The organism is Cellulophaga baltica 18 (assembly GCF_000468615.2).
In the GTDB taxonomy this organism is placed as follows: domain Bacteria; phylum Bacteroidota; class Bacteroidia; order Flavobacteriales; family Flavobacteriaceae; genus Cellulophaga; species Cellulophaga baltica.
In genome coordinates this window covers 807,400-922,742 of sequence record NZ_CP009976.1, presented here as the reverse complement: position 1 = coordinate 922,742, position 115,343 = coordinate 807,400, and the positions used below count along the sequence as shown (strand labels likewise).

Below are 115,343 nucleotides of genomic sequence, written 5' to 3'. Positions count from 1 at the left end.
TAATCCGTCCTGAAGCAACAGGATATGGTACGGTGTACTTTGCACAAAGTATGTTGCAAACGCAAGGAAAAGATTTCGCAGGTAAGAATGTGGTAATTTCAGGTTCTGGTAATGTTGCGCAATATGCTGCAGAAAAAGCATTGCAATTAGGGGCTAAAATATTAACCCTTTCAGATTCTCAAGGATATATCCATGATAAAGATGGTATAGATACAGAGAAGTTGGAATTTGTAATGGATCTTAAGAACAACCAAAGAGGTCGTATTTCTGCATATGCGGATAAATATGCTTCGGCAACTTTTCATGCAGGAAAAACACCATGGGAAGTTAGTTGTGATATTGCATTGCCATGTGCTACTCAAAATGAATTGAGTGGTGACGATGCAAAAATATTAATTAAAAATGGATGTATTTGTGTGGCGGAAGGTGCAAACATGCCTTCTACTCCAGAAGCGATACATGAGTTTCATGAGGCTAAAATATTATTCGCTCCAGGAAAAGCGTCTAATGCAGGTGGGGTAGCAACTTCAGGATTAGAAATGTCTCAAAATTCATTACGTATCAGTTGGACAAGAGAAGAGGTTGATGGTCGTTTAAAGGATATTATGAGTGATATTCATGATTCTTGTATTGAATACGGGAAAGATGAGAATGGGTATTGCAACTATGTAAAAGGAGCAAACATTGCTGGTTTCGTTAAAGTTGCCGATGCCATGCTAGCACAAGGAGTTATTTAAGATTAAGACCTTAATATATGTAAAATGCGAAGTTTCTGTGAGGAAGCTTCGCATTTTTTATGTCATTTTTTGATTGCTTTTAGCTTAGAAATCTAACCAAGCAAAACCCTATCTTTGCACTACTTTAAAAAGCAAGATGCAAGTCACCACCAAAGCCATAGTATTATCCGCTTTAAAATATGGAGATACCAGTTTGATTGTAAAGATTTATACAGCATCAGACGGGTTAAAATCATACTTGCTCAAAGGAATGTTGGCTTCTAAAAAAGGAAAGCTAAAAACCGCATACTTTCAGCCATTAATGCAATTAGAACTGGTGGCCTATCATAAAAATAAAGGAACATTAGAAACGGTTAGAGAGGCAAAACCTAGCTACCATTACCAAAGTTTACATACCAACATTACTAAAAATGCGTTAACTTTTTTTCTAGCAGAAATGCTGGGTAATAGTATTCAAGAAGAAGAAGATAATGATAACTTATTTGAATTTTTAGAAGCATCTTTGCAATGGTTAGACAGTCATGATGAAATTTCAAATTTTCATCTTTATTTTTTAATGGTATTAACCAAGTACTTTGGTTTTTATCCAGATATATCAGAAAGCAAAGCACCTTATTTTGATTTGCAAGAAGGGGCTTTTTCCTATTCACTATCGCTAAACCCAATAGTGCTAGGGGAGAATTTATATTATTTCAAACAGTTTTTGGGCATAAATTTTGATGCAATTAGCGCAATAAAGATGAGTAAACGGCAGCGTCAAGAACTCTTAAAATCAATAATTCTTTATTATGAATTACATTTGCACGGATTTAGAAAACCTAAGTCACTTGCTATTTTAAATGAAGTTTTTAGTTAGAATGTATAAAAGTTTTGCAATACTATTATTCTTTTTTTCTGCATCTATAACTGGACAAGAGATTACTATTTTAGATATAGAGTCTAAAGAGCCTATTGTAAATGTAGCTGTTTATAATACCGATAAATCAAAGACCAGCATTACAGATTTTGATGGAAAATGTGATTTGAGTCTCTTTGATCAAAATGAACGCATCTTTTTTAAGCATCTAGGCTATGATATTTTTAAATCAACAAAAGCAGTAGTGCTAAAAAAAGAGAATATCTTATACCTTTTTCCAAAAGCTCAGGAGCTCAATGAAGTAGTCATGTCTATTTCTAAATGGGAACAACAAAAGAAAGACATTCCTCAGAAAATAGTATCTATTGATGCAAAATCTATCGCTTTTTCTGCGCCACAAACTTCGGCAGATTTACTTCAAAATAGTGGTAAGGTGTTTGTTCAAAAAAGTCAGTTAGGTGGTGGGAGTCCTATGATTAGGGGTTTTTCAACTAACAGGTTGTTGCTTTCAGTAGATGGTGTGCGTATGAATAACGCCATATTTAGAGGTGGTAATATTCAAAATGTAATTTCTATAGATCCGTTTACAGTGAAAAATACGGAAATTATATTTGGTCCTGGATCTGTGATATATGGTAGTGATGCTATTGGCGGGGTCATGAATTTTTTGACTAAAAAAGTGCAATTCTCTACTACAGGTGAGACTCTTTTTAATGGAGTAGCAAACTATAGGTATGCTACTGCAAATACAGAAAATACAGCTCACGTAGATTTTAGCATTGGTAAAAAGCAATGGGCTTTCTTGACGAGTGTATCTTATAATGATTTTGGCGATTTAAAAATGGGCAAGCATGGTGAGGATTCCTATTTGAGAGAAAACTATGTGCAAACTAATAATGGTGAAGATGTTTTAGTGGCCAATACGGATAATAGATTACAGGTGCCAACAGGCTATAATCAAATTAATCTACTTCAAAAAATAGCATTCAAACCCAATACAAATTGGGATATTAATTGGAGCAATTACTATTCAGAAACTTCAGATTATTCTAGGTATGATCGTTTAATTAGACCCAATAGCGCTGGAGATGGCTTACGTTCTGCGGAATGGTATTACGGGCCTCAAAAATGGTTGATGAGTAACTTGCAGTTCAATAAAAATGGAAAAGGAAAGTTTTATGATGGCTTAAAAATTACTACCGCCTACCAGCATTTTGAAGAAAGCAGGCATGACCGAGGTTTTCAAGATGCTATTTTGTATAGTACAGAAGAGAAGTTAGATGCCTTATCTACAAATATAGATTTTGAAAATAAACGAATTGGAGATTTGCGCTTATATTACGGTGGGGAATATATTTTTAATAAAGTGCATTCTACCGGGAGTCAGTTAGATAGTAATACAGAAGAAACTGCCGCTACAGCAAGTAGGTATCCAGATGGGGCTACATGGCAAACGTTAGCGGGGTATATAAATACAGAATATAAGGCGAAGCCTAATTTTTCTTTGTTGTCAGGAATTAGATATAGTCATGTTTGGGTAGCGGCAGAATTTGACGATACGTATTATAGTTTTCCTTTTGATAATGCAGATTTAAGTACCGGAGCACTTACCGGTAGTTTAGGAATGAGCTGGTTTCCAAAAGCAGATTTACAAATTACGGCAAATGCATCTACAGGTTTTAGAGCGCCGAATATTGATGACGTGGGTAAAATTTTTGATTCTGAACCAGGTTCTGTTGTAGTTCCCAATCCAGATTTAGAGCCAGAGTACGCTTATAATATGGAGCTAGGAATTCAGAAAAATATTAAAGACAAAGTGATGTTGAAAGGGGCTACTTTTTATACATATATGGTGGATGCTTTGGTACGCAGGGATTTTGAATTTAACGGAATGTCTGAAATTGAATATAATGGCGAGCTAAGCAATGTGCAGGCCATACAGAATGCAGCTAAGGCTTACGTATATGGCTTTGAATTTGGTGTAGATGTGACCTTTTCAGAACGGATGTCATTAATTTCTAACCTTACTATTACCAAAGGAATAGAGGAAGAAGATGATGGGACGGATTCTCCAGGAAGGCATGTGGCGCCTACCTTTGGTGATATTCATTACATCTGGAAAAATCAGAAATTTAAAACCGATGTATTCTTGAGTTTCAATGGGGAAGTTGCTTTTGATGATCTTGCTGTTTCTGAGCAGAGTAAGGCATATATTTATGCCGAAGATGTAAATGGCAACCCATATGCGCCCTCTTGGTATACTTTAAATATTAGGTCTCAGTATGCCATTTCCAATGCGATAAAAACCACTGTTAATTTGGAGAATATTACAAATCAAAGGTATCGCAGTTATTCTTCTGGGATTGTAGCTCCTGGAATAAATCTTGTTTTAGCGGTAGCATATACTTTTTAAACATAAAAAATCCCTAACAAAATGTTGTTAGGGATTTTCTCAAGTATTGTAATATGTGCTTATTGCTTAATTTTAGCAGCAGCTTCTTCTGCACTTGTCTTAACTTCAGTACCTGCAGCTTTTGCACCGTCAACCGCTTTAGTCCCTAGCTCTTTGGCACCATCTACAGTTTTAGTTCCTAACTCTTTAGCATCGTCTACTGCTTTTGTTCCAGCGTCTTTCATTTTAGTAGCAGCGTCTTCACCTAATTCTTTAGTGCCTTCAATAGCATTGTTTCCAGCTTCTTTCATGTCTGTACCTATTTCTTCAGCTTTGTTTGCTGCATCTTCACCCATATCTTTTAGGTCTTCACCAGCCTCGTTCATAGCATCGCCAGTAGCTTCTGTCGCTTCCGCTGCTTTGTCTGCAGCATCTCTACAAGAAACAAAACTAGTACTTAATGCAAGCATCATTACGGCACTTAAAATAACTTTTTTCATGTTTTTAATTTTTGTATTTATAATAGTTAATGACTTGCAAGTTAACCATAATAATTGAGCTTTGGTTTTTGCTGCGGGTTACCAAAATGTTGTCTTTTAAATTATTCGTGCATATCATTTTAAAGGAACACCTATTTATTCAATCTAAATTTATAATTTTGCAGGCTTAAAATGTAGTACCAGAAGTAGTTATTATGAAGTTTGCGGAATACAAAGGATTAGATTTACCAGTAGTTGCAGAAGAGATTTTAAAATACTGGAAAGAGAACGATATTTTTGAAAAAAGTATTGCTACTCGTGAGGGAAAAGAAAGCTATGTGTTTTTTGAAGGGCCACCTTCTGCAAACGGTATGCCTGGTATTCACCATGTAATGGCGAGAACTATAAAAGATATTTTTCCGCGTTACAAAACAATGAAAGGATTTCAAGTAAAGCGTAAAGCTGGTTGGGATACTCATGGATTACCAATAGAACTTGGTGTAGAAAAAGAATTAGGAATTACCAAAGAAGATATTGGTACTAAAATATCTGTAGAAGAATACAATGCTGCTTGTAAAAAAGCGGTAATGCGTTATACAGATGTTTGGAATAAAATGACCGAACAGGTTGGGTATTGGGTAGATATGGAAGACCCATACATTACCTACAAGCCAAAATACATGGAAACGGTATGGTGGTTGTTAAAAGAAATTTATAATAAAAACCTTATTTATAAGGGATATACTATTCAGCCGTATTCTCCAAAGGCAGGAACAGGTTTAAGTTCTCATGAATTAAACCAACCAGGAACTTATCAAGATGTAACAGATACTACGGTTACGGCCCAGTTTAAAGCGGTAAGGGAGACGTTGCCTTCATTTTTTGATGACATAAAAGGCGATATTCACTTTATTGCTTGGACAACCACTCCGTGGACTTTACCGTCGAACACGGCATTAACGGTAGGGCCTAAGATAGATTATGTCGTAGTTAAAACCTTTAATCAATATACGTTTGATCCTATAACGGTTGTTTTAGCAAAGCCTTTGGTCGGGAAGCAATTCGCAGGAAAATTTAAAGCTGTAGCAACAGAAGAAGAATTAGCAAGCTATAAAGAAGGAGATAAAAAAATACCTTATCTAGTTTTAGATAATATTATTGGTAAAGATCTAGTAGGGGTAAAATATGAGCAACTTATAGATTATGTGTTGCCATATCAGAATGCAGAAAATGCATTTAGAATTATTGCAGGAGATTTTGTAACTACAGAAGATGGTACAGGTATAGTACATACCGCACCTACTTTTGGAGCAGATGATGCTATGGTGGCAAAACAAGCAGTACCAGAAATTCCTCCAATGTTAGTCTTGGATGAAAATAATAATCCAGTTCCTTTAGTAGATTTACAAGGTAAATTTAGACCAGAATTAAAAGAATTTGGTGGCAAATATGTGAAGAATGAATATTACGATGATGGCGAGGCGCCAGAGCGTTCTATTGATGTGGAGCTTGCTATTAAATTAAAAGAGGAGAATAAGGCATTTAAAGTAGAAAAGTATGTGCACAGTTACCCTAACTGCTGGCGTACGGATAAACCTATTTTATATTACCCGTTAGACTCATGGTTTATTAAGGTTACAGATGTTAAAGATAAAATGTTTGAGCTTAATCAAACAATAAACTGGAAGCCCAAAGCTACAGGAGAAGGTAGGTTTGGTAACTGGTTGGCAAATGCAAACGATTGGAACTTATCACGTTCTCGTTATTGGGGAATTCCTTTACCTATCTGGAGAACAGAAGACGGCAAAGAAGAAATAATGATTGGTTCTGTTGCGGAACTGAAAGGAGAAATGCAAAAAGCATTAGCAGCAGGAGTTCTTGAGAAAGATATTTTTGAAGATTTTGAAGTCGGGAACATGACCGATGAAAACTATGATAAAATAGATTTACATAAAAATATAGTGGATCAAATTACCTTAGTTTCAGCATCCGGAAAACCAATGAAGCGCGAAAGTGATTTAATTGATGTTTGGTTTGATTCTGGTTCTATGCCGTATGCTCAATGGCATTATCCATTTGAAAATAAGGATTTGATTGATGATAATAAAACTTTTCCTGCAGATTTTATAGCAGAAGGTGTTGATCAAACGCGTGGATGGTTTTATACTTTACATGCTATTGCTACAATGGTGTTTGACTCTGTAGCATACAAGAATGTGGTCTCTAATGGTTTGGTGTTAGATAAAGAAGGTAAAAAGATGTCAAAGCGTTTAGGAAACGCGGCAGATCCTTTTGAAACTATGAATGAGCATGGTGCTGATGCTACGCGTTGGTACATGATATCAAATGCGAACCCGTGGGATAATTTAAAGTTTGATTTAGAAGGTATTGCTGAGGTAAAGCGCAAATTCTTTGGAACCCTTTATAATACCTATTCGTTTTTTGCTTTATATACAAATATTGATAATTTTCAATATAAGGAAGAAGATATTCCCTTGAAGGAAAGACCAGAAATAGATCAATGGGTATTGTCTGAGTTACATACATTGATTAAAACGGTAGATGAAGCGTATGCAGATTATGAGCCAACACGTGCCACACGTGCCATCTCAGAATATGTGCAAGAGAATTTAAGTAACTGGTACGTGCGTTTATGTAGAAGACGTTTTTGGAAGGGCGATTATCAAAAAGATAAGATTTCTGCTTACCAAACACTTTATACTTGTTTAATAACGGTTGCTAAATTATCTGCTCCTGTTTCTCCATTTTTTATGGACAGGCTTTACAAGGATTTAACGAATACAACACATACAGAAAATTTTGAAAGTGTACATTTGGCCGATTTCCCAGTTTATGATAAAAACATTGTAAACAAAGAGTTAGAGAGCAAAATGGCAAAAGCGCAAACCATATCATCGTTAGTACTTTCTATTCGTCAGAAAGAGAAGATAAAAGTACGCCAGCCATTACAAAAAATTATGATTCCTGTTTTAGATGAAAAGCAGAAGAATGAGATTTTGGCGGTATCTGACTTAATTAAGTCGGAAGTGAATGTGAAAGAAATTGAGCTCTTAGATGATGCTTCTGGAATATTAGTGAAGCAAATAAAGCCAAATTTTAAAGTTTTAGGACCAAAATTTGGTAAAGATATGAAGCTGGTTGCCAGTGAAGTAGCTAAATTTTCTCAGGAAGATATCCAAAAAATTGAGCAACAGGGCGAAATTTCAATTGAAATTAACAATAAAAGTAGTATTTTACAGCTGCAAGACGTTGAGATTTCTTCTCAGGATATTGAGGGTTGGCTAGTGGCAACTTCAGGACCATTAACAGTTGCATTAGATGTGACTATTAATGAGGAATTAAGAAAAGAAGGAATTGCAAGAGAGCTGGTTAATAGAATCCAGAATTTGAGAAAAGACTCTGGTTTTGAAGTAACAGATAGAATTAATATTAAAATTTTAAAAAATAGTTTGGTTGAAGATGCTGTAGCTAGTAATCTTGATTATATAAAAACAGAGACCTTAACTGCTGAGCTAAATTTTGAAGAAGAATTAGAAAATGGTACGGAAATTGCCTTTGATGAGGTGAACACCAAATTGTTTATCCAAAAACACTAAAAACTATGGTTGAAGATTTAAAAGTTAGATACTCTGATAAAGACTTAGCAGAATTTAAAGAGCTTATTACAGACAAAATTGAAAAAGCTAAAAGTCATTTAGAACTTTTAAAAAGCTCTTATATGAATGATGGAAATAATGGTACAGATGATACCTCACCAACATTTAAAGCTTTTGAAGAGGGTTCTGCTACGATGAGTAAAGAGGCAAATACGCAGTTGGCTATTCGTCAAGAGAAATTTATTCGTGATTTGAAAAATGCGGTACTGCGTATTGAGAACAAAACATACGGAATCTGTAGAGTGACTGGAAAATTGATTAATAAAGAGCGCTTAAAATTAGTTCCGCATGCTACTTTAAGTATCGAGGCTAAGAATATGCAGTAATTTTTCTTCAATAAAAATTTAAATCCCGTGTTTGATGTCGCTTGTTAAGTGCATTGGTACGGGTTTTTTTATGCAAGCCAAAATTATAAAATGAAAGTACTTTGCTTTATTTTTTTAGTTGTATCAATGCAATTTGGGCAGGCTCAGAAGGTAGTTGAGAAAACAATTTTTGATACAGTAGACACTGCAATTGAAATAGATGCGAGCAATTGTTATGCAGTTTTCGTAACAACTTCAAAAAGTAATAAGGTAATAGTAGCGGCTAAAATGGCCGGAGAATATAGCGATAATCTTAGTTTGAATATTCATGAAGAAGGGAGCACCTTATTGATTGATACTGGCTTTAATTTAAATTTTGAAGCTCCAAACGATAAGTTAAGTGCGCATAAGGTGGTGTCTATTTCATTGCATGTTAGTGTGCCAGAACATTTAAGAGTAAGAATTTTTGGAACTTATAGCAATATAGACGTTTCTGGTTTTTATAGAAACTTAGACGTCTCATTAAATGATGGAAACTGTACCCTCAGAAACACAGGCGTAGACACTAACGTACAAACACAAAGTGGAACAATTACCGTAGTTGCTGATTCTGGAACAATAACAGCCAAGACTAAATATGGGCGGTTGTCTTCTGAAGAAATAAAGAGCGGAAGTGATGTTTATAATCTTAAATCAGTTACCGGAAATATACATCTTAAGAAACTCAATTAATATAACTATTTTTGCACCACGTTTATAAAATAAGCATGAGTTTAAAAAAATCAATTCTACTAGTTTTAATAATTCTAGTTATAGATCAGATAAGTAAAATATACGTAAAAACACATTTCACCTATAATGAAACCTTGGAGGTTTTTAGTTGGTTTAAATTTGTGTTTATTGAAAACTCAGGTGCCGCGTGGGGTACTAAGCTAAGTGACTTTTTACCTATATCTGAAGAAACAGGGAAATTAATCTTAACTGTTTTTAGACTATTTGCCGTAGTTGGTATTGGTTATTGGTTGTATGATACAGTAAGAAAAAAATTATCCAATACGTTGGCAATTGCTGTTTCCTTGATATTTGCGGGAGCTTTGGGGAATATTATAGATTCTGTTTTTTACGGAATGATATTTTCTGAAAGCCTTTATGGGGGCGAATTGGCTACTGCCTTTTCAGGTGAACCTTATGGGAGTATTTTTCATGGTAAAGTGGTAGATATGCTTCATTTTCCATTTATAGAGAATGCGGTGTGGCCAGAATGGGTTCCTTACTTTGGTGGTAATACATTTAGTTTCTTTGAGCCGGTATTTAATATTGCAGATATGGCAATTAGTACAGGGGTGGGAATCTTACTTGTGTTCAATAAAAAAGCATTTGCTAAAACAGAGGAAGAAGAAAACATTGAAGCGACAGAACCACAAGAAGGAACTGTTTAAAATGTATACGTCTTGTTTGGTGTAACGCAATAATCTAGCTTAATGTCGGTAGCTAAGATGTCTGTGATTGTATCTGCAGCTTCAAAGAATGAAAGTCCCACTTTAAGGCAGTTCTCATTACAATCAGCTAAGAATTTATCATAATATCCTTTTCCATAACCCACTCTGTTTCCAAGCGCATCAAATGCTAATAAAGGAATGAAAACCACATCTATACTTTTTGCTGGTATTTCTATGCCATCTACAGGTTCAGGAACGTTCCATTTATTTTTTTTGATCAGTGTATTGTCTGTCAAAAGATAATGTTGCAACGTATGGCTATCTAGCATTTTTGATAAAATTACATTTTTATCTTTGCCTTGTAAAATGGATAAAATGAAGCTAGTGTCTATTTCCTTTTTTTCAGAGATAGATAAGTATAGGTGGTAATTATTTTTATTCCAGATGGGAAGTTGAAGTAGGTTGTTGGCTATAGAAATGCTTGAATCTATAAGTTCATCGGGAGAAAGTTTCTCGCGTCTTGAGGTGTACGTTAATCTAAGACCTTTTTTTATCATATAAAATCTTGGTTATAACGTAATAATTGATACTAAATTGTAATGTCTATTCTTTAGCAGAAACTGCAACGTAAATTTTAAAGAAAAGCATTAAAATCAAATATGTTCCTAAGGTTATGATGTAATTTTCCATAGCAGTATTAATTTTCTATAATCTAAATGTAAATAAAAAAACAATATAACTCTGCGAACTGCATTCAAAAATCGTTGAAATGCACTGTTTTAATAAAAAATTATGATTTTGTAGGAATTGTAGGAAGAATTACTTTTCTAAAAATAGCATTTAAAATAGTGATATTCAAATTTTTAAGAGAACTTTAAGGGGGGGTCGATGTGAAATCAAAAATTAAGGATAGGGCTATATTAGTTTACAATTTCTTAAACAGAATTATTTGATTATAAATTATAGCAATTAGTACCTTTTTTACCAACGGTTACAATCATTAGAATTTGAAGTTAAAACGACCTAAAAATTATAGCTTTTGCTAAAAACAGAGTAATTTAACGGTCTTTATCGTAGATTAAATATTTAGATTAATTTAATGCAAGAACCATCTCTAGAATTACAGCTAAGTACACTGCCTAATAATCCAGGAGTCTATCAGTTTTATGATGCTGAAGATAAAATTTTGTATGTAGGTAAGGCTAAGAATCTAAAGAAAAGGGTAAGCTCTTATTTTACTAAAAACCATGAGATTGGTAAAACGCGTGTATTAGTAAAGAAAATACGGAGTATAAAACATATCGTTGTTCCAACAGAGTCTGATGCACTTCTTTTAGAGAATAATTTAATAAAGAAATACCAGCCTAGGTATAATGTTCTTTTAAAGGACGATAAATCTTATCCTTGGATTTGTATTAAGAACGAGCGTTTTCCAAGAATTTTTCCTACCAGAAGGCATATAAAAGACGGGTCTGAATATTTTGGACCATATACGAGTATGAAAACGGTAAAAACCTTGCTTGATTTAATTAAGAGTGTATATCCGTTGCGTACCTGTAATTATGATTTGTCAAAAGAAAAAATAGAGTCTGGTAAATATAAAGTATGTCTTGAGTATCACCTTAAAAACTGCAAGGGCCCTTGTGAAGATTATCAAGATGTAGAAGAGTATCACAGGCAGATAGAAGAAATTCGTGAAATACTAAAAGGTAATTTTAAATCCTCGCTTCAGCATTTTAAAAATCAAATGAAAATTTTTGCTCAAGAAATGCGCTTTGAGGAGGCGCAAGATATCAAGGAAAAAGTGGCAGTGCTAGAGAATTATCAAGTGAAAACTACTATTGTAAATCCTAAAATTAACAATGTAGATGTTTTTTCTATCATATCAGATGAAGCTTTTGCATACGTGAATTATTTGCAACTTTCGCATGGCTCCATTATACGTTCACATACCTTAGAGATTAAAAAGAAGTTAGATGAGTCTGACGCAGAGCTTTTGGCTTTGGCTATTGTAGAAATTCGTCAAAGATTTAAATCCTTGACAAGAGAAATATATGTACCGTTCTCTGTAGAGGTAGAGCAGGATGTTAAGATTACAATTCCTAAGTTAGGCGATAAAAAAAGAATTTTAGAATTATCAGAGCGGAATGCTAAACTTCAACGACAAGAGCGTTTCAATCAAATAAAAATCATGGATCCAGATCGCCATACCAATAGGTTAATGGCGCAGATGAAGAAAGATTTAAGATTGTCTGAAGAACCAAGGCATATAGAATGTTTTGATAACTCTAACATTCAAGGAACCAGTCCTGTTGCTGCTTGTGTGGTGTTTAAGAATGGAAAGCCATCTAAGAAAGAGTATCGCCATTATAATATTAAAACTGTGGATGGTCCAGATGATTTTGCTTCGATGGAAGAAGTGGTTTTTAGGCGGTACAAAAGACTTTTAGAAGAAGAAGAGCCGCTACCTCAGTTAATAGTTATTGATGGCGGTAAAGGGCAATTGTCATCGGCATTAAAAAGTCTAGATATATTAGGTTTGCGAGGTAAGATTGCCATTGTCGGAATTGCGAAGCGTTTAGAGGAAATTTATTTCCCAGGAGATTCAATTCCCTTATATTTAGATAAGAAGTCCGAAAGCCTTAAGGTAATTCAGTTTCTTAGAAATGAAGCACACCGTTTTGGAATTACATTCCATCGAAATAAAAGAAGTGCCGGAGCAATTTCATCAGAGTTAGAAGCTATTGAAGGTATAGGTGGTAAAACAATTGAAGAGCTGCTGAAAAAATTTAAATCGGTAAAAAGGGTTAAGGAAGCTTCATTAGAACAGTTGGCTGAAACAGTTGGGATGGCTAGAGCAAAAAAAATATACGAGAGTTTTCATTAATTTGAAAAGCAACACTATGAATAGATTTTTATTTTTATCGGCTTTTCTGTTTTCCATTTTGGCAGTTGTGGCACAGAACAACACTAAAAAGGAAGATGTTAAAGTAGGACTAGTCCTTAGTGGTGGCGGTGCAAAGGGATTTGCGCATATTGGGGCGTTAAAAGTCATAGAAGAGGCCGGAGTAGAGATAGATTATATTGGAGGCACAAGTATGGGGGCTATTGTAGGTGCGCTTTATGCTTCCGGCTATTCGGCAAATGAATTAGATTCTATTTTTAGAAATACAGATTTTACTAAATTAATACAGGATAACCTGCCACGAAGCTCAAAAACCTTTTATGAGAAAGATGATTCTGAGCGCTATGCGTTAACCTTGCCGTTTAATCACTTTAAAATATCTTTCCCCTCTGCAATTTCTAGTGGTCAAAGTATTTATAATGAATTGGTAAGGTTGCTGTATCACGTAAATAATGTAGATGACTTTAGTAAATTACCCATTCCGTTTTTCTGCATTGCAACCGATGTGGAAACGGGGAATGAAATAATTTTAGATAAAGGATATCTTCCGGAAACCATTATGGCGAGCGGAACCTTTCCGTCTCTTTTTGAACCTACTGAAATTGATGGAAGGGTACTAATTGATGGTGGTGTTGTTAATAATTATCCGGTAGATGGGGTGCTTAAAATGGGTGCCGATGTAATTATCGGTGTAGACGTACAACACGGATTGTCTAGTAGAGAAAATTTAGGATCAGCAACAGAAGTGTTACTGCAAATAAACAACTACAGAACTGTAAAAGACATGGTGGAAAAGGTTAAGAAAACAGATATCTATATAAAGCCCAACATAGAGAAATATTCGGTCATAGATTTTGCTTTCTTATCTGAAATTGTAAATAGTGGAGAACTTGCTGCAAGAGAAAATTATATAGCTTTAAAAGAATTGGCAAGCAAACAGAATAGAAAAAGAGTTAAGAGGGTTCCTGTAGTTTGTAAAGATACTTTGCAGTTAAATAACCTTATAATCAATGGGAGCGATAACTACTCTAGAGGATTTGTAAAGGGTAAATTAAGGTTTCCATTAGATAACCATGTAGCTTTTGAAAAATTACAACAAGGAATAGGAAACTTATCAGCAACGGGCAACTTTAAAACGATCCGGTATCGGTTGAAGCCCGATGATAAGAAAACCGATTTAGTATTAGATTTACGCGAGAGTAAAACCAAGACCTTCATAAAAATAGGGGTGCATTATGATGATTTGTTGAATAGTGCCGCCATTTTAAATCTGACCAAAAAAAATATTTTGTTTGATGATGATGTGGTTTCGTTTGATTTTATTTTAGGGGATAATGTAAGGTATAATTTAGAATACTATATAGATAAAGGGTCTTATTGGAGTTTTGGTATAAATTCTAGATTCGTGGGGTTTGGGCAAAATATAGACTACCAAAATTTTGAATCTAATTTTGATGTTCCGGCAGATCCCAACATTAAAAATATCAATATGGATGTGTCAGATATTACCAACCAAGCTTACTTGCAGACGGTGGTTAAAGAAGAGTTCGCATTTACATTGGGCGTAGAGCATAAATTTTTAAAGTATAGTACAGAAACCATTGGGGAGTTATCAGATGATGAAAATGCTGTGGTAGACGATAGGTTTTATTTTGAAAAAAGTAATTTTTTCAGTGCCTATGGTAAGTTAACCTTAGATACATATGATAGTAAGTACTTTCCGAGTAAAGGATTATATTTTGATGGCGATTTCCATTTCTATTTAGGGTCATCAGATTTCACTAATAATTTCAGAGAGTTTTCTATAGCGCAATCTAAAATGGGTGTTGCTTTTCCTATTTTTAAAAACCTATCTCTGAACATTGAAACAGAGGGCGGTTTTAAATTAGGAACATCTGCTGTTACCTCTTTTGATTTTGTTTTGGGTGGTTTTGGAGCGGCTAGAATAAATAATTTTATTCCTTTTTATGGTTATGATTTTCTAAGCTTACCTGGAAATAGTTTTGTAAAAGGAATGATGAGATTAGATTATGAATTTGCGCCAAAAAATCATTTGCTCTTTGCGGCAAATTATGCCAATGTAGATGATGATCTTTTTAGAACAGGAGAATGGTTTAAGGAGCCAGCATTTTCAGGTTATGGAGTAGGTTATGGTTGGGAGTCATTTGTTGGTCCTGTGCAGGTGAATTATTCTTGGTCCCCAGAAAAATCTCAGTCCAATTTATTTTTCAGTGTAGGGTATTGGTTTTAAAATGGGGGTAAATGGTTTGTTATTAATTTACTACAAAAGTTAGCCTTAAATTACGATATTTGTAAAATGCTACAATACAGAGTTGATATTACGGCGCATCTTCGAGCCATGTGGTAAAGCCATTTTTAATTCTTTCTTATTAGAAAGATAAAATTGTGTACACATACTTTTTATAAATCATTTTAAGATAAATATCATGGCAGCAGAAATAAAAAACCTAAAAGATTTAAAGAATACGGAATACTCGTTAAAAAAACTATTTAAAGAAGCAGAAGATTTTCTTCCGCTACTAGGTACAGATTACGTGGAGCTTTATGTAGGGAATGCAAAGCAATCTGCGCATTACTATAAGACAGCCTTTGGGTTTCAGTCAGAAGCATATGCGGGTTTAGAGACCGGAGTTAAAGATCGTGTTTCCTATGTGTTAAGGCAAGATAAGATCCGCTTGGTTTTAACAACCCCATTGGAAAAAGACGGTGAAATTAATAGGCATATAAATGAGCATGGTGATGGCGTTAAAATCGTTGCGCTATGGGTTGAAGATGCCACTAAGGCATTTGAAGAAACTACCAAGCGTGGGGCAAAACCTTATCTAGAGCCAACAAGAGAGGAAGATGAAAACGGACATGTGGTAAGATCGGGAGTGTATACCTACGGAGAGACCGTTCATATATTTGTAGAGCGTAAGAATTACACGGGGCTTTTCTTGCCAGGATTTAGAAAATGGGAATCTCATTACAATCCAGCACCAACAGGAATCAAATTTATTGATCATATTGTAGGTAACGTAGGTTGGAATGAAATGAACACGTGGTGTAAATTTTATGGTGAAGTAATGGGCTTTGCTCAGATTATTTCATTTGCAGATGATGATATTGCTACGGAGTATACGGCGCTTATGAGTAAGGTAATGAGCAATGGCAATGGTCGTGTGAAGTTCCCAATAAACGAGCCTGCGAAAGGGAAAAAGAAATCGCAAATAGAAGAATATTTAGATTTTAATAACGGACCAGGAGTTCAGCATATGGCTCTGGCTACAGATGATATTGTAGCCACAGTATCGGCAATGAGAGATCGTGGAGTGGAGTTTTTATATGTTCCTGACGAGTATTATGATGATTTGTTAGAGCGTGTAGGAGATATTGATGAAGATGTAGAAGTGCTCAAAGAACATGGCATTCTAATAGATAGAGATGAGGAAGGATACCTGTTACAATTGTTTACAAAAACTATTGTAGATAGACCTACCTTATTTTTTGAAATTATTCAACGAAAAGGTGCGCAATCTTTTGGAGTAGGAAATTTTAAAGCGCTTTTTGAGGCGATAGAAAGAGAGCAAGAAGCTAGAGGAACGCTCTAATTTTGATCGATTTTCTTAATGAATTATTAATTTTTATCAGACTTCTATAAATTACTGTTAAGACTATAGTTAAAGTCCGTTAAAACTAATTTTAGAATAAAAGGTTTGTTTTAACTTTGTCATCAAATAAGGGGTGGTTCCCTTATTGACTTTAAGTATTGGTTTTTCATAATTTAAAGTTTGGTTGGTTATTTAGGGAAAGCCCAGTGGAAACACTGGGCTTTTTTTATTCTTTTTTTTCAATTACAATAGTTTGGAATAAATTTTGTTTATCTAAGTGTAAAGTTAATCCTGTGGAATTTGTTTTTTACTATTTTTACAGTGTTTGCTATAAATTAACCTCTTATCGCAATTATATTCTTTAAGGCAATAGATAAAGTATGAAAAAAATTTTATTACTCATATTCGTTATAGCAATTAGTGCTGTTCATGCGCAGGAGAAAAGCGAACCCTTCAAGTCTGGAGAATGGCTAAAGTTTCGTATTCATTATGGTATTTTTAATGCGAGTAGTGCCACACTTCATCTTACAAATGATTATGTAAACGGGAAAAGCGTTTACAAGGTTCGTGGAGAAGGTAAAACAACCGGAGCAGCGAGAGTTTTTTATAAAGTAGATGATGTTTATGAAAGTTACTTTGATAAAGAAGATGGTAGGCCTTATAAATTTGTTCGTAAAATAGATGAAGGTGGGTATACTAAAGATATTGAAATCAATTTTGATTACAATAAGAAAAAAGCTGAGCTAAACGATAAGAAGAACGAAAAAAAAGAAAACTTTACGATAACAAATAAGGTTCAGGATTTAATTTCAGCTTTTTATTATATCAGAAAAAATTACGACTTCAATGACCTTACGGAAGGTGAGTTTATTAAACTTGATATGTTATATGATGATGATGGAGTATATCAGTTTAAATTAAAATATGTGGGTATAGATACCTTAAAAACAAAATACGGAAAAGTAGCTTGTTTAAAGTTTAGACCTTATGTGCAATCTGGTCGTGTTTTTAAAGAAGAAGAGAGTTTGTCTTTATGGGTTTCCAATGATGATAATAAAATTCCAATTCGGATCAAAGCAGATATTGCTGTTGGTTCTATCAAGGCAGATTTAGACGGGTATAATGGTTTAAATAACCAGTTTAAAATAATAATGGATTAAATTTTCTGGGCTATTTTGTTAAATAAAGTAGTATTAGGCTAGCGGAATAAAACTTGACTTCAATAAAGAATTCTATTTTAATTCTTTATTCTATTTTTGTCAAAACATTGTTTTTTCAAAGTATTCAGTTAATCTAAATTTATTCCCATTGAAAAGTAAAGAAGATATCGATCTGCAAATTTCGAAGCTTGAAGAAAAGTATAAGAATTCTGGTCAAGATTTAAGTTCCTATTTAGATGGTCTTCTTTATCAGCGCTACTTAACTTATTGGGATTATATTCATTTAGATACGCTTCTAAGTCTTCAAATACCAAGAACGCACTTTCCTGATGAAGAAATTTTCATCATGTATCATCAAATTACAGAATTGTATTTTAAGCTTATACTTCATGAGCAAAAACAATTAGTGGATGATAAAACACAAGAAGTAGATTTTTTTATTGAAAAAGCAAATAGAATAAATAGTTACTATAGGGTGCTTATTTCGTCCTTCAGTATTATGATAAATGGAATGGAGCGAGAGCAATTTCTGCAATATAGAATGGCTTTATTACCAGCAAGTGGTTTTCAATCTGCACAATACAGGATGATTGAAATTTATGCTACTTCTATGGAGAATTTGGTGCATCATACAGAGAGAGCTAATTTCTCTTCAGTAAATGAAATAGAAGAACTTTACGAACATATTTATTGGAAAAAAGGAGCTACGGATAAAGCTACTGGTGAAAAAACCTTAACCTTGAAGCAATTTGAATATAGGTACACGCCTAGATTAATTCGTATTGCTAATCAAGTAAAAGATAGTAGTATTTATGCTAAGTACCTTCAGCTCCCGGAAAAAGATAAACAGAATGAATCTTTGATAAAGGCGTTGAAAGAACTAGATATAAATGCTAATGTTAATTGGCCATTAATGCATATGGGTTCTGCATACCGTTACCTTGCTAAGGATAAAAAACCAATTGATGCTACGGGAGGAACAAATTGGAAAGAGTATTTGCCTCCAAGTTTCCAGAAAGTTGTGTTTTTTCCGGAGTTATATTCTAAAGATGAGTTAAATGATTGGGGAAAACAATGGGTAGACCATATCTTTAACCCTGAAAAAAGCACACATTGAGAATGCAGAAGATTTGTTTGATTATATTGGCTTGCCTTTTTTTGAGCTCATGCGGGGATGAAAAAAAAGAAAAAGATTCAGTAGAGAAAGTAGAAGTAATAGAAAAGCCTATTGTTGAGGCTTACGGTTTTAATTTAGAAGATTTTGTTGTTTTAAAAGATACGGTCCGTAATGGAGATAGTTTTGGTGACCTTATGATTAAAAACAAGGTAGACTATCAGAAAATATTTAAAATATCTACGGAATTCAAAGACACTTTTGATGTGCGTAAAATTAAAATTGGAAAGCCATATGCAATTTTAAAATCTAAGGATACCTCAGAAATAGCTCAATATTTTATTTATGAAGATGACCGAATTAACTATACGGTGGTTGATTTAAGAGATTCTGTTATTGCTTACCATGGTAAGAAGAATGTAAAATATGTAGAAAGGGTAGCATCTGGTGTTATTAATTCTAATTTGTCTACCGCTATAAACGAACAAGGCATCGATTATATGGTTACAAATAATTTATCTGAAATATATGCTTGGTCTATTGATTTTTTCAGACTGCAAAAAGGAGATAAATTTAAAGTGCTGTATAAGGAGAAATATATTAATGATAGCATTTATGCTGGAGCAGAGCCTATAGAAGCTGCTTTTTTTGAGCACAATGGGGAGTCTTTTTATGCATTTTCGTATGAAACAGATTCTGTGAATAACATATCAGAATATTATAATGAACAGGCTAAAAATTTACGAAGAGCTTTTTTAAAAGCACCAGTGGAGTTTAGTAGGATTTCTTCTCGCTATAATTTAAATAGAAGAATAGCCTACTATGGTTATAAAGTTAGGCCACACAAAGGTACGGATTATGCTGCTCCAATTGGGACGCCTATTCTAGCTACGGCCAACGGTACAGTTATAGAGTCAACGAGAAGAGGTGGTAATGGTAAGTATGTTAAAATAGAACACAATAGCACCTATAGCACCCAATACCTGCACATGAAAAATCAAAATGTTAAGAAAGGTCAATATGTCAAACAAGGAGATGTAATTGGTTGGATTGGGATGACAGGTAATACCGGAGGACCTCATGTATGCTATCGTTTTTGGAAAAATGGAAAACAAGTTGATCCGTTAAGAGAAAAATTACCAGTAGCAGAGCCAATTGTTGATTCATTAAGAGGACGGTATTTAGAATTTATAAGTCCAATTAAGGCAAAATTGGATAGCGTACCTTATATAGAAGTAAAAATACAAGAAGAAGTAAAAGAAGATCAACCGTTAACACTTAAATAAAAATGGCACTACAAAATATAAACCCAACAAGTACAGAAGCATGGAAACAATTAACAGCTCATTTCAATGCTAATAAGAATCAAGAGATAAAAGAATATTTTAAATCAGATGCAACCCGTGCTGATAAGTTTACTATTGAGTGGAATGATTTTTTAGTTGATTTTTCAAAAAATAGACTTTCTAAAGAAACTTTAGATCTACTTCTTAATTTAGCGGAAGAGTTGAAATTAAAAGATGCTATAGGTAAATATTTTGAAGGTGATATTATAAATGAGACAGAAGGTAGAGCGGTGCTTCACACGGCTTTAAGAGCTAAGAAAACAGATTCAGTTCTTGTTGATGGAGAAAATGTGGTGCCAGAGGTTTATGAGGTAAAAGCAAAAATAAAGGCATTTACGGCGTCGATTATATCAGGAGATAAAAAAGGATTTACCGGTAAGAAGTTTACAGACGTTGTTAATATAGGTATTGGTGGTTCAGATTTAGGACCTGCAATGGTTGTAGAGGCATTGAAATTTTATGGCAACCATTTAAAAATGCATTTCGTAAGCAATGTAGATGGTGATCATGTGTATGAAACGTTGCGTCATTTAGATCCTGAAACTACGTTGTTTGTGGTGGTTTCAAAAACTTTTACAACACAAGAAACATTAAGTAATGCAACGACCATTAAAAAGTGGTTTTTAAAGCATGCAACACAAGCTGATGTTGCGAAACATTTTGCTGCGGTTTCTACTAATACGGAGAAGATTTCAGAATTTGGAATAGCTTCTGAAAATGTATTCCCAATGTGGGACTGGGTTGGTGGTCGTTTTTCATTGTGGAGCGCGGTAGGGTTATCAATTGCCTTGGCGGTAGGTTTTGAGAATTTCGATGCTTTATTGGAAGGCGCTAATGAGATGGATGATCATTTTAAAGAAGAAGACTTTGATCAAAACATTCCAGTGATATTAGCATTAATAAGTGTTTGGTATAATAACTTTTATGGTGCTGAAACGGAAGCTATCATTCCTTACACGCAATACCTAAGTCGCTTTTCTGCATATCTACAACAAGGAATAATGGAGAGTAATGGTAAAAGTGTAGACAGAGCAGGGAATCCTGTAACCTATCAGACGGGTACAATTATTTGGGGAGAACCAGGTACAAATTCTCAGCATGCATTCTTTCAATTAATACACCAGGGGACAAAAGTAATCCCGACAGATTTTATTGGATATAGAAATTCACTTCACGGTGATACGGATCATCATAATAAGCTAATGGCCAACTTTTTTGCGCAAACAGAAGCTTTGATGAATGGTAAGGGAGCTACTGAGGTAAAGAAAGAGTTGGTAGAAAAAGGAATGGATGAAAAATCACTAGAGAAATTACTCCCTTTCAAAGTTTTTCAAGGTAATAATCCAACTAATACGCTGTTGATAGATAAACTAACTCCTAAGAGTCTTGGAGCATTAATTGCAATGTACGAGCATAAAATATTCGTTCAAGGTGTTATTTGGAACATATTTAGTTATGATCAATGGGGTGTAGAACTTGGAAAACAATTAGCAACCACAATTCTTAAGGATATTGAGAATTCCGAAATTACTAATCATGATTCCTCAACATTAAATCTTTTGCAGAATTTTAAGAAATAATTAGACTTTTTCTCTTTTTCTTAATAAAAGTTGATAAGTTCTTGTTTTACAGGTGTTAGACACGTGTTTTTATGTTAATTTTAGCAAAACTAATTTAACGTTTTGTTAATATACAAGTGCAATTAAAGTTTCACTTTTGCAGCAAAACTAAAACTAAAATAACACTTAGAAAAATGAGAAAATTTTATTTCACAATTGTCGCATTATTGTTTTCGGCAGTTGCTTTTTCACAGGGTACTATTACAGGAACTGTTGTAGATAGCGACGGTCCTTTGCCGGGAGCAAACGTAATGGTGCAAGGAACATCAAATGGTGTTGCAACGGATTTTGATGGTAATTTTAAAATTGATGTTGCTGCAAATCAAGGAACTTTAGTAGTATCTTACATAGGATACATCTCTAAAAAAGTAAGTTTTACTAAAACGGGTGCTATTGGTAGTATTACTTTGGCTGCGGACGCAGAACAATTAGGAGAAATTGTTGTAGTAGGGTCTGGAGTAATTGATTTAGCAAGAGAGCGTGAAACTCCAGTAGCAGTAAGTAATATATCTGCTAAAGAAATTCAACTTAAAGTTGGTAACATGGAGTTTCCTGAAATTTTAAATTCTACACCTTCTGTATATGCAACCAAACAAGGTGGTGGTTATGGCGATTCTAGAATAAATTTACGTGGTTTCGATCAAACTAATACTGCGGTTATTATTAATGGTCAACCAGTTAACGATATGGAGAACGGTGCTGTATATTGGAGTAACTGGGCAGGTTTGTCTGATATTGCTTCAGGTGTTCAGGTGCAAAGAGGTTTAGGGGCTTCAAAGTTAGCTGTTCCTTCTGTAGGTGGAACTATGACAATTGTAACTAAGAGTACAGATAAAGAAGAAGGTGGTTTTGTTGGCGTTTCTTCTGGTAATGATTCTTACGTTAAAACTACTGTTGGTTATAATACTGGAGTAAATGATAATGGTTGGGCTTCTAGCGTATTGTTAGGAAGATGGTCTGGAGATGGTTATGTAGATGGAACAGAAGGTGAAGGTTATACCTACCTTTTTTCTTTAGGATATAAACCATCAGAGACTCATGCATTTAATTTTACATTTACAGGTGCTGGCCAATGGCATAATCAAAGAACTTCAGATATTTCTTTAAGAGATCATTTTAACTATGGTGGAGATGATTTCAGAAAATTTAATTCTGATTGGGGATACTTAGATGGTGAAGAATATTCTTTTAGGAGAAATTTCTATAACAAACCAATCTCTACTTTGAATTGGGATTGGAATATTAATGAGAAATTATCTTTATCTACTTCAGTTTATGGTTCTTGGGGCCGTGGTGGTGGTACTGGTGCTAGAGGTAGTAATTTCGGTATTAACCCATTTAGAGAAGATTTGACAGAAGCAATAGCTGATGGGGATCTACCTTATAGAACATCTGCAGGAATAATTGATTTTGATGCTGTAGTTGCTAATAATCAATCAGGAACAGGATTTGCGGTTGAGGGACCTTATCAAAATGCAGTATTGGGTTCTAATGGATATAGTGAGGATGGTGTAAATAGAAATGTAGCAATTAGACGTTCTTCAATGAATTCTCATAACTGGTACGGAGCTATTTCTAACCTTAAATATGAAATAGGAGATTTCTGGACTATTGGTGGAGGTATTGACTTAAGAATGTATAAAGGTTTCCATTATAGAGTTTTAAATGACTTATTAGGATTGGATGGATATTATAGTACAGGTAATGAAAACCTAAATACAGGTCTAATTTTGACAGAAACAATTGAAGCTTCTCCGTTTCATGATACGGGTCTAACTGGCGATAAAATTGATTACTATAATGTAGGTGAAGTAAATTGGTCTGGTTTTAACGGTATAGTTGAGTACAACAATAATGAAACATTATCAGCTGTATTGCAATTAGGTATTTCAAGTCAGAGTTATAGAAGAATAGATTATTTTGATCAATCCAATAATGTTACTAGTGATAAGGACAGTAAAACTGGTGGATACGTTAAAGGTGGTGCAAACTATAATATTGATGCAAAAAATAACGTATTTTTCAATACAGGTATAATTAAAAGACAACCTAAGTTTGACGCTATTTTTCCTAATTTTTCTAACATTGTTAATGATGATGCTGAGAACGAAACAATCACATCTTTTGAATTAGGTTATGGATTTAAATCTAGTGTCTTTAGTGCAAATTTGAACCTATATACTACTAAATGGAGTGATCGATTTATCTCTCAATCTATTAGAGGTGTTAATGGTTTAGAAGACGGTACAGCAACTTTTAAAGGGCTTACGCAAGTACATTCAGGAGTGGAATTAGATTTTACTGTTAGACCAGTGTCTAATTTTAGTTTAAAAGGAATGTTATCAGTTGGTAATTGGGAATATAAAGATAATGTTACTTCTAGTATTTTTGATAATGATAATAACTTGTTAGACTCAGCAACCTTATTTGTTGATGGCACTAAGGTTGGTGATGCAGCACAGTTTACTGCTGGATTAACTGCTGATTATGAAGTTTTTGAAAATTTCGGAATTGATTTAGCTTGGAGACATGCTGGTAATTTATATTCAGATTTCTCTTTTCAATTAGATACTAGAAACTGGGCTAATGATGCGCAATTTTTATCTCCAGATAATAGAGGAGCTTTAGAGTTGCCAAGTTTTGATTTATTTGATTTAGGTGTAGATTACAAATTCAATGTATCAACAACTTCTGATATTATTTTAAGATTTAATATGAATAACGTGTTAGATACGGAATATATATCAGAAGGAAGTTCTAGTATTTACACGGATGACGAATTACCTGCTGTAAATCCTGACACAACTGTGTCTACTTATAAAGGGATTGATACTAGAAATTTAGTATGGTTCGGTTTCGGTAGAACTTGGAACGTTAGCTTACGTTACAATTTCTAATCTGAAAAAAATAACAATTTTAAAACCCTGCTTATTCAATTAAGCAGGGTTTTTTTATGCTTAATTTTCACTATTTTTGAGGCAACAAATTAAAATTTAAAATATGATCTACGAAATAATTTATAAGTTACATTCTTTCTTTGCTTATATCGTTTTAGCTGTATTGATATTGGCCGTAATAAATGCAATTACGGGCTTAACAAAAAATAGAATGTTTACTTTGGAGAAAGACTTTAGAATAAGCCTTTTTGCGCTAATATTATCGCACATACAATTATTAATTGGTATCATTCTGTATTTTGTTTCTCCTAAAGGATTTTATGCCATCAGTGAACTAGGAATGGGCGGACTCACATCTGCTTCAAGACTGTTGGCGGTAGAACATCCTTTTATAAACATTATAGCCTTGGTTTTTATTACCATAGGATGGTCAAAACATAAAAAAATAATGGAAGCGAACCGTAAGTTTAAAACAATAGCAATCTTTTACGGAATCGGATTGGTGTTGATCTTGACTCGCTTACCATGGGGACAATGGTTTGCTTAAATCATTAAACTAACATAATTTATAAAAAAGCTTTGAGGGAAATCTCGAAGCTTTTTTTATTCATCGCCACTAGACATGGAGGGTACGGCTTTAATTAAATAGAGGTATACAGGGAAATGATCACTATATCCGCCCACATAATTACCGCCAGCATAGGTGCGTAAAGGGTACCCTTTATATTTTCCTGTTGGATCTAATAAATAGGAAGGAGTAAAGACTCCTGCTTTCCAATAAGTATAGTTTTCTTTATTTTCTGAAATTAAATTACTGGTAAAAAAAAGTTGGTCAAAAAGGTTCCATTTGTCTCGGTATGCTAAAGAGCCTATTCCTTTTTGGTGTAGCTTTTCCATGGGGTTGAATAAATCATTTTCTTCTAAGTTTCTTTCATCCCCTTTAGTCTTTAGAATCTTTTTTAAGCTATCACTGGTTGGATCGTCATTTAAATCGCCCATGCTTATAATTTTAGCGCTTGCATCCGTCTTTTTAATAGAGTCTATGATTCGTTTGTTCAATTTGGCGGCTTCTATACGGTTTGGTTTACTTCTGGCTTCACCGCCGCTTCTAGAGGGCCAGTGATTAACTATAAAATAAACTTGTTCGTTATCTAGTAGTCCTCCAACAATTAATTGATCTCTTGTGTAGTCTCTGTATCCTTCATTGTTTTGAAGTAATAAGCGTTGGCTCTTAAAAGAAGTAGGTATAAATGCATTTTTCTTGTAGAGTAAAGCTACATCTATTCCGCGTTCATCTGGGGAATCAAAATGAACAATCCCATAATTTTTTTCTCTTAAGTTTTTATGATAGATTAAATCTGCTACAACTTCTTGATTTTCAACTTCGCAAATGCCTATAATATCTGGAGAAGTTTTTGATACAGTTTGCCCTATTTCAGACATTACCTTAGAAAGATTATTTAATTTTTGCAGGTATCGATCTTCGGTCCATTGGTCTTTACCATTTGGAGTTCTGTCATCATCATAAGTAAGGCTATCATTTTTAAGGTCGAATAAATTCTCTAAATTATAAAAGGCGATTGTGCGTATTTTATAGCTCTTTTTCTGAGCATGTAGGTTTAAGTGTATAACGAGGAGGAGGAGAAAAAGCCGTGTATTCATTGTGCGATATTTTGGTTAGATGAGCTATTAGCTTATCGAAAATAATCTGATTTGTTTTGTAATATTAATAATAATATTCCTATATTACTCCATAAATCATTGAAATAGTAGCTGTTAACATGTTTAAAATCCTTTTGTTTATTGTTTTTTCTATATCAGTTAGCGTAAGTTTTTCTCAAACTAATAGGGTAGTAAAAGGAAGGGTTGTAGATAAGCAACAGAAGGATCAACTTGCAGGTGTTCGTATTATAGTCGAAAAAACTAAGCTGTTAACCACTACAGATAAAGATGGTATTTTCTCCATTTTAGTGCCTGATTCGGGTGATTATATTCTAAGCTTTCAATATTCGGATTATATTTTAAAAAGGGTGCCAGTTACTTTAGGAGATCGTATTCTAGATTTAGGTACGGTATATCTCGAAAAAGATATTACGGTAGAATTAACCGATAATTTAATTACGCTGACCGATTCAGAGCTACATGATGATGAACAAAGTGCTAGTTCTGTTGGACTCCTACAAGCTACAAAGGATATTTTCTTGCAACGGGCTGCTTTTGATTTTGGTCAGGCATTTTTTCGTGTTCGTGGTTATGATTCTCAGTATGGGAAAGTTTTGATGAATGGTGTTTCTATGAATAAGTTTTATGATGGGAGACCGCAATGGAATAACTGGGGTGGATTAAACGATGTAACTAGAAATCAAGAGTTTAGTAATGGGCTATCTGCATCTGCTTATAGTTTTGGAGGAGCATTAGGAGTAACTAATATTTCTACAAGACCATCAGCCTTCCGTCCAGGAATTAGAATATCGTCTTCGACTTCTAATAGAACTTATGCGGCAAGAGTCATGGCTACATACACTTCCAGTATTTCAGAGAAGGGCTTTAGTTATAGTGTATCGGGATCGAGAAGATTGGCTAAAGAAGGTTATGTTGCGGGGACATTATATGACGCATATTCGGCTTTTGGAGCTATCGAATATCAAGTAAATCCAACGAATAGTCTGCTATTTACAGGAATGTTGGCCTCTAATAGGAGAGGTAGGTCTTCTGCAGTTACCGAAGAGGTATTTAATCTGGTGGGTAACCAGTACAATCCTTATTGGGGAACCCAAAATGGAGAAATTAGAAACTCTAGGGAACGTACAATTGCCGAGCCAATCTTAATGTTTAACCATATTTTAGAAACCTCAAATTTAAAATTAAATACGGGGGTTAGTTATCAGTCCGGAATTAACTCAAGATCTAGGCTCGGGTATTATAATGCGCCAAATCCTGATCCCACGTACTATAGATATTTGCCTAGTTACTATATCAATAGCACTATAGGGGCTAACTTTTTAAGTGCTAATACAGCCAAGGAAGGATTTCTTTTGAACCCACAACTTAATTGGAATCAGATTTATAAAGCTAATAATGCCATTAAAGCTGCCTATGTACTTTATGATGATGTTGTGAAAGACTCGCAAATAGCGGCAAATAGCATCGCTAATATTACATTAGGTACTCAATTTAAAATTGATCTTGGAATAGGATACAAATCATTATCGTCTACCAATTATGCAGAAATTTCTGATTTATTTGGGTCAGAATATCATGAGGATATTGATGTTTTTTCAAACACTTTGAACGATAGTGACGGAGCTTTGCAAAAGTATGAGGACGATATTTTTAATTATCATTATGATATAGACGTCGAGCAACTAGGAACTTTTGCTCAGATAAACTATGAGCATAATGGTTGGGAAGGTTTTTTAGCAGGACAATGGGAAACTTTGAACTATAGTAGAAACGGGCGTTTTAAAAATCAACGTTATGAAACTACTTCACTTGGAAGAAGTAATGATGTTAGCTTCTCAAATTTCAGTTTTAAAGGCGGATTTTCATATAAAATTAATGGAAGAAATTGGATTGAGTCCAACGCTATGTTACAACAAAAACCTCCAGTATTACAAAATGTTTTTATTAATCCAAGAGAGAACAATTTGGTGGTACCTGACTTAAATTCTGAGAAAATTACGAGTGTAGACGGATCTTATTTTTTTAGATTCCCTAAATTAATAGGTCGTGTTACTGGTTTTCACACCAGGTTTCAAGGAGCTACGGACGTAAATTTTTTCTTTGTAGATGCAGGTGTTGGTTCAGATTTTGTTCAAGAGGTTTTAACAGGCGTAGATAAGTTACATATGGGTACAGAATTGGGTGTAGAGTATCAGGTTTCATCCGCAATACAAGTAACGGCAGTTGCAGCTATTGGTAAATATGTATTTGCTAATCATCCAAATATTACTATAAATTTTGATACCGCCAATGCAGAAGATGAGCTTATAAATTTAGAGGGGAGCAAAGACTTAGGGAAGGCAAATATTAAGGATTATAAATTAGGGCAAGGTCCTCAGAAAGCATTTGCTATTGGAATTAATTATCGAGACCCTAAATATTGGTGGGTAGGAGCTACAGCAAATTATTTAGCGAATAACTATGCTAATATTTCAACCATTACTAGAACTAATAGTTTCTATATAAACCCAGAAACAGGAAGTAATTTTCCCGATGCCACCAATGAAAATGTTTCTCAATTATTGGCTCAACAGTCATTAGATAATTTTTATTTACTCAATTTAGTTGGTGGTAAATCCTGGTTGAAAAGCGGGAAATATATTAGTGTTTTTGCAAGTATAAATAATGTATTTGACACCACATTCAGATCGGGCGGGTACGAGCAAAGCCGAAATGGAAATTTTGGACAGCTTAAACAAGATGCTTTGAGCGGATCACCTTCTTTTGCTCCTAAATATTGGTATGGCTACGGAAGAACCTATTTTTTGAATTTTGCAATAAGTTTTTAATCATATTATGGTATATAGATCATTTTTATTTAGGGTGTTAATGGTAATAAGCGTACTTCTAATGCTCCCATGTTCCTGCGTAAAAAATAGCGATTTTGATCAATTGAAAGTTTCTTGTGAGAAAGAACTTGTGGCAAATACTACATTTACACAGATTTTTAATTTGTATGATGAGGAAACAATCCAGATACAAGAGGATTTGATTATAGAAGGCTATGTAATATCATCTGATGAAGCAGGGAATTTTTTTGGAGTTCTCCACTTTCAAGATGATTATCAGCATCCTACAGAAGGCTTGCAGATTGAATTAGATATTCGCGACAGTCATTTATTTTATCCTATTGGAAGCAAAATTTTAATAAAATTAAAAGGATTGTATCTAGGTAAGAGCAAAGGTGTCTATAAGATTGGAGGTGTATTTAGTTCTTTTGGGAATGTTTCTGTAGGTAGATTACCAGCCCCAATTGTAAATCAGCATATATTTATTTCTTGTGAACAAGCCAAGGAGCTTGCTCCTACTTCAATCTCGCTTCAAGATAGTTTGCTGCGATTTAAAAATACGTTGGTGCAGATTGAACAAATAGAATTTTCTAGTGCAGAGTTAATGGAAACGTATGCTGTTAAGGAGCAAGAGACCGATAGGACTCTAATAGACTGTTTGGATAAAGAGATTGTTCTAAGAAATAGCGGATATTCAGATTTTCAGAATATAAACTTACCAAAAGGAAGTGGGTCAATTACGGGAGTACTCCTTCAAGAGAATGATGATTATTTTTTAGTGGTAAGAGATACCAATGATTTGAAATTTGATAAAGAACGCTGCGAAGATTTTGTTGATGAATTTACATCAAACAGCATTTTTATTAGTGAAATTGCAGATCCAGAAAACAATGCAGATGCTCGGTTTATTGAGTTGTATAATTCGGGAGCTTCATTAAATTTAAAAAATTGGCGCTTGCTTAGGTATACCAATGCAAATACAACGGTTGGTGCTACAATTAACTTATCAGGGATTGTTTTGGAGGCAAACACTACACTAGTTATTTCCCCTAATGAAAAAGAATTTAATACCGTATATGGTTTTACTCCAGATATGGAAGTCGCTACGGGTAGTGCGGCAGATTCTAACGGAGATGACATTATAATATTGGTAGATCCATTTGATACAGTAATTGATATTTTCGGGGTTATAGGAACAGACGGTTCCGGTACCAATCATGAATTTGAAGATGGTAGAGCATTACGTAAACCGGAAATTAATAAGGGGAATACTGCTTATTCATTTGATGAATGGCTTATTTATAATGACACTGGAGCTTCAGGAACAATTAATATGCCTCAACAAGCACCAGTTAATTTTACGCCTGGGATTCGTTAACGAGACAAACTTTAATTTTGTTTAAATCTGCCGGGGTAATAGGCTTAACTATATAATCATGAACAACAGGATAGTTTTTAATCATGTCTATCTCTAAGGGGTTAATAGAAGAGCTCATTACAATAATTTTAATCTGCTCTTTATTCTCTATGGGTGCCGCTTGAAAACTATCAAGAAATTCCCAACCACTCATCACAGGCATGCTAAGGTCTAAAAAGATTACGGTAGGTAATAACTCATTTTGTTGATCACATTCTATTAAAGCTTCAATAGCTTGTTTTCCATGCTCAAATTCTGCGATAGACTCCGTAAATTTTTCTTCTTTCATCAATTTTTTAGATATGAAAACGAAAATAGGGTCGTCATCTACAAAGTAGATTTTTTTTATAAAAGGATTCATAGCTAAATGGTTTGGAAATTAATGGTAAATTTAGTGCCTACATTTACTTCGCTAGTCACAGTAATGGTGCCCCCCATAGCTTCGATTTGGTTTTTTGTAATATATAACCCAACACCTCTAGCATCTTTGTTACGATGAAAAGTCTTGTTCATGCCAAAAATATTTTTACCAAATTTTGCCATATCGATGCCTTTGCCATTATCTTCAAAAGTTAGTTGCACTTTTTTATCGATTAATGTTGTGCAAATTTTGATAATTGGTGATCTGGTCGCTGCGCAATATTTTAGGCTATTGGTAAATAAATTAAGTAAGACACTGTCAAGATAGGCGGGGACTACATATACAAAATAGTCTGGATCAACATCCAATACACACATTCCTTTTTTGTCTTGAAATAACGTGCTAATATTATTTTGAACGGTGGTTATTGCTTTTAGAATGTTGATTTGCGTTAATTTAGATTGAATATTAGCGTCTGTAGATTGTACCACTTCATTAAGATTATACACCGTGCTGTTTAAACTATTGGTAGCACTTTTTAACATCTCTAAAATCTGTTTGCGTTCCTCTGGGTCTTTTTCATCTTCAATCAATGAAGTTAAAACAGAAAGATTGGTAGAGTGCGAACGTAAATCATGAGAAACCATATGCGCAAAATTGGTGAGGCTATTATTTTGCTCACCAGTAATTTCTGCAAATTTTTTCAATTTTATTTCAGTATTTTTCTCGTTTGTAATGTCTTGACAAATACCTAAAGCTCTAAATTTATTATTTTTTGGACCCGTTAAAATGGTAACACTTGCTTTAATATTGCGAATATTATTATTGGGTAACAGCACTCGATACTCTAGTACTCCTGAGCCGTTTCCATTATAGTAAGAAACCACTTCATTGTGTACGCGTTTAATATCTTCAGGGTGTAGTGATTTTTTCCAATTCCGATAGAGGCTCCCGGTGTAATTTTCTTTATCTATATCATGTAATTCAAAATTGATATCATCCCATATAGTATGTCCTGTATTTAAATCATACTCCCAGGTGCCAACATTTGAAGCAGATATTGCGCTTTTTAATTTTTCGGCAGCTTCCCGATACGCTAATTGTGGTCTTTTGTAGGGGTCTATATCTTGGCAGATACCATAAATTCTAACACATTTTCCATCAACAAATTCGGCACGCCCCTTTGTTCTTATCCAAAGTTCTTTACCTGTACCTGTTATCATGATTACTTCTTCATCCCAAGGGGTGCCATTTTCAATAGCCTCATAAGTGGCTTTAAGAATCAGATCTCGGTGCCGGCCTTCTTTGAAATGTACAAAGCATTCATCAAAAGTCTGAGGAACATAATCCAAAGGCATTTCATGAATAATATTTACCATCTTCGTCCACTGAGCCTTGTACGTAAGTAAGTTGAGCTGCCAGCCTCCTGTTCTAGCTACTTCTTGCGCTTCTTTGACTAATTCGTCAATATTTTTGTTATCCGTAATATTTTCCAAAACAACAACAAGGCCACCTATAGAGCCGTCTTCTTTAGTCCAAGGATTAATTTTCCATTTAAGCCAAATATTTCTACCATCCTGTAAAAGATACTTTTTACCCTCATTTTGACAAGAATTTCCTAACAAGCAGCGGTCTAAGATTTCTTTAAATGCGGGAGGGAAGCTAGGAAGAACATCAAAAAAATTCTTATCAATGATATTTTCAATTGTAATGCTGTGTTCTTCTAAAAACATCCTTGATGAGGATAGAAATTCACATTTACTATTTAAGGTCGCAACTGGGATTGGCGCATCTCTTATCAAGGATTCGTTGACTTTTATCTGTGAAAAAAAAGAACCCATAGAAAATACTTAATAATTGATAATTAAATTTAAGAAAAGATTTATGAAAAATATTGCAAAACAGAATTTATATAATTATAAAGTCGTTGGTTTATTGCGAAATTTCGTCAATTACTTTCTGTAAATCATTAGTCGTTACGGGCTTTACAAAGAAATTGTTTACCTCACTATAACTTTTAGCTTTTATTAAATCTCTAGGATCAACAGAAGAGCTTACAATGTAAATTCTAACATTGTTTCTGTTTTCTTCGGGTATTTTAATGAAATCTTCTAAAAAATCCCAACCATCCATGATAGGCATATTTAAATCCAAAAATATAATTGGAGGTATGTTGCCATTTGTATTTAGTAAATCTTTTAGTCCATTTATAGCTTCAAATCCGTTTTCATAAACGATAATTTCTTTACAGAATTTTGTTTCTCTAATTGTTTTCTTTAAACCAAAAACAGAGATTGGATCGTCATCTATCACACAGGCATTTTCTACATATTCTATCATTGGGTTATGCTTTTTCAAAAGTTAATACAAAAGTTGTTCCCTTGTTTACGGTGCTATGTACAGTTATAGATCCATTCATGGCTTCAACTTGATTTTTGGTTATAAAGAGCCCTATTCCTTTGGCGTCCTTATGATTATGGAATGTTTTATACATGCCAAATAATTTTTCTCCGTGTCTTTTAAGATCTATTCCTTGTCCGTTATCAGAGAAATGTAAGGTAATCTGATTATTGCTAATTTTATTTTTTATATGAATTTCTAGGTTCCGTTCTTGAGAAGAATATTTTACACTATTGGTAAATAAATTTAGTAAGATACTATCTAAATAAGCGGGCACAGCTTTTATGATAACGTCTTTTTCTATCAAAATCTTACAACTGGCATTTTTTTCTTTAAGTAAGGCTAAGATGTTCTTTTCAACACGTTTTATAGAATCAAACAAGTTTACATTACTTAAGTTTTCTTGTGTATTGGTGGTAATATGAACAACTTCATTTAAATGGTGTACTGTTTCACTTAAACTTTCAGAAGCATCACTTAACATTCTTTCTAAATTTACTTTCTCACTATTATCTGTTTCTTCTTTTAGGAAGTTGGTAAGCATAGATAAATTTGTGGAATGTGATCGTAGATTATGGGAAACAATATGTGCAAAATTTAATAGGCTTTCATTTTGATGTTTAGTAATTTCTAATAATGCTTTTGTTTTATTCTCGGAGGCAATCATTGCGGTCACATCTATTACTTGAGCAATGAAGTGTGATAGTTTTCCGTTAACTTTATGAACCGTTGTAACCGTTAATAAGGCATTTACAATGGTGCCGTCTTTATGAAAAAAGCGTTTGTCAATAGTATAATTTGTAAGCTGGCCTTCATGCATTTTTTTTATAAAGTGCGAATCTTTGGTCCAATCATGGGGGTGCGTAACCTCAATGATTTTTTTCTGAATCATCTCTTCTCTGCTGTAACCAACACTGGTACATAGACTTGAGTTTACATCAATCCAATTGCCTTCTAAGCCAATTAGAGCCATACCTACAGAAGAATTCTCAAATGCTTGTTGCATAGATTCTTCACTTTTGGTTAATTGTAATTGTGTGTAAATCAACTCTGTTACATCCCAATTTGCACCAACAAGTTTTTTAGCGTCACCAAAAATATCCACTTCTGTATAAGCAACAGATTTGATATTCCTTATTTTTCCGTTGGGAAGAATTATTCTAAATTCTACTTCTAAATCTTTTTTCAGTTCAAAAGCTTCTTTAACTTTCTGCATGCAAAATTCTCTGTCTTCGGGATGTAAGCTTTGATCCCAAAAACTCTTGTGACCATCAAAATCTGCTTTTTGTATTTTGTAGAGATCAAACATCTCATCACTCCAAAATAAGTTTTTGTTGGTATAATTATATTCCCAAATTCCAATTTTAGCAGTTTTTGTTGCTATTTTCAACCTTTCGGCAAGGCGCGTGTAGGCAATGTCTTTTAATTTCTGTTCATGAATATCTTGAAAAGTTCCGTATACACGTACACATTTGCCATCTATAATTTCGGTTTCTCCACGTGCACGAACCCATTTTTCAGTATTATTAGCGGTGATGATAATTAATTCTGTATCCCAAGAATCGCCATTAGCTATAGACCCGCTTACAATAGACGTAATGGTATCTCTAAAGTATCCTGCCTTATAAAAATTTATGCCTTTTTCTAATGTAGGTGCATAGTCTTCAGGAACTTCGTGTATTATTCTAGTTATATCGGTCCAAAATAATTTATTGGATATTAAATCTAACTCCCATGCGCCAATTTGTGCTACTTGCTCTGCTTTTTTTAATAATTCTCTTTCTCTTCTTTCTTCCGTAATATTCTTAGCAATAATAATGATACCTGAAAAGTTATTTTCATTTGAAAAAGAAGGGGAAAGTTTCCATCGGTACCAAGAATTTAAATGGTTTTTTACTTCTAATTCTATAGGTGTAATTTGTTGACTCTCGGTCATTTTCAACACCTCTACTTTTACTTGCTGTGGTATTGAATGATATTCTAGGAATGATATAGTGCTAGAATTAAAATCATTAGGAAACTCTTTTAGCCATGCGCTAGATTGATTTTTAATTTTAAAATTCAAATCAATCACTGTTATAGCGATAGGCAAATCTTGGAGATAATTTAGGGAGGATAATATACTCAAAGCGCTTTATGATTATGGGTTATATGTTCATTATTCTTAATAAAGTAAGAAAAAACGAGCAATATGTAAGTGTTTAATGTACAAAATATTATTTTAATCTAAGTAATACATCTATTTAAGTATCCTATTTAAATACAATAAACGTGATTATATACAGTCTTTAAGCGTAAATTTGGCGGTAAAAGTACATATACTTGTAAGATTTAACTTCATTTTATTAAAAATTTTCAGATTTGAAATTGTGGGTAAGCTTACAACTAATCAATTTGTTAGAGTAATTAAATGAATTAAATGCTTATTTTATATCTTTATATATCAGATTTATCCTATGAATGAATTTTTTTTCAATGAAATAAGAAATGGCAATTTTACAGAAGTAAATGCTATGCTTAAGCAGAATCCGGTTTTATTACACAGTAAAGATCAACGCGGGTCTTCTCCTTTAATTTTAGCTACCTATTATGATCAATTAGAAATTGTAGAATTATTACTAAATAGTGGAGCCAAAATAGATATGAAAGATGCTTCTGGCAATACCGCTTTAATGGGGGTTTGTTTTAAAGGTTATGAAGATATTGCTAAAATATTGATTGATAAAGGAGCAAATGTTAATGAGCAAAATAGCATGGGAGCTACGGCGCTAATTTATGCTGCTACATTTAATAGAGCAAACATTGCGAAATTACTTTTGGAGCACGGCGCGGACAAAACAATAAAGGACGTTCGGGGCAAAACAGCCTTAGAACATGCAGAAATGCAAGCGGTACCCTCGCTTATTGCGTTATTTAAGGATTAATAAATTAGATAGATGTCTAAGACGTTGAATATAGCTATAGTACAGACAGCGTTGCACTGGGAGCAGCCCCAAAAAAACAGGGATCATATTGCTACTATGCTTAAGAGTCTAAAGGCAGAAGTAGACTTAGTGCTACTACCCGAAATGTTTACAACGGGGTTTACGATGCATCCCGAAAATATTGAGGAATCTGAAGGTGAAAAAACCTTAGATTGGATGCGCAAGATGGCTATAGAGAAGCAAATTGCAATCTCGGGGAGTATCGTTTACAGTGAAAATGGCAACTATTATAACCGACTTTTTTTTGTGGAACCAAACAAAGTTTCTGTTTATGATAAACGGCACACATTTACGCTAGCGGGAGAAAGTAAGGTATATACTGCTGGTACAAGTAAAGCCCTCATTAATTTCAAAGGCTTTAAATTATGTCCGTTCATCTGTTATGATTTACGATTTCCTGTATGGTCTAGAAATGTAGAACAGTATGATGTGCTTTTTTATCTGGCTAATTGGCCTAAACCTAGAATTAATGCTTGGGATGCTTTACTAAAAGCTAGAGCTATTGAGAATATGGCGTATTGTATAGGTGTAAACAGAACAGGATTTGATTTCTTAGGGCATGAGTATCCAGGACATTCTGCGGTGTATGATGCGCTAGGAGAAGAGTTGGTGTTCTCAGATACACCTGGGATTAGCTATGCCACACTATCTAAAGATCATATTGATACCACTAGAAAAAAATTAAAATTTCTTGAAGATCAAGATACTTTTAGTCTAGAAGTATAAAATCAAATTTCTCTTCCCAGTTTGCTCGCATTTCTATAAGTTTTGGAGAATGACTCACACGTTCTGGTTGTAGATTGTTCAAGTAACTACCTGTGTCCCATTTACCGTTGCTATTTGTATCAGAAATTACACGAACTAAATACTTTCCAGGATTAATGTGGCTGAATAAAATATCTTTTGGTTCCGTTACGTACTGTTCTCGTTTTATTTTTCCCTTCTCATCTGTCAAGTGAATAATAGCGGGGTAGGTAACATTTCCACTTAAGGTTAGGACAAAATTACCATAATCCGTATACTTGTTTGTCTTTAGATTAAATACAATAGTATCATTGGTGTTTTCAAAGAAATCTTCAATCAACCCAGGATAAATAGCAAGCTTATAAGCCTCTTGTGGCTCTTTATCAAAATTAATTTCAAGACTATTTTTTAGACTATCTAATGACGCTGTGTATTTAACGGCAATAGAATCTTTATTGATGAACGCTATTTTCGTGGTGTCAATTTTAGTAATAGGAGTATTGGCCTCAATGGCAAAATTTTCATTAAAACCAATAGTTCCGTTTATAGTAGGTTTCAAAACAAGAGAGTCTAATGCTAGCTTTCTTTTCTTAACGACAAAGGTGTCTATTACTTTTTGCCTTTCATTAGTTACGGTAAATTGTAATGAATCCATTTCAAATGGGGTAAACCAATAGTTTAGGGTATCCTTATCCCTTAGTTTAGTCACCATTGTTCTTACGGTGTCTGGTAGTTTTGAGAGGGTATTTATTTTGATGTCTTTATAGTTTCCTTGATACCCAAAAATAATTTTATTTTTCGCTTCAAATTTTGGAACAGTAATGCTATAATCTGGCTCTTCTTTAAATAAAGTAAGCAAGTATATTTCTTCGGTAGGTAATACTACAGAATCTTTTATAAATGCAATTTTATCAACTTTTTGGTCAAACAGGTTATTCTTTCCCTCGTCTTTTAGTCCAAATAAGGCATAGGTACCTTTCTTAAGGTTTTTAAGCTCAAACAAAACCGTACTGTCTAAGGTATTAGTAATATAATTCGGTGGTTTTTTATAGATAGTAGAATCGGTATAAGTACTATCCATTTCATAGAGCATAACGCTTACAAAGGTTTCGGCTTCTTTATCAAAAGCATCTTCAACAACCCCTTTAAGGTTTAAAGAATCTATATAAGAACCTGTAGAAAAAACGTACGTAAAAAAGCTATTAGGATTTCCTTCATTATTATCTACAATACTCTGCCCAAAATTTAAAGTATAGGTGGTGTTCTCTTTTAAAGTGTCTTTCAGTTGTATTTCTACATATTTACTAGCAGCACCTGCAGGAGTAATTATAGGCGTGTTTTTTAGTGGAGGTGAAACAATGAGCTGATTCTGTACATCATTTAATTTGATGTATTCATTGAAATAAAGGCGAATTTTATTTCCTTTAAAATTGACCGTCATATTTGCAGGTTCGGCCTTTTCTAATTTCGGAGGAATAGTATCTTTAATACCTCCAGAAGGGGTTCCTCTACGAGCACATTGGTATAAAGAAATTGAAGCTAATAATAAAAACAAGCAAGCAAGGAATCGTCTGATCATAATAAAAGTCAAATTCTAAATAACAAAGAAACAACTATTTTACTAAAATTTCATTTTGATCTAGGAGTAAAAAATAAAACAAAATGTTAAGTTTATAATACGATCGCCATCGTAAGAAGGTAGATGGTAACTCCTTTTTCTGTTTCAAATGCTTTTACGCAAGATTCTAAAGTAGCGCCTGTAGTTACTACATCATCTACGATAAGGATATTTTTATTATAGACCATGTGGTTAGCGTTTAGTTTAAATAAATCTTGATTACTCTGCCATCGGAAAAAACGGTCTTTCTTTGTTTGCGTTTTTGTGTTTTTAGTTTTTATAAGCACATCTTCAAGGAAAGTAGCATTTAGGTGATGGGCAATTTTTTGAGCAAACAAACTTACTTGGTTATAGCCTCTTTTTTTTAATTTCTTTTTGTGTAACGGCACAGGAATTACAAGGTCAATGCTAGGAATGTTTCCGTTCTCTTTAAGTTTACTTCCACACCAATCTCCTAAAAAAGCTCCAATTTGTTGTTGATTTTTGTATTTTAAGTGATGAATAAGATTTTTGACAATACCGTTTTCAGTGAAAAACAGAAAAGAACTTGATTTTTTTACAGAAACTCGCCCATAAAAAATACTATCAAAAGGGTTTTCTACGTTATAGGTATACTCGGTAAGCGGCAATTGGTTTCGACAAACGGTGCAGATTAATCGTTCACCTTTACTCAAGTGTGCATTACATCCAAAACACCCCCTGGGTACTAGGATGCTGTTAATATCATTTAGTATCTTTGAAAACCTTATATACATATATTTGATTGACTAAAACCGAATTACAAAACCTACTTAGCCTTAAATGAATTATCAAGATACTAAATTCAATTATAAAATACTCCTTGCAGCACTAATTGCTGTTGTGATTGGTATTCTAATTGCATTTTACTATAGCTATGCGCAATCTCAAAATAAAATTGATTATTTAGAGGATGAGAAAGCTATATTGGTTAAAGATTTAACCATGATGAAAGCAGAGGTTTCTAGGCTTTCTACTTCTAATGAAGTGAATGAAATAGAGATGCAGCACGCGCAATACCGAATTGATCAGCTACTGGATTCTGTAGGGGTTTTAAATTTTGATATCGCAAAGCTTCGTGAATACCGCAAAGAGCTTCGTAAAATGGAGTTAATGCATGATACGCTTAGGCTTAGAAACAATTCTTTACGTTATAACAATTCTATTTTGTCTCAAAAATATAACGAGACAAAAACTAAGATGGAAATTTTAGAAAATAAAACAGGAAAGTTAGAAGAAGCAGAAGCTACCTTACTTAAGCAAAATAAGATTATTAGTGAGAAGCTAAAAATTAAAAGCTACCTGAGGCTGCAAGGACCAGAGGGTACTGGGTATAGAATTCGTGGGGGTGATCCAATACAGACCAACAAAGCTTCTACTATTTCAAGGCTTAGAGGTTGTGTTGCTGTTGCTGCAAATGTAGATGTAGTTCGGGAAGAGAAGATTATCTATTTACAGTTTTTAGATCCGCAGAAAAAGGTAATTGCACACAATGCATTTACCATAAATGTAAACGGTAACACCTATAGTAAGAAAGTTGAATTTATTTTTGACGGTACTCGAGAAGATATTTGTGATGCGATAAGTGTGCCCGAAGGATCGTTAGAACAGGGAACTTATACCCTAAATGTATTTGAAAACGAAAAATTGCTTACTTCAACTGAATTTCAGTTAAAATAAATTATTCGTTTTTAGGGTAATATTCTATTTTTGCCGCATGGCAAATCAAGAAGACAAATTTAAAAAAGTAATATCGCATGCTAAGGAGTATGGATATGTTTTTCAATCTAGTGAAATTTACGATGGTTTAAGTGCGGTTTATGACTATGCTCAGAACGGTGCGGAACTAAAAAAGAACATTCGAGAATATTGGTGGAAAGCCATGGTTCAAATGAATGATAATATTGTAGGGCTAGATTCTGCTATTTTCATGCATCCAACGGTTTGGAAAGCTTCAGGTCACGTAGATGCCTTCAATGATCCATTGATAGATAATAAAGATTCTAAAAAGAGATATCGGGCAGATGTTTTAGTAGAAGATTACACTGCTAAGATTGAAGCTAAAATAGATAAGGAAGTAGCTAAAGCAGCAAAACGCTTTGGAGATACTTTTGATAAAGATCAATTTCTAGCCACCAATCAACGTGTTGTAGATTATCAAGAAAAGATAAATGCTATATTAAAACGTTTGGGTAAATCATTAGAAAATGAAGATTTAGTAGATGTTCGTAATTTAATTGATGAGTTAGATATAGTTTGCCCTATCTCTGGTTCAAAGAACTGGACAGATGTTAAGCAGTTTAACTTAATGTTTGGTACCAAATTAGGAGCATCTGCAGATAGTGCTATGGACTTATACTTAAGGCCAGAAACAGCACAAGGTATTTTTGTAAACTTTTTAAACGTTCAGAAAACAGGACGTATGAAAATTCCTTTCGGAATTGCACAGGTTGGGAAAGCTTTTCGTAATGAAATTGTAGCGCGTCAGTTTATTTTTCGTCAACGAGAGTTTGAGCAAATGGAAATGCAATTTTTTATTCAACCAGGTACGCAACAAGAATGGTATGAAAAGTGGAAAGAAAACCGTATGAAATGGCACCTTTCTTTGGGTATGGGGCAAGACAATTACCGTTTTCATGATCATGAAAAATTAGCACACTACGCGGATGCTGCTGCAGATATTGAATTTAAATTTCCATTTGGATTTAAAGAATTAGAAGGGATTCATTCAAGAACTGATTTTGATTTATCGCAGCACGAGAAATTCTCTGGTAAGAAGTTGCAGTATTTTGATAACGATTTAAAAAAGAATTACGTTCCTTACGTGGTAGAAACTTCTATTGGTTTAGACCGTATGTTCTTAGCTGTTTTCTCTAATTCTTTAGAGGAAGAAGAATTAGAAAACGGAACAACAAGAACCGTATTGAAACTTCCTGCTGTTTTAGCTCCAACAAAAGCAGCGGTATTTCCTCTGTTGAAAAAAGACGGACTTCCAGAATTAGCTCATGAGATTATTGATGAATTAAAGTGGGAGTTTAATGTGTTTTATGATGAAAAAGATGCCGTCGGAAAACGTTATAGAAGACAAGATGCTAATGGGACACCATTTTGTATTACAGTAGATCATCAATCTTTAGAAGACAAAACAGTTACTATTCGTCATAGAGATACGATGGAGCAGGAAAGAGTGGCTATTGAAGATTTAAAAACCATCATAGGTAAGGCGGTAGCTATGAAAGAGTGGTTGATGAAAATGCAATAATATTTTTTAATGATATTTTAAGGGTCTAGAATTTTTAATTCTAGACCCTTTTTTTGTGCCTTAAGAATTATTTACAATCTAGTAATAAAAAATGTAAAACATTTAACCGCTATTTTTTGTATTTTCATTGAGAATCAGAAACTTAATTGCAATATAGTTTTTATCTATTAAAAAAATATATTCAATAGATAAACATGTGGTACTTTAGCTTTTGTTACGATAGAAAATCAAAAAAAACAGTTTTATAATGGAAAATAATGCTAATTCAGGGAGCGCTCCCCAAGGTAAAAACTTCGACATTAATGAAAGTTCGGCAAAATGCCCTTTTTTAAGTGGCACAAATAAACATACAGCAGGTGGTGGTGTAGAAAATAGAGACTGGTGGCCAAATGAGCTAAAGCTTAATATTTTACGTCAAAATGCTACAAAATCTAATCCTATGGGAGAAGATTTTAATTATGCAGAAGCCTTTGCTAGTCTAGATTTTGCAGCACTTAAAAAAGATGTCACAGATTTAATGACAGATTCACAAGATTGGTGGCCGGCAGATTATGGTCATTATGGAGGATTAATGATTCGTATGGCTTGGCATAGTGCAGGTACCTATAGAGTTGGAGACGGACGCGGTGGAGCAGGAGCTGGTAACCAAAGATTTGCACCTATTAATAGTTGGCCAGATAATGGTAACTTAGATAAGGCACGTTTATTATTATGGCCTATAAAACAAAAATATGGTAACAAAATTTCTTGGGCAGATTTAATGATTCTTGCAGGTAATTGCGCTCTAGAATCTATGGGCTTTCCTACATTTGGTTTTGCCGGCGGACGTGAAGATGTTTGGGAGCCAGAGCAAGATGTATACTGGGGTAGTGAAACAGAATGGGGAGCAAATGAAGAACGTTATAAAGAAGGAGATTTAGAAGATCCTTTAGCAGCGGTTATGATGGGGTGGATTTATGTGAACCCAGAAGGGCCAAACGGAAACCCAGACCCTTTAGGTTCTGCACATGATGTAAGAGAGACCTTTGGAAGAATGGCAATGGATGATGAAGAAACGGTAGCGTTAGTGGCTGGAGGGCATACCTTTGGTAAAGCACACGGAGCTGCAGATCCAAATGAATATGTTGGAAAAGAGCCACATGGAGCACCTATTGAAGAGATGAGCACCGGTTGGAAAAATAGTTTTGGAACAGGGGTTTTAGATGATACTATTACGAGTGGTATCGAAGGAGCATGGACACCAAACCCTATACAATGGGATGCTGATTATTTTGATGTTTTGTTAAATTATGATTGGGAATTAACTAAAAGTCCGGCAGGAGCACATCAATGGAAACCAACAGCGGCCTCTAATGCTAAAAGAGCTCCAAAGGCAGGAGATGCTAATGGAAGACAAGATTTAATGATGACTACTGCGGATATTGCTTTAAAAGTAGATCCTGCATATTTAGAAATATCAAAACGTTTTCATGCAGATCATCAAGCATTTGAGGATGCATTTGCACGCGCTTGGTACAAATTAACACATCGTGATCTAGGACCAATATCTCGTTATTTAGGACCGGAAGTGCCTAAAGAAGAATTATTGTGGCAAGACCCTATTCCTGCTGTTAATTATACTTTGAGTGATGCAGACCTTTCTACATTAGAAGGAATGATTTTAGATTCAGGATTAACCATCTCACAATTGGTAACTACAGCTTGGGCTTCTGCATCTTCATTTAGAGGATCTGATAAAAGAGGTGGCGCAAATGGTGCTCGTATTCGTTTAGAACCACAAAGAAACTGGGAAGTAAACAATCCATCGGAACTACAAAAAGTACTAACGGTATTAGAAGGTATTAAAGCTGATTTTAAAGGAGAGATTTCAATAGCTGATTTAATTGTATTAGCAGGAAATGTAGGGGTAGAACAAGCCGTTAAAAATGCAGGGTATACTACCAAGGTGCAATTTACAGCAGGTAGAGGAGATGCTACGCAAGAACAAACTGATATTGAAGGATTTAATTACCTGAAACCTTTAGCGGATGGTTTTAGAAATTACATGAAACCTGGTTTGAAAATAGCGGCAGAAGATTTGTTAATTGATAAAGCAAATTTACTGACCTTATCAGTTCCGGAAATGACAGTTTTAGTGGGAGGTCTACGTGTGCTAGGAGCCAACTATGATGGTTCTAACCATGGAGTCTTTACAGATAATAGAGGAAGTTTAACTAATGATTTCTTTAAAAATATATTAGACTTCACCTATACATGGAAAGCAACTTCAAATGACGATAGCCTTTTTGAAGGTCGTAATCGGAAAACAAATGAAGTAGTTTTTACAGGAACTCGAGCCGATTTAATTTTTGGTTCTAATACGGAATTAAGAGCAATTGCAGAAGTATATGGTGCAAGTGATGGCCAAGATCGTTTAGTGAAAGATTTTGTTGCAGCTTGGACGAAAGTGATGAATTTAGATCGTTATGATTTGAAAAAATAATAACGTAATAAACTTTATATATAAGGTGGTCTAGAAATAGACCACCTTTTTTTATTGTGATATAGTGTAAATGATACTGTCAAGTGTAATAGATTCAATTTTAGCTAAATCAAATGAATCTTCAGCATCAAATGATAAAGTGCAACTAGAATTTGCGTCAATCTCGTAGCATGGTGTAGATTCTGTAGAAAGCAGTGTAGTAGTGAGACTGTCTGCGGTTGTAGTGATACTATAGAATCCAGTAATGTCTGAGTTGTTGGGGTTTGTGAAATTTATTTCATAGCGAAGTCTGAAAGTGTCATTTCCAGTATCTGAAATAAACTCAAAATACACAACATCAATAATAACATTTTTCAAAATTATAGGCTCTTCAGAGTCATCACTTGTGCATCCATAAATAAAGAAAAGCCCTATAAGCAAATAAAAATTTTTTTTGATCATGAGAGGTAGCGATTAGATTAAAAATTAGGTAATCTAATGTATTCTATTTTTTGATTCATCAGAAAAAAAAATACACGCTCAAGAGAAAAATTATGCTATTAAAATATAGCAAATTGGGGGTAACAAATGCACATATTTTTTAGGATATATACCAGGTTAACTAATGAGTTAGTAGTTGTCTTTATTAGTGTATTTTGACCAATTCTACGCGCCTATTTTTAGCTTTGCTTTCTTCAGAATTATTAGGTAAAAGTGGGTTGCTAGCACCAAAACCTTTTGCTTGTAAGCGATGAATAGCAATACCTTTAGCTGCTAGGGCATACATGACGGTGTTTGCCCTGTCTATAGATAGTTGTTTATTTCTTTCCGCATCTCCGCTAGAATCAGTGTGCCCTTCAATAGATATCTTTAAACTATCGTTTTCATTTAATAAGGTAAATATTTCAGCCACCAATTTTTGTCCGTCTGGTTTTAAGGTTGCTTTATCAGTATCGAAATTGATGTTTAGAATGGCTTTTCCTATTTTGTCAATGTCAGATTTCATTTCACTGGCAGTTGGGGGTTTTATGGTTTGATTAAAACCTTTTAGTTCCACGATGCCAATTTCAGCGCGGGCAGAATTACTCCATACCTGAAAAATTATCTTTCCGTTTAAATGATTCAGCGCATAGTGCTTTACAGGGGAACTATTATAGGGGTCTCCTTGAATATAGTTAAAAACAGTCTTATCATCTTCTTTGTTTAGGTTTTCTATTTGCTCTCGAGGTATTTGACCTTTAAAGATTAAGTGAGCCCCAATACTTGCTAAATGCTGCTCCATACTTTGATCAAATAGGTACTGCTTAAATTCGGTATTAGGATCTGTCATTGCAAAGTCCAGTTCTGCCTTTTTTCCTTCGGCATTGAAAAAGTTTGTACCTGTATAGGTTATTAATTTGTTGAAATCAGAATATTTGGTCATTCCATTTTCTGCCTTTTCATGAATACCCTCTTTTCTAATCATAAACCCCTCGGGAGCAGATAGGTATGGGAAATTTCCAATGTCCACTTTAGAAAGCGGAATTGTAGACCAGTCAAAATCTTTAAACGCTGCTTGTGTCTTATTTATTTCTACAGTTTGTGGTGTAGTCGCTTCCATTTGTACATCTGCTTCTTTCTCTGTTTTCTTATCGCTTTTGCAAGACAGTAGGATAAGATGTATAGCTGCTATAAATAATAGTTTTCTCATCGGTGTTCCAAGTTATAATTATGTGCTAAAATTATTTTTTAGGGATTCATAAACTCGATGAAAAGTTACATACTTCGTGGGTAAGAAAAAGGTTAAGAAATTTTAAAGTTTGTGTTGTGAATTCGTGAGATTTTAAAATCGAAATCCTACAGAAAGTCCAGCTCTGTACATAAAAGTATTTTGATATTCTTGAGGGTTCACATTCCGACCTAAACCAGCATTAAACTCTAGCGTAAACTTCTGACTACGGGTTGCAAATTTATGGCCTATACCTATACCGATTGCGGTAGTGTTGTAGCGATTGTTTAGAGTGCTACCCGTAAATTCAGGATCATCAATTTCTCCAGAATAATACAATCCAAATGCTTCAGCAAAAAAGCCACTACGTGGTGCATAACCAAAATAGGCCCTAAAATTTGGACCTATTCCAAAGTTTCCATTGTAATTCAATGGTGTGTTATTAAAATACAAGGTGCCGCCAATACTGGTATCTTCATTTAAATAATATTCATAACTACCTTCTACTGTGGTGGAGGCTAGAAACAATCCAATATTGAATTTCAATTCGTGGTTTTGATTGTAGGTTCTATATGCTTGTGCGGAAACCAACCCGCTACTTAAAACAAGCAGTGCTATTAGTATTTTTTTCATTTGAATAGTATTTGGGGATTAAAAATCAATTAGCATACCAAAAATTAAAACCTTAGAAACAGATAGCTTTTTAAATGGCTTCAAGCTTGCTTGTTATGGAGAACATTATGTATTTTCGGCAATCAATAGGATTCATAAAATAAATCCTTCAGGGAAAAATAGCTATAGATGAAAATTGTTTCGTACAACGTAAATGGAATTAGGGCAGCGATAAATAAAGGTTTTATAGATTGGTTAAAAGCCGTAAATCCAGATGTGGTTTGTTTGCAGGAGATTAAAGCAATGGAGGAACAATTAGATCTAAGCTTGTTTGAAGACGCCGGATACTCGTATAATTATTGGTATAGCGCACAGAAGAAAGGGTATAGTGGGGTCGCTATTTTATCTAAAACAAAGCCCAATAATGTGGTGTACGGTACAGGTATAGATTATATGGATTTTGAAGGCCGAAATATTCGTGCAGACTATGATGGTGTATCTGTTATGAGTATGTATTTACCTTCTGGGACCAATATGGATCGCTTGGATTTTAAATTGAAATACATGGCCGATTTTCAAGAATATGTTACAGAATTAAAGGAGGAGCATCCTAATTTAATAATTCTTGGGGACTATAATATTTGCCACGAGGCCATAGATATTCATAACCCTGTGGGCTTAAAAAACACTTCTGGTTTCTTGCCTGTAGAGCGAGAATGGATAGGCACTTTTATAAATAGTGGTTTTATTGATAGTTTCCGGTATTTTAATGATGAGCCAGATAATTATACGTGGTGGAGTTATAGGGCAAATGCTAGAAACAATAATAAGGGATGGCGTTTAGATTACGCCCTAGTAAGTGAGCCTTTAGAAAAGCGCTTACAAAGAGCCGTAATTTTAGCAGAAGCAAGGCATAGTGATCATTGTCCTATTTTAGTCGAATTGAGTTAATTTTTATTTCAATAGGAAAGAAATAGGCAGTTGATATGCGTATTTTTGGTTTTTAAATTTTTTCAACCCATTTGTTATGTTTTATACTAAATTACCACATACCGATATAGAAGTTAGTAAGATTTGCTTAGGAACAATGACCTGGGGAAATCAGAATACAGAAGCTGAGGGTCATGAGCAAATGGATTATGCCGTATCTCAGGGAGTTAATTTCTTTGACACTGCAGAATTGTATCCTATTCCTGCGCATCCAGATCGCAAATCGGCAACGGAAAAGATAATTGGTACTTGGTTTGAAAAAAATAAAAATCGCGATAAAATTATCCTAGGATCAAAAATTGCTGGGAGAGCAGAATTTACAAAATTTATACGGACTACGGGTTTTGATAGGCCATCGCTTATTGAAGCGGTAGAGGATAGTTTGGAACGTTTAAAGACTGATTATATAGATTTATACCAATTGCATTGGCCAGAACGAAATACCAATTATTTTGGTAAACGTGGCTATACCCATGATGCAGCAGATTTTTGGGAAGATAATTTTCATCAAGTTCTAGAAACATTACGTGATTTAAAACAAGAAGGGAAAATAAGAGAAATAGGTATATCTAATGAAACTCCTTGGGGCGCTATGCGCTATTTGGAAGAAAGTAAGGTGCATATTACCTTACCTAGAATGATTACGATTCAGAATGCATATAGTTTATTGAACAGACAGTTTGAAACCGGATTATCAGAAATAGCACATCGTGAGAATCTTGGCCTTTTAGCATATTCTCCATTAGGATTTGGAGTTTTAAGTGGTAAATATTTAGGTGATAGACTGCCAGATAATTCTCGATTAAAACTTTTTCCTAACTACAATAGATACAGTGGAAAAACGGCAATAGCAGCCACACAAAAATATTATGAGTTGGCACAAGCTAATGATTTGTCTCTAGCGCAAATGTCTTTAGCTTTTGTTAATACTAGACCTTTTTTAACAAGCAATATTATTGGGGCAACGAGTATGCGTCAATTGGAAGAAAATATAGCGAGTATTAATGTGGAGTTAAGTGCGGATGTTTTAGAAGGTATTGAGAAAATTCATAATGAATTCCCGAACCCAGCACCTTAATTTATCCAAATAAATAGTTGGCTACATCTTCAATTTTTGCTACAAGTTGAATGTTTATCTGTGTATTTTTTAGACTGATTTTATTGTTTTTGGAAACGAAAATAGTGTCAAATCCTAATTTTTCGGCTTCCGTGATTCGTTGTTCTACGCGTTGTACAGGGCGTATTTCGCCAGCTAATCCAACTTCGGCAGCAAAACATACACCTTTTTCTATGGCAATATCTTCATTGCTGGAAAGTATAGCGGCAATTACGGCCAAATCGATGGCAGGATCATCTACGGAAATACCTCCAGTAATGTTTAAGAATACATCTTTTGCGGCTAATTTAAATCCAGCACGCTTTTCTAATACAGCCAAAAGCATGTTTAAACGTTTGGCATTATAACCCGTTGTAGAACGTTGAGGTGTACCGTAAACAGCAGTACTTACCAAAGCTTGTATTTCTATCATAAGAGGGCGCATGCCTTCTACAGTAGATGCTATTGCGGTACCACTTAAGCCTTCGTCATTTTTAGAAATTAGAATTTCAGACGGATTGTTCACTTCACGCAAACCACTGCCTTGCATTTCATAAATTCCCAGTTCAGAGGTAGAGCCAAACCTATTTTTTAAGGAGCGTAAAATGCGGTATACATAATTCCGATCGCCTTCAAATTGAAGCACACTATCTACCATGTGTTCTAAAATTTTTGGACCGGCAATAGAACCATCTTTGGTAATATGGCCAATTAAGATCACGGGAGTATTGGTTTCTTTAGCAAATTTAATAAGCTCTGCAGTACATTCTCTAATTTGAGAAATACTTCCGGCGGCAGATTCAATATGATCAGAATGTAGCGTCTGTATGGAATCAATTACCACAATATCAGGCTCGGTATCTTCTATCTGCTTAAAGATATTTTGAGTTTTTGTTTCTGTAAGAATAAAGCAAGTATCGCTATTGGGGTGAATACGGTCTGCACGCATTTTTATTTGCTTCTGACTCTCTTCTCCAGATACGTATAGCGTTTTATAAGGTAGTTTTAAGGCAATTTGGAGTAGTAATGTACTCTTTCCTATGCCAGGTTCACCACCTAAAAGTGTCAAAGAGCCAGGAACAAGACCGCCGCCTAAAACACGATTAAACTCTAGGTCAAATGTATTTAATCGTAATTCTTTCTCCGTGCTAATTTCGTTAACTCGTAAAGGCTTGGAAACTTTCTTAGTGGTATTTGTCGGAGTCTTCCAGCTAGATTTTTCTTCTTTTTGGACTACTTCTTCAACAACGGTATTCCATTCTTTACAGGCGGTACATTGTCCTACCCATTTAGCATATTGTGTGCCGCAATTCTGACAAAAAAAAGCTGTTTTTGTTTTAGCCATTCCCTCTTTTAGGTTTTGGATAAAGGTACTAAATACCATGTAATTAAATAGGGAAAATTTAAGCGTAAAAAACACTTAGAGGGATCTTTAAACACTCGAAATCTATATTTAATCTCAAGGTAGGCATCCTGATTTTTCCTTAAACAGTTATGTTGGAGATTAAATTAAAATAAATAAGTACGATAGAAAATACAAAAAGACTGATAAGAATAAGGTCTGCTATTAAGATAAATACATAGCGAAATTTAAAGACAAGAAATAGGCTTACGACTATTCTAGATATAAAAAAAGCACCGAGTACTTTGAAGTATACTAAAGATTTCGTGTTAATTAAATGTGCTGTTTGAAAATTTAAAATAGACTTAAAATCTCGTGTAAATCCGCAGGTGGGGCATTCTAGCCCGTAATTTGTTTTGTAATAGCAGGTAAGTGTATCCTTCGAGATTAAAATGTAGAGTAGTGCTGCGGCGAAAAATAGAATAAAGAGTAGGTTAAAGAAAAGATGATTTCTACGATGTATAGCATCTGATTTTTCCATAAACTAAAGGGTCTGCTCTATTTCTGATGGCAGTTTTAAATCTATTTAGTTAAAGGAAGTTTCCCCCGGTAATTCTTCCGGGATTACTTCTAGCTCTTCTCTCTCTTCCTGTTCTTCTGTGTTTTCTATCTCTTCAATTTTTTCGAACTCTTGTAATTCTATTTGGTCAAAAAATACTTTTGAGGTTAGGTAAAACTGAAGCCCAATAGACGCAATGCCTAGCAAAGAAACGGCCATAGCGATAATGGCGAGTGCTTTTGCTTGTTCTAACATAAACACCCTAATCACTGCTATAATTGACAGGATGACTGCTATGGAGCCAAAGATGATTGCGAAAACGCCTAAACAAGGAATTATAGAAAATATTAAACTTAAAATTCCACATACAATTCCGATAATAGATAGGATATTAGAATTTGATTTGTTGGGTTGGTTTTCCATTTTTTTAAAGTAATGTGTTGGTTGCGGTGTGCATTTTAAACCTATTTATGAAATATACCCTGTATTTAATATCCGAAATCAGCTTTTAAAGCATCAATTTTCTCTAGTGCCATGTCTTTGGTCAAGAAATCTATTTCTTCCATTCCAAACGCTTTTTCAAAAGTTCTTAGTGCTTTTTTAGGTTCGCCCATTTGCTCTAAATATTCGCCTTCAAAATAAAACCCTAACATAGTTTCTGGGTATTCTTTTTTACACAAATCGGCCAATGGCTTTAACGATTCAAAATCTTCTTTTTTACGAGAAGCTGCATAGATGGCCATGATATCATTTAAATCTACACTTTTTCTAAACCCAAATAATTTTTCAATCATTTCGTATTTGTTAGATAGGTAATCAAATACAGGCTCTTCAGACGTTAAAATTTGCGTTTTATATTCAGTAGGGCTAATGGGTTTAAACATCGTAAACACATCATCGAAGGCTTTTCCTATGCTGTAGGTAGCAACAGAAATATGATCTGCATCTTTATATTCGTCATAGAAATAGTGTAAATTTTCTTTTTCTATAGCTTTAATTGCTGTATTTAAAATAGGTGTTTGCGTATCTTTCTTTGCTTTTTCACCATCAGTGATCAAATGATAAAATATTGTTTTATCCATAGCGCTTAATCGGGCCGGAACTCTTGTTTCCATTTCTGGAGCTAAGGTTGGCGAAATACTTACGTATGAATTAAAAAGAGAATCTTCTTTGAAAAGATAGTAGTTGCTAAAATTGGCTGTAATATCATATCCAACAATCATTTTGAAAGGTGCTGTATTATAGCTCGTTTCTAGATATGGAATAAGCTCCATGCCTAGAAATTCAAAAAATAGTTTAGAACTGTCAGAGGGTAGGCCGCTAACTTCATCAAAAGCGCAGTCGTCATAGCGTTCATTATTTTTAGATTGGTTTACACCTGCAATAATAGCCTCGGGCATACCGTGGAACCTGCTGTAAAACTTAGCAGTGGCTACGACATTTTCAAATAAATATTCGGCATCTAAAACAATAATTAAAGGATACTTTTTTTCTTGGGTATAATTTTCAGGAATGTAATATTGAACATCTCTTCTTTCTTGAAGTTTAAAAGATTCAAAAATTTCTTGAGTAACTTGTGCGTTAGATCCAAGGTATAAAAAGAAAGCCAATACGGTAAGTATGCATTTCATGACAGAAAGATTTAGGTGCTTGTGTTATTTATTTCTGTTTAATAACGGTAATACCAGAAAAGATATTGCACCAAAAACGACAACCATTAGCGTTTGTGAAATCCACATGATCCAGCCAAAGGCATCTCCAGATACACTACTGATTCCAAAAATGGCTAAAGCACTACTAACTACAATGGGGTAAAGTCCTATACCCCCGTTAGTTGCAGTCATGGCAAAAGCGCCAAAAACAAATGCTACAAGAAGTTGGCTGATGGTTAAAGTTATGGTTTCTGGAACGGTGAATTTAATCACCCAAAACATAGAAATGTAGATAAACCATATAAATAGAGTATGGAATATAAATGCCCATTTATGCTTCATTTTAAAAATACTCGTAACTCCTTGAAGTAAGCCTAGTCCAAAGTTTTTGATTTTTAAAAGGAAGGGGTTTGATGATTTTTTTAAAAATAAAAATACAAGTCCAGCAAGAATGATACCGGCGCCTAGTATTAATAATAGTTTATTTAAGTTAAAGCCTTTCTCTTCAAAAAAAGCTAATATGATGTCTGTTTGAAGAAAGAAAGTAATTGCAATGATAGATAGTAGCATAATTAAATCTACCACTCTCTCGGTAACAATGGTGCCAAATCCTTTTTCAAAAGGGACATTTTCATAAGTGCTTAAGGCCGTGGCTCTAAGGATTTCTCCAGACCTAGGAATTCCTAGATTCGCAAAATAGGAAGTAAGAATGATAAAAATGTTGTTTGCTATTTTGGGTTTGTAGCCTAGCGGTTCTAAAAGATAGTTCCACCGTATGGCTCTTGAAACGTGGCTTAAAATTCCCATTAAAACAGAGATGCCTACCCAAAATAAATCGGCTTCTTTTATGTAAAAAATAATTTGGGCTCTATCTTCTTCTGAAGTAGCATTGTAGGAATACCAAACTAAAAAAACTCCCAAGCCAATTGGGAGTATTGTTTTTAGTGTTTTTTTTAAAGATTTCTTCAAGAGATTAATTCAGTAAGTTAGTCTCCTCGTTAGGAAATACTAATGACGGATTAAACGTCTTTGCTTCTTCAATATCCATTTGTCCGTACGTGATAAGGATAAGAATGTCTCCTACCGCTACTTTTCTAGAAGCTGCGCCGTTAAGCGTAATTTCTCCACTCTTTCTAGGTCCAGGAATGGCATAAGTCTCTAAGCGTTCTCCGTTATTGTTATTTACAATCTGAACTTTTTCTCCTCTTATAATATTTGCAGCGTCCATTAAGTCTTCATCAATAGTGATGCTTCCTATGTAATTAAGATCTGCTCCGGTAACTTTTACGCGGTGTATTTTAGATTTTACAACTTCTATTTGCATGGTACAAAGATAATAATTTACAAAGCAATGTTATCAATTAGTCGAATGTCATCAACAAAAACTGCAATAAACGCTCTGTATTTTTTGTTATTTAATTTTTCTGTTACAGATTTTAGCGTATCAATATCAGCAATTTGAAAATATTCTAAGGATAAGAATTCATTATTTTCAAACTGATTTTCTACCCATTCTACTACGTGTATTGCATTTTTTGTGCCAAACATTTCTTTGGCATCTTTTAGAGTTTTGTAGATAAAGGAAGCCTCTTTGCGCATAGATGCAGAAAGTCTTTCGTTTCTTGAGCTCATGGCTAGGCCACTTTCTTCGCGAACAATTGGGCAGCCAATAATTTCAACAGGAATAGCTTTTATCTGAATGAGTTTTTTAATAATTTGTAATTGCTGAAAATCTTTTTCGCCAAAATAGGCCTTATTGGGAGCAATACTGGTTAGAAGCTCTTCAACAATAGTACCTACGCCATTAAAATGGTTATCTCTAAACTCTCCTTCCATGACAGTGTCAAGACCTTGAAAGTCATAAATTTCTGCAGAAACGTTATTTTGATAGATTTCTTCAACCGATGGAGTGTAAACAATGATGTTATTTGACACTGTTTTGATCAAATTTAAATCGTTTTCTAAAGTTTTTGGATACTTTTCGAGGTCATTTGGGTTATTAAACTGCGTTGGGTTCACAAAAATGCTCACAACTACCTGATCATTTTCTTTTGACGCTTTTTCAATTAAAGAAAGATGGCCAGAGTGCAAAGCGCCCATGGTTGGTACAAGTCCGAGCGATTTTGAATCTGAAATAAATGCTGACAAATTGTCTTTTAACTCCTTTTTAGTCTCTATTACTAACATTTGTTTGTATTTAACAACCCGCAAACTTATATAATTACTGCTAATCTGCATAATTTTTGTAATTTTGCACTCACGCCAATAAAAAAAATAAAAAATAGCTTTTATGGATGGTAAAAAGATATTGTTTGTATCTTCTGAATTAGTACCTTACTTGCCGGAGAACGAGGTTTCACTGATGTCATACGAAACACCTAAAATGGTAAATAGCAATGGAGGTCAAATACGAATCTTTATGCCAAGGTATGGTAATATCAATGAGAGACGTCATCAACTGCATGAGGTAATACGTTTGTCAGGGATGAATCTAGTCATCAATGATATGGATATGCCTTTGATTATTAAAGTAGCTTCTATACCTAAAGAACGTATACAGGTTTATTTTATTGATAATGAAGAATACTTTAAAAGAAAAGCAACTTTTGCTGATGAAAACGGAACTCTTTTTCCGGATAACGATGAACGCGCCATCTTTTTTGCAAAAGGGATCGTAGAAACAGTGAAAAAATTAAACTGGTCTCCAGATATTATCCATGTACACGGATGGATGGCTTCATTAGTGCCGTTATATTTGAAAAAATATTATGCAGATGAGCCTTTATTTTCAGAGAGTAAAGTGGTTACTTCTGTTTATTCTAAAGGATTTGAAGAAGAATTAAATCCGGACATTGTTAAGAAGATAGAATTTGATGGTATTTCTAGTGATGCTATCCCTACGCTTGCAAAGCCAGACTATAATAATTTGTTAAAAGTAGCGGTGGATTATTCAGATGCTGTTATTTTAGCGTCAGAGGAAATTTCGGAGGACTTAAGTACGCATATTACAAACCTTCAAAAACCAGTACTTCCGTACGTTCCTTTCCATGAGTTTGAAGAAGCTTATGCAAATTTTTATAACACTGAAGTTCTAAAGTAAATTACATGACATTTATTAAAAAAATAAGCTTTTCTGTTGTTGCAGGATTAGTGGTAGCTGGGTTATTTTCATCTTGTGAAGATGAGGTTACAACCATAGGTTCAGGCGTTATTGCGGGTGAACCATTTGGAACAGGCAAAGCTGTTTTTGATGTTTTTGCTTACAATAATAAAATTAATACGGTAAAGTCTAACCGGTTGCCTATCTATCAATTAGGAAACCTTAACGACCCATTGTACGGTAAAACTACCGCAACAATAACTTCTCAATTACAGCTTTCTACTGTGGCGCCAACTTTTGGTACCTATTCACAGGCTACGGAAGACGGAGCGGTATCAGATACAATACCAGCAACCATTGTAGAAAATGAAACGGTAAAGAGTGTTTATCTTTATATTCCTTATTTGCAAGATGTAAAGGATACAGATGGTGATGGGGTTCCGGATGATTTGGATGTTGATGCATCGGATGCTAATAGTGATACAGATGGAGACGGAATTTCGGATAACCAAGAACGAATTTCTGGGTTAAATCCGCTAAGTAATGATACAGATAATGATGGAATTTTAGATGCTGAAGATGGTGAGAATGGCCTGGCAGCATATCCTAAGAAATTTATTTTAGATAGTATATATGGTTCTGGAAAAGCAAATCCATTTCACTTAAAAATACAGCGTTCTACTTATTTTTTAAGAGATTTAAATCCTGATACAAACTTTGAGGATTCACAAGATTTTTATTCAGATCATGATTTTACGCCTTTTCTTACAGATGTTTTGTTTGAGGGCACAGAAACGGTTCGTGATACAGAAATTATAACCTATAATGAGGATGATCCTGATACGGAAGATGTAGATGAAGAGGGTACTGTAGATCAAACTATTGGTGCAGGTATATGGGTGCCTTTAGATAACCAGTTTTTTCAAGAAAATATTTTGGATAAAGAAGGTTCTCAAGAACTTTTAAATAATACAAATTTTAAAAATTTCTTACGAGGTATTCATGTTTCTATTGATGCTGCTGATGATATTTTTATGTTGTTGAATTTAGCAGGGGCAAATATTACCATTACCTATACTCACGACGCTATTGATACAAACGGCACTGCTACAGACGAATCCGATGATGAGAGTGTGGTTTTGGAGAAACGATTTGTAATTAATCTGGTTACAGGTGATGGCATATCAACAGCTATTACAGGGAATGCAGTAAATACTTTTATTAATGAAGAGTATTCTCCAGAGGTCTTAGAAGCATTGAGTTCAACCGAAAATGCAGAGAAAATTTATCTGAAAGGTGGGGCAGGTACCTACACGCAGCTTAAGTTATTTGCAGAAGAAACGGCATTGAGTACAAGCGTTATTAGCCAGATAAAAGCTAATAATTGGATTATTAATGAGGCTAATTTAGTGTTCTATGTAGATAGAACTAGTTTAGATGCTGCTCCAGGAGTAATAGAGCCTATGCGTCTTTATCTGTATAACGCTGAAACAAATGAAGTCTTATATAATACCGTAACAGAATTTAGTGTTTCTAATCCAACAGCACTATCTGTATTTCCTTTTTATGATGGCGTGTTGCAAAAAGAAAGTGAGAAAGGAATTAAATATAAGATCCGAATTACAGATTACATCAATAGATTAATTAGTGGTGACTTATCTATTGCTACACTTGGTTTATCCGTTACTTCAGATATTAGAGTAGTGAGCATAGGAAGTGCGAAATTAGAAACTTCTGAAGTTAAAATTCCGATAATGTCAACTATTAACCCATTCGGTACCGTACTTTATGGTAGTAATACGTCAGATCAAGAAAAGAAACTTCAATTAGAGATTTTATATACGGAAGTAGAGTAAGTAATTGCTTATAAGTATACCACTCAAAGTTTTTATTCGTTTTACGTCTATAGTTAGCTTAGAAATTGTTGCGTTATCCATAGTTTTGCGCAGAATTTTTGAGCATTAACCAAATTATTTATTCAGTATGTGTGGAATTGTAGGATATATAGGGCATCGTGATGCCTACCCAGTTATAATAAAAGGACTTCAAAGGTTAGAGTATAGAGGTTATGATAGTGCAGGAGTTGCTATTTATGACGGTTCTACTATTAACTTATGTAAGACTAAAGGAAAAGTAGAAGATCTTAAGAATAAGGCTGAAGCTGGTATGGCTTTGGGAGGGAATCTAGGAATTGGCCATACAAGATGGGCAACTCATGGGGTTCCTAATGACGTAAATTCACATCCTCATTATTCCAATTCGGGCGATTTAGTGATTATTCATAATGGAATTATAGAAAACTATGATTCTATTAAAAAGGAATTAATAAATCGTGGGTATGTTTTTCATTCAGATACGGATACTGAGGTATTGGTGAATCTTATTGAAGAGGTAAAGAAAAAAGAAAACGTCAAATTAGGTAAGGCAGTTCAGATTGCATTGAATCAAGCTGTCGGAGCATATGCTATTGCTGTTTTTGATAGAAATAAGCCAGATGAAATTGTTGTAGCTAAATTAGGTAGTCCATTGGCTATTGGAATTGGTGAAGATGAATTTTTTATCGCTTCAGATGCATCTCCTTTTATTGAGTTTACAAACAATGCAATGTATTTGGAAGATGAAGAGATGGCAATTATTCGTCTTGGAAAAGAAATTAAACTTCGTAAGATAAAAGATGATTCTGTTGTATATCCTATTATAAAGGAATTGCAATTAAACATTGAAGAAATTGAGAAAGGTGGTTACGATCACTTTATGTTGAAGGAAATTTATGAGCAGCCTAGAGCTATTCAAGATACGTACCGTGGTCGTCTTTTGGCAGATCAAGGTTTGATAAAAATGGCGGGTATTGATGATAACTTGGAAAAGTTCATGAATGCTAATAGAATTATCATTGTAGCCTGTGGTACTTCATGGCACGCGGGTCTTGTAGCAGAATATATTTTTGAAGATATTGCGAGAATACCGGTTGAGGTTGAGTATGCATCTGAGTTCAGATATAGAAATCCTGTAATTACAGATAAAGATGTATTAATAGCTATTTCTCAATCGGGAGAAACGGCAGATACTTTAGCAGCTATTAAATTAGCAAAAGAAAAAGGTGCTTTTGTTTTTGGAGTATGTAATGTAGTTGGATCTACAATTTCAAGAGAAACAGATGCTGGTGCATATACGCATGCAGGTCCAGAAATTGGAGTAGCTTCAACAAAAGCATTTACAACTCAAATTACAGTGTTAAGCTTAATTGCTTTAAAATTAGCGAAAGAAAAAGGTGTGCTTTCCCAAAGTAAGTACCATGAGTTCTTAACGGAACTTGAAAACATTCCATCAAAAGTAGAAAGGGCTTTATTGTCCAATGAATTAATAGAGAAAGTAGCAGAAGTTTACAAAGATGCTACTAATTGTCTTTATTTAGGAAGAGGGTATAATTTCCCAGTAGCCCTAGAGGGTGCACTTAAGTTAAAGGAAATTAGTTATATTCATGCAGAAGGATATCCTGCTGCAGAAATGAAGCATGGTCCTATTGCACTTATAGATGAGCATATGCCGGTTTTTGTTATTGCAACCAAAAAAGGTCATTATGAAAAGGTGGTCAGTAACATTCAAGAGATTAAATCTCGAAAAGGAAAAATTATTGCTATTGTAACAGAGGGTGATGAAGCTGTTAAAGAACTTGCAGATCATGTGATTGAAGTGCCAGAAACTTTTGAAAGCTTAACGCCGTTACTAACTACAATTCCTTTACAGTTATTGTCGTACCATATTGCATTAATGAGGGGTTGTAATGTAGATCAGCCAAGAAATTTAGCAAAATCAGTTACGGTAGAGTAGTAACTATATCTGGATAGTATAAAAAAGGGGAAGATGGTAACATCTTCCCCTTTTTTTATGCTTTAAAATGAAGCTCTAATACTTCTTTGTTTTACAAAATATTCAATAATTTGGGTGTCTTGTTGCTAAAATAGTACTATGCATGCATAATTTTTTTTATTTTCTTAGAAATCATATAAAAAATTCTGTATCTTCGATTTTAAACTAATTAAACTTAACTCCCTCGAATGAAAACAATAATGTATGTATTCTTCCTTTTGGTGGGAACATTGGGATTCTCTCAAACCACAGTAAAAGGAAATGTAGTAGATCAAGATGGGCAACCAATTCCTGGTTCAAATGTAGTGATCGTCGGTAAAACTGTAGGAACAGTGTCTGACTTTGATGGTAATTTTGTGCTAGAAACATCAGAAGTACCCCCTTTCAAATTAAAAGTCTCAAGTATAGGCTATTCTGAAAGTACAGTGAGCATTACGGCTAATAACCAAAATGTTTCTGTTTCTTTAACGGAATCGCAAACACTTTTAGATGAAATTGTCATATCGGCTTCAAGAACACCAGAGCGTATTTTTGAATCTCCAGTAACCGTGGAGCGATTTGGGATTGAACAAATTAAAAATACAACGGCGGCCGATTTTTACGGTGGCCTGGAAAATTTAAAAGGTGTAGATGTTAACACCAACAGTTTAACATTTAAGTCTGTAAATACAAGAGGGTTTGCAACCTTTGCAAATACTAGATTCATGCAATTGGTAGATGGAATGGATAATTCTACTCCAGCATTAAATTTCCCGATTGGAAATTTAGTGGGTATGGTAGAGACAGATGTTCAAAGTGTAGAATTGCTGCCTGGGGCGTCTTCTGCGCTTTATGGTGCGAATGCCTTTAATGGTATTCTTTTTATGAGAAGTAAAAGTCCGTTTGATCATGAAGGTATTAGTGTATCTATAAAAAGAGGTATTACTTCTCAAGAAGCTTCTGGGGATAATGCTTATACTGATTTTGGAATTCGTGCAGCTCACAAATTCTCAGATAAATTTGCAATCAAAGCTAACTTCGGATATTTAAAAGGTACGGATTGGGCTGCTACAAGTGAAGTAGATAAATTTGATCCTACGAGAACAAGAGCCAACTATAATTATGATGGTATCAATGTGTATGGAGATGAAGTTTCTACAAACATACGTTCTGCTTCTGGTTTGGGTATCATTCCAAACGTGGTGGTAAGTAGAACTGGGTATAATGAAAGTGACTTAACCAACTACAATGCAGAAAGCATTAAGGCAGATTGGGGCCTTTATTACCGTCCTATAGAAGATAGTAATCTTGAATTCTCTTATGTAGGTAAGGTGGGTACGGGAACTACGATCTATCAGGGAACTAATAGGTATAATATTAATGGGTTTTTTCAGGAACAACATAAATTAGAAATTAAAAATGATAATTTCTTTGTAAGAGGTTATTTAGTTGGTGATAAAGCTGGTGATTCTTATGATATGGTTTTTACCGGAATCAACATTAACAGATCATGGAAGTCAGATGAAGATTGGTTTGGAGATTATATTCAGACGTATGCAGGAATCGAGCTTAGTGGTAATCCTTCAGGTTTAACAGATGATCAAAAACATGCTGCGGCAAGATCAGTTGCAGATACAGGTCGTTATTTGCCTGGAACGCCAGAATTTCAATCGGCATTTGATCGCGTAATTAAAGATCCAGATTTAGCTACAGGATCTCAATTTAAAGACGCTTCTAAATATTACCATGCAGATGCTAATTATAACTTCGGACATTTAACAGATTTTGCAGAGATTCAAGTGGGTGGTTCTTTTAGAAGATATAGCTTAAATTCTTTTGGAACTATCTATACAGATTTTGATGGACCTATTGGATACTCAGAGTATGGTGTGTATACACAAATTCAAAAGAAATTCGATTTTTCGGATGATAAGAGTTTAAAATTAACAGGTTCTGTACGTTATGATAAGTCGGAATTTTTCGATGGTTTCTTTTCTCCACGTATTTCTGCAGGCTACAGCTTAAACAGAGATCATAATATTAGAGCATCGGTGCAAACTGGTTTTAGAAATCCAACTACTCAAGATTTATTTATTGGATTAGATGCGGGTAGAGCAATTTTAATTGGTTCTGCGGAAGACAATTTAGATCGTTATACCAGAACTTTTGCGGTTAGTGAAAGTGGTCAGTTAGATGGTAATCCAGCAGAAGTTACGCAAACAGGTGCGGTTGCTTATGGTGATACCTACTCTGCACAATCAGTAGAAACATTCAAGGTAACCAGAAATGCTGATGATTTAAGGGTGTCCAATGCAGATTTAGTAGAAGCAGAACAAGTTACTTCTTTTGAAGTAGGCTATAGAGGTAAAATAAATAAGTTAGTGGTAGATTTTAGTGCTTACTATAATAATTATAAAGATTTTATTTCGCAAGAAGTTGTAGATGCTACTTTCTATGGTGTTGCCGGTGATGGTGGTGCTTCTGTAGATGCAATTAGAAATGATGATTTTCAGCGCTATAGTGCGTATACCAACTCCGATGTAGATATTAATTCTTACGGTGCTTCATTAGGTTTGACCATGAAGGTCTTAGGAAATTATGATTTAGGAGGAAGTTATACCTTCACGAAGCAAGATTTTGATCAAGAAGCAAATCCAGATTTCATGTCTAGCTTCAATACACCAGAGCATAAGTTTAAAGCTAATTTCGGGAATGATGCCTTATTTGAAAATTTTGGTTTCAATCTTGCGTATAGATTTAGTGATGATTATTTCTGGGAAGCTACGTTTGGTAATGGTGTGGTTCCTGAGTTCCATACATTAGATGCTCAAATAAGCTATACGGTTCCAAGTATTAAATCTTCTTTCAAATTGGGAGGTACCAATATTTTAGGTGATGAGTATTTCACTGCTTTCGGTACAGGATTTATAGGATCTATGTACTACTTATCTTGGACAATTAATAATTAATAAACTAAAAAATTAAGATGAAGAATATAAAATATATCCTGTTGTCTGCGGTGTCACTTACATTTTTTGCGTGTAATGATATTGAAGATGTAGATAGAGTAGAGGCAGAGCTAATGGTAGATTCCCCTGCGCTTGTAGCGGGTTCTGCAGACTTTTCTAATTTTGTTGCTGTTGGGAATTCACTAACAGCTGGTTTTACAGACAATGCATTATTTGTTGCATCGCAAGAAAACTCATTACCTAATATGTTATCTCAGAAATTTGCATTAATCGGTGGTGGAGATTTTACGCAGCCATTGATGAATGATAATGTTGGGGGGATTGCTGTTGCGGGTACCCGTATTCTGCAACCGCGTTTAGTATTTGATCTTAGTAAATCAGCACCCGTTGGTCTAGAAGATTTACTGGGAACCTCTGTTACCGTAAGTACAGATTTAGCATTTAATAACCCTACGGGGCCTTTTAATAATATGGGGGTACCTGGGGCAAAAAGTTTTCATTTATTAGCACCTGGTTACGGTAATATAGCAAATCTATCGCTAGGATTAGCGAACCCGTATTTTGTTCGTATGACCGGGGCAACCCCAAATGCTAGTGTGTTAGATTTAACCTTAGCACAAGCGCCAACATTTTTTTCGTTGTGGATTGGTAATAATGATGTGCTTGGCTATGCGTTATCTGGAGGTGATGGTACAAATCCTTTAACTCCTGTAGAAGGAGCGGTAGGAGTTGGTTTTAGTGCCACTTATGCTACTTTAATTGGTGCTTTAACGGCAAATGGCGCAAAAGGAGTTGTGGCTAATATACCAAATGTAACTAGTATTCCTCATTTTACTACGGTACCATTTAGCCCTTTAAGTCCGGCTAATGAAGCATTTGGGCCTCAGATTCCAACGCTTAATGGCGTATTTGGTCAATTAAATCAGGTATTTGCATTTTTAGAGAGCCAGGGAGTTACTGGTGCTACAGATCGTCAAATAGTTTTTTCAGAAACCGCGGCTAGTGCAGTGGTGGTTAAGGATGAATCGTTAACGGATTTATCTGCTCAGATAGAAACAGTATTAAATGGCAGTGATACATTTCCTGTATTTGTGCAGTCTTTTGGTTTGCCAGCGCAAGCAGCGCCATTAGTAGCAAATCTATTTGGTACTATTTATGGTCAAGCAAGGCAAGCAACTGCTGCAGATTTATTAGTGCTGCCTAGTTCTTCAATAATCGGTACTGTAAATACAGATTCGGTTGCATTCTTGCAATCGCAAGGTTTGTCAGAAGCTTTGGCTACACAATTTTCTTTAGAAGGTATAACCATGCCTTTGGCAGATAAATGGGTATTACTGCCTAGTGAACAAGAAGAAATAGCAGTAGCAGTGAGTGCTTTTAATGATGTTATAGCGGCAAATGCTAGCCAAGCAGGCTTAGCACTTGTAGATGTAAATAGTATCTTGAGTGAATTGGCTACTTCGGGTATTGCAACGGGAGACTTTATATTAAAGTCTAACTTGGCTACAGGTGGTGCCTTTTCTTTAGATGGTGTTCATCCAACAGCTAGAGGGTATTCATTTTTAGCGAATGAATTCATGAAAGCTATTGATGTAACGTATGGTTCTAACTTCGAAGCCTCGGGTTCTTTGTTAAGCCCTTCAGATTATCCAACAAACTATGCTGCTGGTTTACAGTAGGTATAGCATAAATAATAGTAAAAAAAAGCACCTTTTTAAGGGTGCTTTTTTTATGTTCATAAAAAAGAAAAAAACAATTTCTATTTAAAAGTTAAAAACATATCTTTGCAGCCTGAAAAACACAGGAAGCTAAAACATAGCGGATTGTATTTCTCACACGCTTTAATTCTAAACATAAATACTTAGGTAATGTCTAAAGTTACAGGTAAAGTTTCCCAAATAATCGGGCCGGTTGTTGATGTTGAATTTCAATCAGGTTCTGAACTTCCAAAAATCTATGATTCTCTAGAGATCAAGAAAAAGGATGGTTCTCTTTTAGTATTAGAAGTTCAATCTCACATTGGTGAAAATTCCGTTAGAACTATTTCTATGGATTCTACTGATGGTTTAAGTAGAGGAACCGAAGTTGTTGCTACAGGTAGTGCAATACAAATGCCAGTTGGTGATGATGTATATGGCCGTTTGTTCAACGTAATCGGAGATGCTATTGATGGTCTTGGAGATTTACCTAAATCAGGTAAAGATGGTCTTCCAATTCACAGAGAAGCTCCAAAATTCGAAGATTTATCAACATCTACTGAAGTACTTTTTACAGGTATCAAAGTAATCGATTTAATTGAGCCTTATGCTAAAGGTGGTAAAATTGGTTTATTTGGTGGTGCAGGTGTAGGTAAAACAGTATTAATCCAAGAGCTTATTAACAACATTGCAAAAGGTCATGGTGGTCTTTCTGTATTTGCTGGGGTAGGGGAACGTACTCGTGAGGGTAATGATTTACTTCGTGAGATGTTAGAATCAGGGATTATAAAATACGGTGATGATTTCATGCACTCTATGGAAGAAGGTGGATGGGATTTATCTAAAGTAGATAAAAACTTAATGAAAGAATCAAAAGCGACTTTCGTTTTTGGTCAGATGAATGAGCCTCCTGGAGCACGTGCGCGTGTTGCTTTATCTGGTTTAACGATCGCAGAATATTTCCGTGATGGTGCAGGTGAAGGTCAAGGTAAGGATGTTTTATTCTTCGTAGATAATATTTTCCGTTTTACGCAAGCAGGTTCAGAGGTTTCGGCTCTTTTAGGTCGTATGCCTTCTGCGGTAGGGTATCAACCAACTTTGGCAACAGAGATGGGTGCCATGCAAGAGCGTATTACATCAACAAAAAGAGGTTCTATTACATCGGTACAGGCGGTTTACGTTCCTGCAGATGATTTAACAGATCCAGCACCAGCAACTACGTTCGCGCATTTAGATGCAACAACCGTACTTTCTCGTAAAATTGCAGAGTTAGGTATTTACCCAGCGGTAGATCCTTTAGATTCTACATCTAGAATTTTAACTGCAGATATTTTAGGAAAAGATCATTATGAGTGTGCTCAAAATGTAAAAGAGTTATTACAACGTTATAAAGAACTTCAAGATATTATTGCCATCTTAGGGATGGAGGAATTATCTGAAGAAGATAAATTAGCAGTAGGTAGAGCTCGTCGTGTACAACGTTTCTTATCTCAGCCTTTCCACGTAGCAGAACAGTTTACAGGACTTAAAGGGGTGTTGGTAGATATTAAAGAAACTATCAAAGGGTTTAATATGATTATGGATGGTGAGTTAGATCACTTACCAGAATCTGCTTTTAACCTTAAAGGTACTATCGAGGAAGCTATTGAAGCTGGTGAGAAAATGCTAGCGGAAGCTTAAATAGAATAAAGTAGCTAGTACTAAGAAACCTTAGTGCTAGTTACAAACTACTTAATACTAAAAAGATGTATTTAGAAATCGTATCACCAGAAGCTACCTTATTTTCAGGAGAAGTTATTTCGGTAACTGTACCAGGGATAAACGGAGAGTTTCAAATGTTAGCGAATCACGCACCTATCGTTTCTTTATTGCAAGAAGGTGTTGTTAAAATTCAAGGTAACAATGTAGTTATTGCGGAGGCTTACAAAACAAAATTTTCTAAGTCGGCTACAGGGGCAATTACTTTAGTAATCTCTAGTGGTACTGTTGAAATGAAAGATAATAAAGTCATCGTTTTAGCAGATTAAGCAAAATTAAATAAATGGTCTTCTTTTATAGAAGAACAATTACACATATTATAAAAATCCAGTGAAGGTCTCTTCGCTGGATTTTTTTTGTTTTGGGCTGTTTGCCTCGTTGCCTTTCATTAGTGTTTGTGCTATGGTTTACAAGCTAAGGTGGGTTAGTGGTTTGTAGCGGTTACTTCATCTGGTTCTTTGCTGTATGATGACCTGTTTTCTTTTTGTCTGTGAATTAAGATGCTCCTGTGGCTGTATTTCATTTGTTTTTAGTTGATGTGCTTATTTATTGATGATTTGTTTTTCGTTACGGCTTTATGTTCTCTTTCTTTTTAAGGTTGATGTTTTGTGGGTTGTTTGGGGATCTTATGACTCCTTGTTTTCAATGGGGTATTTTTTAGTGCGTAGATCTATGGTTTTGTAGCTGTGGGGTGACTATAGTTTCATATTAGTTGTTGGTTTTTTTAGTTGATGTTGATGTATTTGTTTTCGAGGTTCCTTTTGGTTGTGCTCAAAAATGATGTTTCCTATTTTTTAAGATGTTTATTTTGTTTCTAAAAAGAACTGTTAGGTAATTTTTGGTCTTTGTGTAGTAGAATTTGATGTAATCTTGAGAGGGAGGGTAAGCTTATCTAGATCTTTTTTGGTTATTTGGGTTATGGCGGTGAGGGTTCTTTTTTAAATAAGAATGCTGATTTCTGTATTTCTTTGCTATAATTTCAGAAATTAATTTGTTGTTAAGTCTTTGTTTCTAGGGTGTTATAAAAACGTCAAAAAAAAGATTGAATTTTTTTTCCAAAAACGCTTGTGGGTTTTAAAAGAGGGTGTATATTTGCAGCCGCTTAGGGAAACAACGATACTTAATTAAGCGGAGAGTAAAAGAGATAAAAAGTTCATTGACATATTGTAAGACAGCGTTTAATTACTGGAAACGGTAATTAAATAAATTGAATTAACATAATAGCTTAAAGAATATAGAGGGCTAGGATTCGGATGATTTGTTAGTTGGTTAATAGATGTTAAATAATATTTACAAAACAACGATGAAGAGTTTGATCCTGGCTCAGGATGAACGCTAGCGGCAGGCCTAACACATGCAAGTCGAGGGGTAACAGGGAGCTTGCTCCGCTGACGACCGGCGCACGGGTGCGCAACGCGTATGCAATCTACCTCTTACTAAGGGATAGCCCAGAGAAATTTGGATTAATATCTTATGTGATATTAGACTGGCATCGGTTTAATATTAAAGGTTACGGTAAGAGATGAGCATGCGTCTCATTAGTTAGTTGGTAAGGTAACGGCTTACCAAGACTTCGATGAGTAGGGGTCCTGAGAGGGAGATCCCCCACACTGGTACTGAGACACGGACCAGACTCCTACGGGAGGCAGCAGTGAGGAATATTGGACAATGGACGGAAGTCTGATCCAGCCATGCCGCGTGTAGGAAGACTGCCCTATGGGTTGTAAACTACTTTTATACAGGAAGAATAAGATCTACGTGTAGATTGATGACGGTACTGTAAGAATAAGGACCGGCTAACTCCGTGCCAGCAGCCGCGGTAATACGGAGGGTCCGAGCGTTATCCGGAATTATTGGGTTTAAAGGGTCCGTAGGCGGGCTGTTAAGTCAGAGGTGAAATGCTGCGGCTCAACCGTATGCACTGCCTTTGATACTGGCGGTCTTGAGTTATAGTGAAGTGGCTAGAATAAGTAGTGTAGCGGTGAAATGCATAGATATTACTTAGAATACCGATTGCGAAGGCAGGTCACTAACTATACACTGACGCTGATGGACGAAAGCGTGGGTAGCGAACAGGATTAGATACCCTGGTAGTCCACGCCGTAAACGATGGATACTAGCTGTTCGGTTTTCGGACTGAGCGGCCAAGCGAAAGTGATAAGTATCCCACCTGGGGAGTACGTTCGCAAGAATGAAACTCAAAGGAATTGACGGGGGCCCGCACAAGCGGTGGAGCATGTGGTTTAATTCGATGATACGCGAGGAACCTTACCAGGGCTTAAATGTAGATTGACAGGTTTAGAGATAGACTTTTCTTCGGACAATTTACAAGGTGCTGCATGGTTGTCGTCAGCTCGTGCCGTGAGGTGTCAGGTTAAGTCCTATAACGAGCGCAACCCCTGTCGTTAGTTGCCAGCATGTCATGATGGGGACTCTAACGAGACTGCCGGTGCAAACCGTGAGGAAGGTGGGGATGACGTCAAATCATCACGGCCCTTACGTCCTGGGCCACACACGTGCTACAATGGTCGGTACAGAGAGCAGCCACTTAGCGATAAGGAGCGAATCTATAAAACCGATCACAGTTCGGATCGGAGTCTGCAACTCGACTCCGTGAAGCTGGAATCGCTAGTAATCGGATATCAGCCATGATCCGGTGAATACGTTCCCGGGCCTTGTACACACCGCCCGTCAAGCCATGGAAGCCGGGAGTGCCTGAAGTCCGTCACCGTAAGGAGCGGCCTAGGGCAAGATCGGTAACTAGGGCTAAGTCGTAACAAGGTAGCCGTACCGGAAGGTGCGGCTGGAACACCTCCTTTCTAGAGAAAGACATCTCAATTAATAAAAACGAAAGAGTTCTAGTCCTTATATTTTTTTAGTTATGTTATGTATTTCAAATTGCTGTCTTATAATTATGTTATTATAATATTGATTGAGTCGCAAGATTCGCAAAGTGAGAGTCTCATAGCTCAGCTGGTTAGAGCGCTACACTGATAATGTAGAGGTCGGCAGTTCGAGTCTGCCTGAGACTACTGCCTAAAGTAGATTTTTAGTTAAGGAATTGATTAAGAGTTTGATTTAGAAAAACGTTCATTAAAATAAGGATACTAATTAATTTGGTATCACTTGAAAGGAAATTTTAGAGGTTGAGTATAGCCGTTATAAGTACTGTTAACTAATAACTGTTAACTGATCACTAAAAGACGGGGGATTAGCTCAGCTGGCTAGAGCGCCTGCCTTGCACGCAGGAGGTCATCGGTTCGACTCCGATATTCTCCACTATCCCATCCTAGCCTTCCCTAAGGGAAGGAATAAGCACGAGTAAGTGCTCTCCCCCTTTGGGGGAGTAGGAGGGGAAAAAAGTTCATTGACATATTGGGACAAAGTGAATTACAATTATCTTCAGGGATATTGTAATCACAGTAAACACAAATTTAAAAATAGAGTAAAGTACGATAGAGGTACTGCTGTATTTATACAGTAGTAATTATATATAATAGAATAAAAAGGACTAGTGACAAGCTAGAAAAGGGCGTATGGGGGATGCCTAGGCTCTCAGAGGCGATGAAGGACGTGATAAGCTGCGAAAAGCTGCGGGGAGGTGCACACAACTTGTGATCCGCGGATATCCGAATGGGGCAACCTGTCTGGTTGAAGGCCAGTCGTGATCGTAAGATCAAGCAAACCCGGTGAACTGAAACATCTAAGTAGCCGGAGGAGGAGAAAACAAAAGTGATTCCGTTAGTAGTGGCGAGCGAACGCGGATTAGCCCAAACCAGTATTGTTTCGGCAATGCTGGGGTTGTAGGACCACGCTATTTGATGCGCGATGAATTAGAACTATTTGGAAAGATAGGCCGAAGACGGTGATAGCCCGGTATAAGTAAAGAACGTTATTGATAGTGGTATCCTGAGTAGTGCGGGGCACGTGAAACCTTGTATGAATTTGCCGGGACCATCCGGTAAGGCTAAATACTCCTGAGAGACCGATAGTGAACCAGTACCGTGAGGGAAAGGTGAAAAGAACCGTGAATAACGGAGTGAAAAAGATCCTGAAACCATACGCTTACAAGCGGTCGGAGCCCTTTGGGGTGACGGCGTGCCTTTTGCATAATGAGCCTACGAGTTACTTTTACTAGCAAGGTTAAGATTTTAAGAATCGGAGCCGTAGCGAAAGCGAGTCTGAATAGGGCGCCATAGTTAGTAGTAGTAGACGCGAAACCGTGTGATCTACCCATGGGCAGGTTGAAGCTTTGTTAACCCAAAGTGGAGGACCGAACCCGTTGACGTTGAAAAGTCTTGGGATGACCTGTGGGTAGGGGTGAAAGGCCAATCAAACTCGGAAATAGCTCGTACTCCCCGAAATGCATTTAGGTGCAGCGTTGCAATAGTTTTATAGAGGTAGAGCTACTGATTGGATGCGGGGGCTTCACCGCCTACCAATTCCTGACAAACTCCGAATGCTATAAAATGTTTTGCAGCAGTGAGGGCATGGGTGCTAAGGTCCATGTCCGAGAGGGAAAGAACCCGGACCATCAGCTAAGGTCCCCAAGTGTATACTAAGTTGATATAACGCGGTGGAATTGCATTGACAGCCAGGATGTTGGCTTGGAAGCAGCCATTCATTTAAAGAGTGCGTAACAGCTCACTGGTCGAGCGATTCCGCATGGATAATAATCGGGCATAAGTATACCACCGAAGCTATGGCTTCTGTACTCGGTACAGAGGGGTAGGGGAGCATTCTATGTGTGTTGAAGGTGATCTGTAAGGGTTGCTGGAACGCATAGAAACGAAAATGTAGGCATAAGTAACGATAATGCGGGCGAGAAACCCGCACGCCGAAAGACCAAGGTTTCCCCAGCTATGCTAATCAGCTGGGGGTCAGTCGGGACCTAACGCGAACCCGAAAGGGGTAGTGGATGGACAAGCAGTTAATATTCTGCTACCTGCTCACGCTAAAAGTGACGGGGATGTGGTGTTGGTGCGTGCTGACGGAATAGCACGTTGAAGGGAGTGGTAACACCCCGATAGTACGACAAAGCTTCGGCTGCGTCGATAATCCAGCGTAACATCCTCCGAGAAAAACAAGTGAAGCAGCCCGTACCGTAAACCGACACAGGTGGTTGGGATGAGTATTCTAAGGCGCTCGAGAGATTCATGGCTAAGGAACTAGGCAAAATAGACCCGTAACTTCGGGAGAAGGGTCGCCCTCCTTTTAGGAGGGCCGCAGTGAAGAGGTCCAGGCGACTGTTTATCAAAAACACAGGGCTCTGCAAAATCGAAAGATGAAGTATAGGGCCTGACACCTGCCCGGTGCTGGAAGGTTAAGAGGAGATGTTAGTTTCGGCGAAGCATTGAATTGAAGCCCCAGTAAACGGCGGCCGTAACTATAACGGTCCTAAGGTAGCGAAATTCCTTGTCGGGTAAGTTCCGACCTGCACGAATGGTGCAACGATCTGGACACTGTCTCGGCCATGAGCTCGGTGAAATTGTAGTATCGGTGAAGATGCCGGTTACCCGCAGTGGGACGAAAAGACCCCGTGCACCTTTACTATAGCTTCGTATTGGTTCTGGGTAAGTAATGTGTAGGATAGCTGGGAGACTTTGAAGCGGCGTCGCCAGGCGTTGTGGAGTCATTGTTGAAATACCAGCCTTTGCTTATCTAGGGCCTAACCCTAACACTAGGGAACAGTGCGTGGTGGGTAGTTTGACTGGGGTGGTCGCCTCCAAAAGAGTAACGGAGGCTTCTAAAGGTACCCTCAGTACGGTTGGTAATCGTACGTAGAGTGCAATGGCACAAGGGTGCTTGACTGAGAGGCATACAGGCCGAACAGGTTGGAAACAAGAGCATAGTGATCCGGTGGTTCCGTATGGAAGGGCCATCGCTCAAAGGATAAAAGGTACGCCGGGGATAACAGGCTGATCTCCCCCAAGAGCTCATATCGACGGGGGGGTTTGGCACCTCGATGTCGGCTCGTCACATCCTGGGGCTGGAGAAGGTCCCAAGGGTTGGGCTGTTCGCCCATTAAAGTGGCACGCGAGCTGGGTTCAGAACGTCGTGAGACAGTTCGGTCTCTATCTACTGCGGGCGTTAGAAATTTGCGTGGATCTGACTCTAGTACGAGAGGACCGAGTTGGACTGACCTCTGGTGCACCAGTTGTTCCGCCAGGAGCATTGCTGGGTAGCTATGTCGGGATTGGATAAGCGCTGAAAGCATATAAGCGCGAAACCAGCCACAAGATGAGATTTCTTTAAAGGGCCGTAGGAGATGACTACGTTGATAGGTCATAGGTAGAAGGGCAGTAATGTCTGTAGCCAAGTGATACTAATAGCCCATAGGCTTGCACAACTTGCCCCCTTTGATTAGGGGGCGGACTTCCTTTTTTTAAAGATATAATAACCAAAAATCGTAGCTTACTTTAGATTTAATCTAAAACTGTGTTTATAGTGTGTGTTTTATACACCATTTTGTCCCTTTAATATGTTAACAATATTAGTTACTATGCATTTGTGTAGTACAACGATTTAAGGTGACCATGGCGATAGGGTCCACCCCTTACCATTCCGAACAGGGAAGTTAAGCCTATCAGCGCCGATGGTACTGCTATACCAAGTGGGAGAGTAGGTCGTCGCCTTTTTTTAATCAAGTCCTCAATAGAAATATTGAGGACTTTTTTTGTTTATATAAGTTTCTTATCCTTGATGATTCTTATTCCTAACAACTGTAGTATCCCAAAACGCATTACTCCTGAGAGTAGATTACCTTAATAGCTATTCATAACAGTTTAGTAGCTATTAATAAGCATTAGTAGTATTCAAAAGGTATTCGTAGTATCTTCATGCTATAGTTTGTGGGCAATAAAGTCTGAGTATTTCTTAGAGTTGCATGCGCACCACCACCCATTCTTGCTCGTTAGCAATATATCTAACCATTTCCTCAAAACCTACCGCCAAATGTGCTTGCATTGATCTGGTATTTAAGGCATCTATTTCGGTAATAATGGTATCATATTCTTGTTCTAGATGCTTTTTCATGTGGGCATACAAGCCTCTAAATACCCCTTGCTTTCTATGATTTTTAGAAACGCAAATTTGCCCCATAAGCATGTATTTTTCTTCTGGAGCTATCAATGGGTCTAATACTTCAAATAGGGGCTTAAGAACATCTATTTCGTCTTTAAACGAAGGGTGCATGCTTAAAGCATATCCTGCTAAGTTTCCTTGTTCATCTTTTGCTATGGTATGTGAACAAACCTTGCCCATTTGGTCCAAGAGTTGCAGCGTATGCTCAACCGTTAAAAAGCCTTCCGCCAATTTTTCTTCGTTTGAGACGTTACGGTATAAGTTTTCTTGTTGTAAACGTACTATTTGGACTAATTCTTTTTGAGTTTTAGAGCTAGAATAGGTGATTTTCATTGAATTATACAGCTTTTAGGGAATATAAAAATAGCGTATCCTCAAATAGTAAACTGATTATGAATAAATTAATGTGATAAAATTACCTTAAGCTTAAAATTTTTGAAAGATTCTTGTCCATACTAAAAATAAAATGTGATGTTGGCAAATGTGCTAAAAATACATCCGATTGAGCACTTTAACCGTATATCTTTGCGTTATAACGATGAATTAGTTTCTTTGTAAGTATACCCCAATCTATTTATGAAGAAATAACCTACAAATATATTATCATGAGACGATTATTATTAATCCCTTTTTTAGTAACCTTTCTTATTGGAAATTCTAGTTCTTGTAAAAAGGATACGGACTTTATTGCTGAAGTTATTGAGGCTGAGCTGTTAGAGGAAGAAGTCATCGAGGGGATTATTCCTGAAGAGGAAGAAGAGGAAGTATCTGAACCGGAATTACCGGAAGAAGATCCCGTAACGGAGGAAGAGGATAATAATACCTCGTTGAAAAAGGATCAAGGTTCTTCGTATTGCGGTCCATATATCATTTCAGAACCTTTGGTATTAACAGGATTAAAAGATACCATACTAAGTGGTTTAGATATTTCTAATCCGTCAGGACATGCCATAACCCTTACAGATTGTTCCAATGTGGTAATAAAAGAATCATATTTACACCACTCTTCAGGCAACGGAGTCTTAATAGTTTCTTCTAATAATATTACAATTGAAAACAATACATTAGAAGCTGTTTCTACGGGTGTATATGCCCAATACAGTCAAGGTGTGAAAGTTTTAAATAACGATGTTAAAAATGTTGTGGGACCCTTTCCTAGAGGACAAATGGCACAGTTTGCTAATTGTACTGGTGCAGGGAATAAAATAAACTATAATGTTTTAGAAAATTTTATAGGAGAAAGTTATGCCGAAGATGCCATAAATTTATTTAATAGTACCGGAACTTCTTCAAGTCCAATTGAAATATATGGGAATTGGATTCGTGGGGGAGGGCCAAGTGGTACCGGCGGAGGTATTATGACCGGTGATAATGGAGGTGCTTATGTAATTGTTAAAAATAATATTTTAGTAAATCCAGGACAGTATGGGATTGCTATAGCTGGAGGTACAAACATCAAGATACACGACAATGTGGTGTACGCCAAAGAACAAACTTTTACGAATGTTGGTGTTTATATTTGGAACCAGAGCCCCACATCAAGCTGTCAATCAAACCAAATTTATAATAACAAGGTATGCTGGACAAACAAAAAGGGTTATTTCAATGCTGCCTGGAACTCAGGAAATTGTGGAACTGTTATAGGCTGGGATGAAAATACTTGGGATACGGAGTTTAATGGTTCCGTATTACCTGAAACCATTTTATCTGATTGCAATAATTAACTTAATGCATTTACAAAAAAAAGCCATTCTATATTATATAGAATGGCTTTTTTTGTTTGAGATACTTCTCTATGCTTAGTCTCCGTAGGAGTAGCCATACTTATTCCCGTAGGCAAAGTTTTTTAACTTTAAATCGTTAATGACTAAACTGACATTTTTTAATTTGCCACTCCTCTTGGAGTCATTTACAAATTGTAAAGCCTCTTTTTTAGTTACCTCAGAGCGAACGACGTATAATGTTACTAAAGCAAACCTATTAATTAAAAAAGTGTCGGCTACCAATAAAGCAGGAGCGGTATCTACTACAATATAGTCAAATTCTTGCTCTAATTGTTCAAACATAGTTCCCAAACGATCCATCTGAAATAGTTCTGCCGGGTTAGGAGGAATAGAGCCAGATGGAAGTATTTTTAGACTTTCATGCAATTCTGTATCTTGGTATAATTCTGAAAGATTTTGAGTTCTATTTACCAAATAGTCACTTACGCCAAATACTTTCTTTAAATTAGTGTCAAAACGATGCAATTGCGGGTTTCTTAAATCTCCCCCAACTAAGAGTACTTTTTTACCAGAAAGCGCCAAGGTAATGGCTAAATTTACCGCTACAAAGGTCTTTCCTTCTCCTTTAGTGGTAGAGGTCACGAAAATTGTTTTTCCGTTGTTACTGCTTGCATTATTAATCATAGCATATTGCAAATTGGCAGATAGAATCCTGAAAGATTCTGCCAAGACAGAACGGTCATTCTTTAAGATGAATTCACTATCTTTTTTTCCTAGCTTAGGTAATTCTCCAAGAATGGGTACATCTTTAGATCCTTTTTCAACATCCGTTCTACTTTCTATTTTATTATTCCACAACTCACGGCCTCTTATAAAGACTACGGGGATTAATAAAGCTAATAGAATAGCTCCACCCAAGACTACTTTAGGACTTGGCGATATGCTATTACGTGTACTAAAGGCTTCATCTACAATTTTGGCTTTGGGTGCTGAAACGGAAAGTGCTAAGGTGTTCTCTTCTCTTTTTTGGAGTAAATATAAATACAAGGCTTCTTTGATGCCTTGTTGGCGTTCAATTCCCCTCACTTGACGTTCTTGACCAGGAATTTGGGACATTTGAAAGCCTAGAGATCCAGATTTTCTTCTTAAATTATCCTCAGCAATCATTAAATTGTTTCGCGTACCCTCTAAATTAGACTTTAAATTGTACTTCAATCTGTTAATTTGATCTGACATTCCCTTAACGACTGGGTTTTGTTCTGTAGAACTAGCTGCTAATCTGTTACGCTCAATGACTAAGGCATTATATTCAGAAATAAGTTCATTTGATGCTGAATTTTCCAAACCTAAGTTAGATGGAAATAAGTTATAGCTATCGTTATCAGCATAACTTAATATGGACTGCGTAAGCTCCAGTTGTGTTTGGATCTGTTGCTGCTCTCTATTAAATTCACTTACGTTTTGAATTAGCATGGAAGATTCTACACCAATATCGGTAAGCCTATTTTGCTCTTTATAATTCTCTTTGCCAGACTCTACGGAGTCTAATTCTCCGTTGATTATTTGTAAACGTTCATCAATAAAATCTGCGGTATTTTTGGCAATCAAGTTTTTATCTTCTATGGCCTCTTTGTTGTATTCATAGACCAATTGATTTAAAATATCTTCTGCTTTTTTACTAACTCTGTCCTCTAAGCCTAATTCTAATAAAGTAGATTTTTCTTCCACAATATTTACCGCCAATTTTTTAGAATAATTTTCTGCTACGCTATTAAGAGGAAAAAATGCGATTAAAACACTCTCCCATTTACCTGAAAATAATGAGGTATCGCTGCTTGGCTTTACGATGAAATCAGCAAAACCTAATTCAATAGGGGTACCGTATTTGATTGTTTTTGTAACATCTGTAGCTTCATTAATTAACTCAAAACTCTCAGTTCCTTTTTTACGAATTCTATACCAATTGTTCTTCTCAATTATTTCATTTTCTAATAATTTTTCATCAAAACGTAATACCTGTACTATCACTGGCGTTTGATCGTAAAGTTCTTTTTTTATAAAGCCTGAATCATCTAAGTATGCCACATTGAGGTTCAATGCCTTGGCGGTGTTGAACATTAAACGTTTGGAACGTAGTAATCCTAGCTCGTTGGCAATACTATTGGTTTTTAAACCACTTAAAAGGTCAATATCCATATTGGAAGGCGAGCCAGAAGAACTTCCATTTTCTTCATCATTAATAATGATGCTCGATACCGTTTGGTAGGTTTTTGGACCTAATTTTAAATACGCTACAGCTATCCCTAGCGTTAGGCAGAGAAGCACTAAAAACCAGGGCCAATGGCGTAAATATTTGCTTAGAATTTCGCGGATATTTAAAGTGCTTTCTTCTTCTGCAACCGGTAAATATTTGTATTGTTCCTTTTCCATATACTGCGGATAAATTAATGAGGGTTTAAAGTAATAATTTTTTTCTTTGCTGTTTGTACTACCTTGCTAGTAATTAGTTAATAGGCACGTTCTTCTCCACGTATGGCGTTTACAACGGTATAATAAATAATTCTCAAGTCTAATTGAAGCGACCATTTTTCCATGTAAAATATATCATAGCGTACACGATTTACAATGTCGGAATTTTCTACAATCTCCCCACGATACCCTTTAATTTGGGCCAGCCCCGTAATTCCTGGTTTTAAAAAATGGCGTACCAAATATTTATCTACAGATTTTTCAAATTGTTCTGTATGCAACTGCATATGGGGTCTTGGGCCTACAACACTCATATTTCCTTGTAAGACGTTAAAAAATTGCGGTAGTTCATCAATACTCGTTTTACGTAAAATTCGGCCTAATTTTGTAATCCGCATATCCCCTTTTGTAGCCATCTGTGTATCGCTATCTTCATTCTTTGTCATGGATCTAAACTTATAACATAAAAAAGTATTTCTATTTACTCCATGTCTTTTTTGTTTAAAGAATAGTGGGCCTTTGGAATCAATCTTCATTAAAATCCAAACTAGAGGAGTTAACCATGAAAGCAAAAACACAATAACTAAGCTAGAAAATACAATATCAAAGATGCGTTTCACCACATTAGCATATTCTAATTCTAACGGGGATGCTCTTAAATTTAATACGGGCACCTCCCCATATAATTCAATAGACATGGCTCTGGAAAATAATTCTTTATTGTCAGGGACAATTTTTATTTTCTTTAAGCTGTTATCCGCAATACGCATTAGTTCTTGAATTTCACTTTTAGAAAGCCTTGAAGCCATGCAGTATACTTCTTCTACATTATTTTCAAAAATGTAGGAGAAAGAATCTTGAATAGTTCCTATGTATGTAGGACTTCCTGATTTTGTATTATCAAAATACCCCATATACCGATAGCCATAGCTTCCTGTATCAAATATGCGACGCAATTTTTTAAGATTTTTATCCCTGCCAATTACGACTACGCGTACTCCTTTACTTAAACCATTTGAACGGTATAAATTGCGTGCCCAATAGAATACAATGCGAAACAACGTTAGCATTAAACAAATTAGGGCATATACCAATACGAGGTAGCCTAAGGGGTAGGTCCTATCACTTAGAAAAGTGAAGGAGGTAAAATAGACCAATCCAAATAATACGAATAGGTTGATAAAGTTCCTCAAATTGGTACCAAAACCTTCTCTTCTTGCGGTTGGGTAAAAATCAATACTATAGGTGATTAATAACCAAGAGAGGTTGTAATATATGATGCTATACCCATGATTATATACTTTTGGAACCGATAAGAAAAGTATTAGGTTTAAGGATATAATATGAAATACAAAGGATAATGGAATGACAAAATATGACTTCTTCATTAACTATATTTTAGTGTAAACCTCAGTATGATCATTTTTCAGGAAGGTGGGTCTGAGAAATACTACTGAGATAAAGATTCTAGAATCTTTTAAGTAGATAATTTTTTAGTGTATCTGTAAGTTATACGTGGAGTAGCTAACTTAACCTTTTACTTTTGCCTGAAGTAAATAGCCTAAGTACTTAAATCCGTTCGTGACATAGCGTGTCCACATGCGTTTGGGCTCTTTAATGAATCGCCCCAACCACTCCAAACCTAAGTTCTGCCAAAACTCACTTGGCCTAGCTACGGTCCCGGCATAAAAATCAAATACAGCTCCTATAGCACAAATATATCCTGCATCTAAGCTATTATTATGTTCAAAACTCCACTTTTCTTGTTTTGGAGCTGTCATGCCAATAAACAACACATCTGGTTTAAAGCTATTTACTTCTGTAATCATTTGGGAATTATCTTGTGCAGAGAATGTCTTTTTAAATGGAGGAGAATAGGATCCTACTCTTATATTTGGGTACTCTATTTTTATTTTACATTTTATTTTTTCTAAAGTCTCATTTGAAGCACCTAAATAAAAGCAAGAACCACTTTTTGCATTTAAGTCATTTAAAAAATAGGTGTGCAAATCTGCACCAGCAATTTTTTTAATTCTTTCACCATATAAAAATTTAGCAGCGAAAGTAATGCCAACACCATCGGGCAATAAGACATCTGAGCTCAGCAGGGCTTGTTTAAAATTTTGATCTTTTTCTGCCATGCAGTAGGAGTACTGGTTTATGGTATTAATTACAGTATTTTTAGCTTCAGGTAAGTTTTTTAACTGGTCTGCAAAGACGGTATATCCTAAACAGGGTATGGTTGAAAATTTAGTCATAAAGTTTGCTTTTATGAGATGCGAGAAAAATTAAAATTTATTGTTCTAAAATGGTATTGTCCACATGTGTAATGTCTAAATCCATACTAGTAGATTCAATTTTTTGAGTTATTTATTACGGACAGGAAATCCTTGAACTCCTGTATAATATTTATTTTTAGTTAAAAAATCTTTCTCCAAAGTCAAATGAGTTTTTAAATCATCTTCTGTGGTAAAACGGGAGGTAATTTTTTTTGCAGGGTTACCGCCAGAAATACTATAAGCCTCAGTATCTTTGGTCACTACGGCACCTGCGGCTATTATTGAACCTTTTCTAATAGTAACACCACTCATGATTATGGCTCCATAACCTACCCAAACATCATCTTCAATGATAGTTTTACTAGAAAGCCCTTTCCAATTATAGCTTTCATCTCTAATTCTAGAGGCCATACGAATTGGTACGCCCAATTGTTGGTAATGATGATCATATTTTCCTACGATAGCCACTTTATTGCCAAAAATAACATTATCACCAATGGTGCAGTCTGCCTCAATTTGAGAGTCTCTTCCGATATAAAAATTTTTACCAATAATTAAGCTGTTTTTAGCCCATAATTGTACGCGCATTCCTGCGTAGAAATTTTCTCCTATGCTATACTTTTTCCATTTTATCTTCATAAGATAAAAAAACCGTAGGTTACGAATAAGATTTTTAATCATGGATTCTTTTATTTGAAAAAGCCTTCAATTTTAGATTTAATACGAGCGATAATACCCATCTTAGATTGAAATTTCTTTTGATATTCTTTGCTAATTGCAATTTCCTTAGGAAAATCAAAATTCATTTGATGTTCCTTATCTAAATACGGTAGATATCTCTTTTCGGATCCATTGGTATGTGTTGCAAATTCATCAAAGCCATCATTATAGATTTTAGAGCCTAATGGATATAGTGTTAAACCTCCAGTCTTAAATTGGTGATAAAACCAACGAATAGCCCAAGAGTCTAGCTTTCCACTCATTTGTTTGTCTAGCATAGCATTAAGATCGGACCCTCCCTTAGCAAATTCTTTGCGTTCTATTTTATTTTCAGAAAACTCTTTATAGGAGGCTACTTCCCAATCTACATTTTCCCAACGGTCTCGCCAAGTAGCCCAACCCCAAGACCAGCCTCGGTTTAGTAGGTAGGTGGTATTTGGATTTTGATCCTTACTACGCAAATCAAAAGAATAACCAGATATTGAAAATATTTTCTTCTCTGCTGTATACTCTGATAGTGCCTTGTTCATGTAGGTTAAAAAATTAGGAGTAGTGAGCAAGTCGTCTTCCAAAACTATTACCGTCTCAGATTTTTCCATGACCGTTGTTACTCCACCTATTATAGAATTAGCTAATCCTTTGTTGGTAGGAGAAGCGCTAATAGTTACTGATTTAAAACCATCAACTGTTTTTAAAAAAGTTCTAATTTGGTCTATAATGTCCTTATCCTTTAATTGCTTTGGCCCGTCCGAGAATATAAATAAATCGGATTCAGAGGCTAAGTCATTTTTCTTTAAAGCAGCAATGGTATTTTTTAAAGCATCTAGCCTCTTATAAGTAAATAGAAGTATGGGAGCTGGCTTTATCATTCTTTTAAAGTTAAGGTTACTAATTATGTTTTTAACGATTGTATTTTTCGAACCCTAAGCGAGTTAAAATACTTTTTAATAATTGCTTTACTTCAGATTTAGTATCCAAAGGATTTATAGGTTCTAACAAAACCTCTGGCCATAACATGTTCATGGTATCTTTGTATAGTGTATAGTTTGGTTTTGATCGGTACTTGGTGTCAATATGTAGCATTAGATCTAATAATTCCCTATTATTAAAGGGTGTAAAAGTATCGTGCACTAGATCCCATTCTAATTGACTCTGTGACTGCCAACTACCTGTACTTACTTCCCAATGAAATAGGTCTAATATGTTATAACCTTTATTGGTGTTGGAATCTTTAACTTCATCATACCATTTTGAAATTTGTTCATCAATAAATGGAATTTCTTTCCACTTAGGATTTATATTCATGATGTCTTGACTAGACTTGAGTTCTGGATGCACACCATTTTTGTAAAAAAAACACCTGCCTGTTTCTGAGCAGCTCCCTTTTACAGACATGGTTCCTTCGGGTAAATTTTGGGATATCCCATAGGCAATATGCCCCCAATCATTCAAGTGTGCCATATCTGAACTTGCCAAATATATTTCTTTAAATTCCTCTGATATAGGAATTCGGCAATCCATGAGGCTATGCGGAATATTTATTTTCTGAGTCAATGATACAGGTATTCTAATATCATTAGAGTTATAGTCTAAATTTCGATATTGTAAAGTGTAAAAAAGCATGCGCTCCGCAGCATCCTTACTTGCGCTTAATAATATTCTGCTGTCAAAGCCCCCAGTAATTCCTAAGCCTAATTTATATTTTTTACTGCCAGCATCTATGGTCAATTTTAAGAGCTTGGCAAATTTCTCTTTTGCTTCTTCATAATTAATAGTCTCTAGTTTTTTTATTGGCCAGTACCGTGTTTGTTGTAGTGTCTCACTTTTTAAGTAATGATTAGCTACTAAATGATAAACTCCGGGGTATAATGATGTGCCACTCGGAAACCAATTTTCCTTATTAGATTTTACATATTCAGAATCATGATAACTATGGTAACGCTCTCCTTGCTCAATCAAATTTTTGGTAACTAATTTTAAAAGTAATGGTTGTGAAGCCGCATAAAATTTGTGATCTTGCTGGGTAAAGAAAAATGATTTTAAACCGCAGGCATCATTGAAAAAGGTGAATTCATTATTTTTCTCTACTATTAAAACAAATCTTCCTACTAAGCCATAGATAGATTTAGCAATACCAATTTCATCACTTTGCTGAACAATATCTTCTAATATTTCTGATGTTGATAAATCTGGTTGTCGAGGGTTTAGTACGTGCCCCAATAAAATACCTCTTTTGCCATTGCTTGTTGCAAATGCTTGTAAACAGTCCGGATGTACGTACAAATAGTGTTTTCCAACTTCTTGAAAATCCCATCCCTCTAAGTCTGGACATAATTTAGGTGACAATAAAAATTGTCTTCTGAATTTTAGTTTTTTTAAACTCATACGCGGTATTGCACTTTTGGTAGTCGTGCAACCATTTTTGGTTAATACTTGGTTTTAAATACGAAACTTATCTTTTTATGTGAGGGGAAGTGGTTAGTTTCAAAAAAGATATGGTTTACGGAGTAATCTATTTTATATGATAGTAGTCTTTTATTTATAGGTTCAATTAGTATATTGGGGTGTAACTAAATTTACTTTTTTAACCAATAACTGGTTAATCTTTTTCCAGTTCCAATAGTAGCGCTTATTGGGAGCAAGTACCAAGGGCAGTGTCTAGTTACATAGGTTAAATAATATTTAAGATTGGCGGCACCCTTCATACCAAATAAATGTTCCTTGTAATTTTTCCAAGTTTTTTGTGCAATTAACTGGTTGGCTCCACTGGCTTCCGGATAGGTACCTAACTGTGCATCTACACTACAATATACTTCAAAACCTGCTTTGATGGCGCGAAATGTAAAATCATAGTCCGCCATATAATGTGGGAAGGTCTTTTGATCAAATAGCCCAATGACATCAAATACTTTTACTGGAATAAGTAAGCCCCGTCCCGGGAAATGAGTAACCTTCAAAAGCTGACCTCTTTTTGTTTTGTCTATTTCGTTCCTTAAATCTTTTACCGTATCTGTAAGCCAGTTAACCTTTTCTCCTGAAAAATTTATATGTTTGGTTTCTGTGTTTACTCCTGTAGAACCAATCAGTGCTCCCGGTTTTACTTTAGTCCCTTCAATTAATTTTTCTAAGTAGTCTATTTTTGGTAGCGTGTCATTATTTAAAGAAAGAACAAAATCTGCTTTATGCTGTAATGCATATTCAATACCTAAATTTATACCACCGGTCCACCATAAGGAGCCGTCACCTTTCAGAACAATTACTTCAGGGTATTCTTCTGCTAGTTTGCCTGCTGTATCATCTGTAGAACCGTCATCAACAATAACTATTTTAAAATCCTTATAGGTCTGTCTTTGCAATTGCTCTACACAGGCTTTTGTAAAGTGCCAACGGTTAAATACTGGTATTACTATGTAAATCATGTTTTTTTTCTTAAACTAAAGTTGGTAGTTCTATTTTTCGCTAATTATTAGCCGTTTTTTTACAATTGCGGCTCGGTAGCGTTGATCAAAAATGCCACGAACCCAATTTTTAAATTCGCGATCGGTCATGCCCCTAAAATCTTCTGAAAAACATATTCCTATTGTTACCCAGAGGAAAAAGTAAGACAGATTAAATTTACTAAAATCTTCTACCCATGCGTAAGACCATCTAAACGCTAAATACACACCTATTATTTTCATAATCCGGCTCTTAGATTTATATAATGCCAAATAGGTAGCTTTAAAGAAAATTAGAAAGTAAAGAATAACTCCTATGATACCTGTCCAAGTAAATACATTTAATATAGAAACTTCGTTACTGGGACGTTCCATCTTATGGGTGCCTAAATCTTTATCTATTCCAGGTCCAAACGCTTGTGATTCATTTCCTCTTGCCGGTGTACGTCCTAGCCACACATAATCATATTTTAGAGCAGAAGAAATTACCTCTACATATAGAAATGTGCGCGTATCTGCAGTTAGATCGTCCGGCCCACCTACATCTTGTTCTTGAGTTGCTCTGTAGTCACCTTCGATGTAATCGCTCATCTTAAAAATATTAAAAGAGTTTGTGATTCCTAAATAAAAAAGAAGAAAAGGGAGAGCAATAAAGACTATACGTGCAAGCTTTAAAATTTTAGTATTTATTAGTATTTTAAAATAATATATTAAGGAAAGTATCATAGGTATAACAAACTTAATAACGTTGCTTCTTGCTCCTAGATTAGCTGCAAAAACAATTAAGGCCATAGCTACTGATATAATTTTCCATTTTTTTGTTAAAAATGGAAATAATAATAAAGCAAAACTTACAGGGACTAAATAGTGGCCTACAGCCTCATTGAATAAGACAAAGTAGATAATAAAAAATGCAGGGAGTATAAATTTAAACCACTGTTGCATCATTTTTTGTACCCAAAAGGTATTGGTGACCGTATAAATACAGATCGGAATTAAAAGAACTAAACCAAATTGTATTAAGAATTTCCACTCCCAATAATCTTCAGCCACAAAAAAGCCGCGTATAATACAGATAATATTCCAGTAAATGTAGAGTTCTACATAACGTATGTTCTTTGAATTTGCAGTGTTGTAAAACTCTTTTTTTACTATTATAAAATAAATTATCACGCCAGTTAATAATATCCACCATACAACCGTACTATTAATGGGCATATGAGAATAAACATCTACTGAAAAAAGAGTGATCACTATCATGATCGATAGTATTAAATATTTTTTCAATTTTGACACTTACTGTTTTTTTAATTTATAACTCTTATTAATTATATGGATCTAATTTTTTTGGCAGGATTCCCACCCCAAATTTCATTTGCAGGAATATTTTTAGTGACGATAGAACCTGCAGCGACTATTGAGTTTTTCCCAATAGTAACACCTTTTAATATAATACATCGGGTTCCAATGAATACAAAATCTGAAATTGTTACCGGACCCCAGTTTGCTTTTTTTGAATCTTTAGATACTGAGGTTGTTCTTTCTTTAGGGTTTGTAGAATGTGCATCAGTGTCTATAATTAAGGTGTTTCCTCCGATTTTAACGTGATTGCCTATATTTATTTCATGCCTGCATAAAATAGAACTACTACTTATACCTACATTATTGCCCATGGTAAGTTTCCCGTCAATCCAAAAATGACATCTCTGATTACCCCCAGAAACATTATAATTTTGCCCACTATTAAAACGACAATCTTTACCAATCGTTAATTCACCTCTACGTGTGATATTTAATTTTAGTGGTCCTTTTACTTTTAAGCCATCTTTAAAATTGGCACCATTTAATTTGAACTTTATTTTGCCAATAGGTGTGTAAAATGATCCAATTATCGTCCGATGTATTTTTCGAATGCCTTTATATATTATTGAAATGGTCATCATTTGCAAATTTTTCTTTTTGATACTTGTTGATTTTCTCTAAATCCCATTCCCACCATGCAGAACTCAAAAGTTCTTCTATTTTCTCTTCACTAAATCGATATTTTATTAATTTGGCAGGTACGCCGCCCACGATGGCATATGGAGGAATATCCTTAGTGACTACAGCTCCAGATGCGACAATTGCTCCTGTTCCTATTTCAACGCCATCCATTACTATTGCTCGTGCACCAATCCATACATCGTGACCTATAGTAATTGGTTTGTATTCTTCAAAACCTAAATCCTCTTTAAGTAATTTTACTTTGAGTGGGTTGTTTTTTCTATAAAACAAGGGTGTAGTAGAGATTAAGTCTGTGGGATGTATACCCAAACCTATTAAACTATGTTTTGCAACAGAACAAAATTTACCCACAGAAGTGTTTTGCAAAAAACAGCTACTTCCAATGTATGTAAATTCAGATATATTACAATTGTTCAATGATGTATTATAAAATATTCTAGCATTTGATTTAATCTTAGTATCTGGTGATATTTTACAGCCCGCTTCTACAATGGCATCTTTATATCGAAATTTATTTTCTAAATCTCTTGATCCATCCTTAGCAAGCTCCTTTAACTTTACAATTAAACCTGGGACTAATAGCAAAATTTTTTTTATTTTCATGCTCATTTTAGAGTTCTAAAATAATTTTAATTTAATAAAACGATGGTGGCCAATCAATTTTGTCGTTACAAAACTGTTCCATTGATATAACGTTTTTTGGATTCATTATAAAATAAAATGGTTTACTTCCATAAAAAGCGGCCCATGATGAATAGGATGACGGTGGTCCTAAGATGTAATCACACATGCTTAGCCCGTACAAGTCCATAGCAGCAGAGCTCCTCTCAAAAATTAATGTATTATGGGTATTAAAATTTTCCAATTTTATTTTTTCATTACTGCACATCAAAAAACTAACTCTCTGATTTGGGAATAATTGCGCCATTTGCATCATTATGTCACTGTATTCCTCATCCGAATAATAAAATTTCCCATTATTCCAGCTAATATAATCACCTCTTCGAATGTGTATGCCCACAAGTATATCAAATGCGGAGTTTTTATTTTGTAAAAACGTATTAACAGTTTCTATGACGGTGTCGGTTGGTTTAAATATTTGCTTAAACTCATTTGTATATTTTATTGAGTCTTTATAAGTAAACTGACCCATTTTTCCTTCAATAAAAGTAACTTTTGGTATTATTTTAAATAAGTATTTTAAAGCTTTTATTGAAAATTTGTTAGCGAAAATTTTGTTTAATATTTGTATGTTTTTCTTGTAGCCAAATATTCTTGAAATAGTTTTACTATAAAACGGGAATTTAATAAAAGTTTGTTCTTGTAGATTTGGGTAATCCTTTAGAGCAATATCTGGAGCTAAGATCAAAATTTTTTCACCTGTTTTGATCGACTCAGCAAAATGATGAGAATATATCCAAAATTGATTACAGGTTTGACCTGTAGCTTGTATAACTTTCATTTTTTTTAAATTCTAAAAATTTAAACTTTAAACTCTCCTATAGTTTATACGTAAATATTCCTTAAAACGGTTATTTCCTAAAGATTTTATTTTTAATGGTGCTTATGAAAGATAGCAGTAATGGCATGATCCATTCTTTTTCTTTTTTCCCAAAACCTATATTCCAAATAAAAAGTATATAGGTTATAAAAGATAACACCCCTATCGTAATTAATCTTATAAAACCTTCATCCATAAAAAACAGTGGAATAAGAGAGCAACCAGCCATTAAAATAAATGTAGTAAAACATCTAACTACTACATTTTGCATAAAGGGTTTATATTGTAAATCGCAATGTTTGTTTGCAAAGTATAAAATGATATAAGCATTTATTACGGCATGGAGCATGAATACAATATACAGATAGTAGGCAGGTAGTTCAATAGTAAATAAACCTGCGCAAATTAGTAGTGGAAATATGCTTGCTATTGCACTGGAAATTTGAAACCCACGAATGTTCCCTACAGCGCGAATAGAGGTGTCTACAGATACGAACAATTGCTGTATTAAGTTCTTAATTAAGAGCAATCGGCAAAATATTATGGTATATTCAGGCACTTCTTTTAGCCATAAATTAAATATATAAGGCATTTCTATCAACACAGGCACATACAATATGAGTAATAAGAAAAAAGAAACTTTACTACCCATTTCAGTCATCTTTAACATGGTGGCTCTATTTCCTGCGCCCTCACTTTTTGCAATAACAGGATTTAGAGCTTTTAACATGGTAGTAGAAAACGCACCTAATTGCCCGCTAACCTGGTTTGAAATACCATGAGCAGCATTTACTCGGGGACCAAAAAACATGTTTAATACCAAGCCTTGACCATAAAAAGAAATGATACTTGTAGAAGAGCCTAAGAAGGTCCATCCTGCAAAATTACCCATTTCTTTAAATAATGCTTTGCTATAATATTTTCTTACATTAATTTTTACTTCTTCATATTTCAAATGGCAATATACACGCCTAATTATTAACAAAATTATAGTCATTACGGCCATAAGAAGACCATAACTAATTAATTTATCAAAACCGGTGGTTGTTACATATAAGGCAATTGCCAATTTTATTAAGGCTTCAACAATTCCTAAAATAGCAACTAAGAACATATTCTCATGCGCATTAATTACGGCATCATAGGGTACGGAAATAATACCAATAAAAGTACTTAGCACCATGCATTGAAAAATAAATTTTGCGGCATAGAGTCTATTTTCTGGTATTTCTAATATACCATCAAATAAAAAGTACCCTGCACCTTCCATAAATAAGACGACCAGAACGGCAATTATAAGATGTAATACTATACTAACATTGAATATACCAACCTGTGCGTCAAAATCTCCTTTACCTTCGGCATACGACATAAAGCGCTGTGTAGCTAAGGCCATTGCAGAATTTAAAAAAGCTAACATGGCAATAGCGCCCGCAACTAGATTAAATATACCAAAATCTGTAGCCCCTAATGCTGCTAAAATTAATCTTGTGGTATACAAAGAAATGAATACGGTTATAGCCATACGGGCATATAGAAACCCGGTGTTTTTTGCTACTCTTTTTGCTTGATCCAATAGATATTTGTATTATTTATTAGTGTTAATAGTAGCGTTCTGCACTATAGTTTCATACACATTTGTAACTTGTGTAATTATGGTATTTTTCGCATGCCTTTTTACCGCTATGTTTTGTGCTTCATGTGCCATATTCCAAAAATGTTCTGGCTCTTTGTTAAATTTAAGTATTGCATTTACCGTTTCATAAATTCCATTAGAAGGTAACAATGTGCCCGTTATTTCATTTTCTATAAGACTAGCCAAGCCACCCACATTAAAGGCAATTACTGGTATGCCCAAAATTTGTGCCTCACAAACGCTATTTGGACTATTATCAATATAAGAAGGATGAATAAATAGATCTGCTTGTTGTATGCTATCTACAAAATTATTTGCTTCTCTAACTCCCAAAAATTTGATATTTAGATTTTGGTGTTTCAGTTTTAAGCTTTTTTCAAAATGGAGAACCAAAGGATCGTTGTGCTCCAAGCCTATTATAGACCAAACGAAATTTAAAGATGTTGTTTCTAGTAATAAATTAGCTGTTTTTAGAATAACATCAAGGCCTTTATATAAAGTTGGTGAAATAGTTGTTACAATTTCTATTTTTTCACTTTGTTTTCTGTTCTTGATTTTTACGATATTATCGTAAAATATTGGACGTAACACTTCATCTACATGGAAATAGCTTATTTCAGGATTGTGTATTTTAGAAACCATTTTATCCCAATGAGTTCTGCCCATAACGTAGTGTAAATTTTTAAAATGATCAGCCTCTCTTGTCGCTTTATTTTTTATTCGTTTAGCTAGGTGGTTAATTCCTTTTCCTAAAATATTTTGCTTTACATAGTTTAAATCAAAAATGAAATTGTATTTCGACTGATTTGCGGGGTAAAAAGCATTATGATATGGATTTAAAAGTCCTTGTAAATGAACTACTACTGGCACTTTCGTATATTTTTGTATTAAGGCATACATATTCTCGGATCCAAAAACCTGAATGACATCTGGTTTGAAGTCTTCAATTACAGTAAGCATATCTTTGCAGGCCTTTTCATTCTCTATACTTCCTTTCCAATCACTAAGGATTGTTTTAATAGGGTTGCTTCTTCGGGAGGCTTTGAAAATGGGATAAAATGTTAAATTATCACGAGTCATTTTTTTACCATCTTTTTCATGGAAAAAAGAAACAGCTAACTCTATTCCCCTTTGTTCTTCTAATAGTGTAATGAAAGACTCTACCCACCCGGCGCCATGATAACTATTTACCGCTGCATCATATTTTGCAGATGAATTTGTAAAGATTAGAACTTTCATTTTTTTTATTTTAAAAGGCATTATTTATTCCAAATACCTTTTGCTGTGCCGTTGATTAATTTCTTGTATTGTATAGGCCACAAAATGACCGAAATTAATAAGGAGAAACTGGTGGCTAAAATAACTCCGGATAGTCCCAATTTTAAGAATTTTGAGAGAAAAATACTTAATGGAATGTTTATTAATATTGATATGATGCTTATAATTAATTGTAATTTTATTTTACCTATTCCATTGATAAACTGAACATAAATCATTTGGTAGGTCATAAACAGTACATACACAATCATTGAGACGGAGAGTGTATGTGATATTTTTACAGTGTCACCTACCCACAGTTTAAAAAACCAATTGGATATTAAAAGCATAATACCCAATAAAAATGGTATAATTAGCCAAATACGTTGAATGTTCTGTACAGACTTTTTTATCCAATTGTATTCTTTTTTTGCATAAGCATCTGAAAATGAAGACCAATACGGTGCAATGATTATGCTGTAAGCCATAATTATTAGAGTGTAATATTTATAAGCAATGGTGTAGGGGACTACTTCTGCAGGGCCAAACAATTTAGTGATAATTAAATTATCTGTAGTAAACAGGATGATTACTGCAATTTGTATAATAAAAAAATTAAAACCAACATTCATGATGTCAGATACATACTTTCTTTTCCACAATCCTAAGTCAGGCTTATAAGCTTTGTATCTTCCAGTGAAAGCTATTATATTAAATATAAATAAAATTAATACAGGCAGAAATGAAAAAATAATTCCAAAAAGTAGCAAGGAGCTTTCAGATGTTTTTAGAAGCAACCATATTGCTATAATAGAAATAAATTTTGTGAAAAAATCAATCTTGCCTTGAGCAGAATGTTGTTGATCTGCCGTATAAATCGTTGTTATTAATTTTAGTACCAATTGTATTCCAAAAAATCCAATAATTAATGGCATCAATATCTGTAAGTCGTGGCGCAAAGAACTATTTGTATTAAATAAAGTGCTCCAATTCACAAAATTATTAATGATAACAAATATTGTAATTAACCCAATAGCGATTGCACTTATAGTATAATAGGCATTCGAAATATATATTTTTGCAAGTCTGTATTTACCCTTTGCTTTAGCTTCGGTAAATTTATTTCTAAGCCCATTTCCTAATCCTATGTCAAAAAATGAAAACCAACTTATAAACGAACTCAAGGTTAGCCAAATGCCATAGCTTTCTTTATCTAGGTAATTTATTGTTAATGGGACTAAAAGAAAGTTTATTAAAACTGAGCCTATTTTATAAAATGATGACCAACCAATATGCTTTACGATATTTTTAGTTCTATCACTTTTAAGACTAAGATATTTCTTTAAATTATTCATTAAACAATAACCATGTACTTGTTATGTATTTAGGGTTGCCTCTTTTTTCGAAAAAGGTAAATTTAATTTACTACCATACAGTAAAAAGTTTAAAACTGGACTCATCTTTATAAAACTATAAATGGTCATAGTAATTAAGCAAGCTATTATAGCTAATAGAGCAGTAAATACTAATAGTATAAATGGGTTTACTCCTTCTGGTATAAATGGATTCTCAAAGATGCGAATGATGTGGAAATGAGTAACATATATAATTAACGAATTGACACCCCAAAATCTAACGTATTTATCTATTAATGGGGGCCATTTTATAGTTCTAATTGTAAAGTAAAATACTGCTATTGCTGCAATAGCACAGATGACTTTAATCAGAATATTATAGATGGTAGAATCTGCATAGATATAAAACCCAACTAAAGAAATAAATACCAATAGTGCTACACTAAAAACTTCTCTCTTCATTAGGATGTTTGAAAACATATCATATTTAGAAACAAATACACCTGCGAAGTAAAATATGTAAAACATGATTAAAGGCCTTATCATAGGGCTCACGTCAAAGTAAAGTAACACTGCTAATATGGATAATACTAACCCTGATATTATCGTGTCAAGCCAAAATTTATTTTTTGAATTTATTTTCGAGGAAATGTATAGCCAAAAGGAATATAAAATTGTTATATAAAATAAATGTAGCAAAAACCATAGACCTCCTCCATTAATTAAAACACTCATTGTATCTAAGAAGTGGTAATCTTCTTTAGCTGTAAAAAAAAAGTTTGAAACTAATAATGGCCACACAAAAAATGGTATTAATAATGTCCTGCATTTTTTTAATATAAACCCTCCGTAATTTTTGAAAATTTTTGGTTTAATTACTTTGGCAGCTATGTAACCACATAGAAACATAAATAATGGCATTCTAAATGTTGAGCCCCAGACATAAACTCCCGAGTACTCACCTTGAATAACATTGTTTGTTACAATATGCCCTAAGACAACTAAAAAAATGTTTATACCTCTTAATCTATCAATATATAGTATGCGTTCTTTTTGCATTTATTTAAAATAATATTTTAGCCATCAATTTAATTTCAGGCAACATTTGATTAGTATGCAGTCTTTTAGAAAATTTCTTTTTTCATCGACCTTAAACATTAAAAAAAAGAAGTACCAAACTAGTACACTTAGGCTAATCATCTCACCACCTTCTTCTAGTATAGTCAGTAACGAACCTATTTTTGGTGTATTTAGAAACAATTGGTGTATTATATCTATACCAACGCCAAAGAATAGAAATAAAACAAGTAGGATAAAAATATCTGTAAATGTTTTCTTCGTATTAATAGTTGTACGTCTATAAAATAGTCTAAACAAGATAATACTTAAACTACCTAGTAATATAATATAGACTAGTTGCCCGTACATGACTGCTTTTAAACCAAAAAGGGTATGTAACTTTAAGCGATACGCAAAAAAGTAACTTGCTTTGGAGTGTATTTGAAAAACGTCATCTAATAAAAGCACGATAAACAAACCAATAAATGGTAAGTAGCTGTATCTTTTTTTTACGAAGACAATATAAGTGCTAAATGCAATTACTAGGCTATATTTTGCATATTGGAATAACTCTGGATACCCTAACCCTTCAGCATCTAAAAGTAAGGTGCTGGGTTCAGATTGAAATAAAGTGACTACGATTAAATGCCCCACAACAAACATTACATCTATAAGCAACAACACCTTAAGAAATCTTGTGCTTATTGAATGATTAAAATAATGTTTTAATGCAGAGAAGGACATTTTTTTATGTTTCTTAGGACCAGCTATTATGCTTGTTTAAGATACCAATCATAAACTTTTTGAACCCCTTCTTGCAGTTCTATCTTATGTTTCCATCCTAGACCATGCAATTTAGAAGGATCTGTTAATTTTTTCATGGTTCCGTCTGGTTTGTCAGCATTGAAATATAATTTCCCTTTAAACCCTACGGTCTCTTTAACTAATTTCGCTAAATCTTTAATAGATATATCAACCCCTGTACCTATATTAATATGGGTATTTCTGATCTCTTTAGCTTTAGTATCGTAGCAATCTTTAAAGTCGCGCTCTTCCATAAGAAATACACAAGCATCGGCCATGTCTTCACTCCAAAGAAATTCGCGCATCGGTTTACCAGAACCCCAAATTTCTAAATGTACGGTGTCTCCTTTTTTCTGAATGCCATATTTATCTAGGATAGAGTAGATGTCTTCATCCATTGCAGAGCCATCAAATCCTTCAATAGGAAGTTTATTTAAATCTTTACGAAGGGTAGTCCAATCTTGATTTTCTAAAGCTTTGCCCAGATGCATCTTGCGGATTAATGCCGGTAGTACATGAGATTTTTCTAAATCGAAATTATCATTAGGACCATATAAGTTGGTAGGCATTACCGAAATAAAGTTTCGGTCATATTGCAGGTTATAACTTTCGCACATTTTTATCCCTGCAATTTTAGCAATTGCATAAGGCTCATTAGTGTACTCTAAGGTATCTGTTAACAGATAGTCCTCTTTCATGGGTTGCGGACAGTTTTTTGGGTAAATACACGTACTCCCTAAAAACATTAATTTTTTAACATCATGCACATAACTTTGATGAATAACATTATTCTGAATCATTAAGTTGGCATAGATAAAATCTGCTCTGTAGGTATTATTGGCTACAATACCTCCTACCTTGGCCGCAGCTAAAAACACATATTCTGGTTTTTCTGTAGCAAAAAAATCTGCCACCGCTGTGCTATTGGTTAGGTCTAATTCTTTGTGGGTACGAGTAATAAAATTGGTATACCCTCTAGCTTCTAAGTTTTTTATAATGGCACTGCCCACTAAACCTCTATGACCAGCTATATATATTTTTGCGTTTTTCTCCATGTGTGCTCGTTAAACTGAGATGAAACTTTAATAATTAGCACCAATAGTTAAGCAGTGCTTAAACTATTAGTGCTGTATTTTAATTGAAATTAGATTTATTCGAAATAGTTGAACGTGTCATAGCCACCTTCTTTTAAGAACTGATCTTTCTGCATTAATTTTACATCATGCTTCATCATATCTTTTACTAAGTCTTGTAAATCAAATTCAGGAATCCAACCTAATTTAGTATTTGCTTTAGTAGCATCACCAATTAATAAATCTACTTCTGTAGGTCTAAAGTATTTAGGATCTACCGCTAATACTTCTTTACCAATTTCTAATTGAAATTCTGGATTGGTACATGCTTTAACGTATCCTTTTTCTTCTATACCTTCTCCTTTAAATTCTAATTCTACGCCAACTTCTGCAAAAGCCATACGTACAAACTCTCTAACAGGAGTAGTTTTTCCGGTTGCAATTACCCAGTCTTCTGCTTCTTCTGCTTGTAAGATCATCCACATCATACGCACATAATCTTTTGCATGACCCCAATCTCTTTTGGCATCAAGATTACCTAAGTATATTTTGTCTTGTAAACCAAGTGCAATTCTTGAAGCGGCACGTGTAATTTTACGGGTTACAAAAGTTTCTCCTCTAATTGGAGATTCATGGTTAAATAAAATACCGTTACAAGCATACATTCCGTAAGCTTCTCTATAGTTTACTGTTATCCAGTAAGCATACATTTTTGCAACCGCATATGGGCTACGTGGGTAGAAAGGGGTAGTTTCTGATTGTGGTACTTCTTGTACTTTACCATATAGTTCTGATGTAGAAGCTTGGTAAATACGTGTTTTCTTTTCTAAACCTAATAAACGTACGGCATCTAAAATACGTAAGGTACCTAAACCATCTGCGTTACCTGTATATTCAGGAACTTCAAAAGACACTTGTACGTGGCTCATAGCCGCAAGATTGTAAATTTCGTCTGGTTGAATTTCTTGAATTAAACGGATTAGGTTCGTACTATCCGTCATATCACCATAATGTAAAATAAAATTACGGTTTTCTACATGAGGATCTTGATACAAATGATCTATTCTGTCTGTGTTGAATAGAGATGCTCTTCTTTTAAGACCGTGTACTTGGTATCCTTTTTTCAATAAAAATTCACTCAAGTAAGCGCCATCTTGTCCGGTTACTCCTGTGATAAATGCTACTTTCATATGTTGACTAAATTAAAGGTTATTAGCTCGAAGTACGTCAATAAAGTATTGATGAGACTTCGATAATTAAATTTTAATGGATTTACATTCGATATATGTGGGGTGTAATTTGCTAAAAATTTGAGTCTTTTTTAGCGCTCCGCGCCGTAAACCACATATTGGGGTTACGGTTGTAATTTGTTTTACTGTGTGCTAAGATAATCTAGCTTATTGATTAAACAATGTGGTTTTCCACACGATTTCTAAAAACAAATTAAGTTGTAAAATTAAACAGGCTATTTTGATGGTACAAGGTTTCTTTTGAAAGTCTGTTGAGATTTGTGAAGTCGATAATTAAAAGGAGGTGTTTGTGAAAATATTCTATTTGCTTCCTTAACAATCTGAGATATGCATAAGCGTTTTACGAAGCTTCTATTAGGTACTTGCTGTTGTATGACATTTTTTATCGATGAAGTGTATTTTCTGGGTTTTAATAGCCCTTCAAGATTAGGATGAGGCTCAGTGAAATTAGACTTTACAGGACTCATTAGAAAGTAAAAGAGCCGTAGTTTTTAAATCTGTTTAGTTGCTGGTAAACAGTAGGTTAAACAACATCTTTAATTTTGGCATTGATAATAATATTTAATCCAGGTAAGGCCAAGCGCATTCTTTTTTTTCCTATTTCTTGGATGATGGCTTTTTTATCTTTTAGGAGGCCATTTTTTATGAGAATTTCATCTCCTGGGAGTAATTTATGGAGGGTAATTTCTTCAATAGTATCATCTTCTAACCATTTTTTTATAATGCTAATCTCTTCATCGCGAACAATAGCTGGTTGCCCCAACCAAAATAAATAACGGACTACACCCGGTACGCTAAATACATTAGAGCGGTCTTTATCATGCAGCCTCACAAATACATAAGATTTAAATAGTGGGCTTTCAATGGTTTTTTTACGATCACTCCATTGCCTAACTTCTTTGATAAGAGGGCAGTACACTTCTATCTGCATTTGTTGCAAGACATCGGCTACTTTTTTTTCTTTTTTAGATTGTACATATACTACATACCAATTCATAGAAACTTCTCTTAATAAAGGGGGAATATATAGATAAGCCTTATATTCTCAAAATAATACCTTTAAAATCATGCTATTTTTGGCACTCTTAGCGCTATCGGTTTTATTGTTAACGCTATCAAATAGACTACTCTTTGTGCTTATATGCCGTTTGTCTCTTAAGATGTTGTTTTTGAGCCACTTCCTGTTTATAATTTAATAATGTAGGAAAATTCTTTAATTTTTGACGTGATTTGTACGATTTACGAAAATATATCGTTAACTTTACAGAACCCAAATTAACTACTTATGTTTTCTATATTATTTAAAAAGGAGTTTAAAAGCACTTCTAAAAGAGAATTAACCATCTCTAAAAAACAATCGACCCATAGTTTAGACCAAATTTTGGCTGAATTCGGTATTAATTTTTTCAAGGGTTCTCCTAAGAAACAATTTGCACCCACCAGAACTGTCCAAAAGAAAGCTAAGCCTTTGTCTGATGATTTAAAGCAAATAGCAGCCAATCAGCTAGCATATTCTAAATTGATAGCGGCCAAAATGCAAAAGAAATCAACGACTAAAAAGAACCCGAAAGTTGTTTTTAGCCTAGAATAATCTTAACAATCTAAACCCTTGAGGCAGTGCAACATATTTCTTATAGTAAGATCTATGTAATGCTAGCAATAGTCACTAGTTTACTCGTGATCATTTAGCCATGCAGTTCTGTTTTTAAGAGTTTTTTTAGACGGATTATCGGCTAGTTTTATGCTGTACTCAGGATTTGAGGCAAGCTTTACCGTTGTTTTTTGTGGTTCCGCATTTCTAAGGAAGTCTATAGTTAGTTCCGTTCCTACGGGAAAGGTTTTTATATAGTCTTCAAAACTAGTGCTGCTTGGTAATGCTTGTCCGTTTATTTTAGTTATAAAATCTCCTTTGTCTAGTCCCCCTAAATATGCAGGACTGCCAATAGTGGTGTTTCTTCTTATTTCTCCTTGTAGATTAGCATTAATAGTAACTGATGCGCCAAAATTGGCAACAGTTGCTTGTTGACTTAAGGTAACGCCAACGGTTTTGAACAATGCTGTATAGTCTGGCATATTACTTTTATAGATGTATGCATTGAAAAAAGCATCACCAAAATCTTTCCCCGCATAGGTATTCAAGCTTTCATTAAGATTTTTTACGGTATAAGGAATCTCTTTTTTTCCGTAGGTAGTCCATACCAGTTTCATAAAATCATCCAAATTCAAGCCTTTTTCTCTTAGCGATAAATCTAGTGCTAGTCCTAGAATGCTTCCATAAGAATAATAAGATATAAATGTATTCTCTCGGTTTACAGGATCTACAGAAGTAGCAGCGTCTACAAAAGGAGCTTGGTAGCTCATTTCTATCGGATTAAAAAATTGTCTTGCTGGAGAATTCCATACATAATTAAAGGTGCCTGTGATACCCTCTACATATTCTTGGTCTGTAATTAATTTTGCTCTACATAATATAAGATTGGTGTAATAGCTGGTAAACCCCTCTGCAAACCATAACTCGCCACTCATATTAGCTTCTTCAAAATTAAAAGGCTCTAAGCTTTTTGGTCGTATGCGTTCTACATTCCAACTATGAAAAAATTCATGAGAAACGGTTCCCATATTTTTTTCCATTCCGCCATCTGCTAAGCTACGTGTATTGGTAAGAATGGTAGAGTTTCTGTGTTCCATACCATCTCCAGAAGCATTAGGAATATAACAGGCTAGAAAAGTATAGGTGCCATAATCAAAATTTGCAAGCTCCCCGAAAACTGCTTTTTCAGCCAAAACAGTCTTTTTTATTTTCTCAAAATAGGTATCTAGTTCGGCATCAGTCCCATTATGATGCAGTACAAAGCGGATGTTTTTCTTTTTTCCATCTGCTTCCGTAACCTCAAATTCGCGCATTCCAAAATTACTCAACTCCGTAGGGCTATCCATAAAATACTGCAGGTTGTCTGCGCTATACGTGGTATTAGAAACCAAAGGTAGCTGTGTAGCAATCTTCCAATTTAGATCTTCTCTAGGCTGAAAATTTACATTGATTTTACGCTCTGAAAATTCAGGGGCATACATAAAGGTGGCAGGGATATTTAAATGAGCGTGTGTTTCATCAATCTGAGAATACGTACCATCTGCACGATCTGCGAATAGGGTGTAGCTGATATTGACGGTACCATCATGCCCAGAAATATCCCATTGGTATGGGTTTGGACGCTTTATAGTCAGAGATTTTCCTTGGCCATCTGTTGCTTTAACAGCATAGATGTTTTTGGCAAATTCATGTAATGCGTACCTCCCTGGAGATGTTCTACTCATACGTACACTAAAAATTTCTGAAGTAATTTTAGGGAATGTAGCCGTAATTTCTGCTTCGTGATGCACCGCATTTTCAAAAGAAATGGTATAACTGTTGGTTTGTGCGTTGCTACTAATTGAAAGAAAAAGGATCGTGAGTAGAAGTAGTGGTTTCATTTAAAAACTATTTAGGTGGACTAAGATAGTATTTTCAATTAAGAGAAAAAGTGGGCTCACAGTATTTATTTCCATAAGAAATGTAGCTATTAGGAATTGTCCCTTTGAGGGGACAGCCGATAGGCAGGGATGTTTTGTACGCAGTATGTCATTTTATTTTTTGCTTTTATGTTTCAAACTACTTTTTTTTATTGAGCTTTTTTTCATCCCCCGCCATAGCTATAGCTCGCTTATAGCTCACGCTATGCCGCCCCCTTCAAAGGGGGATTTGTTTAGGTAGCAAAAATGTTTCTACTAGGTATTGATCCCTTGAGGGGACAGCCGATAGGCAGGGATGTTTTATACGCAGTATATCATTTTATTTTTTGCTATGATGCTTCAACCTACGTTTTTTTCACCTTTTTTCATCCCCTGCCATAGCTACAGCTCGCTTATACCTCACGCTATGCCGCCCCTTCAAAGGGGGTGTTTTGTGTGAATTTCATTTTTGATTCATTCTATCATTCGTCTTTTGTTTTATTCGCTACATAGACCATTTTGGATATCTGCTAAGGTGGGGTTATATAAATTATCAACAGTATAAAAAGGTTCACTTGACGGGTATAAATTTTCACCTAAAGAGCCATTAACTATGAGAGGTGAAAGACCACAATAATCTGAAAGAGTTAAATTATTTAAAATATAAATTTGCGCTACATTAGTTAAGTTTTCCAAGCCGTTTAGGTTTGTTAAAGCTGTATCATTAATCCTTATAGATCCAGATACTGTCTTTAAAAAACTAAGTGACTCTAAGGAAGTTATATTTTCGGAGGAAATAATTAGACCTCCATCAATACCATGAAAATCATTAGAAATAAGGTAATCAATATCTTTCTGTTCAGAAATCCCATAACCGGTATCACTATGAATAATTCCATCAGGTATCATTTTTTCACAATCAAAATCTTCTATTGTATATGAGGATGGGTTGTAACGGTTAAATCTTGGTCTGAAATAATCTTCTCCTATACCCTTATTTGTAAGTAATGATTTTATTCCACAGTAACTATAGAGTTCTGCATTATATCGAATGCTGACTGAACTTACGGACTGAAGAGATGATAGTCCATTTAAATTTTCAATCAGTGAGTTGTTCTCTATATAAAGTTTATTCTTAACTGTTATTATATTGGCTAGGCCATCAAGATTAATTAAATTAGGATGATTATTAACACGTAAATTATCTCCTATTTCTGATATGTTCGATAAGCCATTAATTTGCGTTAATGCCGTGTTAGATAAAAGACTTAAATAACTAGATAGCTTAGTAACACTTAGTAGGGCATCTACATTTTTCAAGGCAGAATTTGATAATAATTGAATGCTGACTGTTACATTCAAGTTTTCTAGTCCTGTTAAATCTTCCAATTCGGTCGTACTAATAACTTGTAGACTACCTACTTCTGTAATTTTATTTAAGCTGGCTAGGCTGTTGATCGGAGAAAAATTATTAATATTTCCAATAAATAATGCTCCCGTGATTTCTGTATATCCTGATTTAGCAAAGTCTTCAACTTCATCCTGAGTTATTAATGTTACTGAGCCGTCATAGATTGAATTTACTCCAATTCCTTTTATTATTATACTAGCAGTACCACTTGTAGCATTAGATTCAATTTTGATTAAATCTGTATAATCCAGAATGTCCGTTGGTGTAAAAGTGACTGTAAACTCCTTACTTTGATTAGAAGGAATAATGCTTGTTAATAAATCAATGGTATAATTATCTGGAATAATAATGTTAGCAATTTTTAAATCTGAATTTCCAGAATTATGAATAGTGAAAACTCTTGTACTCGTTATATTAGTAACAACATCACCAAAGTCAATTTCGTTCGATTCTTCGCTTGTGAGATTGATAATAGCGGTATCTTCAATTACTTCTTCTTCTACTACAATAATCTTTGGAGGAGCTTCATCATCTGAAGAACAACTGAAGAAACTTGCAAAGCAAATTAAAGTAAGAATTTGAATATTAAATTTCATATAGTTATAGCTTATAATTTTTTATTTAACGGACTATCTACTTTTTTATTTTTAATTGAATTTTAACTAACAATTGTAATAAATGGTCGTTTTATTTCATTTTATAATTAATTGAAGATTCGTTTTTTATTTTATTTAGGGTGAATTTCCATGTTTCAGAATTACTTGAAATAGCGTTTAATTCAAGAATTATTAAACCAATTTTACCAAGAGGTATTAATTGGGTTGTAATTGTGGTCAAATCATATTTCAAAGTCGACACTTTCAAATACTTTTCATTGAAGCTATGAGTTGAATACATATAAATTTTATTTTGCTCTGTATCTATATTTGAATCTAATGAGTGTCTGAATTTTCATTTCTTAACCATTTCTCTTTGTCAAGTTGGTCAAAATTAATACTTTGAGAATAGCAATAGGTGCTGAACATAAAGAGTAGAAGTAATAATTTCGTCAATAGAAATATGGTTAGTTAGTTAAAATTACGTTAAATATAGTATATTTATATAATATTTTCGATGAATTACATGAAAGTATATTCTCACAATAGGATTTTTTCATCATAAAGCACGTGTTCTTTAAGCGTAGATAGATTAAAAATATAACACCTTTTCTAAAACGTCTACTTTAGTAAATACTACCTTTGTGTTATGGCTAGCTTTCCAAAAAAATTAAGTAAAAAACTAGAAGACCGCAGAGGGCTTAACGCGCTTCGGTCTCTGCCTGTACAACAACATCTAATAGATTTTTCTTCCAATGATTATTTAGGTTTTGCAAAAAATACCGCAATTTTTGAAGGTGCTGTTGCTTTATTGGTAGATAAGAATCTAAGATTAAATGGTGCTACAGGTTCTCGATTAATTTCGGGAAATTATGACTTGTATACTGAAGTAGAGGATAGGATAGCAAACTTCCATGCTACAGCTACTGCCTTAGTATTTAATTCTGGATACGATGCTAATGTTGGTTTTTTTAGCGCCATCCCGCAACGCGGAGATTATATTTTTTATGATGAATATATTCATGCGAGTATCCGTGATGGTATTGCGCTTAGTACTGCTAAAGGCTATAAGTTTAAACATAATAATGTAAAAGATTTACAGCGCGTTATCAGTCGGGTTTTGGAATTAGAGAAACATCAGGGTATAGATGTTGAGGTTTATGTGGTGACGGAGTCTGTTTTTTCTATGGATGGAGATTCACCAGATCTTGTAGCATTCGCCAATTTTTGTGAAAGACACAAACTTCGTTTTGTGGTAGATGAAGCACATGCTTTAGGTATTTTTGGAAAAGAAGGAAAAGGTTTAATTACTGAATTAAATATTGCCCATCAAGTATTTGCTCAAATTGTTACTTTCGGGAAAGGGATGGGTTGCCACGGCGCAGCAATTTTGGGGAGTGTGCGGCTAAAAGAGTATTTACTTAATTTTTCTCGTAGTTTTATATATACTACAGGACTGCCTCCACATTCTTTGGCGACAATTTATCTAGCGTATCAAGAGCTTGCTACATCAGCATCAGTTTTGGGATTGAAAAATAATATTAAGTACTTTAAAAATCAATTAGAAAATTTAGAGCTTAAAGAATATTTTATAGAGAGTAACTCTGCCATTCAATGCTGTGTAATCTCCGGCAATGAAAAGGTAAAAAATTTGGCATCAGTCTTACAAAATAATAATTTTGGTGTAAAAGCAATTTTATCGCCTACAGTTGCTAAAGGGCAAGAGCGACTGCGATTTTGTTTACATAGTTATAATACAAAGGAGGAAATTTTTGATGTTTTAACGGTATTGAAAAAATTAATGCATTGATATATGATAGATAAATGGGTGACTATTGCTACGTTTGAATATGCTGCAGATTTACAGATTTTTAAAATCAAATTAGAATCAGAAGGGATTACCGTTTTTGTAAAAGATGAGAATACGATAAATTCTGATCCTTTGATAAGTAATGCTATTGGAGGAGCAAAAGTGCAAGTTTTTCAGGAAGATAAAGAGCGCGCTTTAGAGATTTATGACAGTATCAGGGCATATGCTATAGGAGATGATGGTTTGCCTGTTACCTGCCCTAATTGTAAAGCCCAAAAATCTGAAACCTATTATGCCCGAAAAAGTATTTTTTACAAACTCTTCCCTTTTTTTGAAAAAAGAAAATACAAATGTTTAAATTGTAAGATGATTACAAATCCTTAAGTATGAAAAAAAAATTATTTGTTACAGGTATCTCAACGGAAGTAGGTAAAACGATGGCATCTGCTATTCTAGTAGAAGCTTTGGAGGCCGATTATTGGAAGCCTATACAAGCGGGAGAATTAGAGGATTCTGATAGTCATAAGATTGCAGCGCTTATTTCTAATACCAAGACTACAATTCATAAAAATAGTTATGCTTTAAAAACACCTATGAGTCCGCATGCAGCAGCAGCGATAGATGGGGTGGTTATTGATAGAGAGAAAATAGAAGAGCCTGAAACCGAGAATCATTTAGTGATTGAAGGGGCAGGCGGATTATTAGTTCCTATAAATGATGAGGATACTATTTTAGATATTATTATGCCAAATTACAAGGTTGTGGTGGTCTCTAGACACTATCTAGGAAGTATAAACCATACGCTGTTAACCGTAGGATGGTTGCAAGAAAGAAAATATGATGTAGTAATTTTATTTAGTGGTAAAGAACAAAAAACCACTGAAGAAATTATACTGAAGAAAACAAAAGTTCCTTGTATTGGAAGGATAGATGAGGAGGCTGTTTTTGATAAAGCGACCATAAAAAAATATGCAGATCAGTTTAAATCGGCTTTAGAATTACTTTAAACGCTGGTAAATAACGGCCTTGCCAATTGTCTTAATGAGTGTGTATTTTTTTTCTAAGTAGGCATTAACATAAATATTTTCATCGATTAATCTTTTATCTAGAAGTTGACTCCCTTCTTTTTTTACAATTATTTGTGGTTTTTTTACTTCAAAGATGTACTTAATCTCCTCTGAAGTAGTTTTTCTGAGGTTTTGAGAATACGGAAATAATTCTGACCGGCAAATATTGCTAGGATGTGTGGCAGCTTTTGTGGGTGGGTTGGTATTTAAAAGCCAATAGCCAATATGATACTCCGTGAATAAAATGTTTTCAAAATTGATATGATTTTTCTTTATGTAATTAGCTACTTCAATTCCTTCACCATTGTAGAAAGTTCCTTTTTCAATTTTATTTTTTACAATCTGCGCATATTCTATATAGCTTTCTAAAGGAATTAAGAATAGTAATACTACTAAGAATTTTTTATGAGTTTTGTTTACTATAAATGCAGTTTGATGAATTGCGATACCCACCAAAATGAGAAGCATTGGATATAATTGTAGTAAGTAATGACCATTTAAACGGCCGCCTTTTATAAAAGATAAATACACGGTTAGGCTCACCAGAGCAATTAATTGAATTGCGGTATTTTTAAAATCTATTAATTTTTTTCGCTTAGCGAAATATAAAAAGAGCAGAATTAACAGCAATAAAGGAGCAAAACTAATAAGAGCGTTTCGTTTAGAATTCGCATAAACCATTGGTGCTTCTATCACAGAATTCCACCATAAGCTAAGATGCCCATTTAAGAAATAGGGAAGTATGGTTAGTCCGATAACAAGGAGTATCCCAAATCCATAAAGTATGGTGTTTCTAATTCCTGATTTTATATTTTTTGTGTTCCAATACGTATAGACGTAAAAAAGTCCAATCAGTGCAATAGGGTAGGCCATGTTTAATTTTACCATTGCCGTTGCCCCCATTAATATCCCAGAAATTAGTACCCAATACCATTCTTTGTGTTTTAGGATTAAATACAGGCTAGGGATAAAGAAAACCATAGAAATATGCTCAGACATAACACCTTGCATGCTCCCAAATAAACTTTGGAAAAACACACAAAAAATACCACACCAAATAGCTACTTTTTTTGTACTTACTTCAAGCGTTATTTTATAGGTATAGAATGATGTTATGGCGACGATTAATGCGCCAAAAAGCCGAATGATAAAAAGACTTTTTCCGAATACATAGATGATTCCTGCAAAGAATAAAAAGTTTAAAGGCGGTTTTAAATCCCAAAGTTCTAGATAGGGCAGATGGCCATTAACCCATGATTGCCCCATAATAATAAAGGTACTTTCATCACGGTCTATATAGTCTCTAAAAAAAAAAGGAAATCGAATAAAAAAAGAAGCAGCAAACAGCATATAAAAAACACTTATGTTTTTAAGATTGTTATATTCAGGACTTAAGCGATTTAAGAGCTTTGTAAGCATGCAATGGTTGTGTTTATTGGCTATTAATTAGCATCTTTGCAAGATATAAAAAAGACAGTCTCTTAAATCTACAACATTGAGAAAACTTTCAGACAGAGATAAAAAGCACATCTGGCATCCATTAACGCAACACAAATTGCACCCAACCATGTTGGCTATAGCAAAAGCAAAAGGATGTATTTTAACAGATGAAGATGGTAAGGAATATATTGACGGAATTTCATCGTGGTATACAAGTGTTTACGGTCATTGCAATGATTTTATCATAGAACGTGTTTACGCACAAATGCAGCAATTAGATCAGGTAGTATTTAGCGGTTTCACTCATGAGCCCGCTGTAAAATTATCTGAGGAGCTTATTAAAATATTGCCTTCAAATCAAGAGAAACTATTTTTTTCGGACAATGGTTCTACGGCTACTGAGATAGGAATAAAAATGGCCTTGCAGTATCACTTTAATAGGGGAGATAGGCGTAATGTTCTTCTGGCTTTTGATAATGCTTTTCATGGAGATACCTTTGGAGCGATGTCGGTTTCTGGTTTGTCTGTGTATAATGGCCCTTTTGAAGAGTTTTTTATTGCAGTAGAGCGTGTTGCAACACCTACCAAAGAAAATATTTCAGCTATTTTAGAGAAGCTAGAAAATAGATTGCAGAAAAATGATATTGCAGGGTTTATTTATGAGCCATTAATTCAGGGGGCCGCAGCAATGCAAATGCATGATCCAGAAGGTCTAGAAAAAATACTTACCTTATTGAAAAAGTACGGGGTAATTACCGTTGCAGATGAGGTCATGACAGGTTTTGGAAAGACAGGAAAGTATTTTGCTTCTGACCACCTTGCTATACAGCCAGATGTTATCTGCATGTCTAAAGCGCTAACAGCAGGAATGGTTCCTATGGCGGCTACCAGTTGCACGCAGCAGGTCTATGATGCATTCTTTAGTACAGAAATAGCTAAAGGGTTATTTCATGGGCATACCTATACAGCAAATCCGTTGGCATGTACTGCTGCTCTTGCGGGAATAGAACTGCTAACGTCAAAAGCGATGCAAGATAATATTGAACGGGTAATTGCATCTCATCAAAAATTTGATTTAGAAATAAAAGACCACCCAAAAGTTGCAAGAACAAGACAAACGGGAACTATTTATGCGCTAGACTTGGCTGTTGAAATGGAGCGCTATGGAAATCTTCGTGACAAGTTAATGGCGCACTTTATGAGTCAAGGTGTCTTTTTGCGGCCGCTTGGGAGTACTATTTATATTTCTGCACCATATGTAGTTACCAATGAGCAACTGAGAAAAATTTATGATAGTATTAAAGCAGTTTTAGCACTAATTTAGAAAGAATATATTTTGAATTTACCAATATCAATCACAGCAATAGCTTCCATTTCACCATTGGGAATTACCCAAGAAGAAATTTGGGAACAATATTTAAAGGATGAAACCTCATTATCTACATTAAATTTTGATGGTACTGATACTTGGGTTGGTGCTTTGGGAACAAAAGCCAAAGAAGAAATTTTGGCGTTAAAAGAATCAGATAGTAAGTATAAGAGTTTGGATGATAGTGTGCTCTTTGCGTTGTTTGCGTCAAGGGCGGCAATGAAAATTTCAGGATGGAAAAAAGAGGCTAATTTTGGTGTGAACATAGGTTCTTCAAGAGGGGCAACGGCTCTTTTTGAAAAATATCATGAAGAATATCTCAAGAATAAAACCTCTTCTACCTTAGCGTCGCCTACAACAACCTTGGGGAATATTTCTTCTTGGATTGCTCATGATCTACAAACACAGGGTCCAGAAATATCACATTCAATTACTTGCTCTACAGCACTCCATGCCTTATTGAATGGTTTCGCTTGGATTAAGAGTGGTTTGGTAGATAAATTTATGGTGGGTGGTAGTGAGGCGCCACTAACTCCTTTTACCATTGCCCAGATTAGAGCACTAAAAATTTATGCAAGAGAGACGTCCTCTGAGGGTTTTAAGTATCCTTGTCAGGCCTTCAACTTAGAGAAAACTCAAAACACTATGGTGCTGGGAGAAGGTGCCTCTGTTGTATGTTTAGAGCAAGGGGTTCCAGATAACGCCTTAGCAGTTGTTGAGGGTATTGGCTATGCTACGGAAATATTAAAACATAATATTTCTATTTCTACAGATGCAGTCTGTTTTCAACGTTCTATGAAAATGGCTTTGGGAGATATAAATCCTGATGATGTAGATGTTATTGTAATGCATGCGCCGGGAACAATTAAAGGCGATTCTTCAGAAATAATGGCTATTGAGAAAATATTTTGTAACAAAGTTCCGTTCTTGACTACTAATAAATGGAAGATAGGTCATACGTTTGGAGCTTCGGGCATGTTAAGTTTGGAGTTAGCATTATTAATGATGCAACATCAAAAGGCTATAAAAGTTCCTTATGTAAGCTATGATTCTGTTCCTGAAACTATATCAAGAGTGCTTATAAATGCTGTTGGTTTTGGGGGCAATGCAGTAAGTATTTTACTGAAAAGAGTAACCTAACCAACTAAATTAGACATTATGGATCAATGGTTTGAAACACTAAATTTATTTGAGAAAGTATATTGGCTAGTTGCAGGAGTGTCATCCGTGATATTTCTAGTGCTGCTAATTCTTACAGTAGTCGGAGGTGATTCTGAAGGTATTGGAGAAGATGTCGATGCAGAAATAGAAGGAGATACAGGAATAGATTTTCAGTTTTTATCTTTTAAAAATTTAATGGGTTTCTTTACCATCTTTGGATGGTCTGGAATTGCAGCACTAAGTGGAGATTTGCCCCGTTTTTGGGTGGTAGCTATTTCTATTGTTTGTGGCTTGCTAATGATGTTAGCCATGGCTTCCTTATTCTACTATCTTGCAAAATTACAAAGTAGTGGCACCCTAAATCTTAAAAATGCGATTAATCAAGTAGGTGAAGTATACTTAACGGTTGGTGCAGATCGTTCATTTATTGGTAAAGTTAGTATTAATGTACAAGGAACCTTACGGGAATTAGAAGCGCTTACAGAAGAGCATTCAGATTTGCATCAAGGTAATGTTGTACGTGTAAAAACGGTAACCGATAATGGAATCTTAATTGTTGAACTTTTAAATAAATAACCAAATATGCTACTATTACCTTTACAATTAGGCGGAGGATCCGCAGCATTGCTAACCATAGGTTTTGCAATTTTATTCTTTTTCATCATTATTATCTCCTTTATTAGAAGGTACAAACGTTGTCCTTCAGATCGTATTCTTGTAGTTTACGGTAAAGTAGGTAATGGTAATTCTGCACGATGTATTCATGGTGGGGCTGCCTTTATTTGGCCTGTAATTCAAGATTATGAGTTTTTAGACTTAACACCTATTTCTATAGAGGTTAATTTAGTGAATGCATTAAGTAAGCAGAATATTCGTGTGAATGTGCCTTCTAGATTTACAATTGGTATTTCTACTGAGCCAGGAATAATGCAAAATGCAGCAGAACGTCTTTTAGGCCAAGGAATGCAAGAAGTTCAGGATTTAGCAAAAGAAATTATTTTTGGGCAGCTTCGTTTAGTTGTTGCTTCTATGGATATTGAAGAGATTAACTCTGATAGAGATAAGTTTTTGACGAATATTTCACAGAGTGTTGAATCAGAATTAAAAAAAGTAGGACTTAAATTAATCAACGTAAATATTACAGATATTGTTGATGAATCTGGGTATATTGAAGCTTTAGGTAAGGAAGCCGCTGCACATGCTATAAATGCAGCACGTAAATCTGTAGCCGAGAAAAATAGAGATGGTTCTATTGGTGAAGCAAATGCAGTACAAGATGAGCGTACCCAAGTTGCTGCAGCAAATGCGCAAGCGGTAGAAGGAGAAAACATTGCAAAGATTAATGTAGCAAATTCAGATTCTTTACGTCGTCAAAGAGAAGCGGAAGCAGAGCGTACGGCTATTGCTTCAGAGAAAGTACAATCAGCAAAAGCATTAGAGGAATCTTATGCAGCAGAAAAAGATGCGGAATTAGCGAGAGCAGAACGTGTTCGTAGTTCTCAAATGGCCGATATTGTAGTACCAGCGGAAATAGATAAAAAGAAAGTGGAGATAGATGCAGAAGCAGATGCAGAACGTACAAGGCGTATTGCAAAAGGTGAGGCAGATGCCATCTTATTTAAAGCTCAAGCAGAAGCGCAAGGTTTACTAGAAATCTTAACCAAGCAAGCGCAAGGTCTTGATCAAATTGTAAAAGCAGCGGGGAACAATCCTAAAGATGCGGTATTATTATTAGTAGCAGATAAACTTCCTGAATTAGTGAAAACGCAAGCTGAAGCAATTAAAAACATTAAAATTGATAAAGTTACTGTATGGGATTCTGGAGCCAAATCTGCAGATGGAAAAGGGTCTACAGCTAATTTCATTTCAGGAATGTATAAATCAGTTCCACCATTACAAGAGATGTTTAATATGGCGGGAATGCAATTACCAGAATATTTAAAAGGCAAAGATGTTCCTACTGAAGATGTTAACGAAGTAGAGGGTGATAAATCAACATCTAAAAAAGGAGATTCATAAGCAAAAGCTATTGAATTAACAGTATTATGGAGTCCTATTGAAAATTATTTCAATGGGACTTTTTTAGTAAACATGAATTTCTTTATTGGGATTTGAATTACAAAAAGGTTATTTTTGGCAATCGATAAAACGAGCTACATGAGCGAGATGAGACACAACTGGACAAAAGAAGAAATACTTGAGATCTATAACAAACCAATGATGGAGTTGTTATATGATGCTGCTACGATACATAGAAAAAACCACGATCCTAATACGGTTCAGGTTTCTACTTTATTATCGATAAAAACAGGAGGTTGTCCAGAAGATTGTGGCTATTGTCCGCAAGCGGCGCGTTATCATACCGGTGTTGAAGGAAATGATTTAATGACCGTTCCTCATGTAAAAGCTCAGGCATTAAGAGCAAAAGCTTCAGGAAGCTCAAGAGTTTGTATGGGTGCAGCATGGCGTAATGTAAAAGACGGACCAGAATTTGATCAAGTACTTGAAATGGTGCGTACCATTAACAAGCTAGATATGGAGGTTTGTTGTACTTTAGGTATGATTACTGAAAACCAAGCAAAACGTTTGGCAGAAGCAGGCTTATATGCTTACAATCACAATTTAGATACCTCAGAAGACTATTATAAAGATGTAATTTCTACAAGAGCATTTGAAGATCGTTTAGATACGATTAGCAATGTGCGTAAAACCAACGTTACCGTGTGTAGTGGTGGTATTATAGGTATGGGAGAGAAGTTAGAAGATAGAGCAGGAATGTTAGTTGCTTTAGCATCACTAAACCCGCAGCCAGAATCTGTGCCTATTAATGCATTGGTTGCTGTAGAAGGTACTCCTATGGAAGATATTGAGCCGATCGCAATTTGGGATATGCTCAGAATGGTAGCTACTACAAGAATTGTTATGCCAGAAACGCAAGTTCGTTTATCTGCAGGGAGAACAGAAATGAGTAGAGAAGGTCAGGCTATGTGTTTCTTTGCAGGAGCAAATTCTATTTTTGCAGGTGATAAATTATTAACGACTCCTAATCCAGATGTAAATGATGATATGGAGATGTTTAAACTTTTAGGTTTAAATCCTCAAAAACCATTTACAAAAGTATCTCAACCTAAAACAGTTGAAGCGCAAGATTCAGAATTTCAAACTTTAGGTGAAAAACCTAAATGGACAAGACCTGGACATACAATTGAGCGTAACGAAACGGCTAAGGCTAAAGCAAAATTATCTTAAAGTCTAGTAATTCTAGATTTTTGAAGCGATAAAGTAGCTTTTTGTAAAAATTTTATGAAGGTTTCCTTGATAGGATTTTTAAATTTGCAGTTATTTTAAAACTGATTATCATTGAAGTTAATTGATATTCCAAGGGTAAGCCAAATTACGAAAGCGGAGTTTGTTGCAAACTACTTTAAGCCTCAGAAGCCTGTTGTCATAGAACGGTTTATTGAAGACTGGCCTGCGTATACAAAATGGAATCTAGAATATATAAAAACGGTTGCTGGAGATAAAACAGTTCCGTTGTATGATGATCGTCCAGTGAGCCATAAAGATGGTTTCAATGAGCCGCATGCTAAAATGAAAATGGCAGACTATATAGATCTGCTTAAAAAAGAACCAACAAAATTTAGGATCTTTTTATGGAACATTTTCAAAGAAGTTCCTGCGCTACAAAAAGATTATACATTTCCGGACTTTGGTTTAAAGCTATTAAAAGGCTTGCCCATGCTCTTTTTTGGCGGTAAAGATTCTTTTACTTTCATGCATTATGACATTGATTTGGCTAATATTTTTCATTTTCACTTTGAAGGTAGGAAAGAGATAATTCTTTTTGATCAATCTCAAAATAAACACCTGTACAAGGTGCCACATTCCTTAATTACCCATGAGAGTATAGATTTTTCAAATCCAGACTATGAGAAATGGCCGGCATTAAAAAATGCTGTAGGCTATAAAACCTATCTGGAACATGGTGAGGTACTGTATATGCCAGAGGGTTATTGGCACTATATGAAATACATTACGCCAGGTTTTTCTATGAGTTTACGCGCTATGGCCCGAAAGCCAAAAAATTTAGTCAAAGCAGCATATAATATTCTAATTATGCGCTATTATGACAATGGTATGCGGAAGCTTTATGGTCAAAAATGGATTGATGGTAAAAATGAAAAGGCTATACGTCGAACAAATACGTATATGGATAGTGCAATCAAATAAGAATAGATATATTTGCCCTCTTAAAAATTAGTACACTAACAATTTAAATATAATAAAATGAAAAAAGTATTAGTTGCTTTAACAATGATTTTAGGTGTTTCTTTTGCAAATGCTCAAGCTTACAGTGGTAAAGACGATGCAAAATTTCAAATAGGAGCTAATTTCCAAGAAAACGGGACCGGTATCGTAGTAACTTATGATTATGGAATGGGAGAAAACTTTTCTATTGGTGCTTCAACGTCGTATGTATTAGGGGTAGAAGAAGCTCTTGATGCAGATTTTGGAAATAGATTTGATCTAAAAGCTAGGTTTAATGCAAATCTTGGTAGCGTAATGCAATTGCCAGATAATATGGATATTTATCCAGGTTTAAACTTAGGATTAAAGAATTTTGGTGGTCACTTAGGAACACGTTATTTCTTTAGTGATGGTTTTGGTTTATTTGCTGAAGCTTCAGTTCCTTTTGCAAAATATAAGACAGATGATTTATCTCCTGCAGAAGAATTGAATAATCAATTTGTGTTTAGCTTTGGAGCTACATTTAACTTGTAGTAAAAGATTTTTCATAAAAAAGGGCGATTGTTTTTGCAATCGCCCTTTTTTTATTGAATTAATTCTGTTATTTTTTCGTAGACTAAATGGCTTTCCCAACCTCGATATAAAAGGTAATCTGCCAGTTTTTTTCTTCTTTTTTGAATGTTCTTTTCGGAGATCGCGTCTAATCTCTTTTGTGCTAGTACGGTTAAGGTTTCTAGGTAATCATCTTCATCTATCTCTTTAAGAGCTGTAGTGATGTTGTATTTAGAGATACCCCGTTGTTTAAGCTCGTTAATAATACGGTTTTTACCCCATTTTTTAATATTGAATTTTCCTCTAGCAAAGCTTTTAGAAAAACGTTCTTCATTTAAGAAATTGTCTTGAATCAGAGCATAGATAATTTGATCTATGGCGCTAGGTATCATGCCCATATCTTTGAGCTTCTGGTTTACTTCTTTGTGACAGCGATCCTGATATGCACAATAGCTTTCTAGCTTTTTTCTAGCTTCATCAAGGGTGTAAGAGGGTTGGTAATTATTCAATATAGCGTTCTTTTAAGCATTAAATATACTAAAACGTACCTAGTGTAAACAAAAAAAAGCGACCCTTTGTTAAGGGTCGCTTTTTTAATATATGGTTTTGCCGTCTTTGTTTTTAAAACGGTATTCTAGATACGTATACGCATCTCTAGGTTGTATTTTGATCCATTTTTTGTACTCTAAAAACCATTTAGAGCGAATAGATGGAAAACCTTTGGTGATATAGGCTGCAATGAATGGATGAATGTTTAAAGTAACAGCATTATCCTTTGCTGGGCCATTGAGTAATTTTTCAAGGTCGGCATTAATTTTATCAATTAAAACAATTGGAGCTTCTACTTCTTGACCTTTTTGGTTCGGGTCTTCTTCCGTTGTTTTAATATTCATTTCGGGCCTAACCCTTTGTCTTGTAATTTGTATAAGTCCAAATTTACTAGGAGGCAAAATCTTGTGTTTTGCGCGGTCGTCTTTCATTTCATCTCTAAGATGATCAAACAATTTTCTCCTATTTTCTCCTTTGGTCATATCAATAAAGTCTACCACAATAATTCCGCCCATATCTCTAAGTCGTAATTGTCGGGCAATTTCAGAAGCTGCAAGTAAGTTTACTTCAAGGGCAGTTTCTTCTTGATTTTTTGCTTTATTAGATCGGTTACCGCTGTTTACATCTACAACATGCAGTGCTTCAGTGTGTTCGATAACCAAGTAAGCACCTTTGCTCATTGCGGCGGTGCGTCCAAAAGAGGTTTTAATTTGCCGTTCTATTCCGAATTTCTCGAAAATAGGCACGGTATTGTCACTATACAATTTAACAATAGATTCTTTTTCTGGGGCAATTTCAGCCACATAGTCTTTTACTTGCTCATAAAGTACCTCATCGTCTACATGAATTCCTGTAAAGGAATCATTAAAAACATCTCTTAATATGGATGATGCTCTATTAAGTTCTACTAGAACTTTTGATGGGTGCGGAGCTTTGTATAATTTTTTACACATTACTGACCATTTTGCCAGTAAGTTTTGTAGATCTTTGTCGAGTTCTGCGACTTTTTTGCCTTCGGCAACTGTTCTTATAATAACCCCAAATCCTTTAGGTTTAATACTCTTAACGAGTCTTTTAAGCCTATCTTTTTCTTCACTACTTTCTATTTTTTGAGAAACAGAGATTCGTTCAGAAAAAGGAACCATAACTAGATAGCGCCCAGCTATTGAAAGTTCTGAGCTTATTCTTGGTCCTTTAGTAGATATTGGTTCTTTAACAATTTGCACTAATAAAGATTGGTTGGCCTTTATTACATCTGTAATAACGCCATCTTTATTTATATCTTCTTCAAATGGAAAGTCTTTTAATGAAAAGTCTTTTAATTTTCCCGAGCTAGCTTGTTTTATAAACTTCAACATAGTTGATAGCTGAGGGCCTAAATCATGGTAATGCAAAAATGCATCCTTCTCATAACCTACATTAACAAAAGCAGCATTTAAACCGGTAACGGGTTTTCTAACTTTGGCAATAAAAATATCACCAACAGAAAAATTGTTACTGTCTTCTACTTTTTGTAATTCAGTTAATTTTCCATCCTTTAATAAGGCAAAATCGACGGTATCGGAACTAGATCTTACGATTAATTCTCTATTCACCTGAATCAATTTTTATCTATTTGTGGGCATGCCAAAGGCATGCTTAACAAATAAATGATTAAACAATATACGTAACAGGTTTATTAAACCTGATGAAATTCTTACAAAGAATTTCTATGTCAATGAACGTATTAAAATGAAAAAGTAGTTGTTACAACTACTTTTTCTTGTGACGATTAGCTCTTCTACGCTTCTTGCGCTTATGTGTAGCTACCTTATGTCTTTTTCTCTTCTTACCACTTGGCATAAAACTATACTTTTTAGATTAATATTTTTTTTACTTTACTTCTACGTTACTTTTAACACTCTCTACAAAAACCTTAGCTGGTTTAAAAGAAGGAATGTTATGTGCTGGAATCTTAATAGTTGTATTCTTTGAAATATTTCTACCAGTTTTTTCAGCTCTTGTCTTGATGATAAAACTACCAAAACCTCTTAAATATACATTGTCACCATTTTCCAATGAATATTTAACCTCTTCCATAAAAGATTCTACAGTCGCCTGTACATCTCCTTTTTCAATCCCCAGTTTTTCTGAGATTCTCGTTACAATATCCGCTTTCGTCATTTTTTGAAATAGTTTTATCTATGTTTTTTTCGGGTTGCAAATATATAAATTAAAATTCAATCTCCATCTTAAAGAGTTTAATTTTAAGGATATAAACCATTACTTTTGATACATAGTATTTTTCAAATGACTTTTTCAGCTAAAATTCTCCGTTGGTACGATGCAAATAAAAGGAATCTTCCTTGGAGAAGC

89 protein-coding genes, 2 tRNA genes and 3 rRNA genes (2 of these 94 only partly in view) are annotated in these 115,343 nt (G+C 34.8%); 50 read left to right on the top strand and 44 right to left on the bottom strand.

The window, feature by feature from the left end; translation table 11 throughout:
- The 3 genes from gdhA to M666_RS03770 all read left to right on the top strand — a co-directional run.
- Window positions 1-737 carry the 3' portion of an NADP-specific glutamate dehydrogenase gene (gdhA, locus tag M666_RS03780; protein ID WP_029447690.1) on the top strand. Its footprint begins 607 nt before the window's first position, so only the last 737 of its 1,344 coding nucleotides appear in the window; the start codon falls outside the window, past its left edge; its stop codon occupies window positions 735-737.
- A 136-nt stretch (window positions 738-873) separates the two neighbouring features.
- Entirely contained in the window at window positions 874-1,593 is a 720-nt protein-coding gene (gene recO / locus M666_RS03775; protein ID WP_029447691.1) for a DNA repair protein RecO, read from the top strand.
- The gene (locus tag M666_RS03770; RefSeq protein WP_082007885.1) at window positions 1,577-4,006 is read left to right on the top strand and encodes a TonB-dependent receptor; all 2,430 of its coding nucleotides are present in this window, start codon (window positions 1,577-1,579) and stop codon (window positions 4,004-4,006) included. Before recO ends, M666_RS03770 begins: the two co-directional genes overlap by 17 nt.
- Window positions 4,007-4,065: 59 nt before the next feature.
- Here the strand turns inward: M666_RS03770 and M666_RS03765 are convergent, their stop codons facing one another.
- Window positions 4,066-4,485, bottom strand: a complete 420-nt coding sequence (locus M666_RS03765; RefSeq protein WP_029447693.1) for a hypothetical protein — start codon at window positions 4,483-4,485, stop codon at window positions 4,066-4,068.
- Between the two features lie 194 nt (window positions 4,486-4,679).
- Here M666_RS03765 and ileS point away from each other — a divergent pair, with 194 nt between their 5' ends.
- The 4 genes from ileS to M666_RS03745 all read left to right on the top strand — a co-directional run bounded on the left by ileS (window position 4,680) and on the right by M666_RS03745 (window position 9,885).
- On the top strand, window positions 4,680-8,081 hold the full coding sequence (gene ileS, locus M666_RS03760; protein ID WP_029447694.1) for an isoleucine--tRNA ligase: 3,402 nt from the start codon (window positions 4,680-4,682) through the stop codon (window positions 8,079-8,081).
- Between the two features lie 5 nt (window positions 8,082-8,086).
- Window positions 8,087-8,467: a TraR/DksA family transcriptional regulator gene (locus M666_RS03755; protein WP_025616482.1), complete on the top strand. Its 381-nt coding sequence runs from the start codon at window positions 8,087-8,089 to the stop codon at window positions 8,465-8,467.
- Between the two features lie 90 nt (window positions 8,468-8,557).
- Window positions 8,558-9,178 (top strand): DUF4097 family beta strand repeat-containing protein, encoded by a 621-nt coding sequence (locus M666_RS03750; protein ID WP_029447695.1) that lies wholly within the window; start codon window positions 8,558-8,560, stop codon window positions 9,176-9,178.
- A gap of 35 nt (window positions 9,179-9,213) precedes the next feature.
- The gene (locus M666_RS03745; RefSeq protein WP_029447696.1) at window positions 9,214-9,885 is read left to right on the top strand and encodes a lipoprotein signal peptidase; all 672 of its coding nucleotides are present in this window, start codon (window positions 9,214-9,216) and stop codon (window positions 9,883-9,885) included.
- On the opposite strand, the gene M666_RS03740 is transcribed toward M666_RS03745, so the two are convergent.
- Window positions 9,882-10,442, bottom strand: coding sequence for a 5-formyltetrahydrofolate cyclo-ligase (locus M666_RS03740; RefSeq protein ID WP_029447697.1), 561 nt, complete (start codon window positions 10,440-10,442; stop codon window positions 9,882-9,884). The two genes, M666_RS03745 and M666_RS03740, sit on opposite strands and share 4 nt — an antisense overlap.
- 542 nt (window positions 10,443-10,984) lie before the next feature.
- Here M666_RS03740 and uvrC point away from each other — a divergent pair.
- The 9 genes from uvrC (at window position 10,985) to M666_RS03695 (ending at window position 25,084) form a co-directional block, all read left to right on the top strand.
- A complete protein-coding gene (gene uvrC, locus M666_RS03735; protein ID WP_029447698.1) occupies window positions 10,985-12,772 on the top strand; it encodes an excinuclease ABC subunit UvrC in 1,788 nt (595 codons plus the stop codon).
- 16 nt (window positions 12,773-12,788) lie between these two features.
- Window positions 12,789-15,041 (top strand): patatin-like phospholipase family protein, encoded by a 2,253-nt coding sequence (locus M666_RS03730; protein WP_024482631.1) that lies wholly within the window; start codon window positions 12,789-12,791, stop codon window positions 15,039-15,041.
- Between the two features lie 196 nt (window positions 15,042-15,237).
- Entirely contained in the window at window positions 15,238-16,401 is a 1,164-nt protein-coding gene (gene hppD / locus M666_RS03725; RefSeq protein ID WP_024482632.1) for a 4-hydroxyphenylpyruvate dioxygenase, read from the top strand.
- 380 nt (window positions 16,402-16,781) lie between these two features.
- Entirely contained in the window at window positions 16,782-17,561 is a 780-nt protein-coding gene (locus tag M666_RS03720; RefSeq protein WP_029447699.1) for a DUF3108 domain-containing protein, read from the top strand.
- 148 nt (window positions 17,562-17,709) lie between these two features.
- On the top strand, window positions 17,710-18,678 hold the full coding sequence (locus M666_RS03715) for a tryptophan 2,3-dioxygenase family protein (protein ID WP_029447700.1): 969 nt from the start codon (window positions 17,710-17,712) through the stop codon (window positions 18,676-18,678).
- Window positions 18,679-18,680: 2 nt separating this feature from the next.
- Window positions 18,681-19,961: a M23 family metallopeptidase gene (locus M666_RS03710; RefSeq protein ID WP_029447701.1), complete on the top strand. Its 1,281-nt coding sequence runs from the start codon at window positions 18,681-18,683 to the stop codon at window positions 19,959-19,961.
- Window positions 19,962-19,963: 2 nt separating this feature from the next.
- The gene (pgi, locus tag M666_RS03705) at window positions 19,964-21,601 is read left to right on the top strand and encodes a glucose-6-phosphate isomerase (RefSeq protein ID WP_029447702.1); all 1,638 of its coding nucleotides are present in this window, start codon (window positions 19,964-19,966) and stop codon (window positions 21,599-21,601) included.
- A gap of 173 nt (window positions 21,602-21,774) precedes the next feature.
- Window positions 21,775-24,537: a TonB-dependent receptor gene (locus M666_RS03700; protein WP_029447703.1), complete on the top strand. Its 2,763-nt coding sequence runs from the start codon at window positions 21,775-21,777 to the stop codon at window positions 24,535-24,537.
- Window positions 24,538-24,640: 103 nt separating this feature from the next.
- Complete coding sequence (locus M666_RS03695) at window positions 24,641-25,084, top strand: hypothetical protein (RefSeq protein ID WP_039325124.1); 444 nt, start codon at window positions 24,641-24,643, stop codon at window positions 25,082-25,084.
- Window positions 25,085-25,140: 56 nt separating this feature from the next.
- Here the strand turns inward: M666_RS03695 and M666_RS03690 are convergent, their stop codons facing one another.
- A complete protein-coding gene (locus M666_RS03690) occupies window positions 25,141-26,199 on the bottom strand; it encodes an endonuclease/exonuclease/phosphatase family protein (protein WP_029447705.1) in 1,059 nt (352 codons plus the stop codon).
- 119 nt (window positions 26,200-26,318) lie between these two features.
- Between M666_RS03690 and M666_RS03685 the strand changes: the two genes are divergently transcribed.
- Together M666_RS03685 and M666_RS03680 are read left to right on the top strand one after the other, a co-directional pair.
- Window positions 26,319-29,048 carry a TonB-dependent receptor gene (locus M666_RS03685; RefSeq protein ID WP_029447706.1) on the top strand — a complete coding sequence of 910 codons (2,730 nt, stop codon included), beginning with the start codon at window positions 26,319-26,321 and terminating at the stop codon, window positions 29,046-29,048.
- A 61-nt stretch (window positions 29,049-29,109) separates the two neighbouring features.
- On the top strand, window positions 29,110-30,426 hold the full coding sequence (locus tag M666_RS03680; protein ID WP_226989946.1) for a DUF5689 domain-containing protein: 1,317 nt from the start codon (window positions 29,110-29,112) through the stop codon (window positions 30,424-30,426).
- Here the strand turns inward: M666_RS03680 and M666_RS03675 are convergent.
- From M666_RS03675 to M666_RS19905, 4 genes are all read right to left on the bottom strand, one after another.
- The gene (locus M666_RS03675) at window positions 30,407-30,826 is read right to left on the bottom strand and encodes a response regulator (protein WP_024482642.1); all 420 of its coding nucleotides are present in this window, start codon (window positions 30,824-30,826) and stop codon (window positions 30,407-30,409) included. The two genes, M666_RS03680 and M666_RS03675, sit on opposite strands and share 20 nt — an antisense overlap.
- A gap of 2 nt (window positions 30,827-30,828) precedes the next feature.
- Window positions 30,829-32,667 (bottom strand): PAS domain-containing sensor histidine kinase, encoded by a 1,839-nt coding sequence (locus M666_RS03670; RefSeq protein ID WP_082007884.1) that lies wholly within the window; start codon window positions 32,665-32,667, stop codon window positions 30,829-30,831.
- Window positions 32,668-32,758: 91 nt separating this feature from the next.
- Window positions 32,759-33,166: a response regulator gene (locus M666_RS03665; RefSeq protein ID WP_029447709.1), complete on the bottom strand. Its 408-nt coding sequence runs from the start codon at window positions 33,164-33,166 to the stop codon at window positions 32,759-32,761.
- 4 nt (window positions 33,167-33,170) lie between these two features.
- Complete coding sequence (locus M666_RS19905) at window positions 33,171-35,354, bottom strand: PAS domain-containing sensor histidine kinase (protein WP_151198024.1); 2,184 nt, start codon at window positions 35,352-35,354, stop codon at window positions 33,171-33,173.
- A gap of 328 nt (window positions 35,355-35,682) precedes the next feature.
- Between M666_RS19905 and M666_RS03655 the strand changes: the two genes are divergently transcribed.
- Together M666_RS03655 and M666_RS03650 are read left to right on the top strand one after the other, a co-directional pair.
- On the top strand, window positions 35,683-36,150 hold the full coding sequence (locus M666_RS03655; protein WP_024482646.1) for an ankyrin repeat domain-containing protein: 468 nt from the start codon (window positions 35,683-35,685) through the stop codon (window positions 36,148-36,150).
- Between the two features lie 12 nt (window positions 36,151-36,162).
- The gene (locus tag M666_RS03650; RefSeq protein WP_029447711.1) at window positions 36,163-36,936 is read left to right on the top strand and encodes a nitrilase family protein; all 774 of its coding nucleotides are present in this window, start codon (window positions 36,163-36,165) and stop codon (window positions 36,934-36,936) included.
- Here the strand turns inward: M666_RS03650 and M666_RS03645 are convergent.
- The gene (locus tag M666_RS03645) at window positions 36,920-38,533 is read right to left on the bottom strand and encodes an Ig-like domain-containing domain (protein ID WP_029447712.1); all 1,614 of its coding nucleotides are present in this window, start codon (window positions 38,531-38,533) and stop codon (window positions 36,920-36,922) included. The two genes, M666_RS03650 and M666_RS03645, sit on opposite strands and share 17 nt — an antisense overlap.
- A 92-nt stretch (window positions 38,534-38,625) precedes the next feature.
- Window positions 38,626-39,246 carry a ComF family protein gene (locus M666_RS03640; protein ID WP_316932435.1) on the bottom strand — a complete coding sequence of 207 codons (621 nt, stop codon included), beginning with the start codon at window positions 39,244-39,246 and terminating at the stop codon, window positions 38,626-38,628.
- A gap of 127 nt (window positions 39,247-39,373) precedes the next feature.
- Here M666_RS03640 and M666_RS03635 point away from each other — a divergent pair, with 127 nt between their 5' ends.
- The 3 genes from M666_RS03635 (at window position 39,374) to katG (ending at window position 44,334) form a co-directional block, all read left to right on the top strand.
- Window positions 39,374-40,270, top strand: coding sequence for a DUF8428 domain-containing protein (locus M666_RS03635; RefSeq protein ID WP_025616499.1), 897 nt, complete (start codon window positions 39,374-39,376; stop codon window positions 40,268-40,270).
- A 37-nt stretch (window positions 40,271-40,307) separates the two neighbouring features.
- Window positions 40,308-41,852, top strand: coding sequence for a glycine--tRNA ligase (locus M666_RS03630; RefSeq protein ID WP_029447713.1), 1,545 nt, complete (start codon window positions 40,308-40,310; stop codon window positions 41,850-41,852).
- A gap of 247 nt (window positions 41,853-42,099) precedes the next feature.
- Entirely contained in the window at window positions 42,100-44,334 is a 2,235-nt protein-coding gene (katG, locus tag M666_RS03625; protein ID WP_029447714.1) for a catalase/peroxidase HPI, read from the top strand.
- A gap of 51 nt (window positions 44,335-44,385) precedes the next feature.
- Here katG and M666_RS03620 read toward each other — a convergent pair whose 3' ends face one another.
- From M666_RS03620 to M666_RS03610, 3 genes are all read right to left on the bottom strand, one after another.
- Window positions 44,386-44,775: a hypothetical protein gene (locus M666_RS03620; protein WP_029447715.1), complete on the bottom strand. Its 390-nt coding sequence runs from the start codon at window positions 44,773-44,775 to the stop codon at window positions 44,386-44,388.
- Between the two features lie 184 nt (window positions 44,776-44,959).
- Window positions 44,960-46,003, bottom strand: coding sequence for an OmpA family protein (locus M666_RS03615; RefSeq protein WP_029447716.1), 1,044 nt, complete (start codon window positions 46,001-46,003; stop codon window positions 44,960-44,962).
- A 132-nt stretch (window positions 46,004-46,135) separates the two neighbouring features.
- Window positions 46,136-46,654: a DUF3575 domain-containing protein gene (locus M666_RS03610; RefSeq protein ID WP_029447717.1), complete on the bottom strand. Its 519-nt coding sequence runs from the start codon at window positions 46,652-46,654 to the stop codon at window positions 46,136-46,138.
- Window positions 46,655-46,822: 168 nt separating this feature from the next.
- On the opposite strand from M666_RS03610, the gene M666_RS03605 reads away from it, so the two are divergent.
- Both M666_RS03605 and M666_RS03600 read left to right on the top strand, forming a co-directional pair.
- Window positions 46,823-47,584 (top strand): exodeoxyribonuclease III, encoded by a 762-nt coding sequence (locus tag M666_RS03605; protein WP_029447718.1) that lies wholly within the window; start codon window positions 46,823-46,825, stop codon window positions 47,582-47,584.
- Window positions 47,585-47,660: 76 nt separating this feature from the next.
- Window positions 47,661-48,701, top strand: a complete 1,041-nt coding sequence (locus tag M666_RS03600; RefSeq protein WP_029447719.1) for an aldo/keto reductase — start codon at window positions 47,661-47,663, stop codon at window positions 48,699-48,701.
- A gap of 1 nt (window position 48,702) precedes the next feature.
- On the opposite strand, the gene radA is transcribed toward M666_RS03600, so the two are convergent.
- The 6 genes from radA to panC all read right to left on the bottom strand — a co-directional run bounded on the left by radA (window position 48,703) and on the right by panC (window position 54,459).
- Window positions 48,703-50,064 carry a DNA repair protein RadA gene (radA, locus tag M666_RS03595; protein ID WP_025616507.1) on the bottom strand — a complete coding sequence of 454 codons (1,362 nt, stop codon included), beginning with the start codon at window positions 50,062-50,064 and terminating at the stop codon, window positions 48,703-48,705.
- A gap of 583 nt (window positions 50,065-50,647) precedes the next feature.
- Window positions 50,648-51,043: a hypothetical protein gene (locus M666_RS03590; RefSeq protein ID WP_029447720.1), complete on the bottom strand. Its 396-nt coding sequence runs from the start codon at window positions 51,041-51,043 to the stop codon at window positions 50,648-50,650.
- A gap of 65 nt (window positions 51,044-51,108) precedes the next feature.
- A complete protein-coding gene (locus M666_RS03585; RefSeq protein WP_029447721.1) occupies window positions 51,109-52,251 on the bottom strand; it encodes an alpha/beta hydrolase in 1,143 nt (380 codons plus the stop codon).
- A 24-nt stretch (window positions 52,252-52,275) separates the two neighbouring features.
- Entirely contained in the window at window positions 52,276-53,241 is a 966-nt protein-coding gene (locus M666_RS03580; RefSeq protein WP_029447722.1) for a lysylphosphatidylglycerol synthase transmembrane domain-containing protein, read from the bottom strand.
- Between the two features lie 4 nt (window positions 53,242-53,245).
- On the bottom strand, window positions 53,246-53,596 hold the full coding sequence (panD, locus tag M666_RS03575; protein WP_024482662.1) for an aspartate 1-decarboxylase: 351 nt from the start codon (window positions 53,594-53,596) through the stop codon (window positions 53,246-53,248).
- A 17-nt stretch (window positions 53,597-53,613) separates the two neighbouring features.
- Entirely contained in the window at window positions 53,614-54,459 is an 846-nt protein-coding gene (gene panC, locus M666_RS03570; protein WP_029447723.1) for a pantoate--beta-alanine ligase, read from the bottom strand.
- Between the two features lie 103 nt (window positions 54,460-54,562).
- On the opposite strand from panC, the gene M666_RS03565 reads away from it, so the two are divergent.
- The 12 genes from M666_RS03565 (at window position 54,563) to rrf (ending at window position 72,283) form a co-directional block, all read left to right on the top strand.
- Window positions 54,563-55,372 (top strand): glycogen/starch synthase, encoded by an 810-nt coding sequence (locus tag M666_RS03565; RefSeq protein WP_029447724.1) that lies wholly within the window; start codon window positions 54,563-54,565, stop codon window positions 55,370-55,372.
- Between the two features lie 5 nt (window positions 55,373-55,377).
- Window positions 55,378-57,228, top strand: coding sequence for a DUF4270 domain-containing protein (locus M666_RS03560; protein WP_029447725.1), 1,851 nt, complete (start codon window positions 55,378-55,380; stop codon window positions 57,226-57,228).
- A gap of 127 nt (window positions 57,229-57,355) precedes the next feature.
- Window positions 57,356-59,203, top strand: coding sequence for a glutamine--fructose-6-phosphate transaminase (isomerizing) (gene glmS / locus M666_RS03555; RefSeq protein WP_029447726.1), 1,848 nt, complete (start codon window positions 57,356-57,358; stop codon window positions 59,201-59,203).
- A 227-nt stretch (window positions 59,204-59,430) separates the two neighbouring features.
- Entirely contained in the window at window positions 59,431-62,190 is a 2,760-nt protein-coding gene (locus M666_RS03550) for a TonB-dependent receptor (protein ID WP_029447727.1), read from the top strand.
- Window positions 62,191-62,207: 17 nt separating this feature from the next.
- Entirely contained in the window at window positions 62,208-63,869 is a 1,662-nt protein-coding gene (locus M666_RS03545) for an SGNH/GDSL hydrolase family protein (protein ID WP_029447728.1), read from the top strand.
- Window positions 63,870-64,058: 189 nt separating this feature from the next.
- Complete coding sequence (atpD, locus tag M666_RS03540) at window positions 64,059-65,567, top strand: F0F1 ATP synthase subunit beta (protein WP_029447729.1); 1,509 nt, start codon at window positions 64,059-64,061, stop codon at window positions 65,565-65,567.
- Window positions 65,568-65,632: 65 nt separating this feature from the next.
- The gene (locus M666_RS03535) at window positions 65,633-65,914 is read left to right on the top strand and encodes a F0F1 ATP synthase subunit delta/epsilon (RefSeq protein ID WP_025616516.1); all 282 of its coding nucleotides are present in this window, start codon (window positions 65,633-65,635) and stop codon (window positions 65,912-65,914) included.
- Window positions 65,915-66,945: 1,031 nt separating this feature from the next.
- Window positions 66,946-68,464: ribosomal RNA gene (locus M666_RS03530) — 16S ribosomal RNA — on the top strand.
- 139 nt (window positions 68,465-68,603) lie between these two features.
- Window positions 68,604-68,677, top strand: a tRNA-Ile gene (locus tag M666_RS03525).
- A 173-nt stretch (window positions 68,678-68,850) separates the two neighbouring features.
- Window positions 68,851-68,924 (top strand) — tRNA-Ala (locus M666_RS03520).
- 235 nt (window positions 68,925-69,159) lie between these two features.
- Window positions 69,160-71,994, top strand: a 23S ribosomal RNA gene (locus M666_RS03515).
- 177 nt (window positions 71,995-72,171) lie between these two features.
- Window positions 72,172-72,283, top strand: a 5S ribosomal RNA gene (rrf, locus tag M666_RS03510).
- The 16S, 23S and 5S rRNA genes sit together here with 2 tRNA genes alongside, the layout of an rRNA operon.
- Before the next feature lie 238 nt (window positions 72,284-72,521).
- On the opposite strand, the gene M666_RS03505 is transcribed toward rrf, so the two are convergent.
- Window positions 72,522-73,061 carry a GNAT family N-acetyltransferase gene (locus M666_RS03505; protein ID WP_029445099.1) on the bottom strand — a complete coding sequence of 180 codons (540 nt, stop codon included), beginning with the start codon at window positions 73,059-73,061 and terminating at the stop codon, window positions 72,522-72,524.
- 272 nt (window positions 73,062-73,333) lie between these two features.
- Between M666_RS03505 and M666_RS03500 the strand changes: the two genes are divergently transcribed.
- The gene (locus tag M666_RS03500; RefSeq protein ID WP_029445098.1) at window positions 73,334-74,452 is read left to right on the top strand and encodes a right-handed parallel beta-helix repeat-containing protein; all 1,119 of its coding nucleotides are present in this window, start codon (window positions 73,334-73,336) and stop codon (window positions 74,450-74,452) included.
- 75 nt (window positions 74,453-74,527) lie between these two features.
- On the opposite strand, the gene M666_RS03495 is transcribed toward M666_RS03500, so the two are convergent.
- The 19 genes from M666_RS03495 to M666_RS03405 all read right to left on the bottom strand — a co-directional run bounded on the left by M666_RS03495 (window position 74,528) and on the right by M666_RS03405 (window position 96,293).
- Window positions 74,528-76,882 (bottom strand): GumC family protein, encoded by a 2,355-nt coding sequence (locus M666_RS03495; RefSeq protein WP_029445097.1) that lies wholly within the window; start codon window positions 76,880-76,882, stop codon window positions 74,528-74,530.
- Window positions 76,883-76,959: 77 nt separating this feature from the next.
- Complete coding sequence (locus M666_RS03490) at window positions 76,960-78,309, bottom strand: undecaprenyl-phosphate glucose phosphotransferase (protein ID WP_029445096.1); 1,350 nt, start codon at window positions 78,307-78,309, stop codon at window positions 76,960-76,962.
- Between the two features lie 141 nt (window positions 78,310-78,450).
- The gene (locus tag M666_RS03485; protein WP_029445095.1) at window positions 78,451-79,179 is read right to left on the bottom strand and encodes a WecB/TagA/CpsF family glycosyltransferase; all 729 of its coding nucleotides are present in this window, start codon (window positions 79,177-79,179) and stop codon (window positions 78,451-78,453) included.
- A gap of 108 nt (window positions 79,180-79,287) precedes the next feature.
- Window positions 79,288-79,881: an acyltransferase gene (locus M666_RS03480; protein WP_039325091.1), complete on the bottom strand. Its 594-nt coding sequence runs from the start codon at window positions 79,879-79,881 to the stop codon at window positions 79,288-79,290.
- Window positions 79,882-79,889: 8 nt separating this feature from the next.
- Window positions 79,890-80,789: a glycosyltransferase family protein gene (locus M666_RS03475; RefSeq protein WP_029445093.1), complete on the bottom strand. Its 900-nt coding sequence runs from the start codon at window positions 80,787-80,789 to the stop codon at window positions 79,890-79,892.
- Window positions 80,790-80,820: 31 nt separating this feature from the next.
- Window positions 80,821-82,305, bottom strand: a complete 1,485-nt coding sequence (locus M666_RS03470; RefSeq protein ID WP_029445092.1) for a hypothetical protein — start codon at window positions 82,303-82,305, stop codon at window positions 80,821-80,823.
- Between the two features lie 191 nt (window positions 82,306-82,496).
- Entirely contained in the window at window positions 82,497-83,339 is an 843-nt protein-coding gene (locus M666_RS03465) for a glycosyltransferase family 2 protein (protein ID WP_029445091.1), read from the bottom strand.
- A 30-nt stretch (window positions 83,340-83,369) separates the two neighbouring features.
- Window positions 83,370-84,617 carry a hypothetical protein gene (locus M666_RS03460; RefSeq protein ID WP_034659326.1) on the bottom strand — a complete coding sequence of 416 codons (1,248 nt, stop codon included), beginning with the start codon at window positions 84,615-84,617 and terminating at the stop codon, window positions 83,370-83,372.
- A 68-nt stretch (window positions 84,618-84,685) separates the two neighbouring features.
- Complete coding sequence (locus tag M666_RS03455; RefSeq protein WP_029445089.1) at window positions 84,686-85,300, bottom strand: acyltransferase; 615 nt, start codon at window positions 85,298-85,300, stop codon at window positions 84,686-84,688.
- Entirely contained in the window at window positions 85,275-85,964 is a 690-nt protein-coding gene (locus tag M666_RS19900; protein WP_029445088.1) for a CatB-related O-acetyltransferase, read from the bottom strand. Before M666_RS19900 ends, M666_RS03455 begins: the two co-directional genes overlap by 26 nt.
- Window positions 85,965-85,995: 31 nt before the next feature.
- Window positions 85,996-86,823, bottom strand: coding sequence for an alpha-1,2-fucosyltransferase (locus M666_RS19895; protein WP_029445087.1), 828 nt, complete (start codon window positions 86,821-86,823; stop codon window positions 85,996-85,998).
- 70 nt (window positions 86,824-86,893) lie between these two features.
- Window positions 86,894-88,438, bottom strand: coding sequence for a lipopolysaccharide biosynthesis protein (locus M666_RS03440; protein WP_029445086.1), 1,545 nt, complete (start codon window positions 88,436-88,438; stop codon window positions 86,894-86,896).
- 12 nt (window positions 88,439-88,450) lie between these two features.
- The gene (locus M666_RS03435; RefSeq protein WP_158400204.1) at window positions 88,451-89,737 is read right to left on the bottom strand and encodes a glycosyltransferase family 4 protein; all 1,287 of its coding nucleotides are present in this window, start codon (window positions 89,735-89,737) and stop codon (window positions 88,451-88,453) included.
- 20 nt (window positions 89,738-89,757) lie between these two features.
- Window positions 89,758-91,110 carry a lipopolysaccharide biosynthesis protein gene (locus tag M666_RS03430; protein WP_029445084.1) on the bottom strand — a complete coding sequence of 451 codons (1,353 nt, stop codon included), beginning with the start codon at window positions 91,108-91,110 and terminating at the stop codon, window positions 89,758-89,760.
- Window positions 91,111-91,131: 21 nt separating this feature from the next.
- Complete coding sequence (locus tag M666_RS03425; RefSeq protein ID WP_029445083.1) at window positions 91,132-92,169, bottom strand: acyltransferase family protein; 1,038 nt, start codon at window positions 92,167-92,169, stop codon at window positions 91,132-91,134.
- Window positions 92,170-92,193: 24 nt separating this feature from the next.
- On the bottom strand, window positions 92,194-92,913 hold the full coding sequence (locus M666_RS03420) for a DUF8692 domain-containing protein (protein ID WP_151198023.1): 720 nt from the start codon (window positions 92,911-92,913) through the stop codon (window positions 92,194-92,196).
- Window positions 92,914-92,939: 26 nt separating this feature from the next.
- Window positions 92,940-94,028 carry a GDP-L-fucose synthase family protein gene (locus tag M666_RS03415; protein ID WP_029445081.1) on the bottom strand — a complete coding sequence of 363 codons (1,089 nt, stop codon included), beginning with the start codon at window positions 94,026-94,028 and terminating at the stop codon, window positions 92,940-92,942.
- A 95-nt stretch (window positions 94,029-94,123) separates the two neighbouring features.
- Window positions 94,124-95,236: a GDP-mannose 4,6-dehydratase gene (gmd, locus tag M666_RS03410; protein ID WP_029445080.1), complete on the bottom strand. Its 1,113-nt coding sequence runs from the start codon at window positions 95,234-95,236 to the stop codon at window positions 94,124-94,126.
- Window positions 95,237-95,819: 583 nt separating this feature from the next.
- Complete coding sequence (locus M666_RS03405) at window positions 95,820-96,293, bottom strand: UpxY family transcription antiterminator (protein ID WP_024479190.1); 474 nt, start codon at window positions 96,291-96,293, stop codon at window positions 95,820-95,822.
- Window positions 96,294-96,581: 288 nt separating this feature from the next.
- Here M666_RS03405 and M666_RS03400 point away from each other — a divergent pair, with 288 nt between their 5' ends.
- Complete coding sequence (locus tag M666_RS03400; RefSeq protein ID WP_029445079.1) at window positions 96,582-96,887, top strand: hypothetical protein; 306 nt, start codon at window positions 96,582-96,584, stop codon at window positions 96,885-96,887.
- 80 nt (window positions 96,888-96,967) lie between these two features.
- Here the strand turns inward: M666_RS03400 and M666_RS03395 are convergent, their stop codons facing one another.
- Together M666_RS03395 and M666_RS03390 are read right to left on the bottom strand one after the other, a co-directional pair.
- On the bottom strand, window positions 96,968-98,767 hold the full coding sequence (locus M666_RS03395) for a M61 family metallopeptidase (protein WP_029445078.1): 1,800 nt from the start codon (window positions 98,765-98,767) through the stop codon (window positions 96,968-96,970).
- Window positions 98,768-99,283: 516 nt separating this feature from the next.
- The gene (locus M666_RS03390) at window positions 99,284-100,792 is read right to left on the bottom strand and encodes an Ig-like domain-containing protein (RefSeq protein WP_029445077.1); all 1,509 of its coding nucleotides are present in this window, start codon (window positions 100,790-100,792) and stop codon (window positions 99,284-99,286) included.
- 649 nt (window positions 100,793-101,441) lie between these two features.
- Here M666_RS03390 and M666_RS03385 point away from each other — a divergent pair.
- Genes M666_RS03385 through bioD form a run of 3 tightly spaced genes read left to right on the top strand, consistent with a single transcriptional unit; the run spans window position 101,442 to window position 103,609 of the window.
- A complete protein-coding gene (locus M666_RS03385; RefSeq protein WP_029445076.1) occupies window positions 101,442-102,602 on the top strand; it encodes an aminotransferase class I/II-fold pyridoxal phosphate-dependent enzyme in 1,161 nt (386 codons plus the stop codon).
- A gap of 3 nt (window positions 102,603-102,605) precedes the next feature.
- Entirely contained in the window at window positions 102,606-102,986 is a 381-nt protein-coding gene (locus M666_RS03380; RefSeq protein ID WP_029445075.1) for a putative signal transducing protein, read from the top strand.
- Between the two features lie 2 nt (window positions 102,987-102,988).
- Window positions 102,989-103,609, top strand: coding sequence for a dethiobiotin synthase (gene bioD / locus M666_RS03375; protein WP_029445074.1), 621 nt, complete (start codon window positions 102,989-102,991; stop codon window positions 103,607-103,609).
- On the opposite strand, the gene M666_RS03370 is transcribed toward bioD, so the two are convergent.
- Window positions 103,601-105,088 (bottom strand): ArnT family glycosyltransferase, encoded by a 1,488-nt coding sequence (locus M666_RS03370; RefSeq protein ID WP_029445073.1) that lies wholly within the window; start codon window positions 105,086-105,088, stop codon window positions 103,601-103,603. The genes bioD and M666_RS03370 overlap by 9 nt on opposite strands.
- 76 nt (window positions 105,089-105,164) lie before the next feature.
- Here M666_RS03370 and bioA point away from each other — a divergent pair, with 76 nt between their 5' ends.
- The 7 genes from bioA to M666_RS03335 all read left to right on the top strand — a co-directional run bounded on the left by bioA (window position 105,165) and on the right by M666_RS03335 (window position 112,421).
- Window positions 105,165-106,433: an adenosylmethionine--8-amino-7-oxononanoate transaminase gene (gene bioA, locus M666_RS03365; RefSeq protein ID WP_029445072.1), complete on the top strand. Its 1,269-nt coding sequence runs from the start codon at window positions 105,165-105,167 to the stop codon at window positions 106,431-106,433.
- Window positions 106,434-106,445: 12 nt separating this feature from the next.
- The gene (locus M666_RS03360; protein WP_029445071.1) at window positions 106,446-107,618 is read left to right on the top strand and encodes a beta-ketoacyl synthase N-terminal-like domain-containing protein; all 1,173 of its coding nucleotides are present in this window, start codon (window positions 106,446-106,448) and stop codon (window positions 107,616-107,618) included.
- An 18-nt stretch (window positions 107,619-107,636) separates the two neighbouring features.
- Window positions 107,637-108,215: a hypothetical protein gene (locus M666_RS03355; protein ID WP_029445070.1), complete on the top strand. Its 579-nt coding sequence runs from the start codon at window positions 107,637-107,639 to the stop codon at window positions 108,213-108,215.
- Between the two features lie 6 nt (window positions 108,216-108,221).
- Window positions 108,222-109,658 carry a flotillin family protein gene (locus tag M666_RS03350; RefSeq protein ID WP_024479173.1) on the top strand — a complete coding sequence of 479 codons (1,437 nt, stop codon included), beginning with the start codon at window positions 108,222-108,224 and terminating at the stop codon, window positions 109,656-109,658.
- Window positions 109,659-109,796: 138 nt separating this feature from the next.
- A complete protein-coding gene (gene bioB, locus M666_RS03345) occupies window positions 109,797-110,888 on the top strand; it encodes a biotin synthase BioB (RefSeq protein ID WP_025613888.1) in 1,092 nt (363 codons plus the stop codon).
- Between the two features lie 111 nt (window positions 110,889-110,999).
- Window positions 111,000-111,869: a cupin-like domain-containing protein gene (locus M666_RS03340; protein ID WP_029445069.1), complete on the top strand. Its 870-nt coding sequence runs from the start codon at window positions 111,000-111,002 to the stop codon at window positions 111,867-111,869.
- Window positions 111,870-111,926: 57 nt separating this feature from the next.
- Window positions 111,927-112,421: a DUF6646 family protein gene (locus M666_RS03335; protein WP_029445068.1), complete on the top strand. Its 495-nt coding sequence runs from the start codon at window positions 111,927-111,929 to the stop codon at window positions 112,419-112,421.
- Window positions 112,422-112,471: 50 nt separating this feature from the next.
- On the opposite strand, the gene M666_RS03330 is transcribed toward M666_RS03335, so the two are convergent.
- The 3 genes from M666_RS03330 to M666_RS03320 form a co-directional block, all read right to left on the bottom strand.
- On the bottom strand, window positions 112,472-112,948 hold the full coding sequence (locus tag M666_RS03330; protein ID WP_029445067.1) for a regulatory protein RecX: 477 nt from the start codon (window positions 112,946-112,948) through the stop codon (window positions 112,472-112,474).
- Between the two features lie 84 nt (window positions 112,949-113,032).
- Window positions 113,033-114,583, bottom strand: a complete 1,551-nt coding sequence (locus M666_RS03325; RefSeq protein WP_024479168.1) for an Rne/Rng family ribonuclease — start codon at window positions 114,581-114,583, stop codon at window positions 113,033-113,035.
- A gap of 277 nt (window positions 114,584-114,860) precedes the next feature.
- Window positions 114,861-115,151, bottom strand: a complete 291-nt coding sequence (locus M666_RS03320; RefSeq protein ID WP_013549904.1) for an HU family DNA-binding protein — start codon at window positions 115,149-115,151, stop codon at window positions 114,861-114,863.
- 126 nt (window positions 115,152-115,277) lie between these two features.
- On the opposite strand from M666_RS03320, the gene mutY reads away from it, so the two are divergent.
- Window positions 115,278-115,343, top strand: partial view of an A/G-specific adenine glycosylase gene (gene mutY, locus M666_RS03315; protein ID WP_029445066.1) — the start only. Its footprint extends 972 nt past the window's final position; 66 of the gene's 1,038 nt are visible here — the first part of the coding sequence; the start codon lies at window positions 115,278-115,280; its stop codon lies off the right edge, out of view.

Excerpts from the sequence above, each read along its gene's own strand:
- M666_RS03765 (WP_029447693.1), bottom strand. The coding sequence starts at position 4,485 with ATGAAAAAAGTTATTTTAAGTGCCGTAATGATGCTTGCATTAAGTACT.
- M666_RS03770 (WP_082007885.1), top strand. The coding sequence starts at position 1,577 with ATGAAGTTTTTAGTTAGAATGTATAAAAGTTTTGCAATACTATTATTC.
- M666_RS03675 (WP_024482642.1), bottom strand. The coding sequence starts at position 30,826 with ATGAATCCTTTTATAAAAAAAATCTACTTTGTAGATGACGACCCTATT.
- M666_RS03480 (WP_039325091.1), bottom strand. The coding sequence starts at position 79,881 with ATGATTAAAAATCTTATTCGTAACCTACGGTTTTTTTATCTTATGAAG.
- M666_RS03630 (WP_029447713.1), top strand. The coding sequence starts at position 40,308 with ATGGCAAATCAAGAAGACAAATTTAAAAAAGTAATATCGCATGCTAAG.
- M666_RS03755 (WP_025616482.1), top strand. The coding sequence starts at position 8,087 with ATGGTTGAAGATTTAAAAGTTAGATACTCTGATAAAGACTTAGCAGAA.
- M666_RS03425 (WP_029445083.1), bottom strand. The coding sequence starts at position 92,169 with ATGCAAAAAGAACGCATACTATATATTGATAGATTAAGAGGTATAAAC.
- M666_RS03740 (WP_029447697.1), bottom strand. The coding sequence starts at position 10,442 with ATGATAAAAAAAGGTCTTAGATTAACGTACACCTCAAGACGCGAGAAA.
- M666_RS03470 (WP_029445092.1), bottom strand. The coding sequence starts at position 82,305 with ATGAGTTTAAAAAAACTAAAATTCAGAAGACAATTTTTATTGTCACCT.
- panC (WP_029447723.1), bottom strand. The coding sequence starts at position 54,459 with ATGTTAGTAATAGAGACTAAAAAGGAGTTAAAAGACAATTTGTCAGCA.
- M666_RS03685 (WP_029447706.1), top strand. The coding sequence starts at position 26,319 with ATGTTTAAAATCCTTTTGTTTATTGTTTTTTCTATATCAGTTAGCGTA.
- ileS (WP_029447694.1), top strand. The coding sequence starts at position 4,680 with ATGAAGTTTGCGGAATACAAAGGATTAGATTTACCAGTAGTTGCAGAA.
- M666_RS19895 (WP_029445087.1), bottom strand. The coding sequence starts at position 86,823 with ATGAAAGTTATACAAGCTACAGGTCAAACCTGTAATCAATTTTGGATA.
- atpD (WP_029447729.1), top strand. The coding sequence starts at position 64,059 with ATGTCTAAAGTTACAGGTAAAGTTTCCCAAATAATCGGGCCGGTTGTT.
- M666_RS03420 (WP_151198023.1), bottom strand. The coding sequence starts at position 92,913 with ATGTCCTTCTCTGCATTAAAACATTATTTTAATCATTCAATAAGCACA.
- panD (WP_024482662.1), bottom strand. The coding sequence starts at position 53,596 with ATGCAAATAGAAGTTGTAAAATCTAAAATACACCGCGTAAAAGTTACC.
- M666_RS03710 (WP_029447701.1), top strand. The coding sequence starts at position 18,681 with ATGCAGAAGATTTGTTTGATTATATTGGCTTGCCTTTTTTTGAGCTCA.
- M666_RS03455 (WP_029445089.1), bottom strand. The coding sequence starts at position 85,300 with ATGATGACCATTTCAATAATATATAAAGGCATTCGAAAAATACATCGG.
- M666_RS03695 (WP_039325124.1), top strand. The coding sequence starts at position 24,641 with ATGATCTACGAAATAATTTATAAGTTACATTCTTTCTTTGCTTATATC.
- M666_RS03680 (WP_226989946.1), top strand. The coding sequence starts at position 29,110 with ATGCTCCCATGTTCCTGCGTAAAAAATAGCGATTTTGATCAATTGAAA.
- bioD (WP_029445074.1), top strand. The coding sequence starts at position 102,989 with ATGAAAAAAAAATTATTTGTTACAGGTATCTCAACGGAAGTAGGTAAA.
- M666_RS03655 (WP_024482646.1), top strand. The coding sequence starts at position 35,683 with ATGAATGAATTTTTTTTCAATGAAATAAGAAATGGCAATTTTACAGAA.
- gmd (WP_029445080.1), bottom strand. The coding sequence starts at position 95,236 with ATGAAAGTAGCATTTATCACAGGAGTAACCGGACAAGATGGCGCTTAC.
- M666_RS03405 (WP_024479190.1), bottom strand. The coding sequence starts at position 96,293 with ATGAATTGGTATGTAGTATATGTACAATCTAAAAAAGAAAAAAAAGTA.
- M666_RS03615 (WP_029447716.1), bottom strand. The coding sequence starts at position 46,003 with ATGAGAAAACTATTATTTATAGCAGCTATACATCTTATCCTACTGTCT.
- M666_RS03610 (WP_029447717.1), bottom strand. The coding sequence starts at position 46,654 with ATGAAAAAAATACTAATAGCACTGCTTGTTTTAAGTAGCGGGTTGGTT.
- bioB (WP_025613888.1), top strand. The coding sequence starts at position 109,797 with ATGAGCGAGATGAGACACAACTGGACAAAAGAAGAAATACTTGAGATC.
- M666_RS03645 (WP_029447712.1), bottom strand. The coding sequence starts at position 38,533 with ATGATCAGACGATTCCTTGCTTGCTTGTTTTTATTATTAGCTTCAATT.
- M666_RS03460 (WP_034659326.1), bottom strand. The coding sequence starts at position 84,617 with ATGATAGTGATCACTCTTTTTTCAGTAGATGTTTATTCTCATATGCCC.
- M666_RS03505 (WP_029445099.1), bottom strand. The coding sequence starts at position 73,061 with ATGAAAATCACCTATTCTAGCTCTAAAACTCAAAAAGAATTAGTCCAA.
- M666_RS03650 (WP_029447711.1), top strand. The coding sequence starts at position 36,163 with ATGTCTAAGACGTTGAATATAGCTATAGTACAGACAGCGTTGCACTGG.
- M666_RS03550 (WP_029447727.1), top strand. The coding sequence starts at position 59,431 with ATGAAAACAATAATGTATGTATTCTTCCTTTTGGTGGGAACATTGGGA.
- M666_RS03495 (WP_029445097.1), bottom strand. The coding sequence starts at position 76,882 with ATGGAAAAGGAACAATACAAATATTTACCGGTTGCAGAAGAAGAAAGC.
- M666_RS03690 (WP_029447705.1), bottom strand. The coding sequence starts at position 26,199 with ATGAATACACGGCTTTTTCTCCTCCTCCTCGTTATACACTTAAACCTA.
- radA (WP_025616507.1), bottom strand. The coding sequence starts at position 50,064 with ATGGCTAAAACAAAAACAGCTTTTTTTTGTCAGAATTGCGGCACACAA.
- M666_RS03745 (WP_029447696.1), top strand. The coding sequence starts at position 9,214 with ATGAGTTTAAAAAAATCAATTCTACTAGTTTTAATAATTCTAGTTATA.
- M666_RS03620 (WP_029447715.1), bottom strand. The coding sequence starts at position 44,775 with ATGATCAAAAAAAATTTTTATTTGCTTATAGGGCTTTTCTTTATTTAT.
- M666_RS03545 (WP_029447728.1), top strand. The coding sequence starts at position 62,208 with ATGAAGAATATAAAATATATCCTGTTGTCTGCGGTGTCACTTACATTT.
- M666_RS03435 (WP_158400204.1), bottom strand. The coding sequence starts at position 89,737 with ATGAAAGTTCTAATCTTTACAAATTCATCTGCAAAATATGATGCAGCG.
- M666_RS03665 (WP_029447709.1), bottom strand. The coding sequence starts at position 33,166 with ATGATAGAATATGTAGAAAATGCCTGTGTGATAGATGACGATCCAATC.
- M666_RS03605 (WP_029447718.1), top strand. The coding sequence starts at position 46,823 with ATGAAAATTGTTTCGTACAACGTAAATGGAATTAGGGCAGCGATAAAT.
- M666_RS03750 (WP_029447695.1), top strand. The coding sequence starts at position 8,558 with ATGAAAGTACTTTGCTTTATTTTTTTAGTTGTATCAATGCAATTTGGG.
- M666_RS03720 (WP_029447699.1), top strand. The coding sequence starts at position 16,782 with ATGAAAAAAATTTTATTACTCATATTCGTTATAGCAATTAGTGCTGTT.
- pgi (WP_029447702.1), top strand. The coding sequence starts at position 19,964 with ATGGCACTACAAAATATAAACCCAACAAGTACAGAAGCATGGAAACAA.
- M666_RS03350 (WP_024479173.1), top strand. The coding sequence starts at position 108,222 with ATGCTACTATTACCTTTACAATTAGGCGGAGGATCCGCAGCATTGCTA.
- M666_RS03490 (WP_029445096.1), bottom strand. The coding sequence starts at position 78,309 with ATGAAGAAGTCATATTTTGTCATTCCATTATCCTTTGTATTTCATATT.
- M666_RS03565 (WP_029447724.1), top strand. The coding sequence starts at position 54,563 with ATGGATGGTAAAAAGATATTGTTTGTATCTTCTGAATTAGTACCTTAC.
- M666_RS03355 (WP_029445070.1), top strand. The coding sequence starts at position 107,637 with ATGGATCAATGGTTTGAAACACTAAATTTATTTGAGAAAGTATATTGG.
- M666_RS03590 (WP_029447720.1), bottom strand. The coding sequence starts at position 51,043 with ATGGAAAACCAACCCAACAAATCAAATTCTAATATCCTATCTATTATC.
- M666_RS03390 (WP_029445077.1), bottom strand. The coding sequence starts at position 100,792 with ATGAAATTTAATATTCAAATTCTTACTTTAATTTGCTTTGCAAGTTTC.
- M666_RS03320 (WP_013549904.1), bottom strand. The coding sequence starts at position 115,151 with ATGACGAAAGCGGATATTGTAACGAGAATCTCAGAAAAACTGGGGATT.
- M666_RS03700 (WP_029447703.1), top strand. The coding sequence starts at position 21,775 with ATGAGAAAATTTTATTTCACAATTGTCGCATTATTGTTTTCGGCAGTT.
- M666_RS03395 (WP_029445078.1), bottom strand. The coding sequence starts at position 98,767 with ATGAAACCACTACTTCTACTCACGATCCTTTTTCTTTCAATTAGTAGC.
- recO (WP_029447691.1), top strand. The coding sequence starts at position 874 with ATGCAAGTCACCACCAAAGCCATAGTATTATCCGCTTTAAAATATGGA.
- M666_RS03600 (WP_029447719.1), top strand. The coding sequence starts at position 47,661 with ATGTTTTATACTAAATTACCACATACCGATATAGAAGTTAGTAAGATT.
- hppD (WP_024482632.1), top strand. The coding sequence starts at position 15,238 with ATGGCAGCAGAAATAAAAAACCTAAAAGATTTAAAGAATACGGAATAC.
- M666_RS03560 (WP_029447725.1), top strand. The coding sequence starts at position 55,378 with ATGACATTTATTAAAAAAATAAGCTTTTCTGTTGTTGCAGGATTAGTG.
- M666_RS03415 (WP_029445081.1), bottom strand. The coding sequence starts at position 94,028 with ATGGAGAAAAACGCAAAAATATATATAGCTGGTCATAGAGGTTTAGTG.
- M666_RS03465 (WP_029445091.1), bottom strand. The coding sequence starts at position 83,339 with ATGATTTACATAGTAATACCAGTATTTAACCGTTGGCACTTTACAAAA.
- M666_RS03730 (WP_024482631.1), top strand. The coding sequence starts at position 12,789 with ATGAATAGATTTTTATTTTTATCGGCTTTTCTGTTTTCCATTTTGGCA.
- M666_RS03500 (WP_029445098.1), top strand. The coding sequence starts at position 73,334 with ATGAGACGATTATTATTAATCCCTTTTTTAGTAACCTTTCTTATTGGA.
- M666_RS03380 (WP_029445075.1), top strand. The coding sequence starts at position 102,606 with ATGATAGATAAATGGGTGACTATTGCTACGTTTGAATATGCTGCAGAT.
- M666_RS03335 (WP_029445068.1), top strand. The coding sequence starts at position 111,927 with ATGAAAAAAGTATTAGTTGCTTTAACAATGATTTTAGGTGTTTCTTTT.
- M666_RS19900 (WP_029445088.1), bottom strand. The coding sequence starts at position 85,964 with ATGAAAATAAAAAAAATTTTGCTATTAGTCCCAGGTTTAATTGTAAAG.
- M666_RS03535 (WP_025616516.1), top strand. The coding sequence starts at position 65,633 with ATGTATTTAGAAATCGTATCACCAGAAGCTACCTTATTTTCAGGAGAA.
- M666_RS03370 (WP_029445073.1), bottom strand. The coding sequence starts at position 105,088 with ATGCTTACAAAGCTCTTAAATCGCTTAAGTCCTGAATATAACAATCTT.
- glmS (WP_029447726.1), top strand. The coding sequence starts at position 57,356 with ATGTGTGGAATTGTAGGATATATAGGGCATCGTGATGCCTACCCAGTT.
- katG (WP_029447714.1), top strand. The coding sequence starts at position 42,100 with ATGGAAAATAATGCTAATTCAGGGAGCGCTCCCCAAGGTAAAAACTTC.
- M666_RS03670 (WP_082007884.1), bottom strand. The coding sequence starts at position 32,667 with ATGGGTTCTTTTTTTTCACAGATAAAAGTCAACGAATCCTTGATAAGA.
- M666_RS03400 (WP_029445079.1), top strand. The coding sequence starts at position 96,582 with ATGTTTTCTATATTATTTAAAAAGGAGTTTAAAAGCACTTCTAAAAGA.
- M666_RS03635 (WP_025616499.1), top strand. The coding sequence starts at position 39,374 with ATGAATTATCAAGATACTAAATTCAATTATAAAATACTCCTTGCAGCA.
- uvrC (WP_029447698.1), top strand. The coding sequence starts at position 10,985 with ATGCAAGAACCATCTCTAGAATTACAGCTAAGTACACTGCCTAATAAT.
- M666_RS03485 (WP_029445095.1), bottom strand. The coding sequence starts at position 79,179 with ATGACTAAATTTTCAACCATACCCTGTTTAGGATATACCGTCTTTGCA.
- M666_RS03385 (WP_029445076.1), top strand. The coding sequence starts at position 101,442 with ATGGCTAGCTTTCCAAAAAAATTAAGTAAAAAACTAGAAGACCGCAGA.
- M666_RS03475 (WP_029445093.1), bottom strand. The coding sequence starts at position 80,789 with ATGATAAAGCCAGCTCCCATACTTCTATTTACTTATAAGAGGCTAGAT.
- M666_RS03430 (WP_029445084.1), bottom strand. The coding sequence starts at position 91,110 with ATGAATAATTTAAAGAAATATCTTAGTCTTAAAAGTGATAGAACTAAA.
- M666_RS03585 (WP_029447721.1), bottom strand. The coding sequence starts at position 52,251 with ATGAAATGCATACTTACCGTATTGGCTTTCTTTTTATACCTTGGATCT.